General features: G+C 66.1%; 105 protein-coding genes (2 of these 105 running past the window's edge). 43 read left to right on the top strand and 62 right to left on the bottom strand.

All coding sequences use genetic code 11. From position 1 onward, the window contains the following. The 3 genes from GGQ64_RS05020 to GGQ64_RS05010 form a co-directional block, all read right to left on the bottom strand. Positions 1–1,023, bottom strand: partial view of an MBL fold metallo-hydrolase gene (locus GGQ64_RS05020; RefSeq protein ID WP_183800009.1) — the 5' portion only. It extends 15 nt beyond the left edge of the window; only the first 1,023 of its 1,038 coding nucleotides appear in the window; it begins with the start codon at positions 1,021–1,023; the stop codon falls past the left edge of the window. A 45-nt stretch (positions 1,024–1,068) separates the two neighbouring features. After that, entirely contained in the window at positions 1,069–1,731 is a 663-nt protein-coding gene (locus tag GGQ64_RS05015; RefSeq protein ID WP_183800006.1) for a redoxin domain-containing protein, read from the bottom strand. A gap of 178 nt (positions 1,732–1,909) precedes the next feature. Beyond that, positions 1,910–2,974, bottom strand: a complete 1,065-nt coding sequence (locus GGQ64_RS05010; protein WP_183800003.1) for a GGDEF domain-containing protein — start codon at positions 2,972–2,974, stop codon at positions 1,910–1,912. Between the two features lie 186 nt (positions 2,975–3,160). Between GGQ64_RS05010 and GGQ64_RS05005 the strand changes: the two genes are divergently transcribed. After that, entirely contained in the window at positions 3,161–4,135 is a 975-nt protein-coding gene (locus GGQ64_RS05005; protein WP_183800000.1) for an L-threonylcarbamoyladenylate synthase, read from the top strand. A 15-nt stretch (positions 4,136–4,150) separates the two neighbouring features. Beyond that, a complete protein-coding gene (locus GGQ64_RS05000) occupies positions 4,151–5,593 on the top strand; it encodes an FAD-binding oxidoreductase (RefSeq protein WP_246422338.1) in 1,443 nt (480 codons plus the stop codon). Between the two features lie 30 nt (positions 5,594–5,623). Here the strand turns inward: GGQ64_RS05000 and GGQ64_RS04995 are convergent, their stop codons facing one another. Then, the gene (locus GGQ64_RS04995; RefSeq protein ID WP_183799997.1) at positions 5,624–7,930 is read right to left on the bottom strand and encodes a DUF1217 domain-containing protein; all 2,307 of its coding nucleotides are present in this window, start codon (positions 7,928–7,930) and stop codon (positions 5,624–5,626) included. Positions 7,931–8,229: 299 nt separating this feature from the next. On the opposite strand from GGQ64_RS04995, the gene GGQ64_RS04990 reads away from it, so the two are divergent. Beyond that, a complete protein-coding gene (locus tag GGQ64_RS04990) occupies positions 8,230–8,796 on the top strand; it encodes a DUF6101 family protein (RefSeq protein WP_183799994.1) in 567 nt (188 codons plus the stop codon). Between the two features lie 83 nt (positions 8,797–8,879). Here the strand turns inward: GGQ64_RS04990 and ubiA are convergent, their stop codons facing one another. Then, positions 8,880–9,848 carry a 4-hydroxybenzoate octaprenyltransferase gene (gene ubiA / locus GGQ64_RS04985; RefSeq protein WP_183799991.1) on the bottom strand — a complete coding sequence of 323 codons (969 nt, stop codon included), beginning with the start codon at positions 9,846–9,848 and terminating at the stop codon, positions 8,880–8,882. A 135-nt stretch (positions 9,849–9,983) separates the two neighbouring features. Between ubiA and GGQ64_RS04980 the strand changes: the two genes are divergently transcribed. The 3 genes from GGQ64_RS04980 (at position 9,984) to GGQ64_RS04970 (ending at position 12,358) form a co-directional block, all read left to right on the top strand. Continuing rightward, positions 9,984–10,226 carry a hypothetical protein gene (locus GGQ64_RS04980; protein ID WP_183799989.1) on the top strand — a complete coding sequence of 81 codons (243 nt, stop codon included), beginning with the start codon at positions 9,984–9,986 and terminating at the stop codon, positions 10,224–10,226. Positions 10,227–10,380: 154 nt separating this feature from the next. Then, a complete protein-coding gene (gene purD / locus GGQ64_RS04975) occupies positions 10,381–11,652 on the top strand; it encodes a phosphoribosylamine--glycine ligase (RefSeq protein WP_183799986.1) in 1,272 nt (423 codons plus the stop codon). Positions 11,653–11,860: 208 nt separating this feature from the next. After that, the gene (locus tag GGQ64_RS04970) at positions 11,861–12,358 is read left to right on the top strand and encodes a plant virulence effector HPE1-like domain-containing protein (protein WP_246422336.1); all 498 of its coding nucleotides are present in this window, start codon (positions 11,861–11,863) and stop codon (positions 12,356–12,358) included. A 116-nt stretch (positions 12,359–12,474) separates the two neighbouring features. Here the strand turns inward: GGQ64_RS04970 and GGQ64_RS04965 are convergent, their stop codons facing one another. The 5 genes from GGQ64_RS04965 to GGQ64_RS04945 all read right to left on the bottom strand — a co-directional run bounded on the left by GGQ64_RS04965 (position 12,475) and on the right by GGQ64_RS04945 (position 18,587). Then, on the bottom strand, positions 12,475–12,981 hold the full coding sequence (locus GGQ64_RS04965; RefSeq protein ID WP_183799983.1) for a 2-thiouracil desulfurase family protein: 507 nt from the start codon (positions 12,979–12,981) through the stop codon (positions 12,475–12,477). A gap of 289 nt (positions 12,982–13,270) precedes the next feature. Continuing rightward, positions 13,271–15,628 carry a glycine--tRNA ligase subunit beta gene (gene glyS / locus GGQ64_RS04960; RefSeq protein ID WP_183799980.1) on the bottom strand — a complete coding sequence of 786 codons (2,358 nt, stop codon included), beginning with the start codon at positions 15,626–15,628 and terminating at the stop codon, positions 13,271–13,273. A 91-nt stretch (positions 15,629–15,719) separates the two neighbouring features. Beyond that, on the bottom strand, positions 15,720–16,019 hold the full coding sequence (locus GGQ64_RS04955; RefSeq protein WP_183799977.1) for a HigA family addiction module antitoxin: 300 nt from the start codon (positions 16,017–16,019) through the stop codon (positions 15,720–15,722). Positions 16,020–16,085: 66 nt separating this feature from the next. Then, entirely contained in the window at positions 16,086–18,026 is a 1,941-nt protein-coding gene (locus tag GGQ64_RS04950) for a DUF2207 domain-containing protein (RefSeq protein WP_183799974.1), read from the bottom strand. 12 nt (positions 18,027–18,038) lie between these two features. Continuing rightward, positions 18,039–18,587 carry a LemA family protein gene (locus GGQ64_RS04945; RefSeq protein WP_183799971.1) on the bottom strand — a complete coding sequence of 183 codons (549 nt, stop codon included), beginning with the start codon at positions 18,585–18,587 and terminating at the stop codon, positions 18,039–18,041. A 301-nt stretch (positions 18,588–18,888) separates the two neighbouring features. On the opposite strand from GGQ64_RS04945, the gene GGQ64_RS04940 reads away from it, so the two are divergent. After that, positions 18,889–19,092, top strand: a complete 204-nt coding sequence (locus GGQ64_RS04940) for a hypothetical protein (RefSeq protein WP_183799968.1) — start codon at positions 18,889–18,891, stop codon at positions 19,090–19,092. Between the two features lie 52 nt (positions 19,093–19,144). On the opposite strand, the gene GGQ64_RS04935 is transcribed toward GGQ64_RS04940, so the two are convergent. The 6 genes from GGQ64_RS04935 to GGQ64_RS04910 all read right to left on the bottom strand — a co-directional run bounded on the left by GGQ64_RS04935 (position 19,145) and on the right by GGQ64_RS04910 (position 23,797). Next, the gene (locus GGQ64_RS04935) at positions 19,145–20,080 is read right to left on the bottom strand and encodes a glycine--tRNA ligase subunit alpha (protein ID WP_183800862.1); all 936 of its coding nucleotides are present in this window, start codon (positions 20,078–20,080) and stop codon (positions 19,145–19,147) included. 140 nt (positions 20,081–20,220) lie between these two features. Further along, complete coding sequence (locus tag GGQ64_RS04930; protein ID WP_183799965.1) at positions 20,221–21,288, bottom strand: dTDP-glucose 4,6-dehydratase; 1,068 nt, start codon at positions 21,286–21,288, stop codon at positions 20,221–20,223. Between the two features lie 182 nt (positions 21,289–21,470). Beyond that, entirely contained in the window at positions 21,471–21,662 is a 192-nt protein-coding gene (locus GGQ64_RS04925; RefSeq protein WP_183799961.1) for a hypothetical protein, read from the bottom strand. 19 nt (positions 21,663–21,681) lie between these two features. After that, positions 21,682–22,554 carry a S49 family peptidase gene (locus tag GGQ64_RS04920; RefSeq protein ID WP_183799958.1) on the bottom strand — a complete coding sequence of 291 codons (873 nt, stop codon included), beginning with the start codon at positions 22,552–22,554 and terminating at the stop codon, positions 21,682–21,684. A gap of 124 nt (positions 22,555–22,678) precedes the next feature. Continuing rightward, positions 22,679–23,491: a tRNA1(Val) (adenine(37)-N6)-methyltransferase gene (locus GGQ64_RS04915; RefSeq protein ID WP_343059417.1), complete on the bottom strand. Its 813-nt coding sequence runs from the start codon at positions 23,489–23,491 to the stop codon at positions 22,679–22,681. Positions 23,492–23,575: 84 nt separating this feature from the next. Next, positions 23,576–23,797 (bottom strand): putative signal transducing protein, encoded by a 222-nt coding sequence (locus tag GGQ64_RS04910; RefSeq protein WP_183799956.1) that lies wholly within the window; start codon positions 23,795–23,797, stop codon positions 23,576–23,578. 103 nt (positions 23,798–23,900) lie between these two features. Between GGQ64_RS04910 and GGQ64_RS04905 the strand changes: the two genes are divergently transcribed. The 4 genes from GGQ64_RS04905 to moaB all read left to right on the top strand — a co-directional run bounded on the left by GGQ64_RS04905 (position 23,901) and on the right by moaB (position 28,365). Continuing rightward, positions 23,901–24,917 carry a polyprenyl synthetase family protein gene (locus GGQ64_RS04905; protein WP_183799953.1) on the top strand — a complete coding sequence of 339 codons (1,017 nt, stop codon included), beginning with the start codon at positions 23,901–23,903 and terminating at the stop codon, positions 24,915–24,917. A 155-nt stretch (positions 24,918–25,072) separates the two neighbouring features. Next, entirely contained in the window at positions 25,073–26,905 is a 1,833-nt protein-coding gene (locus GGQ64_RS04900; RefSeq protein WP_183799950.1) for a tetratricopeptide repeat protein, read from the top strand. 7 nt (positions 26,906–26,912) lie between these two features. Continuing rightward, positions 26,913–27,836 carry a 4-(cytidine 5'-diphospho)-2-C-methyl-D-erythritol kinase gene (locus GGQ64_RS04895; protein WP_183799947.1) on the top strand — a complete coding sequence of 308 codons (924 nt, stop codon included), beginning with the start codon at positions 26,913–26,915 and terminating at the stop codon, positions 27,834–27,836. Continuing rightward, entirely contained in the window at positions 27,823–28,365 is a 543-nt protein-coding gene (moaB, locus tag GGQ64_RS04890) for a molybdenum cofactor biosynthesis protein B (protein WP_183799944.1), read from the top strand. The genes GGQ64_RS04895 and moaB overlap by 14 nt, the downstream gene beginning before the upstream one ends. 33 nt (positions 28,366–28,398) lie before the next feature. On the opposite strand, the gene GGQ64_RS04885 is transcribed toward moaB, so the two are convergent. Together GGQ64_RS04885 and GGQ64_RS04880 are read right to left on the bottom strand one after the other, a co-directional pair. Then, a complete protein-coding gene (locus GGQ64_RS04885) occupies positions 28,399–28,800 on the bottom strand; it encodes a GFA family protein (RefSeq protein ID WP_183799941.1) in 402 nt (133 codons plus the stop codon). Between the two features lie 110 nt (positions 28,801–28,910). Further along, positions 28,911–29,432 carry a glycosyltransferase family protein gene (locus tag GGQ64_RS04880; RefSeq protein WP_183799938.1) on the bottom strand — a complete coding sequence of 174 codons (522 nt, stop codon included), beginning with the start codon at positions 29,430–29,432 and terminating at the stop codon, positions 28,911–28,913. 190 nt (positions 29,433–29,622) lie between these two features. On the opposite strand from GGQ64_RS04880, the gene GGQ64_RS04875 reads away from it, so the two are divergent. Continuing rightward, the gene (locus tag GGQ64_RS04875) at positions 29,623–30,780 is read left to right on the top strand and encodes a PA0069 family radical SAM protein (protein WP_183799934.1); all 1,158 of its coding nucleotides are present in this window, start codon (positions 29,623–29,625) and stop codon (positions 30,778–30,780) included. Positions 30,781–30,940: 160 nt separating this feature from the next. Further along, positions 30,941–31,600: a ribonuclease HII gene (locus tag GGQ64_RS04870; RefSeq protein WP_183799931.1), complete on the top strand. Its 660-nt coding sequence runs from the start codon at positions 30,941–30,943 to the stop codon at positions 31,598–31,600. A 317-nt stretch (positions 31,601–31,917) separates the two neighbouring features. On the opposite strand, the gene GGQ64_RS04865 is transcribed toward GGQ64_RS04870, so the two are convergent. From GGQ64_RS04865 to GGQ64_RS04810, 12 genes are all read right to left on the bottom strand, one after another. Then, complete coding sequence (locus GGQ64_RS04865) at positions 31,918–32,403, bottom strand: F0F1 ATP synthase subunit B (protein ID WP_183799928.1); 486 nt, start codon at positions 32,401–32,403, stop codon at positions 31,918–31,920. 12 nt (positions 32,404–32,415) lie between these two features. Further along, positions 32,416–33,072, bottom strand: a complete 657-nt coding sequence (locus GGQ64_RS04860; protein ID WP_183799925.1) for a F0F1 ATP synthase subunit B — start codon at positions 33,070–33,072, stop codon at positions 32,416–32,418. Positions 33,073–33,151: 79 nt separating this feature from the next. After that, positions 33,152–33,379 carry a F0F1 ATP synthase subunit C gene (locus GGQ64_RS04855; protein WP_097135489.1) on the bottom strand — a complete coding sequence of 76 codons (228 nt, stop codon included), beginning with the start codon at positions 33,377–33,379 and terminating at the stop codon, positions 33,152–33,154. A 65-nt stretch (positions 33,380–33,444) separates the two neighbouring features. Then, entirely contained in the window at positions 33,445–34,197 is a 753-nt protein-coding gene (locus GGQ64_RS04850) for a F0F1 ATP synthase subunit A (RefSeq protein ID WP_183799922.1), read from the bottom strand. Positions 34,198–34,258: 61 nt separating this feature from the next. After that, positions 34,259–34,639: an AtpZ/AtpI family protein gene (locus GGQ64_RS04845; protein WP_183799919.1), complete on the bottom strand. Its 381-nt coding sequence runs from the start codon at positions 34,637–34,639 to the stop codon at positions 34,259–34,261. A gap of 273 nt (positions 34,640–34,912) precedes the next feature. After that, positions 34,913–36,109 carry a cell wall hydrolase gene (locus GGQ64_RS04840; RefSeq protein WP_183800856.1) on the bottom strand — a complete coding sequence of 399 codons (1,197 nt, stop codon included), beginning with the start codon at positions 36,107–36,109 and terminating at the stop codon, positions 34,913–34,915. A gap of 313 nt (positions 36,110–36,422) precedes the next feature. After that, positions 36,423–38,324, bottom strand: coding sequence for a potassium transporter Kup (locus GGQ64_RS04835; RefSeq protein ID WP_183799916.1), 1,902 nt, complete (start codon positions 38,322–38,324; stop codon positions 36,423–36,425). A 15-nt stretch (positions 38,325–38,339) separates the two neighbouring features. Further along, a complete protein-coding gene (locus GGQ64_RS04830) occupies positions 38,340–39,323 on the bottom strand; it encodes a magnesium transporter CorA family protein (protein WP_343059416.1) in 984 nt (327 codons plus the stop codon). A 262-nt stretch (positions 39,324–39,585) separates the two neighbouring features. Next, the gene (gene apbC / locus GGQ64_RS04825; RefSeq protein ID WP_183799912.1) at positions 39,586–40,788 is read right to left on the bottom strand and encodes an iron-sulfur cluster carrier protein ApbC; all 1,203 of its coding nucleotides are present in this window, start codon (positions 40,786–40,788) and stop codon (positions 39,586–39,588) included. Positions 40,789–40,863: 75 nt separating this feature from the next. Then, positions 40,864–41,616, bottom strand: coding sequence for a helix-turn-helix transcriptional regulator (locus GGQ64_RS04820; RefSeq protein WP_183799910.1), 753 nt, complete (start codon positions 41,614–41,616; stop codon positions 40,864–40,866). Between the two features lie 73 nt (positions 41,617–41,689). Beyond that, positions 41,690–42,427, bottom strand: coding sequence for a helix-turn-helix transcriptional regulator (locus GGQ64_RS04815; protein ID WP_183799906.1), 738 nt, complete (start codon positions 42,425–42,427; stop codon positions 41,690–41,692). 256 nt (positions 42,428–42,683) lie between these two features. Continuing rightward, on the bottom strand, positions 42,684–43,481 hold the full coding sequence (locus GGQ64_RS04810; protein ID WP_183799903.1) for an IclR family transcriptional regulator: 798 nt from the start codon (positions 43,479–43,481) through the stop codon (positions 42,684–42,686). A gap of 120 nt (positions 43,482–43,601) precedes the next feature. On the opposite strand from GGQ64_RS04810, the gene GGQ64_RS04805 reads away from it, so the two are divergent. From GGQ64_RS04805 to GGQ64_RS04785, 5 genes are all read left to right on the top strand, one after another. Beyond that, entirely contained in the window at positions 43,602–44,372 is a 771-nt protein-coding gene (locus GGQ64_RS04805) for an SDR family NAD(P)-dependent oxidoreductase (protein WP_183799900.1), read from the top strand. Continuing rightward, on the top strand, positions 44,372–45,289 hold the full coding sequence (locus GGQ64_RS04800; protein ID WP_183799897.1) for a 2-dehydro-3-deoxygalactonokinase: 918 nt from the start codon (positions 44,372–44,374) through the stop codon (positions 45,287–45,289). Before GGQ64_RS04805 ends, GGQ64_RS04800 begins: the two co-directional genes overlap by 1 nt. Before the next feature lie 31 nt (positions 45,290–45,320). After that, positions 45,321–45,959: a 2-dehydro-3-deoxy-6-phosphogalactonate aldolase gene (locus GGQ64_RS04795; protein WP_183799894.1), complete on the top strand. Its 639-nt coding sequence runs from the start codon at positions 45,321–45,323 to the stop codon at positions 45,957–45,959. Positions 45,960–45,967: 8 nt separating this feature from the next. After that, complete coding sequence (locus GGQ64_RS04790; RefSeq protein ID WP_183799891.1) at positions 45,968–46,864, top strand: SMP-30/gluconolactonase/LRE family protein; 897 nt, start codon at positions 45,968–45,970, stop codon at positions 46,862–46,864. 208 nt (positions 46,865–47,072) lie between these two features. Then, positions 47,073–47,705: a PRC-barrel domain-containing protein gene (locus GGQ64_RS04785; protein WP_183799887.1), complete on the top strand. Its 633-nt coding sequence runs from the start codon at positions 47,073–47,075 to the stop codon at positions 47,703–47,705. Between the two features lie 172 nt (positions 47,706–47,877). Here the strand turns inward: GGQ64_RS04785 and GGQ64_RS04780 are convergent, their stop codons facing one another. Further along, positions 47,878–49,926: an NADH:flavin oxidoreductase gene (locus GGQ64_RS04780; RefSeq protein WP_183799884.1), complete on the bottom strand. Its 2,049-nt coding sequence runs from the start codon at positions 49,924–49,926 to the stop codon at positions 47,878–47,880. 27 nt (positions 49,927–49,953) lie between these two features. After that, a complete protein-coding gene (locus GGQ64_RS04775; protein ID WP_183799881.1) occupies positions 49,954–51,504 on the bottom strand; it encodes a trimethylamine methyltransferase family protein in 1,551 nt (516 codons plus the stop codon). 88 nt (positions 51,505–51,592) lie between these two features. Between GGQ64_RS04775 and GGQ64_RS04770 the strand changes: the two genes are divergently transcribed. Then, positions 51,593–52,543, top strand: coding sequence for a LysR substrate-binding domain-containing protein (locus tag GGQ64_RS04770; protein WP_183799879.1), 951 nt, complete (start codon positions 51,593–51,595; stop codon positions 52,541–52,543). Here the strand turns inward: GGQ64_RS04770 and GGQ64_RS04765 are convergent. The 3 genes from GGQ64_RS04765 to GGQ64_RS04755 form a co-directional block, all read right to left on the bottom strand. Then, entirely contained in the window at positions 52,530–52,868 is a 339-nt protein-coding gene (locus GGQ64_RS04765; protein ID WP_183799876.1) for a PilZ domain-containing protein, read from the bottom strand. The two genes, GGQ64_RS04770 and GGQ64_RS04765, sit on opposite strands and share 14 nt — an antisense overlap. 105 nt (positions 52,869–52,973) lie before the next feature. Continuing rightward, on the bottom strand, positions 52,974–54,332 hold the full coding sequence (locus GGQ64_RS04760) for a putative bifunctional diguanylate cyclase/phosphodiesterase (protein WP_183799873.1): 1,359 nt from the start codon (positions 54,330–54,332) through the stop codon (positions 52,974–52,976). A gap of 129 nt (positions 54,333–54,461) precedes the next feature. Further along, on the bottom strand, positions 54,462–56,174 hold the full coding sequence (locus GGQ64_RS04755; protein WP_183799869.1) for a response regulator: 1,713 nt from the start codon (positions 56,172–56,174) through the stop codon (positions 54,462–54,464). A gap of 282 nt (positions 56,175–56,456) precedes the next feature. Between GGQ64_RS04755 and mutL the strand changes: the two genes are divergently transcribed. Both mutL and GGQ64_RS04745 read left to right on the top strand, forming a co-directional pair. After that, the gene (mutL, locus tag GGQ64_RS04750) at positions 56,457–58,274 is read left to right on the top strand and encodes a DNA mismatch repair endonuclease MutL (protein ID WP_183799866.1); all 1,818 of its coding nucleotides are present in this window, start codon (positions 56,457–56,459) and stop codon (positions 58,272–58,274) included. A 248-nt stretch (positions 58,275–58,522) separates the two neighbouring features. Then, positions 58,523–58,753: a DUF2093 domain-containing protein gene (locus GGQ64_RS04745; protein ID WP_183799863.1), complete on the top strand. Its 231-nt coding sequence runs from the start codon at positions 58,523–58,525 to the stop codon at positions 58,751–58,753. Between the two features lie 43 nt (positions 58,754–58,796). On the opposite strand, the gene lpxK is transcribed toward GGQ64_RS04745, so the two are convergent. The 6 genes from lpxK to GGQ64_RS04715 form a co-directional block, all read right to left on the bottom strand. Then, entirely contained in the window at positions 58,797–59,837 is a 1,041-nt protein-coding gene (gene lpxK / locus GGQ64_RS04740) for a tetraacyldisaccharide 4'-kinase (protein ID WP_183799860.1), read from the bottom strand. A 140-nt stretch (positions 59,838–59,977) separates the two neighbouring features. Beyond that, positions 59,978–60,715: an HAD family hydrolase gene (locus GGQ64_RS04735; protein ID WP_183799857.1), complete on the bottom strand. Its 738-nt coding sequence runs from the start codon at positions 60,713–60,715 to the stop codon at positions 59,978–59,980. Positions 60,716–60,728: 13 nt separating this feature from the next. Next, positions 60,729–62,039: a lipid IV(A) 3-deoxy-D-manno-octulosonic acid transferase gene (gene waaA, locus GGQ64_RS04730; protein WP_183799854.1), complete on the bottom strand. Its 1,311-nt coding sequence runs from the start codon at positions 62,037–62,039 to the stop codon at positions 60,729–60,731. Positions 62,040–62,142: 103 nt separating this feature from the next. Beyond that, positions 62,143–62,379, bottom strand: a complete 237-nt coding sequence (locus GGQ64_RS04725; RefSeq protein WP_183799851.1) for a DUF4170 domain-containing protein — start codon at positions 62,377–62,379, stop codon at positions 62,143–62,145. A gap of 59 nt (positions 62,380–62,438) precedes the next feature. Further along, a complete protein-coding gene (locus GGQ64_RS04720; protein WP_183799848.1) occupies positions 62,439–63,257 on the bottom strand; it encodes a 3'(2'),5'-bisphosphate nucleotidase CysQ in 819 nt (272 codons plus the stop codon). Positions 63,258–63,396: 139 nt separating this feature from the next. Further along, positions 63,397–64,743: a TldD/PmbA family protein gene (locus tag GGQ64_RS04715; protein WP_183799845.1), complete on the bottom strand. Its 1,347-nt coding sequence runs from the start codon at positions 64,741–64,743 to the stop codon at positions 63,397–63,399. 110 nt (positions 64,744–64,853) lie between these two features. On the opposite strand from GGQ64_RS04715, the gene GGQ64_RS04710 reads away from it, so the two are divergent. Beyond that, entirely contained in the window at positions 64,854–66,674 is a 1,821-nt protein-coding gene (locus tag GGQ64_RS04710) for a monovalent cation:proton antiporter-2 (CPA2) family protein (protein ID WP_183799843.1), read from the top strand. Positions 66,675–66,710: 36 nt separating this feature from the next. Here the strand turns inward: GGQ64_RS04710 and GGQ64_RS04705 are convergent, their stop codons facing one another. The 3 genes from GGQ64_RS04705 to GGQ64_RS04695 are packed head-to-tail and all read right to left on the bottom strand — an operon-like array spanning position 66,711 to position 70,219. After that, the gene (locus GGQ64_RS04705) at positions 66,711–67,598 is read right to left on the bottom strand and encodes a patatin-like phospholipase family protein (protein WP_183799841.1); all 888 of its coding nucleotides are present in this window, start codon (positions 67,596–67,598) and stop codon (positions 66,711–66,713) included. A 56-nt stretch (positions 67,599–67,654) separates the two neighbouring features. Beyond that, a complete protein-coding gene (gene rsmD, locus GGQ64_RS04700; RefSeq protein ID WP_183799839.1) occupies positions 67,655–68,215 on the bottom strand; it encodes a 16S rRNA (guanine(966)-N(2))-methyltransferase RsmD in 561 nt (186 codons plus the stop codon). A gap of 6 nt (positions 68,216–68,221) precedes the next feature. After that, positions 68,222–70,219, bottom strand: coding sequence for a pseudouridine synthase (locus tag GGQ64_RS04695; protein WP_183799837.1), 1,998 nt, complete (start codon positions 70,217–70,219; stop codon positions 68,222–68,224). Between the two features lie 73 nt (positions 70,220–70,292). On the opposite strand from GGQ64_RS04695, the gene GGQ64_RS04690 reads away from it, so the two are divergent. Then, complete coding sequence (locus GGQ64_RS04690) at positions 70,293–70,745, top strand: nucleoside deaminase (protein WP_246422330.1); 453 nt, start codon at positions 70,293–70,295, stop codon at positions 70,743–70,745. Positions 70,746–70,795: 50 nt separating this feature from the next. Here the strand turns inward: GGQ64_RS04690 and GGQ64_RS04685 are convergent, their stop codons facing one another. The 6 genes from GGQ64_RS04685 to GGQ64_RS04660 all read right to left on the bottom strand — a co-directional run bounded on the left by GGQ64_RS04685 (position 70,796) and on the right by GGQ64_RS04660 (position 78,092). After that, the gene (locus GGQ64_RS04685) at positions 70,796–71,596 is read right to left on the bottom strand and encodes a GGDEF domain-containing protein (RefSeq protein WP_281380490.1); all 801 of its coding nucleotides are present in this window, start codon (positions 71,594–71,596) and stop codon (positions 70,796–70,798) included. An 80-nt stretch (positions 71,597–71,676) separates the two neighbouring features. After that, a complete protein-coding gene (locus tag GGQ64_RS04680; protein WP_210300145.1) occupies positions 71,677–72,195 on the bottom strand; it encodes a GNAT family N-acetyltransferase in 519 nt (172 codons plus the stop codon). Further along, positions 72,180–72,800 carry a hypothetical protein gene (locus tag GGQ64_RS04675; protein ID WP_183799835.1) on the bottom strand — a complete coding sequence of 207 codons (621 nt, stop codon included), beginning with the start codon at positions 72,798–72,800 and terminating at the stop codon, positions 72,180–72,182. Before GGQ64_RS04675 ends, GGQ64_RS04680 begins: the two co-directional genes overlap by 16 nt. Before the next feature lie 170 nt (positions 72,801–72,970). Next, positions 72,971–75,961, bottom strand: a complete 2,991-nt coding sequence (gene ileS / locus GGQ64_RS04670; RefSeq protein WP_183799833.1) for an isoleucine--tRNA ligase — start codon at positions 75,959–75,961, stop codon at positions 72,971–72,973. A 282-nt stretch (positions 75,962–76,243) separates the two neighbouring features. Further along, positions 76,244–77,224: a bifunctional riboflavin kinase/FAD synthetase gene (locus GGQ64_RS04665; protein ID WP_183799830.1), complete on the bottom strand. Its 981-nt coding sequence runs from the start codon at positions 77,222–77,224 to the stop codon at positions 76,244–76,246. Positions 77,225–77,243: 19 nt separating this feature from the next. After that, entirely contained in the window at positions 77,244–78,092 is an 849-nt protein-coding gene (locus GGQ64_RS04660) for a TIGR01459 family HAD-type hydrolase (protein WP_183799827.1), read from the bottom strand. A 352-nt stretch (positions 78,093–78,444) separates the two neighbouring features. Between GGQ64_RS04660 and groES the strand changes: the two genes are divergently transcribed. From groES to GGQ64_RS04645, 3 genes are all read left to right on the top strand, one after another. After that, complete coding sequence (gene groES, locus GGQ64_RS04655) at positions 78,445–78,741, top strand: co-chaperone GroES (RefSeq protein ID WP_183799824.1); 297 nt, start codon at positions 78,445–78,447, stop codon at positions 78,739–78,741. A gap of 73 nt (positions 78,742–78,814) precedes the next feature. Further along, positions 78,815–80,455: a chaperonin GroEL gene (gene groL / locus GGQ64_RS04650; protein ID WP_183799822.1), complete on the top strand. Its 1,641-nt coding sequence runs from the start codon at positions 78,815–78,817 to the stop codon at positions 80,453–80,455. 446 nt (positions 80,456–80,901) lie between these two features. Then, positions 80,902–81,348: a hypothetical protein gene (locus GGQ64_RS04645; RefSeq protein WP_183799819.1), complete on the top strand. Its 447-nt coding sequence runs from the start codon at positions 80,902–80,904 to the stop codon at positions 81,346–81,348. A gap of 121 nt (positions 81,349–81,469) precedes the next feature. Here the strand turns inward: GGQ64_RS04645 and GGQ64_RS04640 are convergent, their stop codons facing one another. From GGQ64_RS04640 to hisS, 5 genes are all read right to left on the bottom strand, one after another. Next, complete coding sequence (locus GGQ64_RS04640; protein WP_183799816.1) at positions 81,470–82,687, bottom strand: FAD-dependent oxidoreductase; 1,218 nt, start codon at positions 82,685–82,687, stop codon at positions 81,470–81,472. 96 nt (positions 82,688–82,783) lie between these two features. After that, entirely contained in the window at positions 82,784–83,503 is a 720-nt protein-coding gene (locus GGQ64_RS04635) for a glutathione binding-like protein (protein ID WP_183799811.1), read from the bottom strand. 342 nt (positions 83,504–83,845) lie between these two features. Further along, positions 83,846–84,541, bottom strand: coding sequence for an ATP phosphoribosyltransferase (gene hisG / locus GGQ64_RS04630; protein WP_183799807.1), 696 nt, complete (start codon positions 84,539–84,541; stop codon positions 83,846–83,848). After that, complete coding sequence (locus tag GGQ64_RS04625) at positions 84,538–85,701, bottom strand: ATP phosphoribosyltransferase regulatory subunit (protein WP_183799804.1); 1,164 nt, start codon at positions 85,699–85,701, stop codon at positions 84,538–84,540. Before GGQ64_RS04625 ends, hisG begins: the two co-directional genes overlap by 4 nt. 190 nt (positions 85,702–85,891) lie before the next feature. After that, entirely contained in the window at positions 85,892–87,403 is a 1,512-nt protein-coding gene (gene hisS / locus GGQ64_RS04620; protein ID WP_183800839.1) for a histidine--tRNA ligase, read from the bottom strand. A gap of 178 nt (positions 87,404–87,581) precedes the next feature. Here hisS and GGQ64_RS04615 point away from each other — a divergent pair, with 178 nt between their 5' ends. After that, a complete protein-coding gene (locus GGQ64_RS04615; RefSeq protein ID WP_183799801.1) occupies positions 87,582–87,995 on the top strand; it encodes a hypothetical protein in 414 nt (137 codons plus the stop codon). A gap of 62 nt (positions 87,996–88,057) precedes the next feature. Continuing rightward, positions 88,058–88,459 (top strand): CopM family metallochaperone, encoded by a 402-nt coding sequence (gene copM, locus GGQ64_RS04610; RefSeq protein ID WP_183799798.1) that lies wholly within the window; start codon positions 88,058–88,060, stop codon positions 88,457–88,459. Between the two features lie 73 nt (positions 88,460–88,532). On the opposite strand, the gene GGQ64_RS27555 is transcribed toward copM, so the two are convergent. Next, positions 88,533–88,895, bottom strand: coding sequence for a hypothetical protein (locus GGQ64_RS27555; RefSeq protein ID WP_210300143.1), 363 nt, complete (start codon positions 88,893–88,895; stop codon positions 88,533–88,535). Positions 88,896–88,948: 53 nt separating this feature from the next. Further along, positions 88,949–89,599 (bottom strand): DNA-3-methyladenine glycosylase I, encoded by a 651-nt coding sequence (locus GGQ64_RS04600; RefSeq protein WP_183799792.1) that lies wholly within the window; start codon positions 89,597–89,599, stop codon positions 88,949–88,951. A gap of 252 nt (positions 89,600–89,851) precedes the next feature. Between GGQ64_RS04600 and GGQ64_RS04595 the strand changes: the two genes are divergently transcribed. Beyond that, positions 89,852–90,592 (top strand): L,D-transpeptidase, encoded by a 741-nt coding sequence (locus GGQ64_RS04595; RefSeq protein ID WP_183799789.1) that lies wholly within the window; start codon positions 89,852–89,854, stop codon positions 90,590–90,592. A gap of 258 nt (positions 90,593–90,850) precedes the next feature. Continuing rightward, entirely contained in the window at positions 90,851–91,558 is a 708-nt protein-coding gene (locus GGQ64_RS04590) for a L,D-transpeptidase (RefSeq protein WP_183799786.1), read from the top strand. Between the two features lie 113 nt (positions 91,559–91,671). On the opposite strand, the gene hemN is transcribed toward GGQ64_RS04590, so the two are convergent. Continuing rightward, on the bottom strand, positions 91,672–93,024 hold the full coding sequence (hemN, locus tag GGQ64_RS04585; protein WP_183799784.1) for an oxygen-independent coproporphyrinogen III oxidase: 1,353 nt from the start codon (positions 93,022–93,024) through the stop codon (positions 91,672–91,674). A gap of 175 nt (positions 93,025–93,199) precedes the next feature. Further along, a complete protein-coding gene (locus GGQ64_RS28050; protein WP_183799780.1) occupies positions 93,200–96,157 on the bottom strand; it encodes a calcium-binding protein in 2,958 nt (985 codons plus the stop codon). 260 nt (positions 96,158–96,417) lie between these two features. On the opposite strand from GGQ64_RS28050, the gene GGQ64_RS04575 reads away from it, so the two are divergent. Then, positions 96,418–98,397 carry an adenylate/guanylate cyclase domain-containing protein gene (locus tag GGQ64_RS04575; RefSeq protein WP_183799777.1) on the top strand — a complete coding sequence of 660 codons (1,980 nt, stop codon included), beginning with the start codon at positions 96,418–96,420 and terminating at the stop codon, positions 98,395–98,397. Positions 98,398–98,403: 6 nt separating this feature from the next. Here GGQ64_RS04575 and GGQ64_RS04570 read toward each other — a convergent pair whose 3' ends face one another. After that, positions 98,404–98,952 (bottom strand): cupin domain-containing protein, encoded by a 549-nt coding sequence (locus GGQ64_RS04570; RefSeq protein ID WP_183799776.1) that lies wholly within the window; start codon positions 98,950–98,952, stop codon positions 98,404–98,406. Between the two features lie 164 nt (positions 98,953–99,116). Between GGQ64_RS04570 and aptA the strand changes: the two genes are divergently transcribed. Next, the gene (aptA, locus tag GGQ64_RS04565) at positions 99,117–100,454 is read left to right on the top strand and encodes an omega-aminotransferase AptA (protein ID WP_183799774.1); all 1,338 of its coding nucleotides are present in this window, start codon (positions 99,117–99,119) and stop codon (positions 100,452–100,454) included. Positions 100,455–100,539: 85 nt separating this feature from the next. On the opposite strand, the gene GGQ64_RS04560 is transcribed toward aptA, so the two are convergent. Then, complete coding sequence (locus tag GGQ64_RS04560) at positions 100,540–101,331, bottom strand: hypothetical protein (protein ID WP_183799771.1); 792 nt, start codon at positions 101,329–101,331, stop codon at positions 100,540–100,542. Between the two features lie 349 nt (positions 101,332–101,680). On the opposite strand from GGQ64_RS04560, the gene GGQ64_RS04555 reads away from it, so the two are divergent. From GGQ64_RS04555 to GGQ64_RS04505, 11 genes are all read left to right on the top strand, one after another. Further along, a complete protein-coding gene (locus GGQ64_RS04555; protein WP_183799768.1) occupies positions 101,681–102,340 on the top strand; it encodes a dihydrofolate reductase family protein in 660 nt (219 codons plus the stop codon). Positions 102,341–102,441: 101 nt separating this feature from the next. After that, a complete protein-coding gene (locus tag GGQ64_RS04550; RefSeq protein WP_183799765.1) occupies positions 102,442–103,101 on the top strand; it encodes a glutathione S-transferase N-terminal domain-containing protein in 660 nt (219 codons plus the stop codon). Between the two features lie 181 nt (positions 103,102–103,282). Further along, the gene (locus GGQ64_RS04545; protein WP_183799762.1) at positions 103,283–104,158 is read left to right on the top strand and encodes a helix-turn-helix domain-containing protein; all 876 of its coding nucleotides are present in this window, start codon (positions 103,283–103,285) and stop codon (positions 104,156–104,158) included. A gap of 104 nt (positions 104,159–104,262) precedes the next feature. Next, positions 104,263–104,706: an SRPBCC family protein gene (locus tag GGQ64_RS04540; RefSeq protein WP_183799759.1), complete on the top strand. Its 444-nt coding sequence runs from the start codon at positions 104,263–104,265 to the stop codon at positions 104,704–104,706. A 10-nt stretch (positions 104,707–104,716) separates the two neighbouring features. Further along, the gene (locus GGQ64_RS04535; RefSeq protein WP_183799757.1) at positions 104,717–105,520 is read left to right on the top strand and encodes an FAD binding domain-containing protein; all 804 of its coding nucleotides are present in this window, start codon (positions 104,717–104,719) and stop codon (positions 105,518–105,520) included. A 92-nt stretch (positions 105,521–105,612) separates the two neighbouring features. Further along, positions 105,613–106,095 (top strand): (2Fe-2S)-binding protein, encoded by a 483-nt coding sequence (locus tag GGQ64_RS04530; protein ID WP_183799755.1) that lies wholly within the window; start codon positions 105,613–105,615, stop codon positions 106,093–106,095. Positions 106,096–106,107: 12 nt separating this feature from the next. Continuing rightward, a complete protein-coding gene (locus GGQ64_RS28175; RefSeq protein WP_183799752.1) occupies positions 106,108–107,475 on the top strand; it encodes a molybdopterin cofactor-binding domain-containing protein in 1,368 nt (455 codons plus the stop codon). Between the two features lie 3 nt (positions 107,476–107,478). Next, positions 107,479–108,504: a molybdopterin cofactor-binding domain-containing protein gene (locus GGQ64_RS28170; protein WP_183799749.1), complete on the top strand. Its 1,026-nt coding sequence runs from the start codon at positions 107,479–107,481 to the stop codon at positions 108,502–108,504. Positions 108,505–108,586: 82 nt separating this feature from the next. Beyond that, positions 108,587–109,444, top strand: a complete 858-nt coding sequence (locus GGQ64_RS04515) for an AAA family ATPase (RefSeq protein ID WP_425488492.1) — start codon at positions 108,587–108,589, stop codon at positions 109,442–109,444. Next, positions 109,441–110,715: a vWA domain-containing protein gene (locus GGQ64_RS04510; RefSeq protein WP_183799743.1), complete on the top strand. Its 1,275-nt coding sequence runs from the start codon at positions 109,441–109,443 to the stop codon at positions 110,713–110,715. The genes GGQ64_RS04515 and GGQ64_RS04510 overlap by 4 nt, the downstream gene beginning before the upstream one ends. After that, positions 110,699–111,586, top strand: coding sequence for an amidohydrolase family protein (locus GGQ64_RS04505; protein WP_183799740.1), 888 nt, complete (start codon positions 110,699–110,701; stop codon positions 111,584–111,586). Before GGQ64_RS04510 ends, GGQ64_RS04505 begins: the two co-directional genes overlap by 17 nt. Positions 111,587–111,844: 258 nt before the next feature. On the opposite strand, the gene GGQ64_RS04500 is transcribed toward GGQ64_RS04505, so the two are convergent. Next, positions 111,845–112,254: the final stretch of a fumarylacetoacetate hydrolase family protein gene (locus tag GGQ64_RS04500; RefSeq protein ID WP_183799737.1), read on the bottom strand. Its footprint extends 748 nt past the window's final position; 410 of the gene's 1,158 nt are visible here — the last part of the coding sequence; the start codon falls outside the window, past its right edge; it ends in the stop codon at positions 111,845–111,847.

The following is a 112,254-nucleotide window of genomic DNA, read 5'->3' as shown; positions in this document are numbered from 1 at the left end:
GCCGTCCGCCTTCTTCCAGGCGGCCATTCCGCCGTCGATATGGCAGGCGCCGGCGAGGCCCGCGGCCTGCGCTGCTTCCACCGCCATGGCCGAGCGCTCGCCAAAGGCGCAATAGAAGACGATCCGCTTGCCCGTCGCCGCTGCCAGTTCGTGCAGGATGCCGCCCTCGCCGATGTTCTCGTTGAGGTCGCCATAGGGCGCATGCAGCGCGCCGGGGATGCTGCCGTGCTTCTCGCGCTCGCCCTTCTCGCGCAGGTCGACCATGGCGATGCCGTAGCTGCCGTGCAGCGCCATCGCCTCCTTCGCCGACAGCGCCCAGCCGCGCCGGGCGATCTCGTCCTGGTGCAGGCCGACGCGGATGTTGGCGGGCACGACCACGTCCATCATCTTCGGGTTCGGCAGGTTGAGGTTGTTCATCAGTTCGACATATTCGTCGACCGAGCCGACGAGAAGGCGCGGATTGAAGTGCTTCTCCTCGCCGATGGTGGAGACGGTGTCGCCCTTGTAGTCGTGGGCGGGATAGACCAGCGTCTCGTCGGGAAGGCGCAGCAACTTGTTGAAGATGGAATCGTACTGCTGCCGGGGGTCGCCGTTCTGGAAATCGGTGCGCCCGGTGCCGCGGATCAGTAGCGTGTCGCCGGTAAAGACGCGGCCGTTCATCAGGAAGGAATAGCTGTCGTCGGTGTGGCCCGGCGTATAGAGCACGTCGAGGCTCAGGCCTTCGATGGAGACGCGGTCGCCTTCGGCAACGCGCATCGAGACCACGTCGGCTGCGGTCTGCTCGCCCATGACGGTGATGCAGTGGGTGCGGTCGCGCAAGGCGCCGAGGCCGGTGACGTGATCGGCATGCAGATGGGTATCGACCGCCTTGACCAGCTTCAGGTCGAGTTCCTCGACCAGTTTCAGGTAGCGGTCCACCTTCTCCAGCACGGGGTCGATGATGAGGGCCTCACCGCCGGCCCGGCTGGCGATGAGGTAGGTATAGGTGCCGGATACGCTGTCGAAGAGTTGTCGGAAGATCATCTGTCCCTCCACTCGACAAGCATGCCTGCGGGAAAGACGACGGGTTCAGCTTCCCGGCTGCGGCACGATCCGGATATAGGGTTTGGGCGCGCGCCAGCCGTCCGGATACTGCTTGCGGGCGTCGTCGTCGGAGACGGAACCGGCGATGATGACGTCTTCGCCCTTCTGCCAGTTGACCGGGGTCGCCACCTTGTGCTTGGCGGTCAACTGCAGGCTGTCGATGACGCGCAGAACCTCGTCGAAATTGCGCCCCGTCGTCATCGGATAGACCAGGATCAGCTTGACCTTCTTGTCGGGCCCGACGACGAAGACGTTGCGCACGGTCTGGTTGTCGGCCGGCGTGCGGGCGGTCGGATCACCCGACACCGCGGCCGGCAGCATGCCATAGGCCTTGGATACGGCGAAATCGACGTCGGCGATCATCGGGAAGTTGGGCGCGTGGCCCTGCGTCTCCTCGATATCGCTGGCCCAGCCGGCATGGCGGTCGAGCGGATCGACCGACAGGCCGATGATCTTGACGCCGCGGCGGTCGAATTCCGGCTTGATGCGGGCCATGTAGCCCAATTCGGTGGTGCAGACGGGCGTGAAGTCCTTCGGATGGGAGAAGAGCACGGCCCAGGAATCGCCGATCCAGTCATGGAACTGTATCGGACCATCGGTCGTCTCGGCCCTGAAATCCGGTGCCACGTCGTTGATCGCAAGTGTCACGGCAACCTCCTGTTGTTCGATTGCAGCCTTTCGGGCGCATCATGTACGACGCGCATGGCTGCGGGACGAGCGTGTCGTCCGGGCAGGAAAGTGGCACCAAACCGCGTGATAGGCAACGATAAATTCACGCCCGGCCGACAACCATGGCGGGTCCGCAATCGACCATTGAAGGGACGCCTCAACCGGCCTTGTAGAGCATCCAATCCTTGCCCTCGCCGCCGCTCTCGTTGTCGCGATGGAGGACGATCCGGTTGCCGCCGGCGGCCAGCGCCTGCTGCAGCGATTTCTCCGCCAGGTTGACGAAATCGAAGGCGTTGCCGGCGGCACCGGCCATGCAGACGCCGGCGGAGAAGGTCAGGCTGCCGAGGCTGCGCATGGTCTCGGGATGCTTCAGGGTCGCTGTGGCAAAGGCGGTGCGCAGCAGCGCCATCAGCCTGCCGACCTCGGTCTCGTCGGAGGTGAAGAACAGGAAGCCGAAGCGGAAGCCGTCAAAGCGGCAGACGACGTCGGTGGAGGGCGTGGTGCGCTTGATCAGGCTGCCGTAGTGGCGGACCAGGTAATCGTTGAGCGCTTCGACCTGGACCGGCGAGAAGCGCTTGCCGACATCGATCTCGACCACGGCCAGCGCGCAGGAGAGCGGCATTTCCGCGTTGGCATAGACCCTGGCGACGGACTTGTTGAAGGCGCGGCGGTTGCCGAGCCCCGTCGCGGCGTCGGTGAACTTGGTGGCCTCGAAGGCGGCGAGGTCGTGCTGGATCGCCTCCATGTTCTCCGACTGGTTGGCCACCCTGGCCTCCATCGCCGCATTGCGGGTGAACTGCCGTTCGGTTGCCTGCCGCAGCCTCTCGATCGAGCTGCCGAGCGCCTGGGCGGTGCCCTGGTCGGTGGAGAAGATCGCCTGCGAGGCCTCTCCGATCAGGCGACCGTAATCGCTGAGCGAGGTCTGCTCCTCCTGCAGCAGCGCCATGAAATTGGTCATTTCGTCACGAACCGCACCCGCCGAGCGCTGCAGCACGGCTTCCTCGTGATGATGCGGGAGATACTTGCGGCCGAGCTCGTCCAGCGCACCTTGCGTCTTGAACTTTCCGAGCGCGATGAAATCCCGAACCAGCTCCGGATTGGCGCCTGCGTAGGCCTCGTAGACGAGCTCGTAGTTTCGCGGCAGACCGTCGATGCCCATCTGCTGCATGGCGCTCGCGACACGCAAGGCGACGTCGTTGGTCGAGGATTTCTTCTGGTTCATGTGCACAGGCCCCACCCATCTATTCCGCCCCCTTTTATCAGCGATCGGTTACGAAGCATCTAACGAGGGCACAGGTCGGGTGCACCGGGCCCGATTTCGACACGCAGCGCGTGCGGTGTTCATTCGCCCTTGGCAGGCACCGGCCAAAGACGCTAAAGCGGGCCGGCAACGGCGAAGATGGACGAGATGGCAGAGATAGTCGACACGGCCGCGGATGCGGATCACGCCCTGCAGAGGGCGACCGAAGTGCTCGGCCGCGGCCTTCCCGTGGCGATCCCCACCGAGACGGTCTACGGGCTCGCGGCCGATGCGACCAATCCGCAGGCGATCGCGCGCATCTACGAGACGAAGGGCCGGCCGCAGTTCAACCCGCTCATCTGCCACGTCGCCGATCTCGAAATGGCCGAGCGTCATGCCGTCTTCGATCCGCTCTCGCGACAGCTCGCCATGGCCTTCTGGCCGGGGCCGCTGACGCTCATCCTTCCTGTCCGGCCGGACACGCCGATCCATCCGCTGGCGCGCGCCGGACTCGATACGGTCGGCCTGCGGGTGCCGGCAGGCTTTGCCGGGCGGCTTCTCGCGGCATTCGGCCGACCCCTCGCCGCCCCGAGCGCCAACACGTCGGGGCGGATCAGCCCGACGACTGCCGCCCATGTCGAGGCGGACCTCGGCTCCGCGATCGAACTGATCCTCGATGCCGGCCCGGCACGCGTCGGCGTCGAATCCACCATCGTCAAGGTCGAGGACGACAGGATCCGCCTGCTGCGTCCCGGCGGGCTCGATGCGAGCGACATCGAGAAACTGACCGGGCTTGCGGTGATCCGGCCGACGGCGCCGGGCGCTGCGATCGAGGCGCCGGGAATGCTGGCCTCGCACTATGCCCCCGACGCCGGCGTGCGCCTGAACGCGCGCGAGGTTGCCCCCGGCGAGGCGCTGATCCGCTTCGGCGGAACGGAGCTTCCCGGCGAGGAGAAGGCCGCCATCGTGCTCGACCTCAGTCCCGGCGGCGACCTGCGCGAGGCGGCCGCCAATCTTTTCGGCTACATGCAGACGGCGGATGCCACCGGCGCGCGCACAATCGCCTTTGCGCCGATCCCCGCCACGGGCCTGGGCGAAGCCATCAACGACAGGCTCGAACGGGCGGCCGCGCCACGTAGCTGAAGCAGGAGTCCAAGCATGCCCAACACCCCCGACACCATGGACGCCGACCTCCTCGCCCGCTTTGCGGCGATCACAGGCTCTGCCCACGCGCTGACCGATGGCGCCTCCGTCGCGCCCTATCTGGTGGAATCGCGCGGGCTCTATCACGGCACGACGCCGCTCGTGCTCCGGCCCGGCAGCGTCGCCGAAGTGTCGGCGATCCTCAAGCTTGCCAGTGAGACCGGCGCGGCGATCGTGCCGCAGGGCGGCAACACCGGCCACGTCGCCGGACAGATCCCGCGCGAGGGCCGGGCCGATGTGGTGCTGTCGCTGTCACGGCTCAACCGGATCCGCGACGTCGATCCGGTCGGCAACGTGATCGTCGCCGACGCCGGCTGCGTGCTCGCCGACATCCAGAAGGCGGCCGAGGACGTCGACCGGCTGTTTCCGCTGTCGCTCGGCTCGGAGGGCAGCTGCCAGATCGGCGGCAACCTTTCCAGCAATGCCGGCGGCACCGCCGTGCTGGCCTACGGCAACACGCGCCAGCTCTGCCTCGGACTGGAGGTGGTGCTGCCGACCGGCGAGATCTGGGACGGGCTCAGGCGACTGAAGAAGGACAACACCGGCTACGACCTGCGCGACCTGTTCATCGGCGCGGAAGGCACGCTCGGGGTGATCACGGGTGCTGTGCTGAAGCTCGTTCCGCGGCCAGCCGGCCACGAGGTCGCCTTTGCCGGCCTTCGCTCGGTGGAGGCCGCGCTGGCGCTGTTCGACAAGGCCCAGCAACGCTGCGGCGGCGCCCTCACCGGCTTCGAGCTGATGCCCCGGATCGGCATCGCCTTCACCACCCGGCACATTCCCGGCGTCCGCGACCCGCTTTCGAGCCGGCACGACTGGTATGCGCTGATCGACGTCTCCACCTCCGATTCCGCCGAGACGGCGCGGACGATGGTCGAGACGCTGCTGGCCGAGGCGATGGAGGCCGATCTCGTGCAGGACGCGGTGATCGCCGCGAGCGAGGACCAGCGCCGCGCGATCTGGCACATGCGCGAAAGCATGTCGCCGGCGCAGAAGCCGGAGGGCGGGTCGATCAAGCACGACGTGTCCGTCCCCGTCTCCAGCATTCCCGCCTTCATGGCCGAGGCCGACGAAGCGGTGATGGCGATGATCCCCGGCGCGCGGATCTGCTCCTTCGGCCACATGGGCGACGGCAACATCCACTACAACATCTCCCAGCCCATCGGCGCCGACAAGCAGGCCTTCCTCGACCGCTGGCGGGAGGTGAACGCGGTTGTGCACGGGATCGTGCTGAAATACGGCGGCTCGATCTCGGCGGAACACGGCATCGGCCAGTTGAAGCGCGACGAGCTTGCCGCGGTGCGCGCGCCGATCGAGATCGAACTGATGGCCCGCATCAAACACGCCTTCGACCCCGCCGGCATCATGAACCCGGACAAGGTGCTGCGGGCGGAGCGGTGACGCCGCTCCCCCTCCTCGCGCGCCTGGGCGTCAGATCCCGCCGGTCCTCAGCTGCGACAGGCTCATCAACGTATCGGCGCTGATGCTCTGCGTTCCGCCGGCCAGGATGGTGAGCGCGGACGAGGTCTGGGTGTTGTTCTCCAGATCGTAGAGGACGGAGAACCGGACGATCATCTTTTTCACGTATTCGGGATCCTGCAGGTCCTCGATGTTGATCTGGCGCTTGATCATCTCGGCCTGGGCGTCGATATCGGCGTTGCCGACCTCGTCGGAGATGCTGAAGCTCGTCTTGAAGACCTCGTAGAGGGCGTCGTCGGCCAGGATGTCATAGGCGCTCGAGATCGTCGGCGCCTTGCGCTCGAAGTAGAGCGCCAGGCGGACGCCGGGGTTCTGCACGCCCTCGTCGCTCTCGATCGCCTGGCGGACATAGTTGTCGATCGTCTGGTAGATGCCGCGGCGGGACTGGATCGCCGTCTCCTCCGGCCGCTCGACGAGGCCGTCGGCGTTGAAGTTGAACGAGGCCACCATCGCCCTGTACCTGCGTTCGGCCTGCTGGTTGGCAAAGCTCTGCGGATCGTCGAGATCGGATGCGAAGATCTGCTTCATGAAACCTTCGGGCACCGTTTCCGGATCGATGCCGTTGGCCTGCAGGATGACGTTGACGAGCCTCTCGTCGGCCAGGAACTCCTCCACCGTCTCAATGGACTGCATCTGGGCCGCGTAATAACTCGCTTCCTCTTCCGCCTCCTCCTTGTCCTCGGCCGTTCCGAAGCGGGACACGGCGGTGATGTAGGCGCGGTTGACCACCTGTATCTCTGCCTCGCTCTGGGCCAGGGTGGGCGGCTCGATGTTGCCGTCGGCGTCAAAATTGAACGCCTTGGCCAGCTCGATGTAGCGCTCGTCGCCCAGGCGGTTGGCGTAGCTCTTCGGGTCGTTGAGGTCGCTCAGCAGCACCTGCTTGATGCGGTAGGTCGATTCGCTGTCGGGATCGAGGCCGAAGGCCTGTAGCGCCAGGTCGTAGACGTTCACCGAAGCGAAGAAATCGTCGACGGTCTCGATGGCGTTCGCCTCGATCTTGTAGCGGCCGATGAGCTTCTCGTCGGCCTCGTCGTCCTCGTCGTTGTAGCGGCTCATGTAGCCCGAACCGGTCGATGACGTCTGCGTCGCCGTCTGTGCCGTGTCGCCGGCCGCGAGCGTGCCGTCCGCCTGGAAGTTGAACGCCTTGTTCAGCGCGATGTAGCGCGGGTCGTTGCCGCCGAACGTCTGGATGTAGCCCGCCGGGTCGTCCGGATCGTCGGTCAGGATGTTCTTCAGCGTCGCGTCGACGACGGTGACGTCGTTCAGGTCGAAGGCGGTGCGGATGTATTCCTCGAGGCGGCTGTCGGCGAGCAGCTCTTCCACGGTCGTGATGGAGGGTATCGCCTCCTCGAAATAGGCCCGGTTCAGCAGGGCCCCGGCCGACGTCATGCGCGGGGCCGAAATGATGTAGGCCTCGTTGGTCGCAGCCTTCTGGTCTGCGTCCTGGGCCAGCGTGCCGGCCGGCAGCGTCCCGTCCTCGCTGAACTCGTATGCGGCGGCAAGCGCCAGGTAGTTGCCGGCGCTGATGATCTCGGAGTTCCACCGCGTGATCTTCGCCTCGAGCGACGCCTTCTCCGTCGACGACAGGTTGCCGCTGTTGATTTGCGCGCGGGCATCCTGGACGAGGCCCGACAGCTCCGTGATGCGCGCGCCGAAGGTGGTGTTGACGTAGCTGTCGGGATCGTCGAGGTCGCTGGTCAGCGAATTGCGGACCATCTCGCGGGAATAGGTATCGGGATCGATGTTGAAGGCGGTGAAGAGATAGTCCCGCATGCGGTCGTTGTTCAGGATCTGGTCGACATTGGTGACGCTGTCGACGACGATGTTGTAGTAGCGCGTCTCCTCGGTCTGCACGGCACCGGCATTGGCCATCGCGGCCGAATAGAGGCCGATGATGTCGTCCATCTGTGCGTCCGACTGGGCAACCGCCGTCTCTTCCGCAAACGAAAACGCCTGTGCGAACTCCCGGTAGCGCGTATCCGTCAGGCGATTGACGAAGCTGTTCTCGTCGGAGAGGTCGCTTTCCAGGACCTGGCGCATGAAGGCGGTGGCGTAGGCCATGTCGTCGAGGCCGTAGGCCTTCATCGCGTAGTTGAAGAGCCGATAGTCGCCAAGGAACTCGTCGACCGTCGAGACCTTGCCGATATTGTCGCGGTAGTACTGCGCCTCGCGCGCGTTGATGGTTTCCTCGGATTTCCGGTTGAGCGTCTTCAGCATGTCCTGGGTGATGATATTGTAGCTCGTATAGGTCGAAAGCATCCCGAAAATATCCCTTTGCACCGGCGCGGCGGCCGATCGAGCCGCACGCACGCGCATGTAACCTCCGCGAGCATGGCAGGGGTCGCTTGCCCGGGGCTTTCGGAGAGGGCTTTCGGGGCGTTCACCAAACGGAAACCCTGCACGACCGGCATTTGCTAACCATCCGCTCGGGCAAAGCTTTCTTAACCGCGATTTTTAAGCCGGCCGGAACGCGCGCCGCCTAAGCTTCCCGACATAGAGGACGAAAAGTCCCGAGGAGAAGGGAAACCTGCTCTCAAGGAAGACAAGGGTAAAAGACAATGCTGAACACCGTTACCAAGCCGGCATGGGCCGGAAGCACGCTCAGGCTCGATCCCAAGCGATTTCCCCAGCAGATCAGTTATGCGATGCGCAACACCACGGGTGACGTGACCATCACGCTGGACGACCGAGGCGCGGTGATGCGCAAGGTCCTCCCCTCCAGCGGCCTGCCGCTGTCGATTGCGCTGCCGGCGCGCGCCTTCAAGGGTGTCGCCGCCCGCGCCATCGACCATGGCAACGGCGAGGTCACCGTGACGCTCGAACTGCACCACGACGATCCGGAACTGTGCATTCCGCTGCTCGTCGCCCACGACCTTTGCGACATCGCCGCTGACTGGCGCAGCTGGTCGGATGCCTACCGGATCCCGATGCTGATGGTGGAAGCCGACGGCGTGGCCCGCCCGCTGGAATTGCATCTGGGCGCGGTTCCCGCCCGTCCGCCCCGGCAGCGCCGGCGCCATTCCTACTTCGCCGACCGGCGCCCGCGCTTTCTCGTGCGCCGCTCCACCGGCGACCTCGGCCTGATGATGCGCATCAACGGCGACGAGATCATCGCGCGCGACTGACACCAAACTGCATAAAGGGGGCATCTGGGCACCCGGAATGCGACGAGGCCGCCTCTTTCGGGCGGCCTTTTCGTTTGTGTTGCTCAGGCGAAAGCGAGCGCCGCCAGGAGCCCGAGAAAGACGATCAGGCCGACGACGCCGTTGAACTTGAAGAGGGAGAGGCATTGCTCGCCGTCGTCTATGTCTATCTTCACGATCTGCCAGGCGAGCAGGGCGGCTGCGACGGCCAGGCCCGCATAGGCGAGGATGCCGACGCCGGCGAGTGCGAAGGACAGGCCGATCAGGAGGATGGTGAGGCCATAGAGGGCGACCAGCCACGCGCGGGTGCGCTCGCCGAACAGGCGCGCGGTCGAACGGACCCCGATCAGTGCGTCGTCCTCCTTGTCCTGGTGGGCGTAGATCGTGTCATAGCCGATGGTCCAGACGACGGCGCCGGCATAGAGGGCGACGGCTGCCAGCGACAGCGCACCGAACTGCGCCGCCCAGCCCATCAGCGCGCCCCAGGAAAAGGCCAGCCCTAGAAAGAACTGCGGCCAGTCGGTGAAGCGCTTGGCGAAGGGATAGACCGCCACCACCGCAAGCGAGGCGAGCGCCAGCACCACCGAGAAAGTGTTAAACTGCAGGAGTACGATCAGGCCGACAAGCGCCTGCAGTACGATGAAGAGCTTCGCCTGGCCGCGCGACACCCGGCCGGACGGCAGCGGGCGGGAGCGGGTGCGGGCCACCGCCTTGTCGATCTCGTGGTCGACGAGGTCGTTATAGGTGCAACCGGCGCCGCGCATGGCGATCGAGCCGATGACGAAGAGCAGGACATGCCAGGCAAATTGCGAAAAGGAATAGGTCGCCTCCGCGCGCGCCACGTTCGCCGCCAGCGCCGCCGACCAGAGGCAGGGCCACATCAGGAGCTGCCAGCCGATCGGCCGGTCCCAGCGGGCGAGCTGGGCATAGGGCCACAGCGCGCGCGGCAGGGCCCGATAGACCCAGTTGTCGGACGGCGCATCGGCTACCCGACCGGAGTCTGAGGGGCCGGAATCGGAAGGATTGGTGCTCATGTCCTTGGTTCGCAGCCTGCCGGCTCCGCGTCAAGCACCGATCCGGGGCCGGTACAACCGGAAAACGCAGAAACGTCCGGAACGAAATCGCCGGTGTCACGTTCCTGTCCCGGTTCAAGTACGGGAGTGATTTTCATGAATGCCAGCATGATGGAACTGAAGCTGAACGCAATCCGCTACGACGTCGGCCTCAGCCGCGGCGAAAAGATTGCCAAGCTCGAGCATCTGCGCAATGCCGCATGCGCCCTTCGCACGGCCGCCCGGAAAAATGCGCTGGCGCTCGAATACGGCTGGTGCCAGGAACTGCATCTGATCGACGCGGAACTCGCCGGCCTGAACGGCGCCGGCCACGAGGGCGCGACCATCACCTTTCGCTGAGGCCAGGCTCCGCACCGCCCCTGCGGACAAGCCGGCCTTTGCGCCTCCTTTGCCCCATCGCCGACGTCGTCGCCCTTGACCTTTCGCCCCGGCCCGCTTAACCCGCGGGAAACGCGGTCCAGGGTCGGCGGCGATGGCGATTGGGGATTTGGCAATGAAGGTTCTGTTGATCGGCTCGGGCGGACGCGAACATGCGCTGGCCTGGAAACTGGCCCAGTCGCCGCTGCTCACCGAGCTCTTTGCCGCCCCCGGCAATCCCGGCATGGCCGAATGCGCCACGCTCGTCGCGCTCGACGTCGATGACCATGCGGCGGTCTGCGCCTTCTGCCGCGACAACGGCGTGACCTTCGTCGTCGTCGGCCCCGAGGCGCCGCTGGTGGCGGGGCTTGCCGACCGGCTCCGCGCCGACGGCATTGACGTGTTCGGCCCGTCCGCGGCCGCAGCGCAGCTCGAAGGCTCCAAGGGCTTCACCAAGGATCTCTGCGCCAAGTACGACATCCCCACCGGCGCCTATCGCCGCTTCACCGATGCCGCCGCCGCCCGCGCCTATGTGGGCGAGCAGGGCGCGCCGATCGTCATCAAAGCGGACGGACTGGCCGCCGGAAAGGGCGTGACGGTGGCGATGACGGTGGAAGAGGCATTGGCGGCGATCGACGACTGCTTCGACGGCGCCTTCGGCGCGGCCGGGGCGGAGGTCGTGGTAGAAGCCTTCCTCGACGGCGAGGAGGCGAGCTTCTTCTGCCTCTGCGACGGAAAGAACGCGCTCGCGCTCGCCTCCGCACAGGACCACAAGCGCGTCGGCGACGGCGACACCGGCCCGAACACCGGCGGCATGGGCGCCTATTCCCCTGCCCCGGTGATGACGCCGGAGATGGTCGAGCGGACCATGAGGGAGATCATCGTGCCGACCATCCGCGGCATGGCCGCCGACGGCCACCCCTTTTCCGGCGTCCTCTTCGCCGGGCTGATGATCACCGACAAGGGGCCGGAACTGATCGAATACAACGTCCGCTTCGGCGACCCGGAATGCCAGGTGCTGATGATGCGGCTGAAGAGCGACCTGCTGCCGATCCTGCATGCGGCGGCGACCGGCACGCTCGACACAGTCTCGGCCGAGTGGAAGGACGAGACGGCGCTGACCGTCGTCCTCGCCTCGAAGGGCTATCCGGGTTCCTACGACAAGAACACGCCGATCCTGTCCATCCCGGCCGACGGCGACGCCACCAAGGTGTTTCATGCCGGCACAGGCCTGAAGGACGGCAAGCTGGTTGCGACCGGCGGCCGGGTGCTGAACGCGACGGCCGTCGCCTCCACCGTCGCCGGAGCCCAGGCCGGCGCCTATGCGCTGGCGGATCGGGTGGAGTGGGCGAACGGCTTCTGCCGCCGCGACATCGGCTGGCGGGCGGTCGCGCGCGAGAAGGCCTGACCGGGCAGGTTCGGCAAGCGGAATAAATCCGCGCCTCATTCAATTTTTACCAATTCTCCTGACCGGAAGGTAACGGAAAACGCATAGTCTTTCCGTCGACCCTGGTGCATGGCGTGTTTGCGAGACCTTTGCGGTCTTTCGCCGGTCCTGCGCCGGAACGAAGCGGTGCCGCCTCCGGCCGGACGCGGCGCAACACGGAGAACCACGTATGCGCAGCCTCATGAAGTCCATCGGGTCGACCCTTGCCATCGCGCTTCTTGCCGCACCCGCTCTTGCGTCCTCCATCCAGCCGGTCGCCTCCGGCGGCAAGGGCCGGGGCAGCGTCGCCACGATTTCCTGCGCACACTGCCCGCCGCTGAAGGTGGAGGAAAATCGCCGCTCCTATGTGGTCCCGGAGCTCGAGCCCGGCACGCAGAAGGTCGAGATCCGCGAAATCGACGGCGAGCGGCGGATGTTCCGCAGCGAGGCCTGGTTCGGCGGTTCGCCGGTGGTGTTCGTCACCAAGGCGCCCGAACAGGCCGAGGACGCGATCGCCGAGGCCCCCCTCGAGGCACCGGCCGAACCGGTGGCCGCCGTCGATACGGCAGCGATGACCGGCGCGCTGGACAGCAGCGCTGCGGCAGTCGCGGTGACCGCCGCAGCAGCCAGCCAGCCGGTCGCCTCACGGGAGCTTGATCCATCGACATTTGAACTTCGGCTGAACTGACCCTATATTTTCCAGGTTCCCTGCCCCATCGGTCCCTCCAGGACTGATCGGGCATCCGCCCTGCGCAATCAGGTGCGGGTGTCTTGCGCCCCTGAAGAGAAGCAGGGGCGCAAGCCTTATTCGGAGGCGGCATCGTCCATAGCCAGCACGGCTGCGAGGCGATCCACCTCCCGGTCCGAGAAGACGGCAATGCCGTGGCGCCTGAGCAGCGCCGCCGTGACCCCCTCGCCCGCGTGGCGCTTTCCGGAAAAACTGCCGTCGTAGAGAAAGCCAGAACCGCAGGACGGGCTGCCGTCGATCAGGAGCGCGTGGCGGCAGCCGTTCGCCTGCGCGATTTCAAGCGCCCGGCGCGCTCCTTCGACGAAACCATCCGAGACGTCCCGACCGGACTGCTCCACCACGCGGGCCGTGCCGTCGAGCACAGCATTGCCGTCCATCGCCCGCGCGATCTCGGCTGCCGGCCGCGGCACGGAAAAGCCGCCGGCGAGTTCGGGACAGAAGGTGACGAGCCGCCCCTCCTCCTTCCAGCGCGCCACCGCCTCGTGCAGCAGCGGCCTGGCCGATCCGTTGTAGCGCACCGGCAGGCCCATGAGGCAGGCGCTGATCAGGATCTTGCCGGTCATGCGCAGACGGTCTCCCGGGTTGCGGTTGGGTACGGGTCGTGCGGTTTTCCACGGCCGGGGAGCGGACCGGCGAATGTGGGTCGTGGAGCACTGCCCACGCTACAGGGTTCGCGCCTATGGCAAGTCCCCCTCTGCCCTGCCGGGCATCTCCCCCACAAGGGGGGAGAATAGTCGTGGCGCCCGCCAGCCCCGCCACACCCGAAAGCTCGAATGAAGCTCCGGCGGAGCGGCCGGATTAAGCCCTCCCCCTTGTGGGGAGGGTGGGGAGGGGCATCTTGTCGTTCCCGCGTCAGCCTGCGATTTTCGAGAAATCGGCGACCGTTCCGGTGGCGGCGCGGATCGCGGCGAGCAGCGCCAGCCGGTTTGCCCGGATCGCCGCATCCTCGTCGTTGACCAGCACGTCGTCGAAGAACCTATCCACCGGCGCGCGCAGCTTCGACAGCGCCTCCATGGCCGAGCGGAAGTCTTCCCCGGCAACGGCATCGGCCGCCTCGCGGGTGGCGATGACGATCGCCGCATTCAGGTCCTCTTCGGCCGGCAGGCGGAAGAGATCGACGGCGACGCCGTCGGCGACCACCGTGCCCTTCTTCTCCTCGGCGGCGAGCAGTTGCGTCGCGCGCTTGGTGCCGGCGAGCAGGTTCTTTCCGTCCTCCGACGTGATGAACGCCGTCAGCGCCTCGACGCGGCGGGCGACCATCAGGAGGTCGTCGGAATCGGGCGTCAGCACCGCATCGATCAGGTCGTGGCGGGCGCCGAGGTCGCGGAGGTAGACCTTCAGGCGGTCGTGGAGGAAGGAGAGGAGATCGGACACAAGATCGCTGACGGCCGGCACGAAGCTCCTCTGCCGCGGCTCCCCTATGTCGTATGCCAACCTTCCTTCTGCCAACGCAGGCTCAAGCAGATCACGATCGAACTGCTTGTTACCATAGAACTCGGAAAGCACCTCCATGTCGCGCTTTCTCGTAGCCGTCAGGGAACCGTCAGTATTGTGTTTAATGACGTATCCCCTGCCGGAATCTGCGAACTGTCGCCCGATCTGGCGTGCGTGCCGCGCGATCAATTCGCGGAGCGGAACTCGTACTCCCTTTTCCAGAAGGACGCGAATTGTCCCAAGCGCCGCCCGCCTCAGCGCATACGGATCCTTCGAACCCGTCGGCTTCTCGTCGATCGCCCAGAAGCCCACCAGCGTGTCGAGCTTGTCGGCGAGCGCCACGGTGATGGCGACCGGGTCGGTGGGGACGCGGTCGGAGGGGCCCTGCGGCTTGTAGTGGTCCTCGATCGCCTCGGCGACCGCCGGGTCCTCGCCCTGCAACAAGGCGTACTTGCGGCCCATGATGCCCTGGAGTTCGGGGAACTCGCCGACGGCCTCGGTGCGCAGGTCGGCCTTGGCGAGCACGACGGCGCGGTCGACGAGGGCCGGATCGGCGCCGGTAACTACCGCCAGTTCTGCGGCGAGCGCCCGGATGCGCTGCACGCGCTCGCCTTGCGTGCCGAGCTTGGCGTGGAAGGTGACGTTGAGCGCGTCGAGCTTGGCCATGCGCTGGTCGAGCGGCTTGCCCAGGTCGAGCCCGAATTTTTCGGCCGATGCTGTCAGCGTTTCGAGATCCGGCAGGTCGTGCTGGTCGCGGGTCCAGAAGTGGCGGGCGTCCGACAGGCGTGCGCGCACAACCTTGCCATTGCCGTGGACGATCTCCTTGCCGCCGTCCTTCGCCTCGATGTTGGAGACGAGGACGAAGTGGTTGGACAGACCCTCGCCGCCGCCGGCCGGCCGGGTGACGAAGCATTTCTGGTTGGTCTTGATCGTCAGGCGGATAATTTCCGGCGGGATCGCCAGGAATTCCTCCTCGAAGGTGCCCATCAGCACCTGCGGCCATTCGACGAGGCCCGAGACCTCTTCCAGCAGACCCTCGTCCTCGACCAGTTCCAGGCCGTTGGCAAAGGCGATGTTGGCGGCGTCGGTGGCGATGATCTGCTTGCGGCGCTCGGCGTCGAGGATGACCTTCGCCTTTTCCAGCGCTGCGGCATAGTCGTCGAACCGGCGCACAGTGATCGGCTCCGGCGCGTGGAAACGATGGCCGTAGGTGACGTTACCGGCGACGATGCCGTCGACCGCGAAGGGCACGACGCGCGTCTCCTCGGTCTCCGAGCCGAACAGGCAGACGATCGACTGCAGCGGGCGCACCCAGCGCAGCGCGCCGGGCCTTGCCGACGCCGCACCCGAGCGCATCGGCTTCGGCCAGGGGAAATTGCGGATGATGCCCGGCATCACATCGGCGATGATCTCTTCGGCAGCGCGGCCCGTCTTGACGATATGGGCGACGTAGAAATCGCCCTTCTTCGGATCGCTGTGGACATGCGCCTCGCTGACGGAGGCGAGCCCCGCGCCGCGCAGGAAGCCTTCGATCGCCTTCTCGTTGGCATCCGTGCGGGGACCTTTTCGCTCCTCGCGGACGTCGGCGGAGCGGGCCTTCAGGCCGCGGATGTCGAGCGTCAGCCGGCGCGGCGTCCAGTACTCGCGGGCACCCTCGTAGGTGAGCCCCGCCTCGACGAGGGCGTCGGTGACGAGCTTGCGCAGGTCGCCTGCCGCCTTGCGCTGCAGGCGGGCGGGAATTTCCTCGGAACGGAGCTCAAGCAGAAGATCGGGCATGGGATGCTTTTCTGGAAGATCGTTTGGACTGCGGCGGACTTAGCAAGCCCGAGGCGAAAAGTCATCCACACCCCGGCGGAAAAGTCGCAGTTCAGGCGGCCTGGTGAACAGGGATGCGGTCGATTTCGTCGTGCATTCTCTCCGCCTCGACCTTGAGGTCATAGCCGGTCTGCAGGTTCATCCAGAATTCCGGCGTCGTATCGAAGTACCTTGCCAGCCGCAGTGCAGTATCGGAGGTGATGCCGATCTTCTCCGTGACGATGCGCTCGATGCGCGTGCGCGGCACATTCAGCTTCTTTGCCAGGGCACCGGCACTCATGTCCAGCGGCTCCAGATAGAGGTCCCTGAGGATCTCGCCGGGATGGATCGCAGGCATGTTGGCTACACTCATCGTCTTTTCCCCGGTTCGGCTCAATGGTAGACGTCTTTTGCCTTCCCTCAAAGGGAAGGCAGGAAGCTACCATCCCCCTCCCCCTCCTCCTCCGCCTCCGCCGCCCGAAAAGCCGCCGCCGCCGGAGCTGCCGGAGAAGCCGGACGAGGAGCTCTTGGGCGGGGGTGGGAGGGAGGCGGTCAGGGTGTCGGCCATGGACCCGGCGAAGCCGCCCATGCGATCGCCGAAGCTGCCGGGGCCGATGCCGTGGCCGCTGTACCAGGCGGGGTGGTAGCTGGCGGCCGCAGCACCCGCGGCTGCGGTGGCGAGCCAGCGCTCGAAGGTCTGCGACCAGGGTTTCTCCACGCCGAGCGCCACCGCATAGGGCAGCAGCGTCTCGTAGTGGCGCGGCGACATCTCCGGCGCGCCGGCCATGTTCATCCGCTCCTTCTCGGCAAGCGTCAGGTACTGCCGCAGCCCCTCGATGCCGTCCATCATCTTCCGCCCGATCGGCGTCGGCGCGCCCATCAGGAAGAAGAACAGCAGGTTGAGCAGCAGGATGCCGCCGACACCCGCCAGGACCGGCAGGAGCCCGTCGCGGATCCCGCTTGCGACGGCACCGGCCAGTACCGCGCCGAACACGGTGAGGAAGACGAAGCCGAAGAAGGCGATCATCAGCACGGTCATGATGCGCTGGGACAGGCTGCGGGCGCCGCGCAGCGACTTGCCGAAGTTGATTGCAAAGACCGAGACGAAGAGGGCGGCCGCGGCCGGGATGACGACGAGCGCGATCCCCTCCTCGTCCAGCCGGCCGAAGACCAGCAGCGCTGCGAGGCAGACGGCCGACAGCGCGACGCCGCCGGCGACATAGCCCCAGTTGGCGCGGTAGTACTTGCCGCGGTGCTCGGCCTCCATGGCGCTGCGGAAGCGGTTGCCGATCGACTGCACTTCCTTGCCGTTCGCCTTGTCGATGGCAAACGGCTGCCCGGACGCGTCGACCGCCTTCAGCAGCGCGCTCTCGCCGGCCGGGAGCCTGGCGTCCAGCGGCTTGTCGGTGCGGGTGACGACGATCGCATTCTTCAGGTCGTCGAGGGTGACGAAGCCCTTCACGGCGAGGTTCAAAAGGGCTGCGGACAGCGCCGTCCAGCCCGCGCCGCCGAAGCCACGGTTGTCGATGTAGTTGAGCAGCGCCGGCGAGGCGCCGTCAGGCGCGTCCCAGCGGGGGACCATGACGCCACGCGGCGGATCGCGCCCTACCCTGTTCCAGGCGCGCAGATAATAGAGCGCCACCAGCACAAGACCGCCGATGCCGACGAGGGCGCCGGCATTGTCCTTGAGGAACCACAGCCGCTCCTGGGTGGCGCTGGGCGGATCGATGCTGCCGGCCGGCATCATGACGCCGATCGTCAGCCCCTGATGGGGAGCGAGCCTTCGCGTGGTGACGAACTCCGCCCGGTTGCCGGAGGCGCTGGCGCGGGCATTCCTGCCGGTGTCGCCATAGGCGCCGGTGAAGTAGGTCAGTTCCTGCGGCTCGACGCCGGCGGGCAGCGTCACCGCCGCCGACACCGCAACGATCGGAAAGGCCCATTCGGTGCCGGTGACGTTCCAGAAGAGCTCGTCGTGCGTCTCGAAATAGCGGATCTGGCGGGAGGTGCGATAGGTCAGTTCGTAGACATGCCGTCCCGGCCGCAGCATCACGTCGGCGGAGCCGAAATAGATGCGGATGCCGGGGCCCGCGCTCTCCGTGCGATAGGGTTCCTCGGCACCGTCGCGGCGCACGTCCAGGATCTCGAACTCCACCTTGCGCGTGCGGCCTCCCGCATCGACGAAGGTGAGCGGGAAATCGCGGTAGATGCCGCGGCGGATGCGGTCGCCCTCCGCATTGACGGTGATCGTCTCGGTGACGGTGATCTCTCCGTCCCTGGCCACGCCGATATCGGCATGGAAGGCGGAGATGACCTCCTCCGCCCGCCCCACGCCGACCATGGCCAGCAGGAAGAAAAGTGCGGCTGCGATGCGGGCGACCATCGGCCGGTCCTTCTAGAACTTCACCGTCGGCACGGCGCGGTCGGCGGGATTGTCGATCTCGAAATAGGGCGCCTTGGCAAAGGAGAAGACGCTGGCGAGCAGGCTGGACGGGAAGCTCTCGACCTTGACGTTGAGGTCGCGTGCGGCACCGTTGTAGTAGCGGCGCGACATCTGGAGCTCGTCCTCGACCTCCTGCAGCGAAGCCTGCAACTCGCTGAAATTCTGGCTTGCCTTCAGGTCGGGATAGGCTTCGGCGAGCGCGACCAGCTTGCCGAGCGCCTGGCCGAGCAGGCCCTCGGCGACGGCGCGTCCCTGGATGTCGCCGGCGGGCACGGCCTGCGCCCTGTTGCGCAGTTCGACCACCTGCTCGAAGGTCTCGCGCTCGTGCTTGGCATAGCCCTTCACAGTCTCGATGAGGTTCGGGATCAGGTCGGCGCGGCGCTTCAGCTGCACGTCGATGCCGGACCAGGCCTCCTCCTTGACCTGCCGCGCCTTCACCAGGCCGTTGTAGAGGATGATCGCGTAGAGCGCGACCACCGCTGCGATTGCCAGACCGATCATCCTGTCCTCCATACGGGTGAGCCAAACGCGGCGACATTAGCATTCGCGCGGGCGGAGGAAAGCCCTTTCCGCCCTTCGTGCGGTGGTTGCCCGTGGAAAAGCCTTTTGGTCCGGCAAGTCCAGCGGCGGCGCCGGCCCGCGGGAACTTTCACGCTGTCCTTTCAACGAGATCGCGCCAGCGCTGCCCTGTTCCCCCGGGAACCGCGCGTTCGGGCGGCCGCGGCGATACTGGACCATCGATCAACCCCGGGGCTGCACCAAAAGCCGGAAAAGCCAGCGCCCCAAGCCAGCGTCCGCCACCATGAAGAAGCTCGCCCTCACCCTCGACGCCCTCGGCTTTGCCGCCCTCTTCCTCGCCTACATGGTCGCCGCCGTGCCCGAGCGCCCGATCGGCGTACGCCGCGCGCTGCAGATTTATGCCGGCCACGTATCGAGCAGTACGGATCCGGCGCCGGACGGCCTCGCACTTTCGGTCACGGGCTTCTTCGAGGAGATATCGGCATGATGATCGCAGCGACGCATCGCAGCCCGGCAAGCGAAGCACGGGCCACCATCTATCACGCCGCCTTCTCGACCCAGTTCACGCCGCCGGCGTCGGTGAGCAGGAAGGCTTCGCCGCAGGCTTTTGCGAGCGTGCGGACGCGCAGGATGTAGCTCTGGCGCTCGGTGACGGAGATCACACCGCGGGCGTCGAGCAGGTTGAAGACGTGGGATGCCTTGATGCACTGGTCGTAGGCGGGAAAGACGCATTTGTGCAGGCGCCGATTGTCCGCATCTCCCGGTGCGCCGGCTGAAAGAAGTGCCAGGCATTCCTTCTCGGCATCGACGAAATGGCGATGCAGCATCCCGGTGTCGGCGAATTCGAAGTTGTGGCGGGAATATTCCTGCTCCGCCTGCAGGAAGACGTCGCCGTAGGTGATCTTGTCCTCACCCTCGCGGCCGTTGAAGTTCAGGTCGTAGACGTTGTCGACGCCCTGCACGTACATCGCCAAGCGCTCCAGACCGTAGGTCAGCTCGCCGGAGACCGGCGCGCATTCGATGCCGCAGACCTGCTGGAAATAGGTGAACTGGGAGACTTCCATGCCGTCGCACCAGCATTCCCAACCAAGCCCCCAGGCGCCGAGCGTCGGGCTTTCCCAGTCGTCCTCGACGAAGCGCACGTCGTGCAGCAGGGGATCAAGCCCGATCGCTTCGAGCGAGCCGAGGTAGAGCTCCTGCAGGTTGGACGGGTTCGGCTTCAGGATGACCTGGTACTGGTAATAGTGCTGCAGGCGGTTGGGGTTTTCGCCGTAGCGGCCGTCGGAGGGGCGGCGCGAGGGCTGGACATAGGCTGCCTTCCACGGTTTCGGCCCGAGTGCGCGGAGCGTCGTCGCCGGATGGAAGGTGCCGGCGCCGACCTCCATGTCGTAGGGCTGCAGCACCGCGCAACCCTTGTCCGCCCAGTAGTTGTGAAGCGTCAGGATCAGCCCCTGGAAGGAGCGGGTCGGGTGCATGTGATCGGGTAGCGCGGCGGGGGCAAGAGGTTGGGTCATCGGTCCGGTCCGGATGGTCTTTCAGGTCGGGCGGACAGGTGCCACGGCGGGGCGGCAGGGTCAAGGGTGCCGCTTGGTCCTTTGGCCGCCCGTTGGCGTGATCAGTGCCGTTCGAGCGAGCGGAACAGGCCGGAGCCCGCCGGCTGTGTGGCCGCCGCAGCCCGGCCGGGTGCCAGGCCTGGAACGGTGCGGAAGACCGTGCGCGAAGCCGGCGACAGGCGGGCGCGATACCAGCCGGCGAGATGCTTCATCTCGCCCAAAAGCGTTGCCTCGGCGCGCCAGCCGAGCGCCTCGAGTGCAGCCGTCGATACCGCGGAACGGGTGACATTGGCCGGGCGGCCGCCGGTGAAGACGACGCCTGCCACCGGGTCCGGCACGGCATCGAGGACCATGCGGGCCACGTCGAGGATGGAATGGCTGCCGGGAGCAGCGACGTTGTAGACGCCGTTCTTTTCGCCGCGGCTGGCGACGGCGCGAAGGGCGGTGCAGAGATCGGACACGGCGAGGAAGGCGCGACGCTGGTTGCCGTTGCCATGCACCGACAGTGGCTTGCCGACAGCGGCGAGCTCGAGGAAGCGCGGCACCAGCTTCTCGGCGTTCTGGCGCGTGCCGATGACGTTGACGGGGCGCAGCACGCGGATGTCGAGATCATGCTGCGGCCGCAGCCCGGAAAGCAGCATCTCGGCTGCGGCCTTGGAGGCGGCGAGCGGATTGTCCGGCCGCATCGCCGCGGTCTCGGACGGCATGGGGCCTGCGGCGCCATAGACCTCGGCGGTGCTGACATGGATCATCAGCGGCACGCGGCGCCGCGCCATCGCCTCGACCAGCACCTGCGTGCCGATGGCGTTGGAGAGGCTGGCGCGCTCCGGGGCTACGAGCGCGCGCTCGACATGGCTTTCGCCGGCGGCGTGGACGACGAGTTCGGCACCCCGCAGGACATCGGAGACGAGATCGAGATTGCCGACATCGCCCTGGCGCAGGGTGACGCGGCCGGTGCGCATGGCGCCGTCGAGGTTTGCCATGTCGGCGGCATAGGTGAAGGCGTCCAGCACGCGGATCTCGGCGGCCGGGCAGGCCTGCAGCAGGTCGTCCACCACATGCGAGCCGATGAAACCGGCGCCGCCGGTGACGACGATGGTGCGGATGCCGGCGAGATCAAGCGAGGCCATGAAATCTTCCTTCCCGTGCAGTTCAATCAGGAATGGCAGATTTCGCGGGTTAGCCACGCCGGCGCAATGTCCACGCGGCCCCGGCCCGGCATTTATACGCTGTTAACCTTACCGACAGCGGTTTGTGCGCCGTTCCGGGACAGGGACGCGCGCCATAGTCCCATGGACCGGACAGATGGCGGCTATTCGTCGTCGCGGCGCAGGCGGTATTCGCCGGTCTTCGGATCCTTGATAAGGGTTCCGATCGCCTCGTTCTGGCGTTCCCTTTCGGCGGCGCGGCGCTTGCGGGTCAGCCGCTCGGCGTCGGTGACGAACTTGCGGTAGCCGTACCAGGCGACGGCGACGACCAGAAGCAGGAATATGATCTGAGCCAAGTGTCCCTCCCCCTTGCTTCTATCGGCCGAAGCGCGCCCAGAGCGCCTTTTCCTCGGCGAGCTCCGAGAGCGCCCCGATGCTGGCGGCCCCGGCACCCTCGCCGGCTAGCGCCAGCAGGCCGGAGCCGACACCCGGCACCTTGCGGCCGAACAGGCCACGCGCCGGCGAGACCAGACGCAGGCCGGCATTGGCGCCGTAACGGCGGCGGATCTCGCCGCGCATGTCGGCAAGGCCATCGATCAGGCCGAGCGCCAGCCCGCGCTGGCCGGTCCAGAACAGGCCGGAAAAGATGTCCGGATCGTCGGCGAGCCGCGAACCGCGCCGCGCCTTGACCATGTCGATGAAGACGGCGTGGATCTCGACCTGCAGCGATTTCAGGTAGTCGATGTCGGATTCCCGCTCCGGCTTGAACGGGTCGAGGATGACCTTGTTCTCGCCGGCGCTATAGACGCGCCGCTCGACGCCGATCTTCTTCAACAGCTCCGGAAACCCGAAGCCGCCGGAAACGACGCCGATGGAGCCGACGATGGAGGTCGGGTCGGCGAAGATCTCGTCGCCGGCAAGCGCGATCATGTAGCCGCCGGACGCCGCCACGTCCTCGACGAAGACGAGCACGCGCTTGTTCTTCTCCGCGGCGAGATCGCGGATGCGCTGGAAGATCAGCCGCGACTGCACCGGCGAGCCGCCGGGCGAATTGATGGAAATGGCGACGGCGGGGGCTGCCTTGTCTGAAAAGGCCTTCTCCAGGACGGGGGCGACGGCTGCGAGATTGAGCGCGGGGCGGAACTGGCTGCCGCCGGCCATGATGGCACCCTGCAACCGCACGACCGGAATTGTGACGCCCTCCTTGCGGAACCGCTTCGGCATCAACTTCCTCAAAAATCCGGCCATCTCGCTTATCATTCTCCCATTCTGCGTTATCGCCAGATGTATGCACGCGGCGGTAAAACGCAATGGCCGGGGCGCAAAATCGGCACGCCGCGAAGGGGCCGGTGATCGGCCGGTCAGGGGAGCGTCAGGATGCCGCAGGTGTCAGCGAGGGCTTCGCCCGCGTGCGCCCGAGCCGCGGATAGGCGGCGCGGCCGTTGTTGAGGTCGTCGACGAAGGCGGAGAAGCGGTGGCCGGCGCCCTCGTGCATGACCAGCGGCGCGCGTAGCACGAGCCGCGCCCGCGAGCCCTTGATGGCGGTGACGAGGATGCGCACGGCGCTCTCGCCCGGGCGCGGATGCAGCGCGGTGACCTCGATGCCGCCGAAGCGCTTGCCGCAGGCGCCGACGATCTCGGCGATCTGCTCGGGCCGGGCGATCAGGGAGAGCTGGCCGCCGGGCTTCATGATCGCGCCGGCGGTGCGGATCCACTGGCCGAAGAGCCCGTCTTCCATCGCGTGCGCCTCGGCCTTCAGCGCGTCCGGCGTGCGCCGGTCGCTCGCATCGTTGAAGGGCGGGTTCATGATGACGTGATCGTGCACCTCGTCCTGGAGCCCCGCTGCGAGCCGCGCCCGGCCGGTCAGGGTGACGTCGGCCTCGAGGATGGAGACGCGGCCGGCAAGGTATGAGTTCTCGGGCAGCGCCAGGCTTTTCCGCGCATAGTCCGCCATGGCGGGAGAGCGCTCGACCAGGAGCACGCGGGCGTCCTCGATGCGGGACGCCACCGCCAGCCCCGCCGCGCCGGCACCGGCGCCGAGGTCGGCGACGCTGATCAGGCCCTCAGCGGCGACTAGCGAGGCCAGCAGCATCGCATCCATGCCGGAGCGATGCCCTCCCCCTTTTGGCTGGACCAGGTGGAAACGGCCGCGATGAAAGGCGTCGACGGTGTCAGCGGCGGGCACGACGGGCCTCGCGTGTCGGGCGATGCCCGGCAGGGCAGAGGGGGGTGTGCCGCCGCACGTTCAAACCCTGCCGCCGTCCCTCACTCACGACCGCAACTCCGCGCCGAGCCCCGCGTCGGTCAGTATGCGCCGGGCCTCGTCCTCGCGGTCGGCCTCGACCAGGAGGCGCCGCGGCAGCATGCCGAGCGAGCCCTCGAGGATGCTCATGCCCTCGTCGGCGATGAAGCAATGGATGCCCGCATCCTTCATCAGGCTCTCGGCAAAGGAGAGCAGCACCGCGTCGTTGGTCCGGATGAGTTCGATCATTCCTTTTTCCGTCTTATTTTCGCCGGCTTGTCAATTCGCCTCTTGCTCCGGCAGGCCCCCCTTTCTATTGTCCCGCGACAGAATTGAACAGGAGTCCCCGCACGTGGGCGTCGTGATACCGCTGGACGAAGGCAAAAACAAACTGGCATCGGTAAAGCCCCTGGTGGACCTGACGAAAGCCGACATGGAGCGCGTCAACCAGCTGATCCTCTCCAAGGCAGGCTCCGACGTCCAGATGATTCCGGAGGTCGCGAACCACCTGATTTCCTCGGGCGGGAAGCGCCTGCGGCCGATGCTGACGCTCGCCTCTGCCGCCATGTTCGGCTACGAGGGCGACCACCACGTCAAGCTCGCGACCAGCGTCGAATTCATGCACACGGCGACGCTTCTGCACGACGACGTCGTCGACGAGAGCGACCTGCGCCGCGGCAAGTCCACCGCCCGGATGATCTGGGGCAACCAGGCGAGCGTGCTGGTCGGCGACTTCCTGCTCGGCCAGGCCTTCAAGATGATGGTCGAGGTCGGCTCGCTCGAGGCGCTCGACGTGCTTTCCTCGGCCGCCACCGTGATCGCCGAGGGCGAGGTGCTGCAGCTTTCGGTCGCCAAGAACATGGAGACGACGGAGGACGACTACCTCGAAGTCATCCGCGCCAAGACCGCGGCCCTGTTCGCAGCCGCCGCCGAAGTCGGTCCGATCGTGGCCAATACCAGCCGGGCGGAGCGCAATGCGCTGAAGTCTTACGGCATGAACCTGGGGCTGGCCTTCCAGCTCGTCGACGACGCGCTCGACTATGGCGGCAAGGCGGCCGATCTCGGCAAGAACGTCGGCGACGATTTCCGCGAGGGCAAGATCACCCTTCCCGTCATCCTCGCCTGGCGGCGCGGCACGGCCGAGGACCGCGCCTTCTGGCGCAAGGCGATCGAGGGCGGCGAGAGCGACGACCAAAACCTGGACCATGCGCTCGGGCTGATCACCCGCTACGGCGGCCTGTCCGACACGATCGCGCGCGCGCAGCACTACGGCACGATCGCCCGCGACGCGCTGGCGCCGTTGCCGGCAAGCCCGTGGAAGTCCGCGCTCCTGGAAGTGATCGACTTCTGTATCTCGCGCGTCAGCTGATTACGAATTGTTGCGCGTCGCGGGCGACGGATTTTCTTGCCGCACCGCGCCAAAAAAGCCATTCTCTGCGGTCATGAGTCCACGCTGATTTGGACAGGATCGTGACGAGCTTCCGGGCGGCGTGCCCGCCGTCCTCCCTAGTGAAAGGCATCTGCATGCGGCATTCCCTTTTCATCCGGCTTCTTTCGAGCGCCGCGATCCTTGCCGGCGTCGCGCTTGCCGGTCCGCCGGCCGCAAGAGCGGAAGAACCGGCCGTTGCCGCAGAGACTGAGATCTTCGATGCGAAGGCTGTCGACAGCTTCTCGGGCGCCTTCCTGGCTGCCCGGACGGCCGACGTCGACAAGGACTACAAGACGGCGATCGAGCTCTACCGGATCGCGCTGCAATTCGACCCGACCAACACCGAGGTCAAAGAGCGGCTGATGATCACGCTGCTGCTCGACGGCAACTTCGATGACGGCGTCAAGCTTGCCGATGCGCTGAAGGACGATCCGGCCGTCGAGCGCATCACCACGGTGGTGCGCGGGATGGACGCCATACGCAAGCGCGAGTACCGCACGGCCGAGAAGATCCTCGTCTACAGCGGCCCGAACGATCTCGACCGCATGATGAACGGCCTGCTGCTGTCCTGGGCGAAGTTCGGCGACGGCAAGGCGAAGCAGGCGCTTGCCGACATCAGCGGTCTCGACGGTCCCGACTGGTTTTCGATCTTCAAGAACTACAATGCCGGCGCCATCGCGGCTGCGGCCGGCGACAAGGACACGGCCCGCAAGCGGCTGAACGATGCGATCCTGGATCGCAACGGCGGAAGTGCTGCTCCCGACACCTTCATGCGCGCCGTGATGGCGCTGGCCCGGCTGGAAGCCCGCGAGGGCAACAGGCAGAAGGCGCTCGACGCCATCTCGGTGGGCGAGAACCTCGTTGCAAGCTATGCACCGCTGAAGGCGCTGCGCGACAGCATCGAGAAGGGCGAGAAGCAGGAACAGCAGGTGCGCACCGCAGCGCAAGGGGCCGCAGGCGTGCTGTTTTCCATCGGCGGCGCGCTGAACCGCGACGGTGCCGAGGATATCGTCTCGCTCTACCTGCAGATCTCGCGCGCGCTCGATCCCGACAGCGCCGATACGCTGGTCCTGCTCGGCGGGCTTGCGGAGAACCAGAAGAAGCCGGAACAGGCGATCGAGTTCTACCGGCAGGTGCCGGCCAACTCGCCGATGCGCCGCATTTCCGAACTGCAGCTCGGCCTGCAGCTTGCCGATCTCGGCAAGACCGACGAGGCCAAGACGCACCTCAAGGCGCTGATCGCCGAGGATCCGAAGGACATGCGCAGCTACCTCGCCTATGGCAGCGTGCTGTCGGATGCGAAAGAATACAAGGAGATGGGCGAGGTCTACGACCGCGCCGTCGACGAGATGGGCAATGTCCCCAACCGCTCGCAATGGTCGATCTACTTCCAGCGCGGCATCGCCTACGAGCGCCAGAAGAAATGGGACCTCGCCGAGCCGAACTTCCGCAAGGCGCTGGAGCTCAACCCGGAGCAGCCGCAGGTCCTGAACTATCTCGGCTATTCCTGGGTGGACATGAACACCAATCTCGAGGAAGGCCTCGACATGATCCGCCGCGCCGTCAGCGCCAAGCCTGACGACGGCTATATCGTCGACTCGCTCGGCTGGGCCTATTTCCGCATGGGCCAGTATGACGACGCGGTGACCGAGCTCGAGCGCGCCGCCGAACTGCGTGCGGGCGACCCCACGATCAACGACCACCTGGGCGACGCCTACTGGCGCGTGGGGCGCAAGCTGGAGGCGACCTTCCAGTGGAACCGGGCGCTGGGCCTGAAGCCGGAAGAGGCCGAGATCCCGAAGATCAAGGCGAAGATCGAAAAGGGCCTGCCGGAGGAGAGCAACACACCGCCGGCCGCAGCCCAGGCGATCGAGCAGAAGGAACCGGTCAAGGAACCCGCGCCGGGCGACCCCGACAAGAAGTCCTGATCGCTCCATGGTTCACGACGGTGGTGTGTCCGGTATCAGGCTGACGGAGCCGGCGCCGGCGAAGATCAACCTGGCGCTGCATGTCGTCGGCCAGCGCGCCGACGGCTATCACCTCCTGGACATGCTCGTGACCTTTGCCGCCTTCGGCGACCGGGTTTCGATCGCGCCCGCCGAGGCGGACAGTCTCACCCTGTCCGGCCGCTTTGCCGCCCAACTGGGCGATACGCCCGAGGGCGACAACCTGGTGCTCAAGGCGCGCGACCGGCTTCGGGAGGCCCTTATTGAAAGAGGCATCGCCGCTCCACCGGTTCACCTGCACCTGGAAAAGAACCTGCCGGTCGCGTCCGGCATCGGCGGCGGCTCGGCGGATGCGGCGGCGACCTTGCGCGGGCTCGTGCGCCACTGGAGCGCCGGGATCGACCGGGGCCTGCTCGACGGCATCGCGTTGGGCCTCGGGGCCGACGTGCCGATGTGCCTCGCCTCCCGGCCGCTTGTCGCCCGCGGGATCGGCGAGGAGATCGAACTGCGGGCCGACGTGCCCGCGCTTGCCATGGTGCTCGTCAATCCACTCGTCGGCGTCTCGACGCCGGAGATCTTCCGGCACCTGCCGGACAAGCACAATCCGCGCCTGAAGGTTCCCAAGGCGGGCACGGCCGGGCCCTGCTGGCTTGGCGCGCTGCAGACGATGCGCAATGATCTGGAGGCACCTGCTGCCGCCCTCTGCCCCGAGATCGAAACGGTCAAGCAGGCGCTTGCCGCAACCGGGCCTGTGTTCGTGCGCATGTCCGGCTCGGGCGCGACCTGCTTCGGGCTCTATCACAGCCTGGAGGCGGCCGAGCAGGCGGCGCGGGATCTGGGCGCTGCGCATCCCGGCTGGTTCGTCGTCGCCAGCGCAGCTTTCGAAGGAGAGGACGGCCATGGCGCGCCTTGACGAGACGAGACCGTTCATTCCGCTTTCAATCGCCGTGCTCACGGTCTCCGACACCCGCACGCTTTCGGACGACCGCTCCGGCGACACGCTGGTCGAGCGGCTGGAGAAGGCCGGGCACCGGCTGGGCGCCCGCGCCATCGTGACCGACGACAGGCAGGCGATCTTTGGCCAGGTCGAGGCGTGGACCAGGGACGCGGCGATCGACGTGGTGATCACCACCGGCGGGACCGGCTTTACCGGCCGCGACGTCACCCCGGAAGCGCTGGAGCCACTGTTCGAAAAGCGCATGGACGGGTTCTCCGAGGTGTTCCACCGGATCTCCTACGACAAGATCGGCACCTCGACGATCCAGTCGCGCGCCACGGGAGGCGTGGCGAACGCCACCTTCATCTTCGTCCTGCCCGGCTCGCCCGGCGCCTGCCGCGACGCTTGGGACGGAATCCTCGAAGCCCAACTCGACTACCGGCACATGCCCTGCAACTTCGTCGAGATCATGCCGCGGCTCGACGAGCACCTGAAGCGTAAATAGGCGAAAGCGACTGCCGCCGGCGCGGTTTCCGCTTCAGAACCACAGGTCGCGGACGCAGCGGCCATCCCGCGGCAGATCGTCGAAGCTGTCCAGCCCGTCGAAGTGGTCGATCGGCAGATGCGCAACCGCCTCGGGCGGCGCAAGGCGGACGTTAACCGCCATGCGCCGGCGCCCGTCCGGATCGAGGCTCAGCCCCCGCCAGCACAGGACGCAGGCACAGGTCGGGCAGAAGCGGATTTCAAGCGAGGGCTTCTCCTTGCCAACGCGGCTGAATGCCTTGGTGGTTCCGTGAAGATCGATGCGCTTGCCTTCGTAGTCATAGGCCCACAGGGCGCCGTAGCGGCGGCACAGGGTGCAGTTGCACGCCGTGACCGGTCCCGGATCGCCCGCCATCGTCCAGTGTGCTGCCTCGCAGTGACAAGTGCCAATCAGCATCTGCACCTCCCGCGTTTCGACGCGACGCCACAACCTGCCGATATTGTCCGTTTTCTTTTCGTGTGATCAAGACCCGGCATGCTCGGCCGGGACAAACGGCCCCTCGGAGCCTAGTCGCGCATGGCACGGACGGCCCAGGCCGGGACGATCTCGGCAACGAGCTTGCGGGCCGCCAGGCCGACGGCAAGTTCGTCCAGCTTCATGCCCTTGCGCACGATCGCGCAGGCCTGGCGCTTGGATACGAGCAGGCCGCATTCGAGCGGCGGCCGCCGTCCTACGAGCCTGCGCATCAACGGCCGGCGATGGTTGCGCGAACCGGCAAAGCGCGCCGGTCCCTTGTTCAGCGACACATGCTCGGAGACCGCATCGACCCAGCCGTAGAGCGGCCGCGCGCCGGGCTCCAGAAGCAGCAGCCAGTCGCCGCGGGCGGAGCGCACGATCTCGTCCACGCTCCACTCGGTCATGAAGCGGCAGCCGGCCGCGTCGGCGATCTCGGGCGAGCCGTCGTGCGAGCCGTGATCGAGCACGATCACGTCGCGCACGATGCCTTCCACGGCGCCCGCCACCAGCGCGGACAAGGTCTGCGCCAGCTCGGGTTCATTGTCTCGGCTTTCCATGATCACCGTCAGCATCGCTGACCATTATCGCATCGCAACACACAGCGCCACTGGCTACAAACGCCTGGATTGCACTTAGTGGTAGCAAATTGGTCATCTGCGCACCCTCACCCTGCCGCCAGGCTTTTTGTTCTTGTATTGTTCTCTTTCCGCTGATAGGAATAAAGTCATCGGAGGGACACGATTCCCCCCACGGAGAAACCCGATGACAGACCTGTCCAGTCTCAGGCAGGGCGCGCTCGCGCCCGCCAATACGACCGACATTGCCGATGCGCTGGTGGCGCAGAGCGGCCTAAGGATCGACATCGACCGCCGCCGCGGGCGCGGAGCCGGGATGAACTTTTCGGGCCGCTTCGAGCAGCAGGTGCGCGAGCGCTTCGACGACGGCTGGCAGACGCTCGAGGACCTGCCGCCCTTCAAGACCGAGGTGCAGGTCGAAAAGCCGCGCAGCATCATCACCCGCAACGAGTCTCCGGACATTCCCTTCGACCGTTCGATCAACCCCTATCGCGGCTGCGAGCATGGCTGCATCTACTGCTTCGCGCGGCCGACGCATGCCTTCATGGGGCTTTCGGCGGGGCTCGACTTCGAGGCCAGGCTGTTTGCCAAGCCGGACGCGCCGAAACTTCTGGAGCGCGAGCTTTCGAAGCCGGGCTACAGGCCGCGCGTGATAGCGATCGGCACGAATACGGACCCCTACCAGCCGATCGAGAAGGAATGGCGGATCATGCGCCAGATCCTGGAGGTGCTGGAGACGGCCAACCATCCCGTCTCTATCGTGACCAAGTCGGCGCTGATCATGCGCGACATCGACATCCTGTCGCGCATGGCCGCCAAGGGGCTGGCCTGGGTCGGGCTGTCGGTGACGACGCTCGACCGCAAGCTGGCCCGCAGCATGGAGCCGAGGGCGGCGACCCCGCCGCGGCGGTTGGAGGCGATGCGTGCGCTCTCAGAGGCCGGCGTTCCGGTCAGCGTGATGGTGGCGCCGATCATTCCGGGGCTGAACGACCACGAGATCGAGCGGATCCTCGATTCCGGCAAGGCCGCCGGGGCGCAGGAGGCAAGCTACGTGCTGCTGCGCCTGCCGCTGGAGGTCAGCCCGCTGTTCCGCGACTGGCTGCTGCGCGAGTACCCGGACCGCTATCGCCACGTCATGTCGCTGGTGCGCTCCATGCGCGGCGGCAAGGATTACGACGCGGAATTCGGCAAGCGGATGAAGGGCGCCGGTCCCTATGCCTGGCAGATCGCGCGCCGCTTCGAACTGGCGACGAAACGACTGAAGCTGGGGCGGACGCGGCGGAGCCTGTCGGCGGACCTGTTCGTGCCGCCGTCGGGCAGCGGGGTGCAACTGTCGCTGCTGTAGATCGTCCCGGCGGCAGGCACTGCGTTTCTTGACGAACCTCGGGGCGCGCTATTGCCCCTTCCATTCGACATTGCCCTGTCCCCTCGCAATGTCGACGTTCCCGGGTGCCGCCTCGCCCGGGGACTTGCGGGGAATCGGTCGGTCGTGCGAGGGTCGCCGCATGCCACGCCGCACGACCACCGATTCCCCCCTTCTCTTCGACCTTCCCGTCGGGCCCGATTTCTCGATGGAGCTTTCGGCACGCCGGGCCGGGCAATGGCCGGTGGCCGGCGCGGACGAGGCCGGTCGCGGGCCGCTGGCCGGGCCTGTGGTCGCGGCTGCTGTCGTGCTCGATCCGGAACGGATTCCCGACGGCCTGAACGATTCCAAGCAACTGACCGCGGCCAAGCGCGAAGCCCTGTTCGTGCAGATCCTTGCGACCTCGGTCGTCTCCGTCGCCTCCAGCAGCGCACGCCGGATCGACCGCACCGACATCCGCAAGGCCAGCCTCGATGCCATGCGCCGGGCGGTCTGCGGCCTGACCCTTCGCCCCGGACTGGTGCTGACCGACGGACTCGACGTTCCGCCGGGGCTCGCCTGCGCCGGGCGCGCGGTGGTGAAGGGCGATGCGCGGGTGCTCTCGATCGCCGCCGCCTCCATCGTCGCCAAGGTCGTCCGCGACCGGATGATGGCCTGCGCCGACAACAGCTATCCGGGCTACGGCTTCGGCACCCATGCCGGCTACGGCACCGAGCGCCACCGCGACGCGATCGGTACGCTCGGCCCCTGCACCCTGCACCGCATGAGCTTCCGCCCGTTCCGCCAGGATGCGCTGGACTGAGGCAGACGTGCTTCCGCGTGAAGAGGCGCATCCCGACCCGCTACAATCGCTATTTGCACCTTGGAGCCCTGGTGACCGTGCGTGCCGTGGCTGCAATCCCGCGTGACGACGCCCGCGACATGCTTGCTGCATGATTTTCCGTTGGATCCATCAGGCTGGCTCGGTCGCCGGCGCCCGGCTCAGGAACGCGGCATCCGGCCGCAGCGTTGGCACATGACGGTGACTTTTGCCCTGCCGGACATGTTGTCGCCGACACCCCGCAACGAAAAAGGGCCGGATCGCTCCGGCCCTTTTCAATAAAACGCTTCGGTCGAACCTCAGTTCAGCCGTGACTTGACTTCCGAGACGGCCTTGTCGAACAGCGATTTGCCGATCTGCACGTCCTTCTTTGCCGCCAGCACGGTCTCGGCCGCGCCGATGGCGAGATCGACGGCAGCGGAGCGGACGGCGTTGATGGCGTCGGCTTCGGCCTGCTTGATCTTCTGTTCCGACAGCGCCGTGCGCCGTGCCACGTATTCTTCCGTCTTCTGCTTGGCCTCGGCGGCCAGCGCCTCGGCCTCGCGCTGGGCGACCGCGACGATCGCGGCAGCCTCGGCCTCGGCTTCCTTGCGCTTGCGTTGGTATTCGGCCAGCAGGCTCTGGGCCTCCTCGCGCAGCCGCTTGGCTTCGGCGAGGTCGTTGGAGATCTTCTCTGCCCGCTGGTCCAGCGCGCCGCCCATCATGGCCGGAACCTTGAGATAGGCGATCAGGGCCAGGAACAGGACGAGGCCGACGAAGGCGTAGAAAGTTGCATCAAATGCCATGGTCGTCGCTCCTTACTTCGCCGCGGCCTTCACCGCAGCCGAAATCTCGGCCTTGGTGGTCTTGCCGCCGATCAGTTGTTCGACGACGGCGGCTGCGGTTTCCTCGGCGATCGCGCCGACGTCGGCGAGTGCCTTGTCCTTGATCCCGGCGATGCGGGTCTCGGCGGCGGCGATCTTGCCGTTGAGGCTTTCCTCGTTCTTCAGGCGCTCCGCGTCGGCCTTGGCCTTGGCGGCTTCGCGTGCCTCGGTGGCGATGACGTTGCCCTTGGCGCGGGCGTCCGCCAGTTCCTTTTCATAGGTCGAGATCGCATTGTCGGCCTCGGCCTTCAGGCGCGATGCCTCGTCGAGATCCTGCGCGATGCGGTCATGGCGCGTCTCGAGGATCGAGCCGATGCGCGGCACGATGATCCTGGACATGACCAGGTAGAAGATACCGAAGGTAATCGCCAGCCACAGGAGCTGGGAAGGGAAGGTCGAGGCGTCGAAGGGCGGGAAGACGCCGCTTCCATGCTCTTCGCCATGCGCGACCCCCGTTTCGGTGTGCAGTTCGCCAGCCGGAACGGCGCCGTGCGCATCACCTGCCGGAGCGGCATCGTGCGTCTCCGTCGGGGTCTCGGCCTGAGCGATCTTGAATGGGATGGACTCGGCCTTGGCCGCGGTCGCAGACATGCTCACCTCCAGGTGCACTCAAATATCAAGCGGACCACGGCTCCTGAGAAGAGAGCCGTGGTCCGGTCTTCGAGCCGTATCAGACGGCGAAGAGCAGCAGCAGAGCGATGAGCAGCGAGAAGATGCCCAGAGCTTCCGTAACGGCGAAGCCGAATACGAGGCGGCCGAACTGACCGTCAGCAGCAGACGGGTTGCGCAGTGCGCCGGCGAGGTAGTTGCCGAAGATGTTGCCGAGGCCGAGGGCCGTGCCGGCCATGCCAAAGCATGCGAGACCTGCGCCGATGTACTTTGCTGCTTCCGCTTCCATGATGAACTCCTTCGAATGGGTTGTTGCGGCTTGGACTGGTGCGGAACGCACCAACGACTTTATCCTTAGTGGCTGCCCGGGTGGATCGCGTCATTGAGGTACATGCACGTCAGTACCGCAAAGACATAGGCCTGCAGGAATGCCACGAGGAACTCGAGACCGGTCAAGGCGACCGTCATGATGAGGGGCAGGATCGCGCCGCCGATGCCCAGCGCGCCGAGGGTTCCGAGCGAGGCGACGAAGCCTGCGAACACCTTGAGCGTGATGTGCCCCGCCAGCATGTTGGCGAAGAGACGGACGGAGAGGCTGATCGGACGCGACAGGAACGAGATGATCTCGATCGCGACGACGAGCGGAAGAAGGGCGCCTGGAACGCCGTGCGGCACGAACAGCTTGAGGAAGCCGAAGCCGTGTTTGTAGAAACCGTAGAGGACGACCGTGCCGATGACGAACAGCGCCAGCGCAAAGGTGACGATGATCTGGCTGGTGACCGTGAAGAAATACGGCATCATGCCGAGCAGGTTCGCCGTCAGGATGAACATGAACAGCGAGAAGACCATCGGGAAGAACTTCATGCCGCTGCTGCCGGCGCCTTCGCGCAGCATCGAGGCAATGAATTCGTAGGACATTTCGGAGACCGACTGCAGGCGGCTTGGAATGATGCCGCGCTGCGAGGTGGTCAGGTAGAGGAAGCCCGAGGCGACCGCGGCGGATGCGACCATGAACAGGGAAGCGTTGGTGAACGAGAAATCGATTCCGCCAATCTCGATCGGAACAATCTTGTTGACCAGAAACTGATGGGTCGGATCGTTTGCCACCGCTTTTTTCTCTCTCGTTTGCCGCCCACCGGACGGGGTATTCGTCACAATTAGACAGCGCTCAGGCGCCGTCCTTGTTCGTATTCGTCTTGCCGGCAGCATCCCTGCCGGCCATCCGGTCGACGGGATGGGGAGATGCCACCATGCCAGCCGACCGCATCACATTCAGCACGCCGGCGCAGAAGCCGAGCAACAGAAGCACGATCATCCCCCAGGGAGCCGTACCGGCAAACCGGTCCACAAGATAGCCCAGAAGCGCGCCGACGATGATCGCGGCCACGAATTCGCTGGAGAGCTTCATGGCGGCCGCATAGCCCTTTCGGCTTTCGGCTGCCTTCTCTTCGGCGACATCGTCTGCGTTGTCCTCAGTGCGCCTCTTTGCGAGTTCGGCGTCGAGACGCTGCAGACGTTCTTCCAGACTTTCCTTGCGGCTGCCCTTCATGGCGCTTTCCTCCCGCTCCGCCCGGACGCATGCGCCCTATTGCGGTCATAATCACGGCTAGGTTTTAAGCCAGCTTCAGGCCCGATTGAAGTCGGGCGCAACATAGTTTTAGGGGCTTGCATAGTCAAGGCGGGGGAAAGCTTTGACCAGCGCGAAATTAACCTAACAATATCAAATATTTGACAGCTTCTCCACGATTCCCGGCAGATGACGGCCGGGGAATCACGCGCCGCGCTACGACTTGTCGCGGCCCCGGCCACAGGGCGGGTCGTCTCAGATCCAGCCGCCGCCGTAGGTCCGGTAGAAGATGTGCTTGCCGATCTTGGCGACGCGCTTCATCGTCGGCCCCCAGTTCGGCCTGACATAGGTGGCGTGGTAGTGGGTGGAGGAGCCGACTTCCGGCAGCCAGATCTTGCCGGCGGTCACCGCCATGGCGATCTCCTTGGCGGTCTTCCAGTGCCAGGGCGCCAGCACGAGATCGGGGATGCGGTCGCAGGTGAAGGAGAACTGGCAACCGGTGCGCAGCTTTTCTCCCTGGTAGACGACGCCGCATATCGTGCCCGGATAGGCGGGGTTGCGCACGCGGTTGAGGATGACCTGGGCGACGGCCGCCTGGCCCTTGAGGCTTTCGCCCCTCGACTCGAAATAGATGCCGGTCGCCAGGCACTTCTGTTCCGCCGCTGAAAAGACCGTCGCCGGCAGCACCGTCGCCGCCCAGGCGTGATCCTCGGGGGCGATCTCGGGAATGAAGCGGCCCTGGTCGGCGTTCCTGCCGGCCAGGATCGAATCGAACGGCGAGACGCGCGCGTAGTCGGGCTCCGGCGGCGCATAGGCGGTCGCCAGGATGTCGGCCCGGTCGTTGTTGACGAGGCCGGCCAGCATCGCCGGCACGCCCGGATCGGCGGTCACAGGCTTCTTGCGGTAGAAGGCGGTGGCGATCTGGATCTCCTTGCCGCGGATCTTCGGCGAGACGAACTGCATGCGTTCGCTGACGTCGAAGTCGGGATCGATCATCAGCGACGCCTGCCGGTCGAGCACGGAGCCGGCGGAGAACGCCTTCGGCGGCGTCACGGGGGTGACGGCGACGATTCGCCCCTTCTTCCGGTCCCGGGTGACGCGGTCCTCGTCGGGGGTGCCGCCCTGCCCCTTGCGGGCGTTGAGGAGCGAGGCCTCACCGCCGCCCGGCAGCTCCAGCCCGGCGCCGCCGGCGAGCGCGCCCGTCGTGATCGGATCATTGAAGGCAATGTCGACCGCATGGATGGCGCCGGCCGGTGCGCGGGTCATGACCAGTTGCTGGTTGCCGCCCTTGCGGTTGACGCCGGAGACGAAGGTGGCCAGGTCGGCATGCCCGACATCGAAGGCGGAGACGGAAAACAGGGCGACCCCGAGAGCAAGCGGCGCGCGCCAGCCTTTGCGCGCCAGGACCGGCGCCAGGGCTCGCGACAGGGCCGGCGACAGAACCTCTCTCATCATTCCAACGCAACTCTTACGCAACGTTACACTCCGACAACGCGGCCGAGCGGGATCGTCGCCCCGAACGGCCGGGACGGCGCTGCACCTGCTGGCGAATATTTGCTGAAGCCCACCCCGGCGACGCGGAATGATTTCGGCCTGTTCGTTGACCGAGAATGAAGAATTAACCTTGATGGACGGTTAACGGAGCGCGTCCTCTTAAGCAGGAATGCATATGCCGGCACCGGCCGCGATCACGTCTTCGCGAGCGGAGCTGCCGGCAGCAGCCAAGCCCCCGGACGGCGGCCGGCTTCCGATGATGATTGCCGCTTCAGATGATGACCTGGGATCCGAGTTCCACGACGCGGTTGGTCGGCAGGCGGAAGTAGTCGGAGGGGTCGACGGCCGCGTTGGCCATGGCGATGTAGAGGCGGTCCTGCCAGTGCGGCATGCCGGAGTGGTGGTCCGGAACGAGCTTGCGCCGGCCGAGGTAGAACGAGGTCGTCATGATGTCGAACTTCACGCCCGACTTTCGAAACAGCCCCAGCGCCTGGGACACGTTCTGCGTCTCCATGAAGCCGAAGCGGACCTGGATGCGGGCGAAACGGTCGGAGATCCGCTCCATGCTGCAGCGCTCGGCCGGTGGCACCTTGGGCGTGTTCGTCGAGGTGATCGTCAGGATGTAGTTCTGCTCGTGCAGGACGCGGTTGTGCTTGATGTTGTGCAACAGGGCCGCCGGCGCCGAATCGGGATCGCTGGTCAGGAAGATCGCCGTGCCGGAGACCGAGACGGGGGCGTGGGCGCTCTTCTTCTCGATCGACTTCACGAAGGATTCCAGCGGCACCTCGATGTGCCGCGTCTTCTCGCGCAGCAGGGCTGTTCCGCGCACCCAGGTCCACATCATGATCATGCAGGTCGCCGCGATCAGGATGGGAACATAGCCGCCGTCGTGGATCTTCAAGAGGTTGGCGCCCAGGAACGTCAGTTCGAGAAGCAGCAGCGGCAGCAGCACCATCGTCGCCGTGATCGGCTTCCAGCGCCAGCGCATGCGCAGGAACTCGAAGGCGAGCACGGTGGTCACCACCATGGCGCCGGTGACCGAGATGCCGTAGGCGGTGGCGAGCCCTTCCGACGAGGCGAAGACGAAGACGAGCAGCATGACGCCGAAGAGCAGGATGGCGTTGACCGCCGGCAGGTAGATCTGGCCGGTCTGCGTCTCGGAGGTGTGGAAGATCTCCATGCGCGGCAGGAAGCCGAGGTGGATCGCCTGCCTCGTGATCGAGAAGGCACCGGTGATGACCGCCTGGCTGGCGATGATCGTGGCCGCGGTCGCGAGGATCACGGCGGGCAGCAGCGCCCACTGCGGAAACAGCAGGAAGAACGGATTGCCGATCGCCTCGGGATGCTTCAGCACGAGCGCGCCCTGCCCCAGGTAGTTCAGCGTCAGCGCCGGGAACACCAGACAGAACCAGGCCCACTGGATCGGCCTGCGGCCGAAATGGCCGAGATCGGCATAGAGCGCCTCGGCGCCGGTCACCGTCAGGAAGACCGCGCCGAGGACGACGAAACCGAGATAGCCGTCCTGATAGAGGAAATTGACCGCATAGAGGGGATTGAAGGCGAGCAGGATGCTGAGGTCGTCGCCCAGGTGGACGGCACCGGCCACCGCCATGACGAGGAACCAGAGTATGGTGATCGGGCCGAAGAACTTCGATACCGCCGCCGTTCCCCAGGACTGGACGGCGAACAGCACGACGAGGATGACGACGGATATCGGGACGACATACTCCTCGAAGGAGGGCGTGACGAGCTTCAATCCTTCCACGGCAGACAGAACCGACAGCGCCGGCGTGATCATCGCATCGCCGATGAAGAGGGCGGCACCCGCCAGCCCCATGAAGAACAGGATGGCCTTGTGGCCGTTGGCGGACTTCATCAGCAACGCCAGAAGCGACAGCGTGCCGCCCTCGCCCTGGTTGTCGGCCCGCAGCAGGAACAGCACGTATTTCAGGGTGACGATGATCGTCAGCGTCCAGATCACCAGCGAGATGAGGCCCACGACCTCGTCCCAGGTGACGCCGTCGGCGGAAATCGGACGCAAGGCTTCGCGAAAGGCGTAGAGCGGGCTCGTGCCGATATCGCCATAGACGACGCCGACGGACCCGATCGCCAGGACCAGGAGAGTGCGCGCGCGACTGTGTCCGGCTGCGGCAGGTGCTTCGGTATGGGGCATGGTGGTCAACAGGCCCTAGAGCCAGCCTTTCCAGCGGAAGAAGATAAACGGTATCACAGCCGAGGCGACCATCGCGCCGAGCGACAGCGGATAGGCGTAGGGGGAGTGAAGCTCGGGCATGAACTCGAAGTTCATGCCATAGATCGAGGCGATCAGCGTTGGCGGCAGCAGCGCCACGGATGCGATCGAGAAGATCTTGATGATCTGGTTCTGCTCCAGGTTGATCAGGCCGAGCGAGGCATCCAGAAGGAACGAGATGTTGCTCGAAATGAAGCTCGCATGCTCGGACAAGGACTGGATGTCGCGCGAGACGGTACGGCACAGTTCGCGGCTTTCGCGATCCGGCTGAAGGGCCGGAGCGGCGTAGAGGAACGTCATCAGCCGCGACATCGACATGAGGCTGTCGCGCGTCTTTGCCACCAGCCGGTGGAGCGCGGATACGGCGACCAGCCTGTCTTCCAGGTAGCGCGGCTGGCGCTTTGTCAGGTGCCGCCTGTCGCCGAACACTTCGAGCGACAGCTTGTCGGCTCTGGCGACGGACGCCTCGAGAACCTCCGCGGTCCGATCGACGACGGTTTCGAGCAGGCGCGCAAGCAGCATGGTGCCCGAGGGGCAGCCGCCGGTGATGCGCGGCATCGCCGCCTTGAACAGGTCGAAGGACCGGGGCTCGGCGTAGCGGATCGTCAGCAGGCAATGGTCCGCCAGGATGAAGGCGACGTCGGTCAGTTCCGGCTGGTCGCTGTCGGCCTTGTAGACGAGCGAGGCGGTCATGTAGACCGTGCCGTCCTGCATGTAGAGCCGGCTGGAAGGCTCGATGTCCTTCAACTCGTCCTTGGTCGGCACGTCGATGCCGAGATATTTCTCGACGTAAGCGTCTTCCTCGTGCGTCGGGCGCAGCAGGTCGATCCATACGACGCCGTTGGGGATGGAGGCCGAATCTGCCAACATTTCGGGGACAAGAAGCAAAGCTTCCCCGTTGGATCGATAGACGGTCAACACTTGCGAGTGGCTCCGGGGAAGACCAACGCACACCTTTGTCTTGTCAGGTTCGACGCACCCGCGCCCGCCCAAGACAGCTGAGCGGAAGCGCATATTGCGCGGTGCGGCATCAAAATCAAGCCCGGTCACTTTTCCGTCACCCGACGGCAAAAGCACGTCGCAATCTTTCAGATTCGCTCCCGTGCTTTAGACCTTTGATTTTGCGCATGTCGTCGTCACAAAACCGCTGCGCACTTTTGCGCGACATGCTTCAGGCGCAACCTCACTCGAAGACGATCGAAGGCGCTCCCCGGCCGCCGGCCGCCTGCTTCGCCTTCAGTTCGGCCCAGGCGCGCGTGGCGATCTCGCGATAGACCTTGGCTGCGGCCCCTTCCGGATTGGAGACAACGACGGGCGTTCCGGCGTCCGAGGTTTCGCGGATGTCGATCGTCAGCGGCACTTCGCCGAGGAACGGCACGCCGATCTTCTCGGCTTCCCTGCGCGCCCCGCCATGGCCGAAGATATCGTAGCGATTGCCGGTATCGGGCGCGATGAAATAGCTCATGTTCTCGACGATGCCGAGCACCGGCACCTCGACCTTGTTGAACATGTTCAACCCCTTGCGGGCGTCGATCAGGGCCAGATCCTGCGGCGTGGAGACGATGACGGCGCCGGCGAGCGGCACCTGCTGGGCCATCGTCAGCTGCGCATCGCCCGTTCCCGGCGGCATGTCGACGACGAGGACGTCGAGATCTCCCCAGGCGACCTCGCGCAGCATCTGCATCAGCGCCGACTGGATCATCGGGCCGCGCCAGATCATCGCCACCTCCTCGTCGACGAGGAAGCCCATGGACATGACCTTGACGCCGTAGTTCTCCATCGGCTTGATGATGCGGTTTTCGATCTGCTGGGGGCGTCCGGAAATCTTCAGGAGCCGGGGCATGGAGGGGCCGTAGATGTCGGCATCGAGAATGCCGACCCGCAAGCCGTTGGCCTTCAGCGCCAGCGCCAGGTTGACCGCGGTGGTCGACTTGCCGACGCCGCCCTTGCCGGAGGCGACCGCGATGATCGCCTCGACGCCCGGAACGCCGATCTTGGCGCGCGGCGCCTGCTGGCCGGGGGCGGGATGGGCGTGTCCGGCGTGGGCGTGACCGGCGTGGGCATGACCGCCGGACGGCTGTGCGGATTGCTGCGGCGGCTGCGGCCGCGACACCGGCGCGCCGCCCGTGCCCGCCTTCTTGTCGGCCGTCAGTGCCACCATGGCCGCCGTGACGCCGGGAATGTCCTTGACCACCCGCTCGGCCGCCGCGCGCATGGGATCAAGCTCCTTGGCGCGTTCGGCCGGCACGGTGATGGAGAAATAGACCTTGCTGTCGGAGATGAAGACATCCGACACCAGCCCGAGATCGACGATGTTGCCTTCCATGTCCGGGCCGCGAACCGTCCGCAGCTTCTCCAGTACCTGGTCCTTGGAAATGTCGCTCATGCCTGCCTCGCCAGAATGAATTGGCGCGTTGATAGCGCATTCGGCGTCGAAGCGGAACGGTTTTCGAACCGGCAATCAGCTGATCAGGCCGCGACGAATCGCCTTGACCACGGCCTGGGTGCGATTGACCGCCTCGAGCTTGCGGGTGACCTGGTTGAGGTAGTGGTTGACGGTATGCTCCGACAGGCCGAGGATCTCGGCAATCTCCAGGCTGGTCTTGCCGGCGGCCGTCCAGCTCAGGCACTCGATCTCGCGATCGGTCAGCATGACCTGCCCGGCCTTCCAGGCCGCGCCGATCTCGGCGAGCCGGTTGAACACCTGGATGGAGATCATCTGCAACAGCAGCCGGCTGTCGAAGCTCAGGTCGCCCCCCTCGCCGCTCCAGACCACGGCGCCGCGATTGCCGAGCGCATCGTGCACCGGAAAGAAGTGCCCCATCCGCAGCCCATGCCGTTGAAGCATTTCGGAAAACTCGGCAAGCGGCTTCTCGGACGGGGTAGCCTCGGCGATCCAGGCCATCAGGTCGTAGGAGAAGGATACCGTCGTCGCCCGCAGCTTGCGGATGCTGGGGCTGCGGCGGATCATGTTCAGCGCGTCGTACCTGGACATCAGTTCCGAAGGCCAGTTGCTGACGATCGAATGCGGCGACAGCTTTTCCGCCTCGAAGCCGGGCAGCGAGAACGCGATGAAATGCTTCAGCGAAAACGCTTCGCCCGTCCGCCGCAGGAAGCGGACGATGTCGAACTGGGTTTCCAGGCCGGCGATTTCGGCGCTGCAATCCTGGCCGCCGCCCTGTCCCGGTTCCTGCACCGTCATATCGTCCCGCATCCATGCACTCCGATGTCAGCAGGTTCCCCCTCGATCCTGCGATATTGCCTGCAGCCGACGCCCCCGGCCAGGGTCATGTTAGAAGTCCGGCCCGGATCGCCTTGGCCACCGCCTGCACCCGGTTGACGGCGTCGAGCTTGCGCGTCGCCCGGTTGAGGTAGTGATTGACGGTGTATTCCGAAAGCCCGAGGATCCCGGAAATCTCGATGCTGGTCTTTCCGGCAGAGACCCAGGACAGGCATTCGATTTCACGCCCGGAGAGCGGCACCTGCGCGTCCGCGTCGGCCCGGCATTCGAGCACCTTGGTGAAGACGAGATTGGCGATCGCATTCAGTTCGGCCATTTCCATGTGCGCAAGAGCCGGGCGGTCGCCGGCGAATGCGAGCGCGCCGCGCTGGCCGAGCGGATTGTGCGCCGGAAAATAGGCACCGCGCGAAAGGCCGTATTGCCTGAAGAGACCGGTGGCGATCTCGGTCTTGCCGTCGAGACGCGAACTATTCGTGCTCACAGCGTCGAACGTGAAGGGATTGGTGCTGCCCCGCAGGTGGCGGATGACCGGGCTGCCGAGGACGAGGCCGGCCTCGTCGTAGCTCGAGAGCATTTCAACCGGCCAGTTCGTCGCCAGCACGTGCGGCAGGAGTTCGGTGGACGTGGTGGCCGGCAGGGCGGTCAGCAGATAGCCGCGGAGCCCGTACTCCCTGGACATTTCGGCCAGCAGCCCGGACGCTTCCTGTTCCGACCCCGCCTCGACGAACCGGCGCACCCAACGCAGCGACGTCCCTGGGGCGATCACGATAGGCTGTTCGGTCATCCGGTGTCTTTCCAGAGAGAAGTGTATTGCGACCAGGCGAGCCCCTGGCCAGCCTGCGTTCACTCAGCACTCGAATTGCAACTCTATTCCGCGGGCACCCTATCGCCGGGATACAACCATGAATCGAAGCACCCAGAAATGTTCGTTGGAGGGGAGGCTAATCGTGGCCTTTATATCCGTCCAGCGTGTTCTACTAATTTACCGTAAAATGGCACGGTAAGACAGCCCTGGTGCGTGTATCGTTTCGCTGCAACAATCATGCCTTGGGTCCGAGGCGGGCGGCGATTTCCTCCATGACGGCGTTTGCCGCTGCCCGGACCAGCGGCGCCCAGTTGCGCAATGCCTCCTCGCCGACCCTGTAGGCCGGGCCCGTGACCGAAACGCCGCCGATAAACGTCCTCTCCTGATCGAAGATCGCAGCCGCCACGCAACGGATGCCCGCCTCGTGCTCCTCGCGGTCGAAGGCATGGCCGGCCCTGCGGATCGCAGCGATTTCCGCCTCGAGAGCCTGGCGCTCGACGATCGTGTGCTGCGTGAAGGGCCTGATCTCGGTCAGGTCGAGCAGCGCGTCGAGCCGGGGCTGGGGCAGTGCCGCCAGCGCCGCCTTGCCGACGCCGGTGCAATAGGCCGGGGAGGCGCGGCCGATCTGCGAGGCCATGCGCACGGCCTGGCGGCTTTCGACCTTGTCGAGATAGATGATCTCCGTGTCCCGTAGCATGCCCAGATGGATCGTCTCGCCGGTGGCATCGTGCAGCGCCTGCAGGTGGGGGGCGGCGAGCCGCCGCAGGTCGCTGCGTCCCCAGGCCCTGGATGCGAGCTTGAGCAGCCGAAGGCCCGGCTCGTAGCAGTGGTCCGCGTTCATCTCCAGCAGCCCCTCCTCCACCAGGTGGCAGAGCTGCCGGTGCAACGTGCCGCGAGGCTGGCCGGCCCGATCGAGGATATCGGTGAAACGCAGCGGCCGGTCGGCGAGCGCGACGAGCTCGACGAGCGCAATCGCCTTGCCGAGCGTGCCGGTACTGGGAGATACTATGTCCGATGTGGATGCCTTGGTCATTGCCCGGCCTTTGCTTGACAAGTTCCCCCTGCCGGTCATAATTCCACATATTAAAAGTAAGTTCCAGATAGTGGAACTAATTTTCCCAACCGCCCTATCGAAACCAGGCAGGAGAGTGACATGTCCGTGAGCGTCGCGTCCTATCCCGACCTTCGCGACCGCGGCGTCTTCATATCCGGAGGCGGCTCCGGCATCGGCGCCGCGCTGGTCGAGGCCTTCGTCCACCAAGGATCGCGCGTCGCCTTCATCGATATCGCCGAGGACGACAGCAACGCCCTCGTCGCCCGTCTTTCGGAGGGCGTGGCGCATCGGCCTGTATTCGTGAAGGCGGATATCCGCGACATCGAGGACCTGCGTGCGGCGATCGCGCTCGCCACCGCGAGGATCGGCCCGGTGCGCGTGCTGGTGAACAACGCGGCCCGCGACGACCGGCACGCGCTTGACGAGCTTTCGCCGGAGGGCTGGGACGAGAGCCAGGCGGTCAACCTGCGCCATCAATTCTTCGCCGCGCAGGCGGTGGCGCAGTCGATGCGGGAGGCCGGCGGCGGCTCGATCATCAATTTCTCGTCGATCGCCTTCATGCTCAACATGGGCGACGTGCCTGCCTACGCCACTGCCAAGGCCGGCGTCATCGGCCTGACCAAATCGCTTGCCGGCAAGCTCGGGCCGGACAACATCCGCGTCAACGCGATCCTTCCCGGCATGGTGGTGACCGAGCGCCAACTGCGGCTGTGGCTCGACGAGGATGCCATCGCCGCCATGCAGGACCAGCAGTGCCTGAAGCGGTCGCTGACGCCGGCGGACATGGTGGGGCCCTGTCTTTATCTCGCCTCGGACGCGTCCCGCGGCATGACCGCACAATCCATGATCATCGACGGGGGAGTTTTCTGATGACCAAGCCAGCCTATGTCGCCGTCGACTGGGGCACCTCCAGCTTCCGGCTCTGGCTGATCGGCAGCGACGGCAGCGTGCTGGCCGAGCGCCGCAGTGGCGAGGGCATGACCACGGCTGCCAAGGTCGGCTTTGCCAGCGTGCTTGCGGGCCACCGCCAGGCCGTCTCGGCCCCGGAGACCCTGCCCGTCATCGTCTGCGGCATGGCCGGCGCCCGGCAAGGCTGGGTCGAGGCGGGCTATCTCGACGTGCCCGCGGCGTTGTCGGCGATCCCTGCCGCAGCCGTGCGCGTTCCCGACGCCGTGTCCGACATCCGCATCCTGCCGGGCCTCGCCCAGCGCGATCCCGCCCGGCCGGACGTCATCCGCGGCGAGGAGACGCAACTGCTCGGCGCGCTCGACGCGCTTTCGGACGGCAACGGCCTCGTCTGCATGCCCGGCACGCACAGCAAGTGGGTGCACATCCGCGACGGCGCCGTCACCCGCTTTTCCACCTTCATGACCGGCGAACTGTTCGACGCGATCGGCAAGCACACGATCCTCAGCCATTCGATCCAGGACGCGGGTCCGTTCGACGGCGAGAGCGAAGCGTTCCGGCAGGCGGTGACGGAGTGCATCCGCAACCCCGGCGCGGCCAGCAACCTGCTCTTCACCGCCCGTTCCGGCGTGCTCCTGCACGGACTTTCGGCAACCGACGCGAAGGCGCGCATCTCCGGCATCCTGATCGGGCTTGAGATCGCCGGCGCCCTCGACGGCGCCGAGCCGGGCGCCTCCGTCACGCTCGTTGCCTCCGGCGCGCTCGGCGCACTGTACGAGAGCGCGCTCGAAGCAGCCGGTGCCGCACCCACGATCGTCGATGCGGACGCAGCCGTGCGATCGGGCCTCGCCGTTGCGGCGCGCGCGCTGTGGGACCTCTGATATCTGCTTTGCCCGAATGGAAGGCCAACCGATGAACCGCATTCCCTTTCCCACGATGAAATATCCGCTGATCGCCATCCTGCGGGGCCTGAAGCCCACGGAGACGGAGGGCGTCGTCGGCGCCCTGATCGAGCAAGGCCTCACCGCCATCGAGATCCCGCTGAACTCGCCCGACCCGTTCCGCTCGATCGAGATCGCCGTCAAGATGGCCCCGGAAGGCTGCCTCATTGGCGCCGGCACCGTCCTGACCACCGAGCAGGTGGAGCAACTCGACGGCGTCGGCGGCCGGCTCATGGTCAGCCCGAATGTCGAGCCGGCCGTGATTTCCCTCGCCGCCGCCAAGGGCATGGTGACGATGCCGGGCGTCTTCACCCCGACCGAAGCGCTTGCGGCCGCGCGCGCCGGCGCCACGGGCCTGAAGTTCTTCCCGGCCAGCGTTCTCGGCCCGTCCGGCATCCATGCGATCCGGGCGATCCTGCCGAGCGAGCTCGAGATCGCTGCCGTCGGCGGCGTCTCGGAGGCGAATTTCGGCGACTACGCGAAGATCGGCGTGAAGAGCTTCGGCCTCGGCTCCAGCCTCTACAAGCCGGGGATGACGGCGGCCGAGGTCGCCGAACGGGCACGCGTGACGGTCGAGGCCTATGACCGCGTCTACGGGGCAGGACGATGACTGGGACGATGACTGGGACCCAGCCTTTCGCCGGAAGCATCCTCTGCCACGTCAACAGCGAACTTGGCGAGGGCCCGAGCTACGATCCGGCGACCGACACGGCCTGGTGGTTCGACATCAAGGGCCGCAAGCTGCACGAACTGCATCTCGGATCTTCGGCCAAGCGGGTACACGAGCTCCCCGTCATGGGCAGCGTCTTCGCCGTCATCGACCCCGCCCGGCAGCTCATCGCATCCGACGAGGGCCTGTTCGTCCGCCATGTCGAAGGCGGCAGGCTGGAGCGCCTGGGCGCGATCGAGGACAAGCCGGAATGCCGCTCCAACGACGGCCGGGTCCACCAGAGCGGCGCGCTCTGGATCGGCACCATGGGCCGGTCGGCGGAAAAGGGCGCAGGCTCCATCTACCATGTCGCCGGCACCAGCGCCGGCATCAGGGTGACGAAGCTCTATTCCAACGTCAGCATTCCGAACGGTATCTGCTTCTCGCCGGACGGGGCTGTGGCCTATTTCACCGATTCCGCGGTGAACCATTTCATGCGCGTTACCGTCGATCCCGCCACGGGTCTTCCCGTCGGGGCGCCGGAAATCCTCAGCGACGAGAGCGGTTCGCCGGGCGATATCGATGGGGCGGTGTGCGATGCGGACGGGCTGATCTGGAACGCGCGCTGGGGTGCGGGAACGATCGACGTCTACCGGCCGGACGGCACCAAGATCCGCCGCCATGCCGTCCCGGTCACCCAGCCGAGTTGCCCGGCCTTCGTCGGCGCCAAGGCCGATCGGCTGCTGGTGACCTCCGCCTGGCAGGGCATGGACCAGGCGGGCCGGGCCTCGGATATCCACGCCGGCCGCACGCTCGAGCTGGGTGTTACGGTGCGGGGCCGCTTCGAGCCTGCCTTCCGGCTGTAACACCAATCTGCCCCGACATTGACCGCATCTGCAGCTTCGGATTGTCGTCCGGAGCTGTTTTTCCTTGTGAAATTGCCCTGCCTGCCGTCGAATTTTCTGCGGAACCATTCCTGCTTGCGTGAGTTTTCAAAGCATCAGCCCGGTGCGGACGGACAGCCACGATGGATCCGCCGCTCCAAGACCGAAAGCAAAGAAAGGCAGGTTCGACATGACCAACAAGCTTCTTACTTCCGTTGCCGCTGGTGCCATCTTCCTCGGTGCCGCCATTGCTCCCGCAGCCTTTGCGCAGGACACCACCCAGCCGCAGACGGCCCCGTCCATGGAGGCTCCGGCAACCACCCCTGATGTTGCTCCCGACGCCAGCCAGACCCAGCCGATGGACGACATGAACAAGGCCCAGACGACGACCCCGCCGGCAGCCGATCCGGCCACCGATGCGGCAGCGGCCACGCCGGATACCTATCTGACCGAACAGGCCGAAACGCAGATCAGCGCCAACACCTATATCGGTCAGTCGGTCTACAACTCGGCCGATGAAAGCATCGGCTCGATCAGCGACCTGATCCTCGAGAAGGACGGCGGCATCACCGCAGCGGTGATCGGCGTCGGCGGCTTCCTCGGCATCGGCGAAAAGGCCGTCGCCGTACCGTTCAACAACATCACCGTCACCCAGGCCCCGGACGGCGGCGAGGTCAAGCTGACCACGACGGAAACGGCCGAAAGCCTGCAGGCAGCACCGGAATTCAAGACGCTGTCGCAGAAGGTCGCCGAACGCGAGCAGGTCGACACCTCGACCACCTCGTCCACCGATCCCGCTCCGGCAACGGCACCCGCTGAATAATCGGCGGATCGGAGCTTGAACGCCCGGCGACGCGAAAGCGCCGCCGGGCTTTTCGTGTTTTCGGGCCTCTAAAGCGCGTCGCGATCCTTCGGATTCGGCTTACGCGCTTTCAGCTCTTGTTTTTTCGCATGTCGTTGCCGCAAAACCGCTGCACACTTTTGCGCGACATGCTTTAGAACAGCACGCCGTAGCGCAGCGCGTCGTAGATGCCCGCGTGGATGTTGCGGCTGTGGACGGCGTCGCCGATGCGGATCAGGTCGAAAGCGCCCTCGGGGTTGCGGGTCTCGATCGGGTTCTGCCGGCGGATCAGCGCCTTATAGTCGACAGCGCCGAGATTGCGCGACTTGGGCTTCAACTCAAAATAGAGGTCGGCCATCGCCATGGTGCCATGCTCGACCACGACCTGCGCCACCCGCCTCTCCATGCGTGCGGTCGCGGAGAAATCCGAGCCCAGCGTCGCCACCAGCCCGTTGCCCTCGCGGCGCACGGCTTTGAGGCGCGTGTTGATCGTCACGCGCACGTTCTTTTCCGCAAAGGCCTTCGCATAGGGCACGTGGTTCATGCCGCCGATCTCGGGGGCGAAGAAGCGCTCGGGCGAGACCACCTCCAGCTCGACGCCGGCATTGGCGATCAGTTCCGCCGCCGTCATGCCCGTATGGGTGCCGGCATCGTCATAGAGCAGGACCGGTCCTTCCGGCTTGATTGCGCCGGCGATGATGTCCCAGCTGGAGACGACGAGATCCTCGCCCGCCTCCAGTTCCGGGTTCTGGCCGATGCCGCCGGTGGCGATGACGACGAGATCCGGATCGCGTTCCAGCACGTCGTCCTCACCTGCGAAGACGTTGTAATGCACCGGCACGCCCAGGCGTTCGAGTTCCGACAGCCGCCAGTCGACGATGCCGACCAGTTCCTTGCGGCGCGGATTGCGGGCGGCAAGCAGGATCTGGCCGCCGGCGGAGCCCGTCGCCTCCAGCACCTCGACGTAATGGCCGCGCTCGGCTAGAACGCGCGCGGCCTCCAGGCCGGCCGGGCCGGCGCCGACGACCACCGCCTTGCGGATCGCACCCGTGGTCTTCGAGATGACGTGCGGCACCATCGCCTCGCGGCCGGTCGCGGCATTGTGGATACAGAGCGCGCCGCCGCCTTCGTAGATGCGGTCGAGACAGTAGGTGGCACCGACGCAGGGGCGGATCTGCGCCTCCCTGCCCTCCTCGATCTTCTTCACGATATGCGGATCGGCGATATGGGCGCGCGTCATGCCCACCATGTCGAGCTTGCCCTCGGCGATGGCATGGCGTGCGGTGGCGACATCGGCGATGCGGGCGGCGTGGAAGACGGGAAACTTCGTCGCCGCGCGCACCTCGCCGGCGAAATCGAGATGCGGCGAGGCGGCCATGCCCTGGATCGGGATGACGTCGTTCAGGTGTGCGTCGTGGTCGATATGGCCGCGGATGATGTTGAGGAAATCGATCTTGCCGGAGGCGGTGAGCCGCCTTGCGATCTCGATGCCCTCCTCGTTCGACAGGCCGATGTCCCAGGCCTCGTCGGCGACCATGCGGATGCCGACGATGAAGTCCGGGCCGACGGACTTGCGGATCGCGTCGACCACCATGTCGGAAAAGCGCGTGCGGTTTTCCAGCGAGCCGCCGTATTCGTCCTCGCGCCGGTTGGTCGCCGGCGACCAGAAGCCGTCGAGGAGATGGCCGTAGGCCTCGATCTCGATACCGTCGAGGCCGGCCGCCTGCATGCGCTCCGCGGCAGCCGCATAGTCGCCGACGATACGTTCGATGTCCCAGTCCTCGATCTCCTTGGGAAAGGCACGGTGTGCGGCCTCGCGGATCGGCGAGGCGGAGAGTACCGGCAGCCAGTCGCCCTTGTTCCAGCTGGTGCGCCGGCCGAGATGGGTCAGCTGGATCATCACGGCGGTGCCGTGCTCGTGACAGTCGTCGGCGATCTTCTTCAGCCAGGGGACGATCTCGTCCGAGTAGGCGTAGAGATTGCCGAAGGCGGGCGGAGAATCCTCCGAGACGAGGGCGGAGCCCGCCGTCATGGTCAGCGCGATCCCGCCCTTGGCCTTTTCCAGGTGATAGAGGCGGTAGCGATCCTTGGGCATTCCGTCTTCCGAATAGGCCGGCTCATGCGAGGTCGACATGATGCGGTTCTTCAGCGTCAGGTGTTTCAACTGGTAGGGCTGGAGCAGAGGGTCTTTCGAATGCGTCATTCCGGAATGTCCTTGAGGCGGGCCTTGTCAGTACCAGGCGTCGGCCATCGCCGCCTTCCTGCGGGTCACATAGTCGCAGAGTGCTTCGTCGACCGCGATGTCCAGCGGCGGCGCTTCGTATTCGGCCAGCGTCTTTTTCCACTGCCGATTGGCGCGCGTGGCGATGTCGGTGGATCCGCCCTCGTCGCTCCACTTCTCGAAGGGTTCGTTGTCGGAAAGCGCCGAGTCCCAGAAGGCCGTCTGGTAGTTGCGCATGGTGTGGTCGCAACCGAGGAAGTGGCTGCCGGGGCCGACCTGGAGGAAGGCATCCATCGCCAGTGTGTTGTCGTCGACGGTGACGCCGGCCAGATAGGAATGCAGCGCGCCGCAAAGGTCGGCGTCCATCACAAACTTCTCGTAGGACATGGCGAGCAGGCCGTCGAGGAAGCCCGCCGAATGCAGGATGAAATTGGCGCCGCAGTGGACGGCCGACATCATCGACATCAGCCCTTCCTGCATGGCCTGGCCGTCCGGCAGCTTGGAATTGGAGAAGTTGCCGGCGCAGCGCAGCGGCAGGTGCAGCCGGCGGGCGAGCTGGCCGACCACCATGGAGCCGATCGCCGGCTCGGGCGTGCCGAAGGTGGGCGAGCCGGACCTGAGCGACATGGAGGACAGGAAGTTGCCGAAGATCACCGGTGCGCCCTTGCGCTCCAGCTGGGTCAGCGCGCAGCCGGCCAGCGTCTCGGCGAAGGATTGCGCGATGGCGCCGGCATTCGTCACCGGCCCCATGGCGCCGCCGAGGATGAAGGGCACGATCACCGCCGCCTGGTTGGCGCGGGCATAGGCGCGGAGCGACTTCGTCATCGTGCCGTCCCAGACGAGCGGCGAATTGACGTTGACGTTACCGAGGATGACGCAGTTCTGGTCGACGAAGTCCGCGCCGAAGAGGATGCGCGCCATGTCGATGGAATCCTCCGCCCGGTCCTCGGCGGTGATCGAGCCCATGAAGGCGCGGTCGGAATATTTGACGTGGCTGTAGACCATGTCGAGATGGCGCTTGTTCACCGGCACGTCGACCGGCTCGCAGATCGTGCCGCCGGAATGGTGCAGCCAGGGGCTTGACTGGGCGAGCTTGATGAAATTCTGGAAATCGTCGAGCGTGCCGTAGCGTCGGCCCTTGTCGAGATCCATCACGAAGGGGGAACCATAGGCCGGCGAGAAGACGACGTTCTTGCCGCCGATCCGGACGTTGTGTTCGGGATTGCGTGCATGCTGGGTGAATTCCGCGGGCGCGGTGGAGACGATCTCGCGCAGCATGCCCGGCTCGAAGCGTACCAGTACGCCCTCCACCTTGGCACCCGCCCGCTTCCAGTGCTCGACCGCGACTGGATCGTCGCGAAACTCGATGCCGACCTCGGCCAAGATGCGGTCCGCCGTCCGCTCGATCTTCTGCAGGTTCTCTTCGGAGAGAATGTCGTAGGTGGGGATATTGCGGACGATATAGGGCACGCCCACGGCCTTTGCGGCCCTCTCGCCGCGCAGCGGCCGCCCGCTTCTCGTCCGACGCGTCGCATTCTCCATCACAGCTGTCGCCACCATGTCGTCCTCCATAATCTCAGGCGAGGCTATTTCGGAACAATGCGCCTGTAACGCTGGAAAAAACTTGGGACTGGTATAAATCCTGCTTATGGAAACACTGCGCCGCCTGCTGCCGTCCGCTGCAAGCCTGATCGTCTTCGAGGCGGCCGGGCGGCACCTGAACTTCACCCGCGCGGCCAAGGAGCTCGGCATGACGCAGGCTGCCGTGTCCTATGCGATCCGCGGGCTGGAGGACCAGCTGGGCGTGCTTTTGTTCCACCGCGCCCACCGCGCCGTGGCGCTGACGGATGCGGGCGAGCGCTTTCACACCGAAGTTTCGGTGGGGCTGGCACGCATCCAGAAGTCGGCGGAGGATATCCGGGCCAAGGGACGCGAGGTGAACGTGACGCTTGCCGCCTCCACCGCCTTTACCTCGATGTGGATGCTGCCGCGCCTCGCAAGGCTGCGGGAAGACCTGCCCGAGATCGACCTGCGCATCCAGACGAGCGTGCGCGACCTCGACCTGGAGGAGGAGCCGATTCCGCTCGGCATCCGCGGCGGCGATCCGGCGGCCTGGCCCCGCTATCACGCGGCCCTGCTCGCGCCCGAGATCATCAACGCGGTCGCAAGCCCCGCCTTCGTCGAGGCGCACGGCATGCCGCAGACGCCCGAGGATCTCTTGCGGCTGCCGCTGATCCACCTGGAAGAGCCGGTCCGGCAGGCCTGCGACTGGACGGAATGGTTTGCGAGCGCCGGATTGCGCCTTCCCGCGCGGTCCCGCCGCCTGACGATCAACGACTATGTGCTGGTGATCCAGGCCGTGCTCGCCGGTGAAGGCATCGCGCTCGGCTGGCAGCACCTGATCTCGCAGCAGGTAAAGTCGGGTGCGCTGGTTCCGATCGGCACGCATGTGCTGGAAACGGGACTGGCCTTCTACGTGGTCTGGCCGCGCTCGCGCGAACTGAACAGCCAGGCGCGGCGCGTGCGCGACTGGCTGCTGGACGAAGGGAAGAAAGATCTTCCCTCTGCCGAATCGGCGACCGCCGTCAGCGGCCTATGACCGGTTTGACTTCCGCGTGGAAGAAACGGAAGTAGGAGGAGATCTGCGCCAGCGCATTGGTGCTGAGCTTGTACTCGACGCCGACGCGGCCGTTGTTGTACCAGCGCACCGTGCCCGACAGGCGCCCCAGTTCCTCGCTCTCCATGCCGATGATCTGCCCCGGCACGATCCTGATCGGCTTTTCCAGATCGAGCGCCATGCCGGACGGCGACAGGTCCACGACACGCGCCAGGCTCTCCTGGTGCATGACCTTCACTTTGACGAAAATGCGGACCTTCGAGCGATCGGAGGCCCTGACCGGCATATCCTTGATATTCTGCTGCATCCCAAAATCCCTTTGTTTTTCTAGGACGGGACTACTTTAGGACGCGCGCATTTATTCCGTGCTAATCTGGATGGTTAACGAACCAACTAGGTGCAGAAAACAGGCTCAGGCGAGCAGCGCTTTCGGCTCCAGGCCGATGTAGCGCTCGGAGAGGAACCGCAGCGTCGTAACCGCATCTGCGGGCTTGCCGTAGAAATAGCCCTGCCCCATGCCGCAGCCGAGCGCCTTCAGCTTCAGCGCCTCGGAGAAGTCCTCGATGCCCTCGGCCACCACCTCGAGATCGAGCCCCTCGCACATGGCGACGATGGCCTTGATGATGTGCTCGGACACGCGGTCGTTGGAAATGCGCGAGACGAAGGCGCGGTCGATCTTGACCTTGTCGAAGGTGAAGTCTCGAAGGCGCCCTAGGCTCGACTGGCCGGTGCCGAAATCGTCGAGCGAGACCCGCACGCCGGCCGCGCGCAGTTCGGCGACGATCTTCTGGGCGGTGGCGGCATCCGTCATCACCGCCGTCTCGGTGATCTCCAGCTCCAGCCTGCGCGGGTCCAGGCCGGCGCGGTTGAGGATCGCGAGCGTCGTCAGGCTCGTCTTCGGATCCATAAGCTGGGCGGAGGAGAGGTTGAACGACAGGAACAGTTCCTTCGGCCAGGAGAGCGCTGCTTCTGCGGCCTTGCGCAGCAGCGCGTCCGAAAGCACATCGATGAAGCCGCGCTCTTCGGCGAGCGGCACGAAGACGGCCGGCGAGACATAGCCTAGATCGGCGTCGCACCAGCGGGCGAGCGCCTCGAAGCCGACGACGAGATCGTCCTTCAGACGGACGATCGGCTGGAAATGCACGTCGACCTCGTTGGCCATGATCGCATTGCGCAGCGCCTGCTCCAGATGCGTGGCGCGCTTCATCTCCTGGGCGATCTCCTGCGAATAGACGGTGATCTGCCCGCGCCCGCGCCGCTTGGAACGATAGAGCGCGGTGTCGGCGCTCTTCATCAGGTCGGCGAACTCCTCGCCGGCGAAGGGATAGATCGAAAAACCGAAGGAGGCCGACAGCCGCACGTTGCGGTCACCGAGGTCGAAGGGCGCCGAAAGCACCTCGCGCAGCATCTGGCCGATCTTCTCGGCGCCATTGCGCTCGAAGACCAGGGGAAAGAGGAAGGCGAACTCGTCGCCGCCGTGGCGCGTCACGGTCGCTCCGTCCGGGATGCAGGCCTTGAGGCGATAGGCTACCTGGCAGAGGATCTCGTCGCCGGCTTCCGGTCCGAAGAGATCGTTGATCGGCTTGAAACCGTCGAGATTGGCGATGGCGACGGTGAAGGGTGCGGGATCTTCGGCGCGCTCGGCGGCCAGCTGGCGGACCTTGTCGCGCAGGCGATAGGTATTGCCGAGCCCCGTCAGCGGATCGGTATAAGCCATGGCATGCAGATCGTTCTGGGAAACGTCCGCCACCGAATACTTACCCGACTTCATTTACGCAATTCCCGATGCCATGATAGAGACGAAGGATGAAGCATGAGAATTAACAAAGGCATAGCATCCAGACTCATGATCTAGGGTCAGCGATCCCCAGATATCGGGGGTTGACAGCAAAGACCACGGTCAGGCCGCGCTCCTTCCCTCTGAAGCTGCCACGAACTTGCTGTAGATGCGCTCGATCATGTCCGGGCTGACCGGCTTGGTGATGTAGTCGTCCATCCCGGCATCGAGACAATTCTGCATGTCGACGTTCAGCGCCTGCGCCGTAACTGCGACGATGGGTGTGCGGACGCCCAGCACCTTCTCCGCCGCGCGGATCTCGATCGTCGCGTCGATGCCGTTCTTCAGCGGCATGGCGATATCCATCAGCACCAGCCGCGGCATGTACTTGCGCCACAGCGCGACCGCCTCCTCACCATTCTCGGCCACCCTGTGCGAGATGCCGAGACCCTCGAGGATCTGCGAGAAGACGAACTGGTTGACCGGGTTATCCTCGGCGACGAGAACCTCGATATCGCCCATGGCGGGGGCAAGCGCGTCCAGTTCGGTGGCGATGTGCCAGTCATCGAAGAGCGAGGCGGCGACCATCGGACCCGCATGCGCGTCGTCCACCTCCACCATGGCCACATGCGGCTCGACCAGTGCGCGGAAGAAATCCGCGCCGATGCCCTCGGGCGTGATCATCCGGACGGGCAGGTTCGCCTGCGCCACCACCTCGTATCCGTCCATCGTTGCGTCGAGCAGCACCATCTCGATTGACACACCGCAGTCGAAGGCGACGTCCACGAAGGCGCGGAACTCCGCTTCCGACCGCACGGCGCAGCAATCGGCCCCGCGTGCCTGCAACTCGCCCAGCACCAGCCACTCGATCCTGGCATTGTCCGTGACCACGAGGATCCGCCTGCCCGCGAGATCCGCCGACGCGTCGGAGCGGCATTGTTCCAGGAGCAGCCGCTTCTCCACCGCCCGCACCGGATCGAAGCAGTTCTGCCCACTCTGGAAACGGATGTGCTGGCGCAGCGCGAGCCGGCCCGCAGCCGGCTCGACGATGTCGGTGATGTCCTCCATGACGGTCACGAGCACGGGCCGATCCGCCGGGCCGGCCCTGTGCTTGCGCGTGATCGCGTAGAGAAGGCTGCCGTCGGCCTTGACGATCTGCTCGGCCACCTGGAACGGCACGCCGGTCGCAAGCACCTGCCGGTCGCTTTCCTCTATCCGCGCCGCATTTTCGGGATCGACCAGATCCCAGATCGTGCGCCCCAGGATCGCCTCGCCTTCCAGTCCGTGGGCGGCGCGAAACGCCCTGTTGAGGGCAACGTGGGCGAGGTTGCGGTCCTTGATGGTCAGCGGGTGCGGCAGCGTATCGAGGATCTGCTCGGTCAGCGCCGCCCGCTCCATGTCGGCGCGCCACTTGTCCTCCTGCCGCCTCTGCTCGGTGACGTCGGCGAGGGTGGAGATGTTGTAGCCGTTCGGCAGCCGGCGCTTGCGGAAATGGATCCAGCGGTCCTTGCCGGTCCGTTCGACGGTGTCGTGCTGCTCGCGCCAGTGGGCGGAGATGCGCGCGGAGATCCAGTCCTCGCGGCTCACCTTGTGCCGCTGCTCGGCAGCGACGCCGTAGCGCAGTCCCGCATCGAAGATCGCGCCGAGGACGTCGCGCAGGCGCGTGCCGGCGACCAGGGCCCGCGGATCGAGCGGCAGAAACTGCTGAACCTGCCGGCTGGCGAAGACGAGGCAATCGTTGCGGTCGTACACGAACACGCACGCGCCGAGGATATCGCAGGCTGCGTTGAAGATCTCGGACTGGATGTTTGCGTCGACGGACGCGCCATCGGTCATTTCGTGCAGGCCCCGCCGCTTGCCACGTGAGAAGCATGCTGATCGGGCAGGATTGCCCTTGGACAGGAGGAGCCAGCGGCCAGCGACGCTGAACATGTCCGCCGGGTTTGCCGGCCAGCTTGTGCTCATACAAGCGAGATGCAGACGTTGGCAGTATTTTATTAAAGCTGAATTAAACCCGGCGGCTGGCCGCCCTCCGGAAACCATGGAAACGACTGGAGAACCGCTTCGATGGCGCTTTCTCCCTTCCCACGGACAGCCGAATCCCCGAAAATAGCGGCCATGACGATACAGCTGCTGTCCGAGACCCTCATCAACCAGATTGCCGCGGGCGAGGTCATCGAACGGCCGGCGAGCGCTGCCAAGGAGCTGATCGAGAATGCCATCGATGCCGGCGCCAGCCGCGTCGAGATCGCGACCGCCGGCGGCGGCAAGACGCTGCTGCGGGTTGCCGACAACGGCTTCGGCATGTCGCCGGAGGACCTGGCGATGGCGGTGCGGCGCCATTGCACGTCGAAGATCAGCGACGGCCTCCACGACGTGCGCACCCTCGGATTTCGCGGCGAGGCGCTGCCCTCGATCGGTTCGGTGGCGAAGCTCACGATCCAGAGCCGGACCGGCGATGCCCCGGAAGGCTCGCAGATCGCCGTGACCGGCGGCAGGGTCGAGCCGGTGCGGCCGACGCCGGCCAACCGCGGCACCGTCGTCGAGGTGCGCGACCTGTTCTTCGCCACGCCCGCGCGGCTGAAATTCATGAAGAGCGAGAAGGCGGAGGCGGCTGCGATCACAGAGGTCGTCCGCCGCATGGCGATTGCCTTTCCCGCCGTCCGCTTCGTCCTTTCGGGACCGGACCGCTCGACGCTGGAACTACCGGCCACCGGCGACGACCGGCTGGCCCGCATCGCCCAGGTGCTGGGCAAGGACTTTCGCGACAACGCGATCGAGATCGATGCCGAGCGCGAGGGCGTGCGGCTTTCCGGCTTTGCCGGCGTGCCCACCTTCAACCGCGGCAACAGCCTGCAGCAGTTCGCCTTCGTCAACGGCCGGCCGGTGCAGGACAAGCTGGTCTGGTCGGCGCTGCGGGCGGCCTATGCCGAGACCATTCCGAGCGGCCGCTATCCGATCGCGGTGCTGGAAATCGCGATCGATCCCGAGCTCGTCGACGTCAACGTCCATCCGGCCAAGTCCGACGTGCGCTTCCGCGATCCGGGCCTCGTGCGCGGGCTGATCATCGGCGCGATCCGGCAGGCGCTCTCCCGCGAGGGCGACCGCGCAGCGACGACGGGGGCGGCCGGCCTCATGCGCGCCTTCCGCCCCGAACAGCAGCGGCCGGCGCAGCCATGGACACCGCCGGCGTCTCCCTACCGGCCGCTGGACCCGATGCCGGCCGCAAACGGCTTTGCCGAGGCGCAGCAGGCGGGCTTCGACCAGGCGGGTTTCGACATGGGGATCCAACCATCGGCCCGGGCGGAACCGATGCCGGCATCCAGCCATGCGGCAGCCGTGCAGGAGCCGGTCCGCCATCCGCTCGGGGCCGCGCGCGCGCAGCTGCACGAGAACTACATCGTGGCGCAGACGGAAGACGGCCTCGTGATCGTCGACCAGCATGCCGCACACGAACGGCTTGTGTTCGAGGCGATGCGTAACGCCCTGCATTCGCGGCCCGTCGCCGCCCAGACCCTGCTCATTCCCGAGATCGTCGACCTGCCGGAGGACGATTGCGACCGGCTCGTCGCCCATGCAGAGAACCTCTCGATCCTCGGCCTCGGCATCGAACGCTTCGGCCCCGGTGCAATCGCCGTGCGCGAGACGCCGGCGATGCTGGGCGAGATGGACGCGGCCGGGCTGGTGCGCCAGCTCGCCGACGAGCTCGCCGAGTGGGACACCGCAAACGGTCTTGCCAGCCGGCTGGAATATCTGGCCGCGACCATGGCCTGTCACGGCTCGGTACGCTCCGGCCGGCGCATGCGGCCGGAAGAGATGAATGCGCTCCTGCGCCAGATGGAGGTCACGCCCGGCTCCGGCCAGTGCAACCACGGACGGCCGACCTATATCGAGCTCAAGCTCGCCGATATCGAGCGTCTTTTCGGGCGAAGCTGAAAGTGCTGGAAATCGCGCGAAGGTCGCGATATGGCACAGGGAATGCCGCCGTTGCCGCCATCATGGCGGGCTGACGGCTGCGGGACGGGTGACATTCGCGGCAGGGGTTTTCGAATTGCCGGCGCACGGTTCCTCGGCCCGGGCGGAATTGAGGGGCAGTGCGAATGCAACGGTCCAGACTATTGCAGCGACCGTCGCGCACTATACCGGGCGAGCGTCGCCGGCGGCGAGACCAACAGGAGATGCGGATGATGAACCGACTGGAAGGAAATGGGAGCCGCGAGGCGAAGATCCGCTATCTCGACGCGGACTTCCAGATCCTGGTGCCGGGCTCCTACGTCGTCTGTGCCGTCACCGGCGAGCAGATTCCGCTCGACGAGCTGCGCTACTGGAGCGTCGCCCGCCAGGAGGCCTATGCCGATGCCGCCGCCTCGCTGAAGGCGGAACTGCTCGCGGGCGGCCACCCGGCACAACGCTGAGGCGGAGGGATCCCTCCCCGCTTTGGCATTGCCCAAAACTGCTTCAGCCCGGCCTCGCGCCCTCGAGCCTGCGCTTTCGCGCCGAAGCCAGTGCCGCGTCGATGATCTTGTCGGGGGCACGCGGATCGTCGAAGCGGATCTCGACCTCGATCACCCTGCTTTTCTCCTTCAGCGCCGCCGCTGACCCGTGCTCTCCGGCAAGTCGCACGCTGTCCTTCGCCGTCGTCACGATCGCATAGTCATGGGCGTCGGCGTAATCGAGGATCTCGACCGCTTCGTCGTCGGACAGGTGGTGATGGTCGGGGAAGCTGCGCGTGGCGTAGAGGCTGGCGCCGGTGCCCTCGACGGTGCGGAAGAACTTCTCGTTGTCGGCAAGGCCCGACCAGGCGAGCACGGCGCGGTCGGAGAGGTCGCCAGCATCCACCGTCGCAAGGTTTGCCGTATGCACCGGCTTGCCGGCGCGGGCGGCCCGGCGGATCAGCGCATCGGCCGCCTTGCCGTCTCCGACAACAAGTAGGGCCGAGGTCTGGCGCAACTGCTCTTGAAGCGGTGCACGCACCGGGCCGCTCGGGACCAGGTAGCCGTTGCCGAGCCCCCGCCGTGAATCGATCACGAGCAGCGCATAGTCGAAGACAAGCCTGGCGCTCTGGAAGCCATCGTCCATGATGATGACGTCGACGCCCTCGTCGACCAGCCGGCGCGCGCCGCCGACCCTGCGGCGGGAAATCACCGTGACCGCCTCGCGCGCCAGAAGCAGCGGTTCATCGCCGACGTCGCGGGCCCTGTGGCGATCCGGATCGACGACGGTGATGACGTCGAGCGAGCCGCCATAGCCGCGGCTGAGGAAGCCCGGGCGCAGGCCGCGGGCCGTTGCCGCGCGAGCGAGCGCAATCGAGGTGGGCGTCTTGCCGGCGCCGCCGACGGTGAAATTGCCGACGCAGACGATCGGCACCGGGACCGAAGCCCGGCGCGCCCGGCGCATCCGCGCGCCCGCAACAAGGCCGTAGAGCCGTGAGGCCGGCCACAGCGCATAGGCACGCCAGTCCGGCTTCGTCCACCAGAAGGGCGGAGCCTCAGAAACCATTCACTTCCCCCGATCCTGCCATCCTGCGACGGCATGCCCCGTTCGCTCGAACCGCGCACTCCCCTCGGATGCGCCGCAGACGCCCTGTCGGGACGCCCGCGCAGACAACAAAGCCCGGAAATCGAACGAATGCAACGGTTTCAGGCGCGCGCTGCCCGCGCCGGACCTTCGGCGGGCAGGAGCGCGGGCAGTTCGGTGATGTCGTTGAGGCAGTAGTCAGAGGCCGAGGACAGAGAGTCCCGCGATCCGGTGCCGGTGAGGACGGCGACGGTCAGCCCGGCGCCGGCGCTTCGCCCCATGTGCAGGTCGTGGTTGTTGTCGCCGACCACGGCCACCTCATGCGGATCGAGACCGGTCGCCTCGCAGAAGCCGAGGACCATGCCGGGTTCGGGCTTGACGCCGTGGCCGCTGTCGTAGCCTGCGACATAGTGGAGATACTGTTCGAACCCGAAGCGGCGGGCCGTCTCGCGGATGGACCGCTCGTTGTCGCTCGAGGCGACGCCGAGCCTGTATCCCTTGGCATGCAACGCCGAAAAGAAGCCGGCAAGGTCGGTCACGGCCACCGCCATCGAGGCCGACTGCGCGAAAAGGCCGTCGAACAGTGCGGCGAGCTCGGCTGTTCCCATCGGCGAGCCGGCGGCGACCATGCCTTCGGCAATCTCGACGGTGTTGCCGGCCGCAAGCAGCGTGTCGGGCGCCACGTGGCCGCTATCGGGATCCATGCCGCAGGCCGCCAGAAGCCGGCGCGCGAGGTCCTCGTCGCCCCCGGCTGCGATGCGGGCGAGCTCGTAGTTCACCGGCACCCAGCTCTTTGCATAGTCGAGCAGCGTGCCGTCCTTGTCGAACAGGATACCGGATATGGCCTGGGCGTTCGTCATGTCGGCTCGCTCGTCACATTTCGCGCGGATGCAGCCGCGCCTTCACGGTCAATGGATTGAGGTAGGGCTCCAGCCCACGGATGGTGTCGGCCAGCGCGCCGCGCATCTCGTGGACCGTGTCATGGCCCGCCTCGATCATCTTGTTGCGCATGTCGGCATGGCTGAGGAGATAGCCGACGCCCTTGGCCAGCATCTCGACGTCGCGCACCATCTTGGCGCTGCCGCTCTTGGCGAGCCGCTGGTAGCTGTCGCGGAAATTCTGCACGTTGGGACCGGACAGGACGGCGCAGCCGAGCATGGCCGGCTCCAGCGGGTTCTGCCCGCCCTCGCCGAACAGCGAGCGGCCGACGAAGGCGATTTCCGTCATGCGCAGGTAAAGCCCCATCTCGCCGATCGTGTCTCCCAGAAAAATATCCGTGTCCGCGGTGAGCGGATCATTGCGCGTCCGGCGCGCGACCTTCAACCCCTTGGCGACAAGCGCTTCCTCGATCGCGTCAGACCGCTCGGGATGGCGCGGGACGATGATCGTCAGCAGCCCGGTGCGCTCCCTCAGGGCACGATGGACGGAGCCTGCCGCCATCTCCTCGCCCTCGAAGGTGGAGATGGCCGCCCAGGTCTTCCGCTCGCCGAGCTGGCCGAGATAGCCGGCAAGTACGGCCGGATCATAGGGCGGCGCGTCGGTCTCGACCTTGAGATTGCCGGTGACGATCACCGGCAGAGCCCCCAGCGCGCGGAAGCGCTCCGCATCCACGTCCGACTGCGCGACGACCAGGGCGAACTTCTCGAACAGCGCATCGGCGATCGCCGGGCGCTTCTTCCACCGCTGGAACGACCGGTCGGACATGCGCCCGTTGACCAGCACCTGCGCGATGTGGCGGCCGCCGAGCTCCAGGATCGTCATCGGCCAGATCTCGGACTCCGCCATCACCGCAAGGTCCGGGTGCCAGTGGTCCAGGAAGCGGCTGACGGTCGGCTTGAGGTCGAGGGGGACATACTGGTGGATGACCGTGTCGCCGAGGCGCTGGCGGGCGACGCGGGCGGAGGTGACGGTGCCGGTGGTGAGCACGACGTTGATGCCGCGGCGGCGCACCTCGCGGACCAGCGGCAGCAGCGCATTGGTCTCGCCCACACTTGCGGCGTGGAACCAGACGAGCGGGCCGGCCGGCCGCTCGACGCTGGCATGGCCGAAGCGCTCGCGGCGACGCCCGCGCTCCTCCTTGCCCTTGGCCGCGCGGATGGCGAGATAAGGCCGCATGACCGGGTACAGGCCGAGGCCGACCCAGCGATAGGCGGTCAATGCGAAGCGCGCCAGGGCCCTGCTCATCGGCACCCCCTGGCTGCAATGATCCGTCCGCTGGGCTTCATGGGAGTTCCGGTCATCGGTAGGCCCCCGGCGTTACGGGACGCCGGGAGGCGAAGTGAAGGCATCAGCCGTTTTCGGGATCGAGCAGCTTGTGCATGTGGACGATGAAGTAGCGCATGTGCGCATTGTCGACGGTCTGCTGCGCCTTCGACTTCCAGGCCACGAGGGCGGAGGCGTAGTCGGGATAGATCCCGACGATGTCCAGCTTCTCGAGGTCGCGGAACTTAACTTCCTTCAGCGTCGTCAGCTCGCCGCCGAAGACGAGGTGCAGGAGCTGCTTGCTGTCGCCAGTCTCTGTCATTTTCATCTCATCAATAGTGGTATTTTTCACACAGGGTTTGAGGCATCCGGGCGAAAAGGTCAATGGCCGTGAAGGCCACCTGCGGCGCTTATCAACCTTCCAAGAAAGGGCGATCCCGCGGCGCAAAGCACGTCGTGGCGGACATCGGGGCGATTGTAGGTGAGCGGCCTGCCGTCGAGGTCGACGAGCCCGCCGCCGGCATTGGCGAGGATGAGGTCGGCTGCGGCGAGATCCCAGTCCTGCGAATTGGTCTTCACCAGCGTTCCGTCGATCCGGCCGTCCGCGACCATCGCCAGCCGATAGGCCAGCGACGGCACGTGGGGGATGCGCTCCACTGCCCCGAGCACGGCCCGGTCGAGGCGGGATACCATGTCCTCGGCGGCGGCAAGGCGCAGCGGATGCACCCCGTCCGGCTCGGACACGCGGACGGGTTTCCCGTTCTTCAGCGCCGGCCCGCCCTCCACCGAAGCGAACACTTCCTTCAGCGCAGGCGCGAACAGCACGCCGGCAACGGGGCGTCCGCGGTGCACCACCGCCGCACTCACGCACCAGAGATCCTTGCCGGCGATGAAGGCGCGGGTGCCGTCGATCGGATCGATCACGAACAGCGTCTCGCAGGAAAGGCGCGCCGGATCGTCGTCGGTCTCCTCCGACAGCCAGCCGTAGTTGGGCCGGGCGGTGAGCAGCATCGACTTCAACAGGTCATTGGCGGCGATGTCCGCGGCGCTCACGGGGGAGCGCCCCTCATTCTTCCACCAGACCTCCGGCCCGTTGCGGAAGAACTCCATCGCCCGCTCGCCCGCAGCACTCACGGCACGCTGCAGGAGATCGAGATCGTCCGCCCATCGGTATCGCGTATTGCCGGCCGGCGTGTCCATTGTCCGTTTCCGCTTCCGGGCGCGTTGCGCCCAACACTTCAGATGGCGCTCGATTGCGTCCAATGAAGGCCTATTCAAGACCGGCCGCGGTATTGGAGGCGCGCGCCTGTCGAAAAGGCCCGCGCAACGCTCGTCGACCCTAGAGACCTGCCAGCGTCATGCCCTCGATCGCCAGCGTCGGCGCGGCAACGCCGAACTTGCGGTCGATGTCGCTTGCCGGCGTGATCCGCATGAACATGTCGGTCAGGCTGGAGGCGATCGTCACCTCGGAGACCGGATAAGCCAGCTCGCCGTTCTCGATCCAGAAGCCGGAGGCACCGCGGCTGTATTCGCCGGTCACCATGTTGACGCCGTGGCCGATCAGTTCGGTGACGTAGAAGCCGGTGCCGACCTGGCGGATCAGGTCCTCGGGCAGGATGTCGCCGGGCTCGAGCGCGAGATTGGTGCTCGCCGGGCTCACCGCCGTGCCGCCACGCACGCCGCGGCCGTTGGTGGAAAGCCCGAGTTCGTTTGCCGTCGAGGTGGAGAGGAACCAGTGGTTCAGCACGCCGTCCTCGATCATCACCAGGCGCTCGCCCTTGACGCCCTCGCCGTCGAACGGCCGCGAGGACGAGCCGCGCACGACCAGCGGGTCGTCGGTCACCGAAAGCCCCGCCTTCAACACCTGCTTTCCCATCTTGTCGCGCAGGAAGCTCGTCTTGCGGGCCACGGAAGCACCGTTGATCGCCCCGGCGATATGCCCTGCGATCCCCCGCGCCATCCGCGGATCGAAAACGACGGTGACGTTCTTGGCCGTCGGGACCTGCCTGGGATTGACGCGCTTGACCGCGCGTTCGCCGGCCATCCGGCCGATCTCGGCTGCATCGCGCAATTCGCCAAAATAGAGCCGGCTGTCGTAGTCGTAGTCGCGCTCCATCTTCGTTCCCTCGCCGGCAATCGCACTGACGGAACGGCCGAAGCGGCTGGCGCTGTAGGCGCCGGCAAACCCATGCGAAGTGACGAGGACGAGGCCGCCCATGCCGGCGGACGCGCCTGCGCCGCTCGAATTGCTGACGCCGGCAACATCAAGGGCAGCCGCCTCCATCGCAAGTGCTGCCTCGGTCAGGGTGTCGGAGGAAACCTCGGTCGGATCGAAGAGATCGAGATCCGGCCATTCGCGGGCGAGATCGGAAGGATCGGCGAGCGAGGCGAAGGGATCCTCCGGCGAGGCCTTGGCCATGGCGACCGCGCGCTCTGCCAGTTGCTGCAGGTCGAAGCCGGGATTGGCCGAGACGCTCGCCACGCGCTTGCCGACGAACACCCGAAGCGAGAAATCGTCGCTCTCTGAGGCCTCCGTCCCCTCGACCTTGCCGAGGCGCACGGAGACGGAACGGGAAGCGCCGCGAACCACGACCGCATCGGCGGCGTCGGCGCCGGCCTTGACGGCACGGTCGATCAGCTCTCCGGCACGAGCGAGAAGGCTTCCGGAATCGATGGTCTCTGACATGATTTGGCCTTTCATTCCTGTCCCATTTATTGTGCACTGGCGGGGGCATCAAGGGCTGGCCTGTGATTCTTGCCTCCCGCCACTCCACATACCGAAGGAATCCCATCCGCATGGCAGATACGCATGCGCTGTTCGCCGAAGTATTGATTCTCCTCGGGGGGGCCGTTCTGGCCGCGCCGATCTTCAAGCGCCTGGGGCTCGGGACGATCCTGGGCTACCTGGCCGCGGGCGTCGTCATCGGCCCGATCCTGCACTACATCCACGACGGCGAGGAGATCCTGGGGGTCGCCGAACTCGGCATCGTCTTCCTGCTGTTCCTGATCGGGCTGGAACTGCAGCCCTCGCGCCTCTGGCAGTTGCGGCGGGAGATCTTCGGGCTCGGGACGGTGCAGGTGGTGGCGACGGGGCTGGCGCTGACGGCGCTGGCGCTCCTGCTCGGCGTGGAGGGCTGGCAGGCGGCGCTGATCATCGGCTTCGGCCTCGCCCTTTCCTCCACCGCCTTCGCCCTGCAGATCCTCGACGAGAAGGGCGACACCAATACGCGCTACGGCCAGCGCGCCTTTTCGCTGCTCCTGTTCCAGGACCTCGCCATCGTGCCGCTCCTGGCGCTGATCCCGCTGCTCGCCAAGCAGGCTCCGGAGGACACGACCACCGCGTTCCAGGACTTCCTGGTCGCCGTCGCCGCGATCCTGTCGATGCTGGCGATCGGACGCTACGTCCTCAACCCGCTGTTCCAGATCATCGCCCGGACCGGCGCACGCGAGGCGATGATCGCGGCCGCCCTGTTCGTCGTGCTCGGTTCGGCGACGCTGCTGCAATTCGCCGGCCTCTCCATGGCCATGGGCGCCTTCCTCGCCGGCGTGCTGCTTTCGGAATCCTCCTACCGGCACGAACTGGAGGCGGACATCGAGCCGTTCCGCGGCGTTCTTCTCGCGCTCTTCTTCATGGCCGTCGGCCTGTCGCTCGACATCGACGTCGTGTTCCGCAACTACCAGATCATCCTCATAGCCGTACCGGCGCTGATGGTGGTGAAGGCGATCGTGATCTACCTGATCTGCCGCATGGGGCGATCGCCGCACAACGACGCGGTCCGGGTGGCGCTGCTTCTGCTGCAGGGCGGCGAGTTCGGCTTCGTGCTCTTCTCGGCCGCCGCCACCTCCGGCGTGTTCTCCCCCGCCGTCGCCTCCCTGCTCGTGGTGATCGTCACCGTCTCGATGGCGCTGACCCCGATCGCGGCCCTTCTCTCCAGCGTGCTGATCAAGGACGACGCGCGCGAGGAAATCGAGGAGGACTTCGAAGGCGCAGGTTCGGACGTGCTGATGGTCGGGTTCTCGCGCTTCGGCCAGATCGCCTCGCAGATCCTGCTCGCCAGCGGCCGCGACGTCACCATCATCGACTTTTCCGCCGACCGTATCCGCCAGGCCGCAAGCTTCGGCTTCCGCATCTATTTCGGCGACGGTACGCGCAAGGAGGTGCTGCGCGCCGCCGGCATCGAGCGGGCCAAGCTCGTCGCCGTCTGCACCCACAAGGCGGAGATCACCGACAGGATCGTCGACCTGGTGCAGTCCGAGTACCCCAATGCGCGGGTCTTCGTGCGCTCCTACGACCGCATCCACACGCTTTCGCTGCGGTCGCGCCGCGTCGACCTCGAGGTGCGCGAGACCTTCGAATCCGGCCTGGTGTTCGGAAGAAAGACGCTCGAGGCGCTGGGCGTCGCGGACGAGGAGGCGCGGGCGATCACCAACGACATCCGCCGCCGCGACGAGGCCCGCCTCAACCTGCAGGCCGCCGAGGGGCTGGCCGCCGGGCGCGACATGCTGCATTCGCGCCCGGTCCGGCCGGAGCCGCTGATCAAGCCGAAGCACACCGAGCAGATCGCCGACGAGGACGACGATCTGATCGTCCCCGAAACGCAGCCGGCGGTCGATTGAGACCGTCGGCCGCTGCGATCGTTCGCGCGGCGGGTTTCAGCTGTGCTTGCGCGCATGTCGCTCGAACTGGACGTCGAGCGCCCGCTTGAACTCCTCGCGGACGCCTTCGGTGTGTTGCAGGATTTCCTTTGCGCGCAGGAAATCGAGGACACGGAAGCGGCCGACCTCGGGGCGGAGAAAGATGTCGGGGGCGCCCTGCTTCAGTTTCAGCTCGATCAGCGCCCGCATCGTCAGCTGGCTGGCACCGTAGAGGCTGTCGATGCCGCTCGGGATCTGGCCCTCGTCGCCGGACGGGCGGCCGACGACATCGACGCCCACGGTGATGTCTGCTGTGCCGGCCAGATGGTCGAAGGGGACCGGGTTCCAGAGGCCGCCATCGACGAGCACGCGGCCGTCGATCCTGACCGGCATGAACAGGGCCGGCAGGGAGGCGGAGGCGGCAATCGCCGGAAAGAGTGCGCCGGTCTCGCATATATGCTCGCGCTGGGCATAGAAATCGGCCGTGACGACCTTCAGCGGAATCTTCAGCTCTTCGAAGCGATCGGGCATGTCGGGATGGAGAAAGGCGCGCAGGACGCGCTCGAGGTTGAACTGGCCGATGCGCAGGCCGTTGGTCCAGAAGTCGGACAGCGTCGCCGGCCGCAGGCCCCAGATGCGGCCGAGTGCCTCGCCGGGCCTGCCCACGGCGTCGAGCGTGTGTTCGCGAACCTCGCGGCCGCTCAGGCCCGCCGCCATCGCCGCCCCCATGATCGCGCCGATCGAGGAGCCGGCAATGAGCTGCGGACGGATACCGAGCTCGTCCAGGACCTCGATCACATGGATATGCGCCAGGCCGCGCGCGCCGCCGCCACCAAGCGCGATCGACACCGTGGCGTCTCCGGTGGCGCGCACGGACGTCTGCGGGGCAAGGGCATCGCTCGACATGGAACCTCCATCACGCAAGATCGGCTCGGGCTAGTAGGGGATAGCCTGACGGGCGATCAGCCGGGCGTGTACCGGTAGAAATGCATCCGCGTATCGCCGAAGGTGCGAATCTCAAGGGGGTCGAAGCCATCGATAGCGGCCGGGGCAATATCGGCACGCTCCTCCAGAATAGCAAGCGCCCCCGGCACCAGCCAGCCGCCCTTCGCCGCCGCCTCCAGCGCCTTCTCCCCGAGGCCGCGCCCATAGGGCGGATCGGCAAAGACGAGGTCGAACGACTCCACCGTCCCGACCGTGCCCAGCGCGGTCGCGTCGCGCCGGAAGATCTTGGCCCGGCCCTGCAGGCCGAAGGCCTCGACGTTGGTATGGATCAGGCCGCGGCCCTCGACGCTCTGCTCGACGAACAGCGCCGCCCGCGCGCCGCGGGAAACCGCCTCCAGACCGACGGCGCCGGTTCCTGCGAACAGATCAAGCACACGGGCGCCCTCGATATGCTCGGGGTAGCCGTGGCTGAGGATGTTGAACAGGCTCTCGCGCGTGCGGTCCGTCGTCGGACGGATGTCGTCACCCTTCGGCGTCGCCAGCGTGCGGCCGCGGAATGTGCCTCCGACGATGCGCACGGCGCGTCAGTTCCCCCGTCCGCGCGGCTTGCCGCCAGCGGGGCGTCCACCGGCCGGTTTTCCGCCCGGCTTGCCGCCTGCCCTGCTGCCGCCGGGCTTGCCCCCGGCAGGCTTGCCACCAAAGGACTTGCCACCAGAAGGCTTGCCGCCGAAGGATTTTCCGCCTGGCTTGCCGCCGAAGCCGCGCTCGCCTGCAGGACGGTCGCCGAACGACCGCTCACCGGAGAACGACTTGCCGCGCGGCTTCCTGTCCTCGCTGAACGGCCTGTCCTCACGGGATGGGCGATCCTCGCGCGGGCCGCGATCGCTGCGGGGCGGACGGTCGCCGAAATCGCGACGTGGCCGCTCGCCGAAGCCGCCGCGACCACCTTCGTCGCGCGGGCTCCGTTCGGGCTCGCTGGCGCGGATCCAGTCGCCGCCCTCTTCGGCATTGAGCACGCGCGCCTTGCGTTCGCCGCGATCCGAACCGGGACGGGCCGTGGCCGTACGGCCGGACGCGTGCTTGCGGTCGGGATCGAACTTGTGGCTGGACCGGGTCGCCTCGCCGTCGCGGGTGCGGCCGTAGCGCTTCGTCTTCGGCGCGCCCTCGGGGCGGGTGCGCGGCTCGCGCTTCACGGCGTCTTCGCCCTCGGCAGCCTTCGCCTTCTTCTCGGCGACGGGGCGGGCGCCGGGCGCCATCCAGACGTTGGACTTGCGGGCGCGGCCGCCGGGCTCGTGCTTCGGCCGATCGGAGAAACGGTCGTCGTCGCGGCCGCGCTTGTCTGCACCGCCGTGCTTGCCTGCGCCGCCACGCTTGTCCGTACCGCGCTCGCCGAAGCGGGCCTCGCGGCCGCCGTCGTCACGCCGCGTGTCGAGGCGTGCGCGCGCCTGTTCCCGACGGTCGCCGTCCTTCTCGCGGACGCCGCGTTCCCAGCCGCCCTTGGCGGGGGTCGCCGGCGCCTCTTCCTTTTCGCCGGGCCCCTGGTCGAACAGGGGCGCCTCGAAGTTCGCCTTGGCTTCGTCGATGAGGCGCGGGCCGAGCTGGTCGCGCAGCGTGCGTCCGCGGATCTCCTGCGCATGGCCCTCGGGCAGCTCGCCGAGCTGGAACGGACCGTAGGAGATGCGGATCAGGCGGTTGACCTCGAGGCCGAGCGCGCCGAGCACGTTCTTGATCTCGCGGTTCTTGCCCTCGCGAAGCCCCATGGTGATCCAGACGTTGGACCCCTGCACCTTGTCGAGCGTCGCCTCGATGCCGCCATAGAGCACGCCCTCGACGGCGATACCTTCCTTCAGCTGATCGAGCGCTTCCTGCTCGATCTTGCCGTGGGCGCGGACGCGGTAGCGGCGCAGCCAGCCGGTCGCCGGCAGTTCCAGCACGCGGGCGAGGCCGCCGTCGTTCGTCAGCAGCAGCAGGCCCTCGGTGTTGATGTCGAGGCGCCCGATCGACATGACGCGCGGCAGGTCCTCCGGCAGGCGTTCGAACACCGTCGGGCGACCTTCGGGGTCGGCGTTGGTCGTCACCAGGCCGGCGGGCTTGTGGTAGAGCCACAGTCGCGTGCGCTCGATGCCGCGGATCGGCTGGCCATCGACCTCGATGTGATCGGCGAAGGTGGCATTGAGAACGGGCGTGTCGAGCACGACGCCGTTCACACTGACGCGGCCTTCCATGATCATGCGCTCGATATCGCGGCGGGAGGCTATGCCAGCGCGAGCGAGAAGCTTGGAAATGCGCTCGGGGGCCTGCACCGCTGCGTGATCGGCAACGCCGGCGGACAGAGCGGGCCGCGCCTTTTCCGGCTTGCCCGAGGCTGCGCGCGCGCCCTCGTTCTTGCCGGCCGTCTTGTCGCCTGTCGCCTTTGAAGGGCCGCGCTCGCTCCTGGCGGCGCCGCCGGATTTCGCGCCGGCGCCGAAGGGCTTCTTGCCGCCCGGTTTCCCGGCGCCCGCCTTGTGGGCGCCGTCCTGCGGCTTGCGATCGCGGTCGAAGGGCCGGGCGGCCGGCCGTCTTGGCTTGTCTTTGGATGTCATTTGAAGTTTGCCTAGCGTTTTGGCGTGTCGTATCAGGTCAGGCGGTCCGGGTTAAGAGGAATTCTGAGCGGAAATGTCGAATAGCTTCATGGACGAGGCACTGGCGGAGGCCCGCAGCGCGGGCGAGCGCGGCGAAGTGCCGATCGGCGCGGTACTGGTGGTCGACGGCGCGATCGTCGGTCGTGGCGGTAACCGCACCCGCGAGCGGAACGACGTGACCGCGCATGCCGAGATCGAGGCGATCCGCGCGGCTTCCGCCCTCCTCGGCCGGGAGCGGCTGACCGGCGCCGACCTCTACGTGACGCTTGAACCCTGCGCCATGTGCGCCGCGGCGATCTCGTTTGCCCGCATCCGCCGGCTCTACTACGGCGCCGAGGACCCGAAGGGGGGCGGCGTCGACCATGGCGGACGCTTCTATGGGCAGCCGACGTGCCACCACGCGCCCGAGGTCTATTCCGGCATCCGCGAGGGCGAGGCGGCGGAGATCCTGCGGCAGTTCTTCAGGGAGCGGCGGGAGGATGACTGAGCGCATTCCGGGGCTGACCCAGGGCCTTGCTCAAGGCCCCCGCCCCGCCCTCAGGCAGCGATTTCAACCACCTCGCGCCCGTCGATGACGATGCGGTTGCGGCCACCGGACTTGGCGCGATAGAGATCGTCGTCGGCGCGGCGGAAAAGGTCGATCGGCGCACAGGGCGCATTCGCGCAGGCGATCCCGATGCTGACGCTCAGGGAAACCGGCCGCTCGTCGGCCAGGAGCTTCGTTTCCGCGACGGCGAGCCGCAGGCGCTCGGCTGCTTCGATCGCCGCGCTGCGCCCGGTATCGGTCAAAAGTGCTGCAAACTCCTCGCCGCCGATCCGACCCCAGATGCCGATGCTGCCGATCGTGTCCGCCATCAGACCGCCGATCCGGCGTAACGCGTCGTCGCCGACGAGGTGGCCGAAGCCGTCGTTGATTGTCTTGAAGTGATCGGCATCGGCAACGATAAGCGCCATCGCCCCCCTGCCGTGTGCGACCGCCTCCTCCAGCGCGGCAAAAAAGGCGCCGCGATTGAGGCCGCCGGTCAGGGCATCGGTGCGCGCCTTTTCGCCGAGGTCGGCATGCAGGCGCTGCAGCTCGGCGTGGGCGTCCTCCAGCTTCACATGCATGCGGGCGATCGCATCGCGCTGGCGGGCGATGGTTTCCGTCTGGTGGAACTGCCAGGTGCTGGCGGGGCCGGCAATCAGCAGCGGGCACAGCACGCTCATCCAGAAGCCCGGACCATCCGGCTGCCCACCGAGCATCGGCACCAGCAACAGCACGATACTGACCGAGACCGCGACGGACGCCACCGTCGCAGCCGCCGCCTTCATGGCCGTGCGCCTGCTGATCCCCAACATGGCGCGGACGCTAGCGGGCAGGTGTTAACGTCAGGTAAGGTTGAAATCGAAATCTGTAACGAAAACGGGCCTGGCCGTTCTCAATCCCCGGCGGCGAAGGCCTTCAGGCGCTCGCCGGAGAGGCGGTAGCGCGTCCATTCGTTTTGCGGCTCGGCGCCGATCGCCTCGTAGACGCGGATCGCCGGCGCGTTCCAGTCCAGCACGCTCCATTCGAAGCGGCCGCAGCCTTCGGCCATCGCGACCTGCGCGAGGTGGCGCAGCAGCATGCGTCCGGCGCCGGCGCCGCGGTGTTCGGGAGTGACGTAGAGATCTTCGAGGTAAAGGCCGTTGCGGGCCTGCCAGGTCGAGTAGTTCAGAAACCAGACGGCAAAGCCCGCAGGCTCGCCGGCGTCGGTCTCGCAGATCACTGCGCGGGTGACCGAGCCCTCGCCGAAGATCGACCGGGACAGCGTTTCCACCGTGGCTTCGACCTCGTGGCCGGCCTTCTCGTAGACGGCGAGTTCGGTGATGAAACGCAAAATGACCGCGGCGTCGGCCGCGGTCGCGTTACGGATGCGATAGGTCACCTGCGTCAGACCGGAAATTAGAAGGGCCACCATTTCTTGGTGCCGGAGTTGGCCACTTCGGCCTCCTTCTTGCGGCGGCGCTCCTTCTTCTTCTCAGGCTCGCCGAGATCGGCCGTCGCTTCCTCGGGCATCTTGCGATAGTCGAGCGGCGGGTCGCTGAGATAGCGGCGCTTGTCGTTATAGAGACCCTGCTCCAGCTTGCGCGCCTCGCGATACTGCTCGAGCTGTTCCTTGGTGGAAAGCTTGCGCATCGTGTTGTTCTGGGTCTGCAGCGGCGAATTGTAGCCGATCTTGCGCTCGTTCTCGGTCGCCTCTTCCTTCAGGCGGTCGCGCGTGGCTTCGGGGCTCTCGACCCATTGCGGGTTGTCCTCGGTGGAGGCGAGCGTCTTCTGCGGCTCGACCAGCGTCGCCTCGCCCTGCCTGGGCACGACGAGACCGCCGCGCGGCTGGTAGGCGATCTTCCTGTCGGCGCCATTGCCCGGCTTCAGCATCACGGCGTTGCCCAGGTCGTCCATCAGTTGTTCGCTGCTGGACTTGTCGGTGCCGTAGGTCGGACCGCCGATGCAACCCGAAAGGACGGCGCAGGCACCAAGCAGCGCTGCTGCGCCGGCCAGTCGAATTTCTCGCGTCATTCCCATGCAACCTCTTCCCGGCCCGGCCGGTGAATCGCCTTGATGATATTCGTCGGATGCCGTGCGTTGACGGCAAAATCCGACGATTTTCGGGCAGGAATACCGGATGAAGCGCGAAAACGCAATTCATCCGGTCACTTACCTGCCTTGTTCACAACCTTTCGTGATCGCGCCGCTCATGCGGCGGCGCGAAAACCGATCTCGCGCAGGGCGGCCGCATCGCGCGCGGAGACGTCGGGATAGTCCGGATCGGAGCCGACATCGGTGGTGATGCGCCAGGAGCGGGCGCACTTCCTGCCCGCCGCCAGCTTCGGCTCGACGGCGACGCCTGCAACTTCCGGCAGGCGGAAGGCTTCCGCAGGACCTTCGCCGGCAACCAGCGTGATCGCCGAGGTGATGCAGGTTTCGGCGAAATCCTCGCCTTCCAGCGCTGCCAGCAGTGCCGGATCGTTGACGTGGACGACCGGGGCCGCCTCCAGCGACGAACGGATCCGCTTCTCGCGGCGTTCGACCTCGAGCGCGCCGGTGACGACGGTGCGGACGGTGCGGATCTTCTCCCACTTTTCTTCCAGCGCGTCGTTCTTCCATTCGGCCGGGATCTGCGGGAACTGTTCGAGGTGAACAGAGACCGCATCGGGCTTGAGCGACAGCCAGGCTTCCTCGGTCGTGAACGGCAGCATCGGCGCCAGCCACAGGACGAGGCAGTCGAACAGCTTGCGGATGACCGCGAGTGCTGCACGGCGGCGCAGGCTGGAAGGCGCGTCGCAGTAGAGCGCATCCTTGCGGATGTCGAAGTAGAAGGCCGAGAGCTCGACGTTGGAGAAGTCGATCAGCGCGCGGGCGATCTTCTTGAAGGCGAAGGCGTCGTAGCCTTCGCGCACGAGCGTGTCGAGCTCAGCCAGCCGATGCAGCATCAGCTTTTCGAGCTCCGGCATGTCGGCATAGGCGACCTCCTCGCCCTTGTCATGGGCGAGCGTGCCGAGCATCCAGCGGACGGTGTTGCGCAGCTTGCGGTAGGCGTCGATGTTGGTCTGGATGATCGTCTTGCCGAGGCGCTGATCTTCCCAGTAGTCGGTGGTCATGACCCACAGGCGCAGGATATCGGCGCCGGCGTCCTTCATGATATCCTGCGGGGAGACGACGTTGCCCTTGGACTTCGACATCTTCTCGCCCTTCTCGTCCATCGTGAACCCGTGGGTGACGACGGCGTTGTAGGGCGCGCGGCCGCGCGTCGCGCAGCTTTCGAGCAGCGACGAATGGAACCAGCCGCGATGCTGGTCGGAGCCTTCGAGGTAGACGTCGGCCGGCCATTTCAGGTCGGGGCGGTCTTCGAGCGTGAAGGTGTGGGTCGAGCCTGAATCGAACCAGACGTCGAGGATGTCCATGACCTGCTGCCAGCGGTCCCGGTCGGGCCGGTTGCCGAGGAAGCGGTCGGCCGCACCTTCGGCGAACCAGGCGTCGGCGCCTTCCTGCTCGAAGGCTTCGAGGATGCGGGCGTTGACCGCCTCGTCGACCAGCACGTTGCCGTCGTCGTCGGCAAAGATCGCGATCGGCACGCCCCAGGCGCGCTGGCGGGAGAGCACCCAGTCCGGACGGGCCTCGATCATGGCGCGCAGGCGGTTCTGGCCGGCGGCGGGGACGAAGCGGGTCTGGTCGATCGCCGACAGCGAGCGCGAGCGCAGCGTCGTGCCGTCTTCCAGTTCCTTGTCCATGTAGACGAACCACTGCGGCGTGTTGCGGAAGATCACCGGCTTCTTGGAACGCCAGGAATGCGGATAGGAGTGCTTCAGCCGGCCGCGGGCGAACAGCGCATGACGGGCGATCAGCGCCTTGATGACGCGCTCGTTGGCGTCGCCCTTCTTGCCTTTGTCGTCGATGACGCGGGCGGGGCCACCCTCGGCGTCGGGGCCGAAGCCCGGCGCGTCGGCGGTATAGAAGCCGGCGTCGTCGACCGGGAACGGGATCGCAGACGAGATGCCGCGTGCTTCCAGCTCGCGCGCCTTGTCCATCCAGGCGTCGAAGTCCTCGCGGCCGTGGCTGGGGGCTGTGTGGACGAAGCCTGTGCCGGTCTCGTCGGTGACATGGTCGCCGTCCAGCAGCGGCACCTCAAAGTCATAGCCGCCGCCGAGGCCGTGCAGCGGGTGGACGCAGGTGATGCCTGCCAGCTCTTTGGCCTCGATGTCGCGCACGAAATTGAATGTCAGCTTGGCCTTGGCAGCGGACTCGTCGGCAAGGCGTCTGGCGAAGATCAGCTTTTCACCCGGCTGGGGGCCGAAATCGTTCTCGGCGGTCGCCACTTCGTAGAGGCCGTAGGCGTAGCGCGACGAATAGGCGATCGCGCGGTTGCCGGGGATCGTCCAGGGGGTGGTGGTCCAGATGACTACCGATGCATGAGTCAGGCTCGCCGGTGCCGCAACGACAATCATCGCGCCAGTCTCTTCACCCGTCTCCTTGTCAACGACTCGCGTAACGATGTCTCCGTTCGAATATTTGACCGGGAACTTCACCCAGATCATGTCGCTCTCGACGTCGGCATATTCGACTTCGGCCTCGGCGAGCGCGGTGCGCTCGACCACCGACCACATGATCGGCTTGGAGCCGCGGTAGAGCTGGCCGGACTTGGCGATCTTCATCAGTTCGCCGGCGATGCGCGATTCCGCGTGGAAGGCCATCGTCGTATAGGGATTGTCGAAGTCGCCCTCGATGCCGAGGCGCTTGAATTCCTCCGCCTGGATCTCGATCCAGCCGGTGGCGAACTCGCGGCATTCCTGGCGGAACTCGTTGACCGGGACCTCGTCCTTGTTCTGGCCCTTCTCGCGGTACTTCTCCTCGATCTTCCATTCGATCGGAAGGCCATGGCAGTCCCAGCCGGGCACGTAGTTGGCGTCGTAACCGCGCATCTGGAACGAGCGGTTGATGACGTCCTTGAGGATCTTGTTCAGCGCGTGGCCGATATGGATGTTGCCGTTGGCATAGGGAGGACCGTCGTGCAGGACGAATTTTTCGCGGCCGGCGGCAGAGGCCCGAAGTTGCTTGTAGAGGTCCATCTTCTGCCAGCGGGCGACCGTTTCGGGCTCCTTCTGCGGCAGGCCGGCGCGCATCGGAAACTCCGTCTGCGGCAGGTAGAGCGTGGAGGAATAGTCGACTTTCTCGGGTGTCTCGGTCATGGCTCAAGCAATCGTTTCATCGCGCGGGATGTCGCGCAGGCAGGGAAAATTGTCGGTGACGGCGCGGGCGCAGCGAAAACGCCCAAAAACCCGGACCTCCCGGCCTCGCTCAGAGCGCGCGGAAGGCCGGGCCACTAATTCGGGATATGACACAAAAGCTGTGTGGCGCCATGGTGGCGGTTGTTTATGTGTTTTTGCCCAAAAAGGAAAGAGGGTGCGGCCCGGAATAGCCGATATCGGAAACAACCGATCGCCGGGACAACGAGTGCCCGGCGGCCTGGCTCAGAAGGCGATTCGGGCGTCGATCTCGCCGATCGGGCGCACGCCGGCCAGCAGCGCCCTCGCCTCCTCCTCGTCCCGCTTCATCTGGACGACGAGCGCGTCCAGCCCGTCGAACTTCAGCTCGTCGCGCAGGTGCTCGAAGAAGGAGACGGTACAGGTCTCGCCGTAGAGATCGCCTGCGAAATCGAAGACGAAGGTTTCCAGAAGCGGAGCGCCGTTGCTGTCCACCGTCGGGCGGCGGCCGAAGCTGGCGACGCCGTCGTGGATGGTTCCGTCGCGGCGGCGGAAGCGGACGGCATAGATGCCGTTGCGCAGCGCCACCTCGGGGGGAAGCTGCATGTTGGCGGTCGGAAAGCCCAGCGCGCGGCCGAGTTGCTTGCCGCCGATGACCTCGGCCTCGACGGTGTAGCGGTAGCCGAGCAGTCCGGCTGCCTCCGTCACCGCACCTTCGCAGAGCAGCGCCCGGATGCGGCTGGAGGAGATGACGTCGGCGTTCTCGTCGCGGAAGGCGTCGACCAGGGTCACGCCGAAGCCATGCTGCTCGCCGGCGGCGATCATGAAGGCGGGGCCGCCTTCCCTGCCCTTGCCGAAATGGAAGTCGAAGCCGGTGACGACGTGGCCGGCATGCAGCCAGTCCCGCAGCACGCCTGCGACGAACTCGCCTGCCGACATCAGGGCGAACTGACGGTTGAAGGGGTATTCGATCACCGCCGCAAAGCCCATGCCCTCCAGGATGCGCGCCTTCAGCGGCGCCGGCGTCAGCCGGAAGACCGGCTGATCGGGGCGGAAGACGCTGCGGGGGTGCGGCTCGAAGGTCAGGAGAAGCGCCGGCACGCCGCGCTCGCGGGCGATCTCCAGCGCCCGGTTCAGCACCGACTGATGGCCACGGTGGACGCCGTCGAAATTGCCGATTGCGACGACCCCGCCGCGAAGATGATCCGGCAGCGGCTGCTTCGTCTCGTTGCGGTGGAAAACGGTCATGGCTCTTTCGTCCGTCCGGTCACTGCAGCCTGGGCATCCACCATTTCGCAGACGCCTGCTCCCGCTCCAGAAATGCCCGGAGTGCGGCCTCGTCGGTCTGCCCGTCGACGACATATTCCTGCGCATGGATGCCGCCCGAGACATAGAGCACGTCCAGCCCGTAGGCCTGCGCGCCGCGGACGTCGGTCGGCATGCCGTCGCCGATGGCGATCACGCGGGAAAGATCGAATGCGCCGCGGACGTCGCGCGCTTCCTCGAGCGACTTGTCGTAGATCGGTCGATGCGGCTTTCCGGCGATCAGGGTGCTGCCGCCGAGGTCGTCATAGAGCTTGGCGAGCGCGCCGGCACACGGGATCAGGCGGTGGCCGCGCTCGACGACGAGATCGGGATTGGCGCAAATGAACGGCAGGTGGCGGCGGCTCAGCACTTCCAGTTCGCCGCGGTAGTCTTCCGCCGTCTCGCTCTCATCGTTTCGCAGCCCGGCGCAGACGACGATGCCGGCCTCGCCCGCCGAGACGGCTTCAACGCCCAGCCCCTCGAGCAGGGCTACGTCCTTTTCCGCGCCGATGAAGTAGATCCTGTCCGGCCCGGAGGCGATCAGCGCCCGCGTCACGTCGCCGGAGGTGACGATGCGGTCATAGGCTTCGTCGAGTACACCGAGGTCGCGGATCTGCACCTTCACGCCCGGATAGGGGCGCGGCGAATTGGTGATCAGCACCACGGTGAGCCCCGCCCGGCGCGCGCTCGCAAGCGCCCGGGAGGCTTCCTGGAACGATTCCACGCCGTTGTGCAGGACCCCCCAGACGTCGCAGAGCACGACATCATAGTGCTCGGTGATCTCGCTGAAGGACTGAATGCGCTTGGCCATGCTGTTGATCCGATGCTGAGGGCCCGGGTGACATCGCAAAGCCCGGCCAAGAAAACAAGGCCCAAACGGCAAAATCGGCGGCAGGCCGGCGCGATCGATGCCCCGTGCGGGGGCACTGCGGGGGCCACTGGGCGACGGCCGCGAGCAAGCCATGCACGCTGCGTCGCGTAAAACGGAACGAAACAGCCGCGCGCCGACCATGGCCGGCAAAAAATTTCTGGAAGCCCGTCCTTGACTCCATTCGGAGCCAAGCCTATCTCGGCTCCGCTAGCACTCACAAACAGCGAGTGCTAACACCAATCCGCCGGATCGTTTCCGATCCGAGAATGTCATTCGATCGAGGGATTAGACAATGGCAACCACCAATTTCCGTCCGCTTCACGACCGCGTCGTCGTCCGTCGCGTAGAATCCGAAGAGAAGACCAAGGGCGGCATCATCATTCCCGATACCGCAAAGGAAAAGCCGCAGGAAGGCGAAATCGTCGCCATCGGCTCCGGCGCCCGTGACGAATCCGGCAAGGTCGTCCCGCTCGACGTCAAGGCCGGCGACCGCGTCCTGTTCGGCAAGTGGTCGGGCACGGAAGTCAAGATCGACGGCGAAGACCTTCTGATCATGAAGGAAGCCGACATCATGGGCATCATCGGCTGATCGCCGGTTCCCCACGACCATCCCGTAAATTCAAGCCGGCAGATCCGGCATTTCGAAACCAGGAGTTTTGAAAATGGCAGCCAAAGAAGTCAAATTCGGCCGCACCGCGCGCGAAAAGATGCTGCGTGGCGTCGACGTCCTCGCTGACGCAGTGAAGGTCACCCTCGGCCCGAAGGGCCGCAACGTCGTGATCGACAAGTCCTTCGGCGCTCCGCGCATCACCAAGGACGGCGTTTCCGTCGCCAAGGAAATCGAACTGGAAGACAAGTTCGAGAACATGGGCGCCCAGCTCGTTCGCGAAGTCGCTTCGAAGACCAACGACATCGCCGGCGACGGCACGACGACTGCAACCGTTCTTGCCCAGGCCATCGTTCGCGAAGGCAACAAGGCCGTTGCCGCCGGCATGAACCCGATGGACCTGAAGCGCGGCATCGATCTCGCCGTCGCCGAAGTCGTCAAGGATCTCCAGGCCAAGGCCAAGAAGATCAACACCTCGGAAGAAGTCGCCCAGGTCGGCACGATCTCCGCAAACGGCGACAAGCAGGTCGGTCTCGACATTGCCGAAGCCATGCAGAAGGTCGGCAACGAAGGCGTCATCACGGTTGAAGAAGCCAAGACCGCCGAAACCGAACTCGAAGTCGTCGAAGGCATGCAGTTCGACCGCGGCTACCTGTCGCCCTACTTCGTCACCAACCCGGAAAAGATGGTCGCCGACCTCGAAGACGCTTACGTGCTGCTGCACGAGAAGAAGCTCTCGAACCTCCAGGCGATGCTCCCGGTTCTCGAAGCCGTCGTCCAGACCGGCAAGCCGCTGGTCATCATCGCTGAAGACGTCGAAGGCGAAGCGCTTGCAACCCTCGTCGTCAACAAGCTGCGTGGCGGCCTCAAGATCGCTGCCGTCAAGGCTCCGGGCTTCGGCGACCGCCGCAAGGCCATGCTGGAAGACCTCGCCATCCTGACGGGCGGCACGGTCATCTCCGAAGACCTCGGCATCAAGCTCGAAAACGTCACGCTCGACATGCTCGGCCGTGCGAAGAAGGTCTCGATCACCAAGGAAAACACGACGATCGTCGACGGTGCCGGCCAGAAGGCTGAAATCGAAGGCCGCGTCGCGCAGATCAAGGCCCAGATCGAGGAAACCACCTCCGACTACGACCGCGAGAAGCTGCAGGAACGTCTTGCCAAGCTCGCTGGCGGTGTTGCCGTCATCCGCGTCGGCGGCTCGACGGAAGTCGAAGTGAAGGAAAAGAAGGACCGCATCGACGACGCCCTCAACGCGACGCGCGCTGCCGTTCAGGAAGGCATCGTACCCGGCGGCGGCGTTGCCCTGCTGCGTTCCTCCGTCAAGATCACCTCCAAGGGTGAAAACGACGACCAGGAAGCCGGCATCAACATCGTTCGCAAGGCGCTCCAGTCGCTGGTTCGCCAGATCGCCGAGAACGCAGGCGACGAAGCTTCGATCGTCGTCGGCAAGATCCTCGAGAAGAACCAAGACAACTACGGCTACAACGCCCAGACCGGCGAATACGGCGACCTGATCGCACTCGGCATCGTCGACCCGGTCAAGGTTGTCCGCACGGCTCTGCAGAACGCAGCTTCGGTTGCCTCGCTGCTGATCACGACGGAAGCCATGATCGCCGAACTGCCGAAGAAGGAAGCTGCCGGCGGCATGCCGGGCGGCATGGGCGGCATGGGCATGGACGGCATGATGTAATCGGATCGCATCCGGTTACAACCATACGGGGCGGCCTTCGGGTCGCCCCTTTTTTCATGTCCTCAGTTAGCAACTTCGAATTTATTTGATATATTCCGTTTTTTTGATGCAACCCATTGCCGGTTGCAGGCAAGGCAGTGTAGATACCGCAAAAATCAAAAGGACTCGAAACGGTAGCAGGGTTCAGGAAGCGCGGCGCAAAATTGTGTATTTCGCGCTATCCGTGTGTCCATACACCCTTTGAAGTCAGCATAGCGATCAATATCAGGTTGTCGGCGCGATGAGGGATCGAGTTGGCTGCTGGCCAGTCATATTCCCCGACCGTACCGACATCATCGCAATACGCATATCGGCAAAGCCCGCACTTTGCCGGTCTGCTCATCGGGGGACAGTGCGCTTCCCAAGGGGTGCGCGGGCAGGGTCTGACCTGCCGGCTGGGGTTCATTTTGTTCAAGATTGCAAAGTCCACTTTCACAATGCCTTTCCTTCCGGGGTCGGTCGGCTTCGACCACTCGGACAACGAGTGCCTGACGCAATACTGCGTGACCGAACGCTGGACCGGGGACCTGTCCAACGGTCTTTTCCAGCTTGGGGAAAGGGCTACCCGCCTGCACGGGCTGGAGCAGCGCAACTGTGGCCTGCTCAATCTCGTCCGCTGTTACACGTCGCAGGACCGCAGCCACGTCCTCGAACTGTTCGAGCAGGCGGCCACGGTCTCGTCCTCCTTCTGCTTTTCGACCACGATAGAAGCCGGCGGCATCCCGCGGCAGCCGGTCATGTGCGTCGGCGAATCGATGGGGCTGGAACAGCGCTATGCGGGCGCGATCGTCGGCGTCTTCATCTTCCCGCGCTTCCAGCTAGACAATCCCGGCACGGCCGTCCACCAGCAGTAGAACGGAGGCGGCGCACGATCCGCAGAGGGTGCGGCTCTGACGGCTGCCGTCAGGCCACCCTGGCATGATCGACACTTTCCATCGGCGTGGGACGGCCGAGGTAATAGCCGGCCGGAGGTCCTTAGAGCGTGAGCGCCTTGAGGTCCGTCGCCGGGTCCTCCAGCGCGGCCCTGTCCGGCGTGCGGCCGAGTTCCAGGAGCTTCTTGCCGACGACATAGGCCTTGGCGTCGTTGACCGCGTCGACGGCGATGAGGCGGCCGTCGCGGAAGTACCAGACCGAGACGCTGCCTTCGCGCTGGCCGGGACGGACGAGGGTGTCGTCATAGCCGGCGCAGAAGCCGGCGATCTGCAGCTTCACGTCGTACTGGTCAGACCAGAACCAGGGCTTGGGCACGTAAGGATCGGTTCCGCCGGCGATGACGGCGGCTGCGGCCTCGGCCTGGTCGACGGCGTTCTGCACCGATTCCAGCCGCACCCGGTTTCCCTCAAAGGGCAGCACGGCACAGTCGCCCATGGCGAAGATCGCCGGATCGGAGGTGCGGGCATGTTCGTCGACAACGATGCCGTTTTCGACCTCCAGGCCGGCCTCGCGGGCGAGCCGGTCGTTGGCGGATACGCCGATGCCGACGATGACGATATCGGCCGGGAGCACGAAGCCGTCGGAGAGCTCCGCGCTGGTGACCCGCCCGTCCTCCCCGATCAGCCGGACGAGGCCGGTCTTTTCACGGATATCGACGCCGCGGGCGATATGGATGGCCTTGAAGATCGTCGCGGTTGCGGGAGAGGCCACGCGCTGGAGGATGCGATCGGCCATCTCGATGACGGTGACGTGCAGCCCCCGTCCGCGGGCGACGGCCGCAGCTTCCAGCCCGATGTAGCCGCCGCCGACGATCAGCGCTCTGCGGCCCTCGGTCATCTCGAGCCCGAGCTGGTCCGCATCAAGATAGTCGCGGACCGTATAGACGCCCTTCAGCGCGCCGCCGATCTCCGCAGGCAGGCGCCGGGGTGCAGCACCCGTGGCGAGTGCGAGATATGTATAGGAGAGCTCGGAGCCGTCGTTGAGCGTGACGGTCTTCCGCTCCCGGTCGATCGCTGACACCTCGGTCGACAGCCGCAGGTCGACGTCGTGTTCCGGATACCAGGTTTCGGGGCGGAAATGCAGGCGGCCGAGGTCGGCCTCGCCGAGCAGGTACTTCTTCGACAGCGGCGGGCGCTGGTAGGGCAGGCTCGCCTCGGCGCTGACGATGGTGATCGGCCGCGTATCCTTCAGCGCCCTGAGCTTGGCGACCAGGGCAAACGCGGCCTGGCCGCCGCCGACGACTACCAATCTTCCCGTCACGACGATGTTCCTACCCTCATTCTTTTGCGCCAAGAGGTAGCGCGCCGGAGCGGGCGGCGTCAACGTGTCAACGCGCCGCCCGCTCGCGCCTTTGCGTCACGCCTCCGCCGGCGCCTTGACAGGTATGTCGATCCCCTTCTGCGAGGCCGGCCGGGCCATGCAGCGATCGAGCCAGTCCATCACGGCGGGAAAATCGCCGTAGCCGATGACGTCGCGGCCGCCATAGAAGATATCGGCGCCGCGTACCCAGGGAAACAGCGCGATGTCGGCCACCGTATAGGTGTCGCCGACGATCCACTGCCGGTCCTTCAGCTGGGCTTCCATGACGCCGAGGAGGCGCTTGGCCTCGTCGCGGTAGCGCTCCATCGGATAGGAATTGTTGGCGACCTTCTCGGCGGCGAACTTGTAGAAGTGGCCGAACTGGCCGAGCATCGGCCCCACCCCGCCCATCTGGAACATCACCCAGCAGAGCGTCTCGTACTTCTTCGCCGGATCGGCGGGGATCAGCTTCCCGGTCTTCTCGGCCAGATACCACAGGATCGCACCGGACTCGAACAGGCCGATCGGCTGGCCGCCCGGGCCGTGCGGATCGATGATCGCGGGGATGCGGCCGTTCGGGTTCAGCGAAACGAACTCCGGCGTCTTCTGGTCGTTGGGCCCGAACTCGATCCGGTGCGGCTCATAGGGAAGGCCGAGTTCCTCGAGCGCGATCGACACCTTCACGCCATTCGGCGTCGGCAGGGAATAGAGCTGGATGATATCGGGATTTTTTGCGGGCCACTTCCTGGTGATCGGGAAGGCGGAAAGATCGGTCACGGACTGCTCCTCGTGCTTTGCGGTGCAGCATAGATAGGACGAAGGATTGTGCGGGGAAAGGGGCTTGGAGGCGATGACATGGCCGAACGATCGCGCCGGAAGGCCGCCTCCTGCCGCGCCGCGCCCCTTCTCCGCCGTCACACCGGCCCCCGAGCCGGTGTCCAGCAGCGCCGCGTCCGCGGTGCGGAATGTGCTCTATCGCGCAAGGACTTGCGCGCGCTGGATGCCGGCTCGGAGGCCGGCATGACGGGAGATATCTGGCTGCGGCCGAGTGAATTCACGACCTCCACCAGAGTTGGAGGTTTACTTTGCCTGCAACCAAGTCCGGCCGATCGGAAGACCTCAGAGCGTGCCGCGCACGGCCGCGATGATCTCGCCCACCACCGGGTCGTCGTCGTGGCCGGCCTTGCGGGCGCGGACGAGGCAGGCCTCGGATCTCACGATGATCCCGTCGGAGAGGATCTTGAGGTTGTTGGCGCGCAGCGTCGAGCCGGTGGATGTGATGTCGACGATGATGTCGGCGGAGCCCGACGCCGGCGCGCCCTCGGTGGCGCCGAGGCTCTCGACGATGCGGTAGAGCTGGATGCCGTGGTTGCCGGAGAAGAACTGCTGCGTCAGCCGCCAGTACTTGGTGGCGATGGTGAGCCGCCGGCCGTGGCGGGCGCGGAAATCGGCGGCAACGTCGCCGAGGTCTGCCATGGTCTCGACGTCGAGCCAGATCTCCGGCACGGCAACGACGACGTCGGCGTGGCCGAAACCTAGGCGGGCGCAGAACTCGACGCGCTCGTCGGCCTGGGCCAGCCCTTCGCGCACCAGGTCCTCGCCGGTGACGCCGAAATCGACCGTGCCGTTGCCGATCTCACGCGAGATCTCGGAGGCCGAGAGGAAGGCGATCTCGATATCGTCGCGGCCCTCGACGCGGCCGCGGTAGGAGCGGTCGTTGCCCACGGAGACGATGCCAAAGCCGGCGCGCCGGAAGATCTCCGAGGCGTCCTCCTTCATGCGGCCCTTGGAGGGAAGCGCGATGGTGACCGTCATGCGCTGGCTCCCTGTGCTGTCGTCTGTTCACTCGTCTGTGCGATCGCCTGCTCGATGCGGTCGAGCCAGAGCGAGAAGCCGACCGCGGGGATGCGCGTCTTCGCGCCGAGCAGCGTCATCAGCCGGTCGAAACGCCCGCCGCCGGCGAGCACCGCCGGATCGTCGCCGGCCGTGATCTCGAAGACGAGGCCGGTATAATAGTCGAGCGGGCGGCCGAAGGCGCTGCGATAGGTGATCGACGCCGTATCGACGCCGGCATCGGCGAGCGCACGCGTGCGGGCATCGAACCGCGACAGCGCGTCATCGATGGCAAGCCCCTGGCTGCGGGCAAAATCGTGGAGGGCTGCCGGCGCATCGGCGAGCGCAAGCTCGATCGACAGGAAGGCGCGCAACGTCGCAAGCGTGCGCGCGTCGAGCCGGGTGCTGGCGAGTTCCATCTTCTCACGCAGCCGGCGGGCGATCTCGGCCGGGCTGCGGCTGGCATTGGTGGAATAGCCGGTCGCCTGCATCGTCTCGTCGATGTGGCTTTCGAGCCTCGCCTCGTCGTCGAGGATGCCGAGGATCGCAAGCCGCTCGACTTCCGCCCCGAACACGCCCTTGGGAACTGGTTCGGACAGTTCGGCCAGCAGGCTGCGCAGGCGATCCTGGTTGCCGAAGGCATGGATCAGGCGCTTCTGCCAGCCGGCGGGCAGGCCGCAGGCGGCGACCACCGCCTCGAACACCGACTGGTCGCCCAGCATCACCTTCAGCGCGCGGCCGGGCAGCCGGTTGCGCAGCACCTTCAGCGCGTCATGCACGGCGCGGGCATCGGCGCCGGCGACATCGCCCTCGCCGAGATCCTCGATGCCGGCCTGGTAGAACTCGCTGCCGCCCTCGCGCCGCTGGCGGAACACCTCGCCGAGATAGGCATAGCGGCGCGGCGTGCCCGTGGCGCTCTCGATATGGCGCAGGCAGACGGGAATGGTGAATTCCGGGCGCAGGCACAGGCTCTCGCCGGTCTCGCTCTCGGTCATGAAGATGCGCCGCCGCAGGTCCTCGCCGGCCATGTCGAGGAACGGCTCGGCCGGCTGGATCACCGGCGTATCGACGCGCTCGGTGCCGAGGCCGGCGAAGTCTTCGAGCAGGTCGGGGGCGAAGGCCGGGAGGTTGATCAGCGGCATCGGAAATTACCCCCCTCTGTCCTGCCGGGCATCTCCCCCACAAGGGGGGAGATCGGATGGGGCACCGTTTCGCCCATCGCAGGCCGTCGATTTGGCATCATGGTCCCGCGTCTTGCCGATCTCCCCCCCTGAGGGGGAGATGTCCGGCAGGACAGAGGGGGGTGCTGCAGCAGAAAAACAGCCATCCTTTTCAGCCTGCCCGCCTCCGGTCGTCGGCCTGGTGGGCGAGGATCTCGCGGACGCGCTGGATCATGTCCTCCTCGGAGACGACGACCTGCGCCACGCGGGCCTCGCGCCAGGTGACGTTATCCTCGATCTCGCCGGCAAGCCGCTTGCCCTCGACCAGGTCCTTGATCTGCACGACGCCGAGCGCCCGCTCGTCGCCGCCCTGGATGATGGCGATCGGGCAGTTGCGGCGGTCGGCATATTTCAGCTGGTTGCCGAACTTCTTCCAGTTGCCCTGGTACATTTCGGCGCGGATGCCGGCGTCGCGCAGTGCCTTGGTGAAGCGACTATAGCGGCCCATGCTGTCCGTGTCGCCGTCCATGACGGTGACGAGCACGGGGGCCACGACCTCGTCCTGGCCGAGCTTGCCGAGGTTCTTCAGCGCCGTCATCAGGCGCGAGACGCCGATGGAGAAGCCGGTGGCAGGCACCGGCTGGCCCATGAAGCGCGAGACGAGCCCGTCATAGCGGCCGCCGCCGCCGACCGAGCCGAACACGACCTTCTCGCCCTTCTCGTTGGTGACGGCGAACTGCAACTCGGCCTCGAAGACGGGGCCGGTGTAGTATTCGAGGCCGCGGACGACGGAGGGGTCGATCTTGATGCGTTCCGGGCCGTAGCCGGCTGCCTCGAAGAGCTTGTGCATCGTATCGAGCTCATCGTAGCCTGCCTTGGCAGTGTCGTTATCAAGAAATTTGGCACCAAAGGACAAGAGATCAGTGTGTTCGGTACTCTTGACCCAGTTCAAAACGATGTCGATGTTTTCAGGCGACAGACCCGCCCCCTTAGTGAAATCGCCGCTTTCGTCCATGCGCCCTTCGCCGAGCAGCAGGCTAACGCCCTGGACCCCGAACTTGTCGAGCTTGTCGATGGCGCGCAGCACGTTCAGCCGCCGCCCGGCATTCTCCTCGCCGCCGAGGCCGATCGCCTCCATGACGCCGTCGAGAACCTTGCGGTTGTTGACCCGGATCATGTAGTCGCCGCGCTTGATGCCGAGCTCTTCCATCGTGTCGGCCATCATCATGCACATCTCGGCATCGGCCTGGACGCCGGCGGCGCCCACCGTGTCGGCGTCGAACTGCATGAACTGGCGGAAGCGGCCGGGACCGGGCTTCTCGTTGCGGAAGACGTAGCCGGCGCGGTAGGTGCGGTAGGGAAGCTGGATCTCGTTGAAGTTTTCCGCCACGTGGCGGGCGAGCGGCGCGGTCAGGTCGTAGCGCAGGCTCATCCACTGGTCGTCGTCGTCGGTGAGCGAAAAGACGCCCTCGTTCGGCCGGTCTGCGTCGGGCAGGAACTTGCCGAGTGCGTCGGTATATTCGAACAGCGGGGTTTCGACCGGGTCGAAACCGTAGCGCTCGTAGACCTCGCGGATCTTGCCCGTCATTTCCTCCACGGCGCGGATGTCGGCGGCGGAGCGGTCGACGAAGCCGCGCGGCAGGCGCGCCTTCAGTTTCTGAGGTTTTTTCTGCTTTTCGCTCATCGATGCGCCCGGATTTTCTGACATTGCCATAGGGCCGCTTCCCTAGCGGATCAGGCCGGTTGCGGCAAGGGCGGCGGTGGCCGCGGGGCCCAATCGGCAAGGCTGCGGGAGAGGTCCCCGCCAGCAAGAGGTCGAACGTGCTCTTTCAATCGGCGCGCCGACGTCCTAGGTTCAGGTCATGAAACGCCTGTTCCTCATCCTTGCCATGCTTGCCGCGATGGTGTCCGGCTGGACGCCGGCGCTGGCGGCGACGCAGCAGGCCGGGATGTCCGGGGCGCATGCCGTTCATGACGCATATGACGCCGGCCCTGCGCAGCAGACAACCGGCTCTCATGGGCACGTCGGCCACGGGGACAGCCTGCGCGCCGATGCGCCACAGGTCGGCCAGCCCCCTCACGAGGATCACCGCGACGGGCAGAAGCACGGCGCCCTGCATCCGCTGCTGTGTTCGGCCTGCTTTGCCGTCGTCGCGGAGAGTGACACCCTGCCTGCGACCGGTGTCGACGCCAGCGCCACTTCGCTGCCCGTCGTCATCTTCCGCGGCGGCGAGGTCCTGCCGCCAGTGCCCCCGCCCCGTCCCGTCCACGCCTGAATTTTCGCCACGACGCGGGGCAGCCGCTCCGCGAACCGAAAGTCCATTCGGAAGGACAGGACATGTTGAGAAAATCCATCGCGCCGGGCATGGCGCTCGCGCTTCTTTTCGCACCTCCGGCGCTGCCGCAGGATCACTCAGGCCATGCCGACACGGGCACCATGGACCATTCGGGCCAGATGGACCCGGCCGCGCCGAAGGGCGACCAGGGTGCCGCCAGCAAGGCCTTCGCCGAGGCGAACGCCCGCATGCATGCGGGCATGGACATCGCCTATAGCGGCAATGCCGACGTCGATTTCGTCCGGGGCATGATCGCCCACCACCAGGGCGCGATCGACATGGCCCGGGTCGAACTGGAACACGGTAAGGACCCGGAACTGCGCAAGCTCGCCGAAGAGATCATCCGCGCCCAGGAGGGCGAGATCGCGATGATGAAGGCCTGGCTGGACAAGAACGCGAAGTAGCCGGACGCGGATGGGCCCGGTCCCCGGGCCCATTTTCCGACGCCTACTTGCAATTTCACCGGTTGCGCGCCTGCTATTTCGCCGGCTGCGCGCCGGTGGCGACGGAGGCTTCCAGCAGAGAGGCCGCAATGACCTTGGCGAGCATCATGCTGTGCTCGCGAATTTCCGTATTGTTGCCGGTACGCGCGGATCTGATCAGATTGTACCCTTCGCGAAGGACTATTTCCTGAGCCTTGCTGCAGGCCCATGTCTCGATCTTCTGCCCGTCTTGCGTCATCTTTTCCCCGTCGGCTAGATCACATAGCACCGTTCGGCACACCCCAGGTCGAAAACGCAATATAAGCCCAGATGAAATCAGTCTTTCCGAACGCCCCGCAACCCTGACGATACATGATTCTCTAAAAAACACACCCCGAAAGTACGGCCCGTCAGCCATGCCGCAATCCTCGCGCAAGCTGCCGTTACGGGAGTTCCAGGGCGTGCAGCGTTTCAGGAGACGGCGCTTGCGGAAAAGCGGCGGTCCAGCTTGCTGCGCATCGCCTCCACCTCCGGTTGGCAGAAGCAGCCGTCGAGATGATCGTTGACCAGCCCCATCGCCTGCATGAAGGCATAGACGGTGGTGGGGCCGACGAAGGTCCAGCCGCGTTTCTTCAGATCCTTGGAGATCCGCTTCGAGGCCGGCGTCATCGGATTGGCGACCAGCGTCTCGTAGTCCATCACGCCCGGCCGCTCGTCGGTCGGTGGCTCCTGGCTCCAGAAATAGCGGGCGAGCGAGCCGAATTCGTCGCGCATCTCCTGCGCGCGGCGGGCGTTGTTGATCGTGGAGACGATCTTGCCGCGATGGCGGACGATGCCGGCGTCGGCCAGGCAGCGGGCAATGTCGTCGTCGCCGAAGGCCGCCACCCGGTCGTAGTCGAAGCCGGCGAAGGCTGCGCGGAAATTCTCGCGCTTGCGCAGGATCGTTAGCCAGGACAGGCCGGACTGGAAGCCCTCCAGACAGATCTTCTCGAACAGGCGGAAATCCCCGGTGACGGGACGGCCCCATTCGGCATCGTGATAGCGGCGGTAGTCCTCCAGGTTGCCGTGCCAGGCGCAGCGCTGCCGCCCGTCGTCGCCGACGATGATCCCGCGTGCCGTCATGTTGCGTTCCTTCCGTTTCCTCTTTGTTCGCGTTTACCATTCATCAACCAGATTCGGAAAGCCGGCAATAACCCTACCGCGAGGTTTCCGGCTTCCATGGCCCTTTAATGAACGGGAATTTACCTTTCGCTTTCCACGCGGTGCGAGCATCCGAACCGAAGCGCCCCCGTGGCGCGCAAAAGCGTTCGAGGTTCGCCGCCCGCCGGCGGACGCACCGCCCTGTCAGGTGATAAGGTTCAAAGAGTACGCCCGATGCTGAAGAAATCGCTGTTGCTTGCCGCAAGCCTTGTGCTTGCCGTCCCGACCGCCGAGGCCAACGACCGCTACGCCACCCGTCCGCCGGTGGTCGTCAGCCCCGACCTGACCGCGCCATGGGTGATGCAACTGACCGGCCAGGGGGTGCAGCCTGCCGTATCGTCGCGGCGGATCGTCACCCGCCAGCAGGCCCAGCAGCGCCGCACCCAGCGCCAGCGCAACCCCGAGAGCGTGCAGCTTGCGGCAGTGACCGGCGCCGCCAGGCCGGTGCAGACGCAGATGGACCCGATGTTCCTGCCGCAGATCGTCGCCTACGAGACGGCGCACAGGGCCGGCACGATCGTGATCGACACCAACAACCGCTTCCTCTACCTCGTGCTTTCCGACGGCAAGGCGCGGCGCTACGGCGTCGGCGTCGGCAAGCCGGGCTTCGAATGGGCGGGCACCCACAAGGTCACCTCCAAGCGGGAATGGCCGAGCTGGACGCCGCCGAAGGAGATGATCACCCGCGAGGCCGCCAAGGGCCACTACCTGCCGGCCTTCATGGATGGCGGGCCGGAAAACCCGCTCGGCTCACGCGCGCTCTATCTCGGCTCCACGCTCTACCGCATCCACGGCACTAATGCGCCCTGGACGATCGGCTACGCCGTCTCGTCGGGCTGCATCCGCATGCGCAACGAGGACGTCATCGATCTCTACGAACGGGTCGAGGTGGGTACGAAGGTGATCGTCATCTAGGGCATTGGCACCTACCGCGCGGACTTCCGCGCCGGTGGCGGACGGCACGACATGATCCCTGTCCGCCCTCCCCCTGCCCTGCCATGACAGTCCGGCCCGACGGCCCGGCCTGCCGCCGGACTGTGCGCGTTGCGCAACACCTGCGCCAATATTAGCGCCTCATTGCCTTCACAATCTGCCTTTACGGCGCCCGCCGCTTGAAACACGGGGAGAGTCCGCTAGCGTTTCGGGCATAGGCGACCGAGAGGAAAACAGGAAATGAAGAAAATCGTTCACGCGCTGCTGGCGGGAGGCATCACGCTTGCGACCGTGCTGCCGGCAGCCACGGCGAACGCTTTCGTGCCGGCACCGGGCAGCACGCCCGGCACGGCATCGACCGACGTGATCACCGTTGCCCAGCAGAAGCCGGTGCCGCAGAAATACCACCGCCGCATGGTGCGCCTGACGACGGACGAGCGGCCGGGCACGATCATCGTCGATACCAACAACAAGTTCCTCTACCTCGTGGAAGGCAGGAACCGCGCGATCCGCTACGGCATCGGCGTCGGGCGGGACGGCTTCGGCTGGTCCGGCGTCGTCAAGGTCGGCCGCAAGGCCGAGTGGCCGGGCTGGACGCCGCCGCCGGAGATGGTCATCCGCGAACGCAAGAAGGGCCGGATCCTGCCCGCCCACATGGAAGGCGGGATCAACAACCCGCTCGGCGCGCGCGCGCTCTATCTCTACAACAAGGCCGGCCACGACACCGCCTTCCGCATCCACGGCACCAACGAGCCGTGGTCGATCGGGCTGAACATGTCGTCCGGCTGCATCCGGATGATGAACAAGGATGTCGAACACCTCTATGCCCGCGCCGACGTCGGCGCCAAGGTGATCGTCGTCGGCCCCGGCGGACGCCAGGGCAAGGTCAGCTACGACGACCGCGGCGTGGACGTGCTGCGCTCGCTGTTCGGCAGCTTCGGCGGGTAACACGCCGGAACCGACCGTCAAAGATCAAGGACCACGCAGGCTGGCGCCCGCGTGGTCCTTGGCATATTGGCGGACAGGGACGCTGCCCGGCGCTCCGCCATGGCGCCCTCTTCTCATGCCGCCTTGCTGAACGCGCGGCCGCCCGCGGCGAGATAGGCATCGAAGGCGGAGGCGGCGATGCGCACGACGAAACGGTGGCGTTCGTCGACCCGCAGGGTGGCTCCGTCGATCTCGATCAGGCCGTCGCGCCGAAGTGCTTCGAGCGTCGCGTTGTCCGAAAGGAGCGGGCCGGCGTCAAAGCCGTGCCGTTTCGCCACCGCGTCCACGTCGACGCTGAAATCGCACATCACCCGTTCGATGAGCTCGGCCCGCAACCTGTCCTCTGCGGTCAGGCCGTATCCCCTTGCCGCGGCGAGTAGCCCCCGCCCGATACGGTTGGCATAGAGGCCGAGCGGCACTGCGTTCTGGACGTAGCCTTGGGCAAACTTGCCGATCGCCGAGGCGCCGAGCCCGACCAGGGTGCGACATTCGTCGGTGGTGTAGCCCTGGAAGTTGCGATGCAGGCGGCCGGTGCGCCCGGCAATGCAGAGATCGTCCTCCGGCAGGGCGAAATGATCGAGGCCGATCCGCTCGTAGCCGGCGGCCACCAGGGCCTGCGCGATCGCCTCGGCCTGCTCGTTGCGCCCCTGAGCATCGGGAAGGGCGGCCTCGTCGATCATGCGCTGGTGCTTCTTGAAATCGGGAACATGGGCATAGCCGAAGACGGCCAGGCGATCCGGCCGCAGCGCCACGGCGGCCCGCACCGTCTCGACACAGGATTTCACGGTCTGGTGCGGCAAGCCGTAGATGAGGTCGAAGCTCAGGGCGGAAATGCCGGCCTGCCGCAGGCGCTCGACGGCAAGGGCTGTGCTTTCGACGCTCTGGATGCGGTTGATCGCCTTCTGCACGACCGGGTCGAAGCTCTGGACGCCGAGGCTCGCCCGGGTAACGCCCGCAGCACCGAGCGCGGCCGCCATCTCCTCTGTCAGGGTGCGCGGATCGATCTCAATTGCGACGTTGATCTTTTCGGCAAAGCCAAGCCGCTCCCGCAGCGCGTCCATCAGTCCGGTCAGCGCGGCCGGCTGCATGATCGTCGGCGTGCCGCCGCCGAAATGGATCTCGCCGACGTTGAGGGAGCCGTTGCGCGCTTGCGCGACCAGTTCGGCCTCCCGCTGCAGCAGGTCCACATAGTCGGCGATCGGCTGGTCATGTCGCGTGATCGTCGTGTGACAACCGCAGTACCAGCACATGGCGCGACAGAATGGCACGTGCAGATAGAGGGAGGTCCGCTCTCCCTGCGGAATCGCGCCGATCCATTCGCGATAGGCTGCGACGTCTTCAAGCGGGCCGAAATGGGGGGCGGTCGGGTAGCTGGTGTAGCGGGGCAGCCGGGCCTCGCCGTACTTCGCCATGATGGTCTGGGACATGGGTCTCGCTTCCGTTCGTTCTGATCTGGAAGCGACCCTAGGAGGCCCCGCACGGGCCGTCTTTGACGAATCTCAAACGGCCGGGGGTGTTTGGACCCACAGAGCCGTCTCGCGCACACGTGTCGCAGAGGCCGCCGGATATGGTCCGGCGGCCTCTCACATGTCCGACCTCAGATCACGTCAGGATGAAGTCGCTGGTGGAGAGCGAAGTCACGTTGTCGAGGGTTGCGACCAGCACGCCGTCGGCTTCGTTGCCGGTGCCATCGGCGTCGTACCAGAGCCGGCCGTTGTCCTTCTCGAAGAAGAACTGCGGTGCCGAGCCGGTGGCCTTCAGGTCATTGCCCGAATAAAGCGCCAGCTTGGAGAAGCCGAAGATGTCCTTGTCTATGACGAGCTTGTCCTGGCCGCGCCTGAAGTCGGTGATCTGGTCGCCCGAACCAATCGCCTCCGTCGTGGCGTAGATGAAATGGTCGAAGCCCGAGCCGCCGGTCAGCAGATCCCCGTCGCCGCCGCCCTCGATCTTGTCGTTGCCGGCGCGGCCGTCCAGCTTGTCGTCGCCGAACCCGCCCTTCAGGTAGTTTGCAGAGCTGTCGCCGAGGATGGTGTCGTCGTTGTCGCGGCCGAAGACGTTCTCGATGCTGGCAAGCGAAAGGCCCGAGGCCATGCCGCCGTTCCTGGCGTTGTTCTGCAGGTCGATGATCACGGCGCTGTCGGAGATGATGTTGAACTCGAGTGTATCGACGCCGGCCCCGCCGGAGAAGTAGTCGGTGCCGGTCTCGTCGGTGTAACGGGTGAACCAGTCGTTGCCGGCATTGCCGTAGAGCTTGTCGTTGCCGGTGCCGTCGACGAGGTAGTCGTTGCCGCTACCCCCATTGAGCGTGTCGTTGCCGGCACCGCCGTTCAGATAGTCGACATCACTGCCGCCGGTAACCGTGTCACGGCCGCGGCCGCCGATATAGTCGAGCGCTTCCATGCCGGTGAACGTGGTGGTGGAGTTCACCTTGACCGTGCCGCCACTGAGAGCAAACGTGACGTTGAAGCTCTCCTCCTTGAAGTCGACGACGACGCGGTCGGCGCCGGAGCCGCCCGAGGCGTAGTCGCCGACGTTCATGTAGATGATGTCGTTGCCGTTCTCGCCGTAGAGACTGTCGCGGTCGTTGTCCTTGATGCCGCTGCTGCCGTAGATCGTGTCGTTGCCGTCGCCGCCGTAGATCTTGTCGGCGCCGTGCCAGCCGGTCAGCTCGTCGTTGCCGCCGAGACCCTTGAGCGTGTCGTTGCCGCCCATGCCGTCGATAAAGTCGTCGAGCTTGCCTCCGGTCAGCTTGTCGTGGCCCTGGCCGGACGAGATGTGCACGCTTTCGAAATTCTTTGCCGTAATCCCGCCGTTGACGAGGGTCGCATTGGCAGACAGCGTGAACGACAGGTTGGCCTTGCTGTCATAGCGGTTGATCCAGAGGATATCCGTACCGGCACCGCCATCGGCTGTGAACCTGCCCGCAGTGGAGCCGCCGGCGGTGTTGATCGTGACGGTGTCGTTGCCGGCTCCGGCCAGCAAGGTCGTCACCGCATTGCCGGTTTCGGTTTCCGCGGACAGATAGTCGTTGCCGTTGCCGCCATCGAGCAGGTTGGTGCCGCCGCCGGAATCGATCAGTCGATCATCGCCGTCGCCACCCTTTACGGTGTCGTTTCCGGTGGTGGAGTAGAACTGGTCGTTGCCCTTGCCGCCGGTCATGCGGTTGTTGCCGCTGCCTGCATCGAAATCGACGTGGGCTGCCGTTCCGGCCGACAGGACGTCGTTGCCGCTGCCGGTGACGATGGTGAAGCTCTCTGCGTCGGTCACCACGCTGCCGTCCGACAGCTTGGCGGTATTACCCGACACGCTGAAGGTGAGATTGCTCTTGATGTCGGAGCGGGTGATCCAGACGGTATCATAGCCCTTGCCGGCCTTAATCGTATCCTTTCCGCCGCTGCCGACGATCAGCAGATCGTTGCCGTCGCCGCCGTCGAGATAGTCGATGCCCAGGCCGCCATCCAGATGGTCGGTGCCGCCGAGCCCGACCAGCCTGTCGTTGCCGGACATCCCGGAAAACGTGTCGTTGCCGTTGCCGCCGGTGAACTTCTCGGCCTTCTCCGTTCCGCCGAGCGTGTAGTTCTCGAAGTTGACGAACGTGGTGCCGTTGGAGAGCGTCTGCTTGATCGAGGACGCCTTGGCGGTGAACGTGCCGGCAAGTCCGCTCAGCGCAAGGGTGTCGGTGCCCGTGCCGCCGTCGAGAATGTCCTTGCCGCCATCGGCCCAGCTTTCCATGCTGTGGCTGATCGTATCGTTGCCGGAGCCGCCGCGCACCGTGTCGTTGTCAGAGTCGCCGGACAGGAAGTCGTTGCCCGAACCGCCGTCGATCACGTCACGGCCGCGATTGCCCTGGATCGTGTCGTTGCCGCTGTCGCCGTACATCTTGTCGTTGCCGTCGTGGCCGTAGATGTAGTCGTCGTTTGCGCCGCCGTAGAGCGTGTCGTTGCCATCCTCGCCGGAGAGCCAGTCGCGCCCGTAGCCACCGGAAATGTAGTCGTCGCCGGCCTCTCCCAGCAGCGAATCGTTGCCGTTGCCGCCATAGATCTTGTCGTTGCCGGCGCCGCCCGCGAGCCAGTCCTCGCCGATCTCGCCCTTCAGCGTGTCGTTACCGGCGCCGCCTTCGAACCAGTCCTTCCAGCGGCCGCCGACGAAGGTGTCGGCGTAGTTGCTGCCGGTCAGGTTGAAGCGCTCGACGTTGATGATGCTCGCGCCGAGAACCGATTTCGCCTTGGCCGGGTCGAATGCCGAAAATGAGACGCCCTTGCTCGATGCGGCGAAACTGATGCCCAGTTCGTCGAAGCCGAGGCCGCCGTCGATCCTGTCGCCCGAAAGGGCTGCGACCTCGAGGTTGGCGATGTAGTCGTCACCGGTGCCTGCCTTGATCGTGTCGGCTCCGAGGCCGCCGTTGATGGTGTCCCGTCCGGAGCCGGTGCTCAGTGTGTTCTTTCCGGCATCGCCGATGGCGTTCTGCTCGCCGACGCCGGGGATCGTGTAGCTCGCGGCCAGCGGATCGAGCGCGAACGCCGACTGCAGCGGCGCAATGACTTTCAGTTTCTTGCTCATGGGCTTCCTCGATAGTTAAGGTTGCAGCGCCGGCATGGCGCACGCCCACTGCTAGACAAACGCGCAGCTCCCGGTTGTTCCTGCGGGAACAGGCCCAAGGCTGCCTCCGCCCTTTTTGCGTTGCGCCGCGACTTGGCGAATCTTATCAATAGGATCACGCTCACGGTCCGTGCCGGACGAGAGCGAGCAACCGGCGGCTTCCGCAACGTCGGTCGGCCCGGGCGGGACAACAGCGGAGCGGGGAACACAAGGGGCCTGGGATGAGCGCGAAGAACGCGGCGACATTGCCGGCGAAAGGAGTGTGGCGCGGATCGCTGCGCACGCTTTTGGCCGTCGTCATGGTCTCCCTGCTGCTCGCCGTCTCGGGCGTGCTGATCGCGATCGACTTCAATCGCGCCCGCAATGCCGCTTTCGAGACGGCCGAAGGCCATATGCGCGGCTTCGAGGAGCGACTGATCGCCCGCATGCAGAGCCTCTCCGGCGAGACATCCGGCCTGGTCAACCTGATCGTCTCGATCGCCAACTCCTTCCTTGCCGGGCCTGACGAGCGCATCGCCGACAAGGTGACGATCCTTAGGGCCGCGCTCGCCCGCTCGCCGCAGATCGACGGCGTCTATGCCGGCTATCCCGACGGCGGCTTCTTCCACGCCGTCAACCTGTCGTCGACCGACTGGCGAACGGCCCTGAACGCGCCGCCCAACGCGGCGATGGCGGTGCGCATCCTCAATCCGAACGACGGCGCGCCGATCGGACACATCCTGTTCTACGACGCCGCCGGCAAGCAGCTGTTGCGGCGCACGGTGACCGGATGGGACTTCGACCCGCGCCAACGCGCGTGGTACCGGGCCGCGGCCGGGGGAAGCGGGCCGGTCGCCACCGGTCCCTACAGCATGGCAACGACGAGGACGCTGGGGATGACCATCTCCCAGGCGCACAAGGGCAATCCCGAAATCGTCGTCGGCGCCGACGTGGTGCTCGACCACGTGACCCGCTTCATCGCCAGCGAACGGCTGACGCCGAGCGCCGTCGCCTTCGTCGTCGATGCAGACAAGAGGCCGCTCATCCATTCCGACCGCCGGCTGATGAACGCGATCGCCGCCTCCAAGAGCGAGCGGGACTTCGACCCCTCCTCGATGCGTGATCCGCTCCTGGAAGCGATCAGGGCCAAGCCGCCATCGCTGGACAGCATGGGCCTGGTGGAGGCCGACGGACGGCGCTGGGTCGTGCTGGGCTCACAGGTCGACAGCGCCATCCTCTTTCCCGGCCACATCGCGGTGATCGCGGCACCGGTCGACGAGCTGATGGCGCCCGCGATCCGCGGGCTGTACCAGGGGCTTGCCATCTCCGGCGCGATCGTCGTGCTGGCGATCCTCGGCGCGCTTCTTCTGGCACACCTCATCACCAAGTCGCTGCACCAGCTGACCACCAGCGCCAACCGCCTGCAGGACCTCGATTTCCGCACGCCGATCGAGGTGCCGACGCGTGTTCGCGAGATCGCCAGCCTCGGCGGCGCGATGAACCGGGCCCGCGATGCGATCTTCACCTTCGGGCTCTACGTGCCCAAGGAACTGGTGCGCAAGGGGCTGGAGTCCGGTCATTTCGGCCGGACGGCGCGGCGCCAGGACGTGACCGCCATCTTCACCGACATCTATGACTTCACCACCATCAGCGAGCGCCATTCGCCGGAGGAGGTCGTCAGCATGCTGTCGGAGTATTTCGACATCCTCAACGATACGGTGAGCGCGCACGGCGGCACGATCATCCAGTTCCTGGGCGATTCGATTTTCGCCATGTGGAACGCGCCGGCTGCGGATCCCGACCACGCCGAGAACGCCTGCCGCGGGGCTCTGTCGATGCGCGCGCGCATCGACGCGTTCAACGAGAAGCAGCGCCAACTCGGCCTTCCGCAATTCCGCACCCGCTTCGGCATCCATACCGGCACCGCCGTCGTCGGCAGCGTCGGCGCCAGCGACCGCCTGCAGTACACGGCGATGGGCGACAGCATCAACGTCGCCTCGCGGCTGGAAGGGATGAACAAGAGCTACGGCACCACGATCCTCGCCAGCGGCGCCGTCTTCGAGCAGTGCCACGACAGGATCCGCTTCCGTCCGCTCGGAAAGGGACAGGCGAAGGGGCGGACGACCGAGCTGGACCTCTACGAGGTCATCGGCGTGATCGGCCGGGTGGATGAGCGGGAACCGCAGGCGCTCGCGCCGAGGCCCCTTCCCTCCGGGAATTGAACCGGCTCAGAACGTGGGTGGCGTGCAGGCGCTGATGACCTCGCAGGGCACCGGCCCGACGCAGCGGAAGCGGTGCGGCCTGCGGCTTTCGAAATAATAGGCGTCGCCGGGGCCGAGGATGCGCCGCTCGTCGTCGACCGTCACCTCGAGGCGCCCGGACAGCACGATGCCGCCCTCCTCGCCGTCATGCACCAGCGGCACCTTGCCGGTATCGGCGCCGGGCTGGTAGCACTCCTTGAGGATCTGCAGCGCCCGGCCGAACAGGTTTTCGCCGACCTGACGATAGGAGATCGGGCCCTTGCCGATCTCGACGAGTTCGTCGGCCCGGTAGAAGGCCTGCTTCGGGCGCTCGGGCTCGAAGGCGAAGAATTCCGCAAGCCCGATGGGGATGCCGTCGAGGATGCGCTTCAGCGCCCCGACCGAGGGGTTGGATGCGTTGGATTCGATCAGCGAGATGGTGGAATTGGTCACCCCGGCCCGCTTTGCGAGTTCGCGCTGGGACAGGCCGTGCCCGATCCGCAGGCTGCGCAGCCTGTTTCCGATGTCGACCGACATGACACCTCCCGCGACGCTGCAACTGCGGCCTGTTTGGCTTGTTCGAAATATCGAAAACCGGGCGCATCCGATCCATATTTTTCAATGACTTCATAGCAGGCAGAAAAGGACTTGTTCAAGATCGCAAAGCATGGCCTCAATCCCGCCAGCCAGAGGAGATCCCCATGAACGTTCACAACAAGCCCAACGCGCCCGTGCTCGACAGCTACTGGATGCCGTTCACCGCCAACCGCCAGTTCAAGGCGGCGCCCCGCCTGCTCGCCGGCGCCGAGGGCATGCACTACACCACCAATGACGGCCGCACCGTGCTCGACGGAACCGCGGGCCTGTGGTGCGTCAATGCCGGCCACGGCCGCCGGCAGATCGCTTCCGCCGTCGAGCGGCAGCTGTCGACACTGGATTTTGCCCCCTCCTTCCAGATGGGCCACCCGATCGCCTTCGACTTCGCCGAGCGACTGGCCGAGATCGCGCCGGGGCCGGAAGGCGCCAGGCTCGACCGCGTCTTCTTTACCGGGTCCGGCTCGGAATCGGTCGATACCGCGCTGAAGATCGCGGTCGCCTACCAGCGCGCCATCGGCCAGGGCACGCGCACGCGCCTGATCGGCCGCGAGCGCGGCTATCACGGCGTTGGCTTCGGCGGCATCTCCGTCGGCGGGCTGGTCAACAACCGCCGGGTCTTCCCGCAGCTTCCCGGCTCCGACCACCTGCGCCACACGCACGATCTCTCGAAGAACGCCTATGTGAAGGGCCAGCCCGAACACGGCGCCGAGCTCGCGGACGACCTGGAGCGGCTGGTCGCGCTGCATGGCGCGGAGACGATCGCCGCCTGCATCGTCGAGCCTGTCGCAGGCTCCACCGGCGTGCTGGTGCCGCCGAAGGGTTACCTGGAGCGCCTGCGGGCGATCTGCGACAGACACGGCATCATCCTGATCTTCGACGAGGTCATCACCGGCTTCGGCCGCCTCGGCGCACCGTTCGCAACCGACTTCTTCAACGTCACCCCCGATGTCGTCACCACCGCCAAGGGGCTGACCAACGGCGCGATCCCGATGGGCGCGGTCTTCACCAGCCGCAAGGTGCACGACGCGCTGATGCAGGGGCCGGAGGGCGCGATCGAGCTGTTCCACGGCTATACCTATTCCGGCCACCCGGCCGCCTGCGCCGCCGGCCTTGCCACCCTCGACATCTATCGCGACGAGGGCCTGCTCACGCGCGCGGCCGAACTGCAGGCGGACTGGCACGAGGCGATGCACTCGCTGAAGGGTTTGCCGCACGTGATCGACATCCGCACGATCGGCCTGATCGCCGGCATCGAGCTTTCCTCGCGCGACGGTGCGGTGGGCGCGCGCGCCTACGACGTCTTCGTCGACTGCTTCGAAAAGGGCCTCTTGATCCGCGTCACCGGCGACATCATCGCCTTCTCGCCGCCGCTGATCGCCGAGAAGAAACACTTCGAGGAAATCGTCTCGGTGCTGGGCGAGGCGCTGAAGCGGGCGCAATAAGTCCTCTCACGGAAAACGCGCAAGGGCCGGTCATCGACCGGCCCTTGCTGCATTGTTGGTTCCGCCACGGCTGCGCCTGAAACGTTCAGAAATGGATCGTCAGCCCGATGATGGGGCCCTGCTGGATGACGTCGAACTCGAAGCCGTCGTTGCTATAATCCACACCCAGTGCGCGGTAGCCCACCAGGGAGGAGAACGTGTCGTTGAACTTGTAGCCGACCGCGGCTGCGACATCCCAGTCGATATCCGCGCCGCCTCCGCCGACCAGTCCCCAGCCGGTGACGTAGAAATTCGGCGTGATCGAATAGACCCCGCGCACGCCGCCCATGCCGTCCACCCAGGTGTCGCCGTCGCTGGCCGAGTGGCCGTCGAGCAGGCCGCCGCTGAAGGAAATCGTCGTATCGACGGACCAGACGCGGATGCCACCGATGAGGTCGAGGTGGCCGGCGCTGTCCTCCAGCACGGAATAGCCGACGCCCAGGAAGCCGGCAAAGGTCTCGGAATCGACCTCGGCCTCCTCGGCGAGGATGCCCCTCGGCGTTGCGGCACTGCCGGCGATCTTCGAGTACATGACATCGCTGACGATGCTGTAGCGGCCGTAGCGCGCCTCGCCGATCGCCATCGCGCCGAATTCGAGATAATCTAGGAGGTCGCTGAACGACGAATCGACGTGGACCGCGGGCAGGCCGAAACTGGCAACGTCGCCGGAAAGGCCGGCCGCCCAGAAATAGGGCGCGAAGGTGAAGGTCCAGCCGCTCTCGGTTTCTACCTGCTGCGGTTCCGGCGTCATGACGGGGGCGGGATCCGCCGCGGCGGCGCCCTGTCCCAACATGCAGAGCCCTACGCAGAAAATGGTGGCTGCGATGCGATGCGTCATATGTCCCTCCAGAGGTCGCGCGGCGATCGTTTACACGTGACGGCAGTCTTCCCGGCAGGCACAGTCCCCACTGCCGCACCGGACGTCGTCGAATCACGGATATCGACGCACAGGGATGACACCAATTTGCGCCGCACTTGACAAGCAAATCCGGCGGCCGGGCGGCGCCTTTGCGGAAATCGGTGGCCGGATGCGACGGAAATCACGCACAGATCGCCATGAAACGTGCATCCTGGCACGAGGCGACGAAGCCGGTCGGTAACCAATTTGTCGGCCGCCCTGGTCGGGATCGTCCTATCGCAACCGTCTTTCATGGGACCGGATGCTCGAACGCAACAGGAGAACGGACATGCGCAAGATCGTAGTCGGAGCCTTCACGAGCCTTGATGGCGTGATGCAAGCCCCCGGAGGGCCGGACGAGGACCCCATCGGCGGCTTTGAGCATGGCGGCTGGGCCGTGCCCTATTTCGACGAGGCCATGGGCGAGGCCGTGGACGCGATGTTCGCTGCGCCCTTCGACCTCCTGCTCGGGCGCAAGACCTACGACATCTTCGCCGCCCATTGGCCTTATGCTGCGCCGGACGATCCGATCGGCACCCTGTTCGACCGCATCACCAAATATGTCGCCACGCGCGACCCGGCCTTCGATCCTACCTGGCAGAACAGCCGCACGCTCGGTCCGGACGTGGTCGCAAGACTGCGGAAGCTGAAGGTCGAGGACGGGCCGAACCTCCTGACGCAAGGCTCCACCGAGCTTCTGCAGACGCTGTTTCGCCACGACCTCGTGGACGAACTCTATGTGTCGGTGTTCCCGGTGGTGCTCGGCGGCGGCAAGAAGCTCTTTGCGGACGGCGCCGCGCCGATCGCCCTGACGCTCGAAAGTTCCAGGACGTCGCCCTCCGGCATCACCGCCAACAAATACACGCGTGCCGGCACGGTTGAGACCGGCTCGTTCGAATTCGAGCAGCCGACCGAGGCGGAACTGGAACGGCGGCGGAAACTGACCTGAGGCGGGGGTGTCCCCGTCTCGGATGGCGGCGGAGCTTCCGGTTGCAAATTGCAATTGGTTTTGTTACGCTGCCGTCCTGATCGGGAGGCGAGGAGGAAACCGTGAGCCTTATCCTATATGCACATCCATTCTCGTCCTATTGCCAGAAGGCGCTGGTGGCGCTCTACGAGAACGAGACGCCCTTCGAGTTCCGCATGCTCAGCCCGGAGGAGCCTGAGATCCTGCACGAATTCGAGGCACTGTGGCCGGTGAAGCGGTTTCCCATCCTCGTCGACGGCGACAGGACGCTGCTGGAGGCGAGCGTCATCGTCGAATATGTGGCATTTGCCCGACCCGGCCCGTTCAAGCCGATACCGGAGGATCCGGCCGCGGCGATCGAGGTGCGCATGCTGGACCGCATCTTCGACAACTATGTCAGCACGCCGCAGCAGAAGGTCGTCTTCAACGCGATCCGGTCCGAGGCCGACCGCGATCCCTACGGCGTCACTGAGGCCCGCACGATGCTGGAACGCGCCTATCAGTGGCTGGACCGGCACATGGAGGGCCGCGAATGGGCGACGGGGGATCATTTCAGCCTTGCGGACTGCGCCGCCGCACCTTCGCTGTTCTACGCCGACTGGACCCATCCGATCGATCCGGCGCTGACCAACCTTTCGGCCTACCGCGCACGCCTGCTCGCCCGCCCCTCCTTCGCCCGCGCCGTGGACGAGGCGCGGCCATATCGGAAATACTTCCCGCTTGGCGCACCCGACCGGGATTGAGGCGCGAGGCTCCGGACAGGTGCAATCGATCCGTCTGAAATTTCGCAGCAGGCGGGCGGAGGCGCGCGCCTGCCGCGCAGGCCGGGTTGACGGGGCACGGCCTTGCCCACACACTTCGGCAGGCGGATGACGGCGGGCGAAAGCACGTCGAAACGGGAGGTTTCATCCGCGGGAGGAACACATGACAGAATCCATCAGGCTCTTTCGGGGCCCGTTCGGCCATGTCTCGCTGCTCAATGTCGGCGGCAATCTCGTCACCCATGCCCATCCGGAAGCGCACATCGTCATCTGGCTATCGGGCGCGCCCGGCCTCATGACGATCGGCTGTCGGTCGCTGGTGCCCGAACGCGGCGTGGCGATCGGCATCAACTCGTTCGAGCCGCACAATCATGTCTTTGCCGAGGGCGAAGTGCCGGGGCAGTTCCTGGCGTTCTACATCGACATGGACTGGCTCAGGGCGCGGCGCGGCCTGCCGGCCGGCACCGAGGCCTTCCACGGCCCGCACATCCCGCTCGAAGGCTGGATCGCCCGCAATATCGAAACCCTCACATCCCGGCTGATGGCGATCGACGAGGATTACGACCTCGTCGCCTACGAACTCGAGCGCTTCATCGATCACGTGCTCGACAGGGCGGAGGCCGAGCGGCCGAAGAACCGGGCGCTTGCCGGCTGCCGGGGCGGACGTGACTACCGCATCCGCAAGGCGCTGGCGCTGATGGAGGCCAATGTCGGCGAGCGCATCTGCTTCGACCAGGTGGCCCGCAGCGTCGGACTTTCCAGGCCGCATTTCTTCGCCCTGTTCAAGGAACAGATGAGCGTCACCCCTAACGTCTATTGGAACACGCTCAGGATCGCCGAGGCGCTGCGCTGCCTGCAATCGACCGACGAGACGCTGATCTCGGTGGCCTGCAGCCTCGGCTTCTCCACGCAGGGAAACTTTTCCCGCTTCTTCCGCGAGCACACCGGCGTGCCGCCGACGGTCTACCGGTCGGCTGCCGCCGAAGGTCCCCGCCGGCTAGTCGCCGGGGGCCGACTGCCTGCGGATCACTGTCGGTAGAAACACTTTTTCAGACGCTCCGATCAGCGGCCAAGACTTTCCGATAAGCGGGCTCGGATGGCAGGCGTACGCTGCCATCAACAGAGACCGACAGGAAAAGATCCATGGCACACGTCTTCATCTCCTCCGTCATTCCCGCGCCGATCGACAAGGTCTGGGCAAAGATCCGCGACTTCAACGGACTGCCGAGCTGGCATCCGCGCATGGTCAGGAGCGAGATCGAGGACGGCCTGCCGGCCGACCGGATCGGCTGCGTGCGCAAGTTCGAACTGGTCAGCGGCGCCACGCTGCGCGAGCAACTCCTGACCTTCTCCGACATAGACCGCTCCGTCAGCTACACGATCCTGGAGACGCCGCAGCCGATTTCCAACCACAAGGCGACGCTGACGCTGCGGCCGATCACCGACGGCGACGAGACCTATGCGGAATGGTGCGCCACCTTCGACGCGCCGGCGGAAGAGGCCGACAAGGTTGCAGCCGGCATGGGCATCAACGTGTTCCAGGGCGGCTTCAACGCGCTGAAGGAACACTTCGCGGCCAAGGCTTGAGGAGGCGACGATGGGGCTCGGCCTGAAGACCTTCCCCACGCTCGCAGCCGCCGGCGAAGCGCTTGCCGCGAGTGCTACGGCGCGCTACCTCGGCGGCGGCACGCTGGTCGTGCGCAGCGCCAACGAGGGCGACGTGCGCTTCGACACCTATGTGACGGCGAGCGAGCAGGCCCTGACGGACATCACGGTCGCGGACGGACGCGCAACGATCGGCGCGGGCGTGACCATGGCGCGGATCGTCCGCGAACCGGCGCTCGGCTTTCTCGCTCCGGTCGCAAAGGCGGTGGGGGGGGCGGCGATCCGCAACATGGCGACCGTTGGCGGCAATCTGTTCGCGCCCGTGCCCTACGGCGACTTCGCCGTCGCATTGCTGGCGCTCGACGCCAACCTCGATATCGACGGACAGCCGGTCGCGGCGTCGACATTCCTTGCCGGGCGCGACACGACCCATGCCCGCGCGCTGGTGCGCTCGGTCTCCTTCGCGCTGCCCGTCGACGGGACCTTCAAGTTCGCCAAGGCCTCGCGGATCCGCCCCAAGGGCGTGTCGGTCGTGACGATCGCCGCCGTCGTCGAGGAGCGGGCGGGGACGATTTCCAGCGCGCGGATCGCCTATGGGTGCATGGCGGACCGGCCGATCCGCGCGCCCGCGGTGGAAATGGCGCTTGTTGGCAAGGCCCGGACGGCGGAGGGGATTGCTGCGGCGCTGGCCGTTGCGACGGAGGGCACCACGCCACCGACCGACGCGATCGCGAGTGCCTGGTATCGCAGCGAAGTCCTGCCGGTGCACCTGAAGAGACTGCTGCTTTCAGCGTGAAGGCGATGCGTGCGCCGACGGGGAGATCGACGCAGGAAGACGTGCCAGACGGCGACAGGCAGTGACAGGCAAACACGGTTCGGGAGGACCGCATGAAAAAAGTTCCGGTGCAGTTCACCCTCAACGGCGAGGACAAGGCCGAGTTCGTCGAAAGTGGCGCGACGCTCTTGAAGGCGCTGCGCGAGAAGATCGGCGACACCTCCGTCAAGGCCGGCTGCCAGCAGGGCACCTGCGGAAGCTGTGCAGTCATCGTCGACGGCGAATTGCGGCTCTCCTGCCTGACGCTCGCCGAGCGCTGTGACGGCGCTGCGATCGAGACGACCGGGGGGCTCGCGCATGGCGAGGTGCTGCATCCGCTGCAACGCGCCTTCAACGAGGGCTTCGCCACCCAGTGCGGCTTCTGCACGCCGGGCATGATCATGGCGGCGAAGGCGCTGCTCGACGGCAACCCGCAGCCGAGCCGCGAGGACGTGGTGGAGGCGATCTCGGGCAATATCTGTCGCTGCACCGGCTACGAGCCGATCATCCAGGCGATCCTGGCCGCCGCCCGGGCCAATTCGCTGAGCGCGGCCTGAGGGGAGAGAGGCATGGAACTGCGCAAGGAATATTTCGCCGACGAACGCAAGGACGACCTGAAGGAGATCGGCCAGCCGCGGTTGCGCTCCGACGCGCTCGGCCACGTCACCGGAACGACGACCTTCTTCGCCGACCGCAACCTGCCGGGGCTGCTGCACCTGAAGATGGTGCGCAGCCCGCATCACCATGCCCGCATCCGCGCGATCGACCTCTCCGAGGCCGGACGGCATCCGGGTGTAGTCCGCATCCTGACGGCGGACGACGTGCCGCACAACGTCTACACGATCCTGACGCTGATCCAGGTCGGCCCCGAGGACGAGACGGTGCTGGCCACCGACAAGGTGCGCTGGAAGGGCGAGGCGATCGTGGCGATCCTGGCCGACAGCGAGCGCGCGGCGCACGAGGCGGCCGAGAGAGTCAAGGTCGACTACGAGGTGCTGCCGGCGGTGCTCTCGATCGACGAGGCGCTGGCGCCGGGCGCGCCGATCGTCAACGAATATCACGGCCAGAACTACTATCGCTACGACAGCGGCGAAAGCCGCAAGGTGCGGTTCGGCGACGTCGAGGCCGGCTTTGCAGGCGCCGACCATATCCTCGAGCAGACCTACGGCTCGGGGCCGATCGAGCACGCGCCGACGGAGACGACTGGCTGCATCGTCGTGCCGGAGGGCAGCGGCCGCTACACCTGCTACACCAATACGCAGGCGATGTTCTTCACGCTCGACAACACCTCGATCATCCTGCAGATGGACGGTGCCAAGCTGCATATGGTCGGCGGCACCGTCGGCGGCGGCTTCGGCGGCAAGGTCGACGTGATCGTCGAACCGATCGCGATCCTCGGCGCCAAGCTGACCGGCCGCCCCGTCTCCTTCATCTACAGCCGCGAGGAGGAGATGCAGATCTCTTCGCCCCGCGCGGCCGAGAAGCTCGTCATCAAGGACGGGGTGATGAGGGACGGGCGCATCGTCGCCCGCTACGTCAAGGCCTATATCGATGCCGGCGCCTATTCGCGGCACTCGCCCTACGGCGCGCAGAAATCGGCCGCGCACTTTCCCGGCCCCTATACCGTGCCGAACGTCTGGGTCGACAGCCACTGCGTCTACACCAACCGCACACCCTCCAGCGCCATGCGCGGCTTCGGGGTGACGATCGGCGACTTTGCGCTGGAGGTGCAGATGGACAAGCTGGCGCGGCTCGTCGGCATGGATCCGCTGGAGTTCCGCTTCGTCAACGCCTATCGCGACGGCGACATGAAGGCCCACCGCCAGCCGACCGAGGGGGCGGCGCTGATCGAATGCATGCAGGAGGCGGCGCGCGCGTCGAACTGGCCGGTGTCCGAGAAGTATCTGCAGATGTCGTCTGCACGGCGGGAGGGCTGACCGATGGCAATGCGACAGGGCCGCGGCGTCGCCGCAGTGAACTATCCGACCGGCATGAACCTCGGCGGCGACCCGACCCAGGCGCTGGTGCATTCGACGCCCACCGGAAACTTCATGGTGTCGCTGTCGAGCGTCGATCTCGGCCAGGGCATGAAGCAGATCATGGCGCAGATCTGCGCCGAGACGATCGGCGTGCCGACCGACCGCGTCATCGTCGACACGGCCGACACCGACACCGGCCCGCATTGCATGGGCACCTTTGCCTCGCGCGGCACCCACAGGGCCGGCAATGCCGTGATCGCGGCTGCCAGGGAGGCGCGGCAGGTGATGCTGGAGGTGGCGGCGGAGGAACTGGAGGTCAATGCTTCCGACCTCGACACCGACGGCGCCGGCAACATCCATGTCAGAGGCGCGCCGCAGCGCTCGATCTCGATCTTCGACACGGCGCTCTCCGCCCATTTCAAGCGGGGGCGGTCGATTTCGGGGCGCGGCATGTTCCTGATCCCGCGCTCCTATCCTGATGCGGAAACCGGCGCGATGAAGCCGTCCACCTGCTACGCCCATGCCTGCACGGTCGCGGAGGTGGAGGTGGACGACGAGACCGGCGAGGTGAACGTTCTGACGGTAAAGAACATCTTCGAGATCGGCCGGGCGCTGAACCCGAAGATGGTCGAGCAGCAGCTCGTCGGCGGCTCGTGGATGGGGATCAGCCACGCGCTCTACGAGACGACCGAGCCCTACTATCCGAGCCGGGAGCATGGCGGGCGCGACTTCAACGAATACCTGATGCCGGGTCCCGGCGATCTTGCGCAGACCGAAGTGATCGTGCTGGAACGTCCGGCGGCTGACGGCCCCTATGGCGCCAAGGGCCCGGGCGAGATGTGTGCCAACCCGCAGATCCCGGCGATCGCGAATGCGATCTTCGATGCGGTGGGCGTGAGGATCGATACGCTGCCGATCACGCCGGAGCGGATTCTGCGCGCGCTGAAGGCAAACGGCACCGAAAACGCGGGCCTGGTGGCGCATTGAGAACGATGCTGCGGCCCGGCACGGCCCTGGACACGCGCTGCCCGCAGGAGGAGCGATGATGCGGGAGGATACCGCCAAGACGATGCTGGACACGCCGGAAACGGTGACCGAACTGTTCGAGGACGTCGCCTACATCGCCGACGACGGGCTTGCAACGGCCGTCTTCCTCGCCGTCCAGCTCGGCAAGCCGCTGCTCCTGGAAGGCGCTCCCGGCGTCGGCAAGACGGAAGCGGCGAAGGCGGTGGCCGATATCCTCGGCCGGCAGCTGATCCGGCTGCAATGCTACGAGGGGATCGACGCGCAGCATGCGCTCTACGAATGGAACTACCAGCGCCAGTTACTGGCGATCCGCCAGGCCGGCGAAGGCGAGGTGGACATCTACGACGACCGCTTCCTGATCGCCCGGCCGTTGCTGCGCTCATTGCAGGCGCCTGAGGACACGGTGCTGCTGATCGACGAGATCGACCGCTCCGACCACGAATTCGAGGCGCTGCTGCTCGAATACCTGTCGGATTTCCAGATCTCCATTCCCGAGCGCGGTACTATCACCGCCGCATCGCGCCCGATCGTGATCCTGACCTCGAACCGCACGCGCGAGCTTGCCGAGGCGCTGCGCCGCCGCTGCATCTATCACTGGATCGCCTATCCGGATCCAAGCCTCGAGGCGGCGATCATCATGCTCAGGGCCGGCAACGTGGCCGAGCGGACCGCGCGCGCAGTGGCAAATGCCGTCGGCGCCATCCGCACCCGGCCGCTCGCCAAGCCGCCGGGCATCTCCGAGGCCGTGGAATGGGCCAATGCCGCAACCGTGCTGGAAAAGGGCGGCAGCCCCTGGCCGGAAGCCTTCCGCCGGGCGATCGGCGTGCTCATCAAGGACGAGGAGGACCTCGCCACCATGGCGCCGGAGCTGGACGCCATCGTGGAGGAGGCCATGGCATGACAAGCCCGGACGGAAGAGGCGACGGACGTGGCGGGCACGATGGTCAAGACAGCGGCGCCAAGGTGAACCGCCGGCTTGCCACCCACTCCCGCCGCCTGCTCGCGCTTCCGTCTCTCCCGGTCTCCCGCTCCCTTCCACGGGCGTGCGCCCCCTTCATGGCATTCGTACAGGCGCTGCGTGCCAACGGCTTTGCCATAGCCCCCGAGCAGGCGACGAGCTTTCTTGCCGCAGTGGCCCTCGTCGGGCCGAAGAGCATGGAGCACATCCGCCAAGCGGGGATCGCGACACTAGCGCCTCCCCCCGAGCGCCGCGGCGCGTTCGACGCCCTGTTTCGCGCCATCTTCTTCGGCGATGCCTCGCTCTCGGCTATCGGCGACGACGAGGACGAGGAGACCCGCATCCGCGATGCCGGCGACAAGGACGAGCGCCGCGAGATCCCGCTGAAGCAGGAAAAGGGCGGTGCGATCTTTTCGGCCACCGAGCAGCTTTCCGTCCGCAGCTTCGCCACCGGAGGCGATGCGGCGCTGCACGGTTTCCGGCGGTCGCTTGCGCGTGCCCTGCCCGTCCGTCGCACGTTCCGTCACCTGAAAGCCACGTCGGGGGGCAGCATCGATCTCAGGCGGTCGATGAGGGAAATCGTGCGCGGCGACGGCGACGTGCCCTCGCCGGACTTTCGCCGGCGCCAGTCGGTGCCGCGCCGGCTGGTGCTGCTGATCGACGTGTCCGGATCGATGAAGCAGCATACCGAAAACTATCTCCGGGTGGCGCACGCAGCCGTGCAGGCCACCGGCACAGCAGAAGTCTTCACCATCGGGACGCGGCTGACGCGGATCACCCGCACGCTGCGCATCCGCGATCGCGACCGGGCGTCGGCGCTTGCCGCCGCTGCGGTGGCCGACTGGGACGGCGGCACGCGGATCGGCCCGGCGCTGCTCGCGTTTCTCTCCGTGCCGCGCTTTGCAGCGTTGTCGCGCGGAGCGAGCGTCATTCTTCTTTCCGATGGGCTCGAACGTGGCGACCACCTTGCGCTGGAAACGGCGATGCGCCGGCTCTCGGCCCGCGCCTTCCGGCTGTCGCTGGCAAGTCCGCTTGCAGGAGACGCTCGTTTCCGGCCCGAGACCGCAGCACTTGCCGCGATCCTCCCCTTTCTCGACGACCTCGTCGACGGCTCCTCGATTTCGGCACTGACGGATTTCATTCTTTCGCTCGGCCGACCCGCACCGCGCGCCGAGGCGATCTGGGGGAGGAAAAAACATGACAGGCATCGTTGATTCCCATTTCCATATCTGGCGGCAAAAGGACCTGCCGTGGCTGAACGGGCCGATGGTGCCGCGCATCTTCGGCCCCTACGAACCGATCCGCCGCGACTATCCGATCACCGAATATCTCGGCGACCTGCAGGGATCGGGCGTGGAGAAGGCCGTCTACGTCCAGACCAACTGGGCCAGGGACGACTACGAGAACGAGGTCGACTGGGTGAGCGCGACGGCCAAGGAATTCGGCTGGCCGCACGCGATCGTCGCCTATGCCAACATGAGCGTACCGGACGTGCGGCCGCAACTCGACCGTCTCAAGCTCTATCCGCTCGTGCGCGGCGTGCGCATGCAACTGCACTGGCACCCGGTCGAAGAGTACCGTTTCGCGCCCGATGCACAGCAGGTGATTGATCCGTCGGTGCGCGCCAACATCGCCCGGCTGAAGGACTACGGCTTCTCCTTCGACCTGCAGCTGTTTCCGGCGCAGATGCGCGACGGCGCACGGGTCGTCGCGGAGAATCCAGAGACGGACTTCATCCTCACTCATTGCGGCATGCTGGTCGATCGGCAGGCGGAGACGGTCTCAGCCTGGCAGGAGGGGTTGCGGCAGTTCTCCGGCATGACGAACTTCCACGCCAAGCTTTCCGGCCTCGGCACCTTCGTTCACCGCAACGATGCCGACCTCATCGGCTTCATCGTCGACCGGGCAGCCGATATCCTCGGCAGCGACCACCTGATGTTCGGCTCGAATTTCCCGATCGAGAAGCTGTGGACCGACTATCCGACGATCATCGAGACCTATCGCAAGGCGACCGAGCGCCGCGATCCGGCAGCCCAGCAGAACATGCTGCGCGACACAGCCATGCGGGTCTACCGGCCGATGTAGACGGGCGGCGGACGCCGGTTCAGAACGGGCAAAGCGGTCGATGGCATTTTTATGCCGAGTCGGGTTGGACTAAATGCCGCCGGTCTGCCACAAGCCCGTTAGGACGCGACTGCCGTTATCTTTAGAACGGGGTCGGGCGACCGATTGACGTCACGTTGCTGCCGCGAGTTCACGCCGGCCGTCCTGCTCTTCCCGTCCGTTCGAAACCGGCCAGGCCTAAAGGCTCTGTGTCCGGCCCCCTTTCAGGGAGATCCCGGTTCAGAGCAGCCCGCGGCCGGCGAGGTTGCGCATCAGTTCGGCGATGCCGAAGATCCAGGGCGGGCATTCGGTCGATAGCCGGACCGTGTTCGTCAGCGCACCGAGCTCGGCGTTCGATATCGTCACGCGGTCGCCGATCTTGTGGGTGAAGCCCTCGCCCGCGACGTCGCGGTCCTCGACCGGGGCGAACAGCGTGCCCATGAACAGCATGAAGCCGTCCGGATACTGGTGGTGACGGCCGATCGTCTGGGCGACGAGATCGAGCGGGTCGCGGCTGATCTCGCGCATCGTGCTCGATCCCTTGAGGATGAAGCCGTCCTCGCCTTCGATTGCGAGATCGAGATCGGCCCTGCGGACGTCGTCTATCGAATAGGTCTCGTCGAACAGGCGGATGAACGGGCCGATCGCGG

The organism is Mycoplana azooxidifex (assembly GCF_014196765.1).
In the GTDB taxonomy this organism is placed as follows: domain Bacteria; phylum Pseudomonadota; class Alphaproteobacteria; order Rhizobiales; family Rhizobiaceae; genus Mycoplana; species Mycoplana azooxidifex.
This window is presented reverse-complemented; position numbering and strand designations above follow the sequence as displayed.

What these genes read in the sequence shown, in the direction of transcription:
- GGQ64_RS05010 (WP_183800003.1), bottom strand. Translation starts at nt 2,974, where the DNA reads ATGAACCAGAAGAAATCCTCGACCAACGACGTCGCCTTGCGTGTCGCG.
- GGQ64_RS05005 (WP_183800000.1), top strand. Translation starts at nt 3,161, where the DNA reads ATGGCAGAGATAGTCGACACGGCCGCGGATGCGGATCACGCCCTGCAG.
- GGQ64_RS05000 (WP_246422338.1), top strand. Translation starts at nt 4,151, where the DNA reads ATGCCCAACACCCCCGACACCATGGACGCCGACCTCCTCGCCCGCTTT.
- GGQ64_RS04995 (WP_183799997.1), bottom strand. Translation starts at nt 7,930, where the DNA reads ATGCTTTCGACCTATACGAGCTACAATATCATCACCCAGGACATGCTG.
- GGQ64_RS04990 (WP_183799994.1), top strand. Translation starts at nt 8,230, where the DNA reads ATGCTGAACACCGTTACCAAGCCGGCATGGGCCGGAAGCACGCTCAGG.
- ubiA (WP_183799991.1), bottom strand. Translation starts at nt 9,848, where the DNA reads ATGAGCACCAATCCTTCCGATTCCGGCCCCTCAGACTCCGGTCGGGTA.
- GGQ64_RS04980 (WP_183799989.1), top strand. Translation starts at nt 9,984, where the DNA reads ATGAATGCCAGCATGATGGAACTGAAGCTGAACGCAATCCGCTACGAC.
- purD (WP_183799986.1), top strand. Translation starts at nt 10,381, where the DNA reads ATGAAGGTTCTGTTGATCGGCTCGGGCGGACGCGAACATGCGCTGGCC.
- GGQ64_RS04970 (WP_246422336.1), top strand. Translation starts at nt 11,861, where the DNA reads ATGCGCAGCCTCATGAAGTCCATCGGGTCGACCCTTGCCATCGCGCTT.
- GGQ64_RS04965 (WP_183799983.1), bottom strand. Translation starts at nt 12,981, where the DNA reads ATGACCGGCAAGATCCTGATCAGCGCCTGCCTCATGGGCCTGCCGGTG.
- glyS (WP_183799980.1), bottom strand. Translation starts at nt 15,628, where the DNA reads ATGCCCGATCTTCTGCTTGAGCTCCGTTCCGAGGAAATTCCCGCCCGC.
- GGQ64_RS04955 (WP_183799977.1), bottom strand. Translation starts at nt 16,019, where the DNA reads ATGAGTGTAGCCAACATGCCTGCGATCCATCCCGGCGAGATCCTCAGG.
- GGQ64_RS04950 (WP_183799974.1), bottom strand. Translation starts at nt 18,026, where the DNA reads ATGGTCGCCCGCATCGCAGCCGCACTTTTCTTCCTGCTGGCCATGGTC.
- GGQ64_RS04945 (WP_183799971.1), bottom strand. Translation starts at nt 18,587, where the DNA reads ATGATCGGTCTGGCAATCGCAGCGGTGGTCGCGCTCTACGCGATCATC.
- GGQ64_RS04940 (WP_183799968.1), top strand. Translation starts at nt 18,889, where the DNA reads ATGAAGAAGCTCGCCCTCACCCTCGACGCCCTCGGCTTTGCCGCCCTC.
- GGQ64_RS04935 (WP_183800862.1), bottom strand. Translation starts at nt 20,080, where the DNA reads ATGCACCCGACCCGCTCCTTCCAGGGGCTGATCCTGACGCTTCACAAC.
- GGQ64_RS04930 (WP_183799965.1), bottom strand. Translation starts at nt 21,288, where the DNA reads ATGGCCTCGCTTGATCTCGCCGGCATCCGCACCATCGTCGTCACCGGC.
- GGQ64_RS04920 (WP_183799958.1), bottom strand. Translation starts at nt 22,554, where the DNA reads ATGGCCGGATTTTTGAGGAAGTTGATGCCGAAGCGGTTCCGCAAGGAG.
- GGQ64_RS04910 (WP_183799956.1), bottom strand. Translation starts at nt 23,797, where the DNA reads ATGATCGAACTCATCCGGACCAACGACGCGGTGCTGCTCTCCTTTGCC.
- GGQ64_RS04900 (WP_183799950.1), top strand. Translation starts at nt 25,073, where the DNA reads ATGCGGCATTCCCTTTTCATCCGGCTTCTTTCGAGCGCCGCGATCCTT.
- GGQ64_RS04895 (WP_183799947.1), top strand. Translation starts at nt 26,913, where the DNA reads ATGGTTCACGACGGTGGTGTGTCCGGTATCAGGCTGACGGAGCCGGCG.
- moaB (WP_183799944.1), top strand. Translation starts at nt 27,823, where the DNA reads ATGGCGCGCCTTGACGAGACGAGACCGTTCATTCCGCTTTCAATCGCC.
- GGQ64_RS04885 (WP_183799941.1), bottom strand. Translation starts at nt 28,800, where the DNA reads ATGCTGATTGGCACTTGTCACTGCGAGGCAGCACACTGGACGATGGCG.
- GGQ64_RS04880 (WP_183799938.1), bottom strand. Translation starts at nt 29,432, where the DNA reads ATGCTGACGGTGATCATGGAAAGCCGAGACAATGAACCCGAGCTGGCG.
- GGQ64_RS04875 (WP_183799934.1), top strand. Translation starts at nt 29,623, where the DNA reads ATGACAGACCTGTCCAGTCTCAGGCAGGGCGCGCTCGCGCCCGCCAAT.
- GGQ64_RS04870 (WP_183799931.1), top strand. Translation starts at nt 30,941, where the DNA reads ATGCCACGCCGCACGACCACCGATTCCCCCCTTCTCTTCGACCTTCCC.
- GGQ64_RS04865 (WP_183799928.1), bottom strand. Translation starts at nt 32,403, where the DNA reads ATGGCATTTGATGCAACTTTCTACGCCTTCGTCGGCCTCGTCCTGTTC.
- GGQ64_RS04860 (WP_183799925.1), bottom strand. Translation starts at nt 33,072, where the DNA reads ATGTCTGCGACCGCGGCCAAGGCCGAGTCCATCCCATTCAAGATCGCT.
- GGQ64_RS04855 (WP_097135489.1), bottom strand. Translation starts at nt 33,379, where the DNA reads ATGGAAGCGGAAGCAGCAAAGTACATCGGCGCAGGTCTCGCATGCTTT.
- GGQ64_RS04845 (WP_183799919.1), bottom strand. Translation starts at nt 34,639, where the DNA reads ATGAAGGGCAGCCGCAAGGAAAGTCTGGAAGAACGTCTGCAGCGTCTC.
- GGQ64_RS04840 (WP_183800856.1), bottom strand. Translation starts at nt 36,109, where the DNA reads ATGAGAGAGGTTCTGTCGCCGGCCCTGTCGCGAGCCCTGGCGCCGGTC.
- GGQ64_RS04835 (WP_183799916.1), bottom strand. Translation starts at nt 38,324, where the DNA reads ATGCCCCATACCGAAGCACCTGCCGCAGCCGGACACAGTCGCGCGCGC.
- apbC (WP_183799912.1), bottom strand. Translation starts at nt 40,788, where the DNA reads ATGAGCGACATTTCCAAGGACCAGGTACTGGAGAAGCTGCGGACGGTT.
- GGQ64_RS04820 (WP_183799910.1), bottom strand. Translation starts at nt 41,616, where the DNA reads ATGCGGGACGATATGACGGTGCAGGAACCGGGACAGGGCGGCGGCCAG.
- GGQ64_RS04815 (WP_183799906.1), bottom strand. Translation starts at nt 42,427, where the DNA reads ATGACCGAACAGCCTATCGTGATCGCCCCAGGGACGTCGCTGCGTTGG.
- GGQ64_RS04810 (WP_183799903.1), bottom strand. Translation starts at nt 43,481, where the DNA reads ATGACCAAGGCATCCACATCGGACATAGTATCTCCCAGTACCGGCACG.
- GGQ64_RS04805 (WP_183799900.1), top strand. Translation starts at nt 43,602, where the DNA reads ATGTCCGTGAGCGTCGCGTCCTATCCCGACCTTCGCGACCGCGGCGTC.
- GGQ64_RS04800 (WP_183799897.1), top strand. Translation starts at nt 44,372, where the DNA reads ATGACCAAGCCAGCCTATGTCGCCGTCGACTGGGGCACCTCCAGCTTC.
- GGQ64_RS04795 (WP_183799894.1), top strand. Translation starts at nt 45,321, where the DNA reads ATGAACCGCATTCCCTTTCCCACGATGAAATATCCGCTGATCGCCATC.
- GGQ64_RS04790 (WP_183799891.1), top strand. Translation starts at nt 45,968, where the DNA reads ATGACTGGGACCCAGCCTTTCGCCGGAAGCATCCTCTGCCACGTCAAC.
- GGQ64_RS04785 (WP_183799887.1), top strand. Translation starts at nt 47,073, where the DNA reads ATGACCAACAAGCTTCTTACTTCCGTTGCCGCTGGTGCCATCTTCCTC.
- GGQ64_RS04780 (WP_183799884.1), bottom strand. Translation starts at nt 49,926, where the DNA reads ATGACGCATTCGAAAGACCCTCTGCTCCAGCCCTACCAGTTGAAACAC.
- GGQ64_RS04775 (WP_183799881.1), bottom strand. Translation starts at nt 51,504, where the DNA reads ATGGTGGCGACAGCTGTGATGGAGAATGCGACGCGTCGGACGAGAAGC.
- GGQ64_RS04770 (WP_183799879.1), top strand. Translation starts at nt 51,593, where the DNA reads ATGGAAACACTGCGCCGCCTGCTGCCGTCCGCTGCAAGCCTGATCGTC.
- GGQ64_RS04765 (WP_183799876.1), bottom strand. Translation starts at nt 52,868, where the DNA reads ATGCAGCAGAATATCAAGGATATGCCGGTCAGGGCCTCCGATCGCTCG.
- GGQ64_RS04760 (WP_183799873.1), bottom strand. Translation starts at nt 54,332, where the DNA reads ATGAAGTCGGGTAAGTATTCGGTGGCGGACGTTTCCCAGAACGATCTG.
- GGQ64_RS04755 (WP_183799869.1), bottom strand. Translation starts at nt 56,174, where the DNA reads ATGACCGATGGCGCGTCCGTCGACGCAAACATCCAGTCCGAGATCTTC.
- mutL (WP_183799866.1), top strand. Translation starts at nt 56,457, where the DNA reads ATGACGATACAGCTGCTGTCCGAGACCCTCATCAACCAGATTGCCGCG.
- GGQ64_RS04745 (WP_183799863.1), top strand. Translation starts at nt 58,523, where the DNA reads ATGATGAACCGACTGGAAGGAAATGGGAGCCGCGAGGCGAAGATCCGC.
- lpxK (WP_183799860.1), bottom strand. Translation starts at nt 59,837, where the DNA reads ATGGTTTCTGAGGCTCCGCCCTTCTGGTGGACGAAGCCGGACTGGCGT.
- GGQ64_RS04735 (WP_183799857.1), bottom strand. Translation starts at nt 60,715, where the DNA reads ATGACGAACGCCCAGGCCATATCCGGTATCCTGTTCGACAAGGACGGC.
- waaA (WP_183799854.1), bottom strand. Translation starts at nt 62,039, where the DNA reads ATGAGCAGGGCCCTGGCGCGCTTCGCATTGACCGCCTATCGCTGGGTC.
- GGQ64_RS04725 (WP_183799851.1), bottom strand. Translation starts at nt 62,379, where the DNA reads ATGACAGAGACTGGCGACAGCAAGCAGCTCCTGCACCTCGTCTTCGGC.
- GGQ64_RS04720 (WP_183799848.1), bottom strand. Translation starts at nt 63,257, where the DNA reads ATGGACACGCCGGCCGGCAATACGCGATACCGATGGGCGGACGATCTC.
- GGQ64_RS04715 (WP_183799845.1), bottom strand. Translation starts at nt 64,743, where the DNA reads ATGTCAGAGACCATCGATTCCGGAAGCCTTCTCGCTCGTGCCGGAGAG.
- GGQ64_RS04710 (WP_183799843.1), top strand. Translation starts at nt 64,854, where the DNA reads ATGGCAGATACGCATGCGCTGTTCGCCGAAGTATTGATTCTCCTCGGG.
- GGQ64_RS04705 (WP_183799841.1), bottom strand. Translation starts at nt 67,598, where the DNA reads ATGTCGAGCGATGCCCTTGCCCCGCAGACGTCCGTGCGCGCCACCGGA.
- GGQ64_RS04695 (WP_183799837.1), bottom strand. Translation starts at nt 70,219, where the DNA reads ATGACATCCAAAGACAAGCCAAGACGGCCGGCCGCCCGGCCCTTCGAC.
- GGQ64_RS04690 (WP_246422330.1), top strand. Translation starts at nt 70,293, where the DNA reads ATGTCGAATAGCTTCATGGACGAGGCACTGGCGGAGGCCCGCAGCGCG.
- GGQ64_RS04685 (WP_281380490.1), bottom strand. Translation starts at nt 71,596, where the DNA reads ATGTTGGGGATCAGCAGGCGCACGGCCATGAAGGCGGCGGCTGCGACG.
- GGQ64_RS04680 (WP_210300145.1), bottom strand. Translation starts at nt 72,195, where the DNA reads ATGGTGGCCCTTCTAATTTCCGGTCTGACGCAGGTGACCTATCGCATC.
- GGQ64_RS04675 (WP_183799835.1), bottom strand. Translation starts at nt 72,800, where the DNA reads ATGGGAATGACGCGAGAAATTCGACTGGCCGGCGCAGCAGCGCTGCTT.
- ileS (WP_183799833.1), bottom strand. Translation starts at nt 75,961, where the DNA reads ATGACCGAGACACCCGAGAAAGTCGACTATTCCTCCACGCTCTACCTG.
- GGQ64_RS04665 (WP_183799830.1), bottom strand. Translation starts at nt 77,224, where the DNA reads ATGACCGTTTTCCACCGCAACGAGACGAAGCAGCCGCTGCCGGATCAT.
- GGQ64_RS04660 (WP_183799827.1), bottom strand. Translation starts at nt 78,092, where the DNA reads ATGGCCAAGCGCATTCAGTCCTTCAGCGAGATCACCGAGCACTATGAT.
- groES (WP_183799824.1), top strand. Translation starts at nt 78,445, where the DNA reads ATGGCAACCACCAATTTCCGTCCGCTTCACGACCGCGTCGTCGTCCGT.
- groL (WP_183799822.1), top strand. Translation starts at nt 78,815, where the DNA reads ATGGCAGCCAAAGAAGTCAAATTCGGCCGCACCGCGCGCGAAAAGATG.
- hisG (WP_183799807.1), bottom strand. Translation starts at nt 84,541, where the DNA reads ATGACGGTCACCATCGCGCTTCCCTCCAAGGGCCGCATGAAGGAGGAC.
- GGQ64_RS04625 (WP_183799804.1), bottom strand. Translation starts at nt 85,701, where the DNA reads ATGCCGCTGATCAACCTCCCGGCCTTCGCCCCCGACCTGCTCGAAGAC.
- hisS (WP_183800839.1), bottom strand. Translation starts at nt 87,403, where the DNA reads ATGAGCGAAAAGCAGAAAAAACCTCAGAAACTGAAGGCGCGCCTGCCG.
- GGQ64_RS04615 (WP_183799801.1), top strand. Translation starts at nt 87,582, where the DNA reads ATGAAACGCCTGTTCCTCATCCTTGCCATGCTTGCCGCGATGGTGTCC.
- copM (WP_183799798.1), top strand. Translation starts at nt 88,058, where the DNA reads ATGTTGAGAAAATCCATCGCGCCGGGCATGGCGCTCGCGCTTCTTTTC.
- GGQ64_RS27555 (WP_210300143.1), bottom strand. Translation starts at nt 88,895, where the DNA reads ATGGCTGACGGGCCGTACTTTCGGGGTGTGTTTTTTAGAGAATCATGT.
- GGQ64_RS04600 (WP_183799792.1), bottom strand. Translation starts at nt 89,599, where the DNA reads ATGACGGCACGCGGGATCATCGTCGGCGACGACGGGCGGCAGCGCTGC.
- GGQ64_RS04595 (WP_183799789.1), top strand. Translation starts at nt 89,852, where the DNA reads ATGCTGAAGAAATCGCTGTTGCTTGCCGCAAGCCTTGTGCTTGCCGTC.
- GGQ64_RS04590 (WP_183799786.1), top strand. Translation starts at nt 90,851, where the DNA reads ATGAAGAAAATCGTTCACGCGCTGCTGGCGGGAGGCATCACGCTTGCG.
- hemN (WP_183799784.1), bottom strand. Translation starts at nt 93,024, where the DNA reads ATGTCCCAGACCATCATGGCGAAGTACGGCGAGGCCCGGCTGCCCCGC.
- GGQ64_RS28050 (WP_183799780.1), bottom strand. Translation starts at nt 96,157, where the DNA reads ATGAGCAAGAAACTGAAAGTCATTGCGCCGCTGCAGTCGGCGTTCGCG.
- GGQ64_RS04575 (WP_183799777.1), top strand. Translation starts at nt 96,418, where the DNA reads ATGAGCGCGAAGAACGCGGCGACATTGCCGGCGAAAGGAGTGTGGCGC.
- GGQ64_RS04570 (WP_183799776.1), bottom strand. Translation starts at nt 98,952, where the DNA reads ATGTCGGTCGACATCGGAAACAGGCTGCGCAGCCTGCGGATCGGGCAC.
- aptA (WP_183799774.1), top strand. Translation starts at nt 99,117, where the DNA reads ATGAACGTTCACAACAAGCCCAACGCGCCCGTGCTCGACAGCTACTGG.
- GGQ64_RS04560 (WP_183799771.1), bottom strand. Translation starts at nt 101,331, where the DNA reads ATGACGCATCGCATCGCAGCCACCATTTTCTGCGTAGGGCTCTGCATG.
- GGQ64_RS04555 (WP_183799768.1), top strand. Translation starts at nt 101,681, where the DNA reads ATGCGCAAGATCGTAGTCGGAGCCTTCACGAGCCTTGATGGCGTGATG.
- GGQ64_RS04545 (WP_183799762.1), top strand. Translation starts at nt 103,283, where the DNA reads ATGACAGAATCCATCAGGCTCTTTCGGGGCCCGTTCGGCCATGTCTCG.
- GGQ64_RS04540 (WP_183799759.1), top strand. Translation starts at nt 104,263, where the DNA reads ATGGCACACGTCTTCATCTCCTCCGTCATTCCCGCGCCGATCGACAAG.
- GGQ64_RS04535 (WP_183799757.1), top strand. Translation starts at nt 104,717, where the DNA reads ATGGGGCTCGGCCTGAAGACCTTCCCCACGCTCGCAGCCGCCGGCGAA.
- GGQ64_RS04530 (WP_183799755.1), top strand. Translation starts at nt 105,613, where the DNA reads ATGAAAAAAGTTCCGGTGCAGTTCACCCTCAACGGCGAGGACAAGGCC.
- GGQ64_RS28175 (WP_183799752.1), top strand. Translation starts at nt 106,108, where the DNA reads ATGGAACTGCGCAAGGAATATTTCGCCGACGAACGCAAGGACGACCTG.
- GGQ64_RS28170 (WP_183799749.1), top strand. Translation starts at nt 107,479, where the DNA reads ATGGCAATGCGACAGGGCCGCGGCGTCGCCGCAGTGAACTATCCGACC.
- GGQ64_RS04515 (WP_425488492.1), top strand. Translation starts at nt 108,587, where the DNA reads ATGCTGGACACGCCGGAAACGGTGACCGAACTGTTCGAGGACGTCGCC.
- GGQ64_RS04510 (WP_183799743.1), top strand. Translation starts at nt 109,441, where the DNA reads ATGACAAGCCCGGACGGAAGAGGCGACGGACGTGGCGGGCACGATGGT.
- GGQ64_RS04505 (WP_183799740.1), top strand. Translation starts at nt 110,699, where the DNA reads ATGACAGGCATCGTTGATTCCCATTTCCATATCTGGCGGCAAAAGGAC.